Raw genomic sequence first — 114144 nt, forward strand, 5'->3', positions numbered from 1 at the left:
ACTGGTGAGGGTGCCGGGTACCGACCTGCACATGTACGGAACGCTCTGGCTTCTCACGCAGGGGGAGACACGCAAGACGAAGCGCGTGCGGCTCTTTACCGAGTTCGTATCCCGCAGGCTCGCCGCGTACGCTCCGCTTCTCGCGGGGCTGAATGGAGGCGAGAACTTACGCCGACCCCGGCTTGATGACGATCCGACGATGTACCGTTGAGCACCCCTTCGGGACGATCAAGCGCATGTCGGGCGGTGCAAGGTTCCTCACCAGGGGACTTAGGGCGGTGAAAGCCGAAGCGGCGCTCTTAATCCTCGCCTTCAATATCCTCTATGCCGTGAACGCAATCGGCTATCGCGACACGCAGGTGCAGCGGCCTGCCTTGCCGGGCAAGCGCTGATATCGGAGTCCCAGCGGACCAAACCTGTGATATGATCGACTCCGCGCGGGGCCGTGACCGGAACTCGAAAACGGAAAACTGTCCCTGGTCGCCATGGTTTGTTAATCGGGTGCCCGGATTGTGAATTCGAGGCGGATTGAAGCGCGACCCCAAAAAGGCCATGCTTTGTCCGGAAAGATCGAGTCTACGCCAATCCCGCTGACGCGGAGATGGCGCCTGGCTGAAAGGGATACGATGCAGCAAGGACGTGCGCGCTGGCTGACAAGGCTGGCAATTGTGACAGGCATGGCGATCTCGGCTTTGCCGGCCTATGCCAAGCAAACCGCCGAACCGGTCAAGATCACGTCGTTCTCGGGTGCCTATCTGGCCGCCCGGATCGCCGAAGGCGACAACGACCTCGACAGCGCCATCGCCTATTACAAGCAGGCATTGGCCTTCAATCCGAGCGACACCGGACTGCAGCAGAGCCTGATGCTGTCGCTGATCGCTCAAGGGCGCTTCGACGAATCCCTGGTCTATGCCGACAAGCTCAAGGAAGTTCCCGATGTCGAGCGCTTCTCGCGCCTGGCACTGGCGGTCGATTCCTTCCACAAGAAGGATTTCGCCAAAGCACAGTACTGGCTCAAGCTGTCGCTGGAATCCGATCTCGACCGACTGATCTCCGGCGTCATGTCCGGCTGGGCCCAACAAGGCGCCGGCCAAGCCAGCGATGCGATGGCGTCCATCGACAAGTTGCAGGGGCCGGACTGGTTCGGCCTGTTCAAGTCCTTCCATCGCGCGCTGATCGCCGACGCGTCGGGCATGCCCGAAAAGGCCGAGGCGATCTACGCCGCGACGATGCAGGATACGGCCGCCGGTGGTGCGGCTCCCGAAACCTGGATGCGCAACGCCCAGGCCTACGCGTCGTTCCTGGCCCGCAAGGGCGACAAGGACAAGGCACTGTCGGTGCTCGATCAGGCCGAGGCGTTTGCGCCGGGCAAGCTGGAAATCGTCGCCTTGCGCGACAAGATCAGCAAGGGTGACAAGATTGCGCCTTTCGCTGCCGGCCCGTCGGACGGCGCGTCGGAGATCCTGCTTAATCTCGCCACGGCGCTCAATCGCGGCGGTGGCGAGCCGTTCGTACGGCTTTACCTGCAGTATGCCCTGGCCCTGAAGCCTGACAGCGACGCAGCCCTGGTGCAACTCGCGGCCGTTTCCGAGCAGTTGAAGGACGGCGAGGGCGCCATCGCGCTCTATCGGCGCATCCCCGACTCTTCGCCGTTGAAAGAGCTTTCGGACCTGCAACTCGGTCTCAACCTTGCCGATCTCAATCGCCAGGACGAGGCGATCACCCATCTGAAGTCTTTCGTCGACGCGCATCCCGACGACATGCGCGCCTATCTGGCGCTCGGCGGCGTCTATTCGTCGAAGGATGATTTCCGCTCGGCGGCCAATCTCTACGACAAGGCAGTCACGGTGCTGAAGACGCCGACTGCCGCCAACTGGAATATCTTCTACCAACGCGGCATCGCCTATGAGCGGCTGAAGGAATGGCCCAAGGCCGAACCGAGCTTCCGCAAGGCGCTGGAACTGTTCCCCGACCAGCCGCAGGTGCTGAACTATCTCGGCTATTCCTGGGTCGACATGAATACGAACCTCAAAGAAGGCCTGGCGATGATCCAGAAGGCCGTCGATCTTAGGCCGAGCGACGGCTACATCGTCGATTCCCTGGGCTGGGCCTATTTCCGCCTCGGCCGGTTCGATGACGCGGTGCGCGAGATGGAACGCGCGGTGTCGCTGAAGCCGGAAGATCCGGTTCTCAACGATCACCTCGGCGACGCCTACTGGCGCGTCGGCCGCAAGCTGGAAGCCACCTTCCAGTGGAACCAGGCGCGCGACCTGAAGCCGGACCCCGATGTGCTGGCCACATTGCAGCAGAAGCTGATGAAGGGCCTGCCGCCCATCGAGTCCAACACCGCGCAGGAAACCCCGAAGGTCAAGCCCGAGCCGGTGCCAGCCCCGAAGGGGTGAAATCGGTTTCTTGAAATGCAAACGGGGCTCTTTTCGGAGCCCCGTTTTCGTTTGGACGTCCATCCGTCCTAAAACTCAACACGCGCCAGTGCCCCGGAAACTGCCTCAGAACATCTTCCGGTAGACGATGAACCCGGAGCGCTCGCCGACCTTGTCATAGAGCTTCATCGCCGTGTGATTGGTCTCACGCGTCAGCCAGTACACCCGCCCCGAACCGGCGGCCTGGGCACGCTCGTAGACGCCCTCTATCAGGGCCCGGCCGATGCCTTTGCCGCGCGAGGCCTCTGTGGTGAAAAGGTCCTGCAGGTAGCAATTGGGCGAGATCGCCGTGGTGCTGCGGTGAAAGAGGTAATGCACGAGGCCGAAAAGCTGTCCCTCGCTCTCGGCAACCAGCGCATGCATCGGCTCATAGGCATCGAAGAAGCGCGACCATGTCATCGCGGTGATCCCGCTTGCCAGCGCCGTCTCGCCCGAGCGGCCGTAAAAGGCATTGTAACCGTCCCACAGCGGCATCCATTGGTCGAAATCCTGCCGGGCGATGGGACGGATGATGGTGGAACTGGGCATGATTTGAACCTGTTGTCCTGACACCTTGCGGCACGAGCAGACCGCAGGCGCCCATCGCCGGCAATGGGCCAGTCGTCAGCAAAGCTTTCAACATCATCGGCGGGCTCGCCGGGTCCGCACCGGCGCGCCTTGCTTGACGCTACGCTGCCGGGTCTCTAGGACGTGCCGGCAAGCTAGCCTTTGCTGCCGAGGCCCCCGTGACGATTGAAATCCCGACGATTGAAATCCCCGCCCATATGCATCCCAGCCGCTCGTTCCAGGGGCTGATCCTGACCTTGCACAATTATTGGGCGAACTATGGTTGCGTCATCCTGCAGCCCTACGACATGGAGGTCGGCGCCGGCACCTTTCATCCGGCGACGACGCTGCGCGCGCTCGGGCCAAAACGCTGGAACGCCGCCTATGTCCAGCCGTCGCGCCGCCCCAAGGATGGCCGCTATGGCGAGAACCCGAACCGGCTGCAGCATTATTACCAGTACCAGGTGATCCTGAAGCCGAATCCGCCGAACCTGCAGGAGCTTTATCTCGGCTCGCTGGCGGCGATCGGCGTCGATCCGCTGCTGCATGACATCCGCTTCGTCGAGGACGACTGGGAAAGCCCGACGCTGGGCGCCTGGGGGCTGGGTTGGGAGTGCTGGTGCGACGGCATGGAAGTGTCGCAGTTCACCTATTTCCAGCAAGTCTGCGGCATTGAGTGCGCCCCAGTGGCGGGCGAACTGACCTACGGGCTGGAGCGCTTGGCCATGTATGTGCAGGGCGTCGACAATGTCTACGACCTCAACTTCAACGGCCGCGAAGGGGCCGACAAGGTCACCTACGGCGATGTCTTCCTGCAGGCCGAGCAGGAATATTCGCGCCACAATTTCGAATACGCCAACACGGCGATGCTGCTGCGCCATTTCGAGGACGCCGAGGCCGAATGCAAGGCGCTGCTCGATGCCGGTGCACCGGCGTCGAACGACAATCTGCCGATGCACCGCATGGTTTTCCCGGCCTACGACCAGTGCATCAAGGCCAGCCATGTCTTCAACCTGCTCGACGCGCGTGGCGTGATTTCGGTCACGGAACGGCAGAGCTACATCTTGCGGGTGCGCAATCTGGCGAAGGCCTGCGGCGAGGCGTTTTTGAAGACGCAGGCCGGTGGACTGGCGGCCTGACTGCCACTCTCCAACTTTTCCGCTTGAGTGTCTGTTAATTCCCGCTTAGGTTGCACCCGCTTGTCGGCGAGGGGTGGTTGACGTGGGCATTTTCCGAAATTTTTCGACCAGCACGACCTGGGTCGTCAGGCTGCTCTGGCTTGGCATTCTGATCGACGCAATCGCCGTCCTGTCCGGCCTGTCCGAGCTTTGTTTGCTCAGCGACGTGGAGAGCGGCAGCTACAATTACGATCTCGTGGCGGCCGCCGACCGAAACGATCTCAGGCAGGGAGCGATCGGGGTCGTTCAGCTCATCCTGTGGTTGGCGCAGGCAGTCATGATTCTCGCCTGGATCAGGTTGGCCAACAAGAACGCCAGGTTGCTGGGCGCCAAGGATATGGAGTTCACACCAGGCTGGGCGATCGGCTGGTACTTCATCCCTATCGCCAATCTGTGGAAACCGTATCAGGCGATGGCTGAGGTATGGCGAGCGAGCAGCGGCTCGCCGAACTGGAAATCAAGTGAAACGTCGGGATCGTTACCAGGCTGGTGGGTTGCCTGGCTGGCCGCCAATGTGTTGGGCCGGCTGTCTTTCAAACTCACCATGAAGGCGCAGGAGATTCCGGAACTGAAGAATGCATCAATTGCGACCGCGGCCGCCGATGTCGCCAGCATCGTGTTATGTGTCCTCTTTCTGGAGATCGTGAGGCAGGTTCATCGCCGGCAGTTGGCCTGGGCAGCAGCGCCGATGCTATCTCAGGACATGCCTGGCCTGGCCGCCAGCGATACAGTGTAAACCACCGCGCCAGGCACGCCCTGACCGCTGGCACCGTCGATCGTGCGCAATGCCTGCCGAACGCCCGGCATCGAGAAGGCACCGTGAGCCTGCGCGGTGAAGCAGGCGGTGAGTGCTACAATCTGCAGAAGTCTGGATGCCGTTTTCATGGTCGTTCAGCCAATAGTTCCCTACCTGAGCGTGGGTCGCTTCAGCGCTGCGTTCGGTTCATGGAAATCTTTGATCCAAGGACGGGCGTGGTCGCCTCGTCCCGACAGGGCGGCCAAAATTTCCGGAAAGGGTGACAGCGGCCAGCCGAGTTGCTATGCCCCGCGCGGACCATCTTGCCGCGTGAGCCTCATCCATGCCTGACCTGCTTCTAGAACTTCGCTCAGAGGAAATCCCCGCGCGCATGCAGCGCAAGGCGGCGGGTGATCTCAGGAAGATGCTGACCGACGGTCTGGTCGAGGCCGGGCTGACCTATGAGGCGGCGCGCGAATACTGGACGCCGCGGCGTCTGGCGGTCGATATCAGGGGCCTGACCGCGCGCTCGAAGGATATAAGCGAGGAGATCAAGGGACCGTCGACGACGGCGCCCGAACAGGCAGTCCAGGGTTTCCTGCGCAAGGCCGGGCTTTCGTCGATCGCCGAGGCGCATGTCCATTCCGACCCGAAGAAGGGCGATTTCTACGTCGCCCACATCTCGAAGCCCGGCAGGGCATCGGAAGAGATCATCGCCGAGCTGGTGCCGGGCATCATCCGCGGCTTCCCGTGGCCGAAATCGATGCGTTGGGGGCCGGCCTCGGCCAAGCCCGGTTCGCTGCGCTGGGTGCGCCCGCTACAATCGATCCTGTGCACCTTTGGCCCGGAGACCGAGGAACCGGTGGTGGTCGATTTCGCGATCGACGGCATCCGTTCGGGCAACATCACCTATGGCCACCGCTTCCATGCGCCTGGCGCCATTACGGTGCGTCGCTTCGACGACTATGTCTCAAAGCTGGAGGCGGCCAAGGTCGTGCTCGACGCCGACCGACGCAAGGAGATCATCCTTGCCGACGCGCGCAATCTCGCCTTCGCCAACGGGCTCGATCTGGTCGAGGACGAAGGGCTGCTGGAGGAAGTCTCAGGGCTGGTCGAATGGCCGGTCGTGCTGATGGGCGAGTTCGAGGAGGCTTTCCTGGCCATTCCGGCCGAAGTGATCCGGTTGACCATCCGCGCCAACCAGAAATGCTTTGTCACGCGGCCGCAGGGTGCTGCCGAGGGTCTTTCCAATCGCTTCATCCTCACCGCCAACATCGAGGCCAAGGATGGCGGCAAGGAGATCGCCCACGGTAACGGCAAGGTGGTGCGCGCCCGGCTGTCCGATGCGCTCTATTTCTGGACGACCGACCAGGGCGATTTGCCGGACCTCCATCAGCTCGCGGCATCGGCGGAAAAATTCGGGCTCGATCTCAAGAAGCCGCTCGACCAGCGCATGGCGCGCCTCGACCATCTCGGCGTTACCTTCCACGCAAAGCTCGGCACGCAAGGTGAGCGGGTGGAGCGGATTGCCCGGCTTGCCGAGGAATTGGCGCCGATCGTCGGCGCCGATCCTGTGCTGGCGCGCCGCGCCGCTGTCCTGGCGAAGGCCGATCTCACCACCGAAGTCGTCGGCGAATTTCCCGAACTGCAAGGCGCCATGGGCCGCAAATACGCGCTGCTGCAGGGCGAGCATGCTTCGGTCGCCGCGGCGGCGGAAGAACACTACAAGCCGCAGGGCCCTTCCGACCGAGTGCCGGCCGATCCGGTATCGGTCGCTGTCGCGCTTGCCGACAAGCTCGACACGCTGGTCGGCTTCTGGGCTATCGACGAAAAGCCGACGGGGTCGAAGGACCCCTATGCGTTGCGTCGGGCAGCGCTTGGGGTGGTTAGAATATTGATCGAAAATGATATTCGACTGGCGCTGGCACCCATCGTCGGGAGGGTTTCCGACCTCCTCGGATTCTTCCACGACCGCCTGAAGGTCTACCTCCGCGACCAGGGTGCGCGGCATGATCTGATCGATGCCGTCATCACACCGCAGTCCGACGACCTGCTGCAGATCGTGCGCCGTGTCGAGGCGCTTGGTTCTTTCCTCGACACCGAGGACGGCAGGAATCTGCTCGCCGGCACCAAGCGCGCGGCCAACATCCTGGCTGCCGAGGAGAAGAAGAAAACGGCGGTCGCCAAGACTGTTGAGCCGGCGCTGTTTCGCGAGGATGCCGAGAAATCGCTGTTTGCGGCGGTGAATCAGGCTGAGAAGCAAGCCGGCGAAGCGATTCAAAACGAAGACTTTTCCGGCGCGCTGCTGGCGCTTAGCGTGTTGCGCGAACCCGTTGATTCATTCTTTGAGCATGTTCTCGTGAATGATGAGGACGAGGCCGTGCGCGCCAACCGCCTGGCGCTGCTCGCCCGCATCCGGGCGGCCACCGGTCAGGTCGCGGACTTCTCGAAAATCGCGGGTTGAGGCCTGAAGAATTCTGAAGATGGGTCCTTCGAGCCGGCTTACAGTCATATGACGATGACCTCTCCGTGGCAAAAGGGACATGTTCCCCAACCCACGGAGGCTTCCATGAATTCCGATCACGAAATCGAAGTGACAGAAGAAACCCCGGCTCCCGCCGAGGCGCTTGAATCCGCTTCCGAAACCGTCCTCGATCAAGCTGCCGCCGCCACGGTCGAAGCGGCCGATCATGAAGATGAAGAAGGCGACGATGAAGAAGGCGACGAGTCTGACGAAGACGAAGCCGCCACGCTCTCGGATGACGACGAAGATGAAGAAGACGATGAGGACGAAGACGACGCCGATGACAGCGTGAAGGCTGAAGGCGACGACGAGAAATCCGAAGAAGAAGAATCCGAAGACGACGAGTCCGAAGAAGACGACGACAAGGAAGAAGCCGCCTGATTTTAGGCTGCCGATCTATCGATCGATGAAAGGGCGGCGCTGACGCGCCGCCCTTTTCTGTCAGATGCCGGCTAGGTCAGTTTTCCCGAATGCCGGCTGGTCAGTCTTCCCGGAAGCTGACTGGTCAGTCTTCCAGAATGCTGACGCGCACGCTGTTTTCGTAGACGTCGACCTGGATCAGCGGCTCGCCATTGACGATGGCGCGCTTGGTCGAGGAGCTCATCGCGCCGGTGCGCTCCAGCATGCGCTGCAAATCGGCGCGCTGGTCGTTGGTCCTGAACCAGCCATCACCCTCGTCATCGCGGTCGCGACGGTGGAATTTGTGCCAGTTGGCGCGGTCCTGCCGTACCATCTGCGCCGCAGTCTCCAGTGCATAGCCGTCACTCGCCTGATGATCTCGATCGGAAATGCGCGCGACATAGGATCCCAGCATGTCATCGGCTTGGGCTGCGCCGGCGCCAAGCAACGACGCCAGCAGAAGCCCGGCCGCAGTAACAGTTTTGAATTTTCTCATGATCAGCCCCCCTTACCCCAAATGACAAAAACCCGTCTACCATGGCCGCTTGACGAAATTCGGACAGTGGCACCCGGCGGCGAAGAACCGGGACGGGTTTGCCTGCCAATGGTGCGCTGGGCGCCAGACCGCCGTCAAGTCGCAGTCCAGCCTCTAATTGGCTTTGCTGACCCCACGAACGGGCTGGGTTGTTGCTCGTGCAGGTGCTCTCGGTGGCGAGGCCGAGTTTGTGCCGGCGTCCCCCGCAGGGGCGGCGGAGGCTGTAGCCGTTGCCGGCGCAGTACCTGTTACCGGCGCAGTACCTGTCGCTGGCGCGGTGCCCGTCGCCGGCGCGGTGCCCGTCTCTGGTGCTGCAGCTTTCGCCGAGGCCGCGCTTGGGGCCGGCGCCGAGAAGGCGGGACCGACGACGCCGCCGCGAATGACCATCGGGTTCTGCTCAAAGCCGTGCTTGGCCTCGGGCTTGTCCGTGATCGCCGACACCTTTTCATAGGTGACGTCGGGCTGCGCTTCGCCGAGCCCCACCACCGATTGCACATTGCTGGCCTTGGCGGTTTCGGCGGTCTTCAGCGGTTTGGCGGCATCGAGCTTGATGATGGATGGCGTCGAGGAGGGCACGCCGGGGAAAACCAGCGACGAAGCCTGTGCCCCGCCAGCCGTCACCACAAAGACAATACCCAGCAGCATATGCACAGACACCATGATCGCTCCCCTTTGCCCAGAAGCCGCACGGTAGCGGGCCGGAATTGATGCCGGCTTTCGCGTGAACGTAGCATTTTAGCGATTGATAAATCGCCAATGCCCAGATTGCCCGACAGCGACTTGTCGCAACAGCCGACTTGCCCAACAGCCGCCATCGTACTACGCAGCCGGCATCTGCGAGGTGATGAGAGTGGCTGAAATACTTGCCGTCAGCGAGGCGCTGGAGCGGGCGCTGGCGCTGCTCCGGGACGGCGATGTCGTCGCCATCCCGACCGAAACCGTCTACGGGCTTGCCGGCGACGCCACCAACGGCGTCGGCGTGGCGCGCATTTTTGAAGCCAAGGGGCGGCCCCGCTTCAACCCGCTGATCGCCCATGTCGCCGACTTGGCGATGGCCGAGCGCATTGCGCTGTTTGATCCGCTGTCGAAGAAACTGGCGCTTGCGCTCTGGCCAGGTCCGCTGACGCTGGTGCTGCCGCAGCGGCCCGGCAATGGCATCCACCCGCTGGTCACGGCCGGGCTCGATACGATTGCCCTGCGCATGCCAAGAGGCTTTGGCGGCGACCTCATCGCCCGCCTCGGCCGCCCGCTTGCCGCGCCCAGCGCCAATTCATCCGGCAAGATCAGCGCTACCACGGCGCAAGCGGTGGCGGCGGATCTCGGCGCACGCATAAAGCTGGTGGTCGATGGCGGAGCGACGCCGGTCGGGCTGGAATCGACCATCGTCAAGGCCGAAGGGGAAAGATTGCGGCTGCTCCGGCCCGGCGGCATTGCCGCCGAAGACATCGAGGCGGCCATCGGCATGGAGCTCTTGCGCGGCGGCGCCGCCGGCGTCGAGGCGCCGGGCATGCTTGCCTCGCACTATGCGCCTGACGCCGCGATGCGGCTCAACGCCGGAACAGTCGGTGAGGGCGAAGCCCTGCTCGGCTTCGGCAGCCGGCGAGCCGAAGGCTGGCGACACGCCGCCGCGTTCGTCAACCTGTCCGAGACAGGCGACCTGCGCGAAGCGGCGAGCAATCTTTTTGCCTATATGCAGGTACTCGACAGCAGCGGCGCACGGATTATCGCCGTCGAGCCGGTCCCCTTCGACGGGCTTGGCGAGGCGATCAACGATCGGCTCTCGCGCGCCGCCGCCCCTCGTGACAACATCTTGGCAGCAACGTAGTTTTCCCCATGACCGAAATATCAGAGAAACTCGATCCCGCTCTCATCGATCGCTTCGCGGCGATCGTCGGTGACAAATACGCGTTGCGCGACGAGCAGGACATCGCGCCTTACCTCACCGAGCGGCGCGGGCTTTGGCATGGTGCGGCTTCACTGGTGCTGCGGCCGGGCAGCGTTGAGGAAGTCAGCCAGATCATGCGGCTGGCGACCGAGACGGGAACGCCAGTCGTCCCGCAAAGCGGCAACACCGGACTGGTCGGCGCCCAGGTGCCGGACAGATCCGGCCGCGAGATCGTGCTGTCGCTGTCGCGGCTGAACCGCATCCGCGAGATCGATGTCCTGTCCAACACGGTGACGGTCGAAGCCGGTGTCATCCTGCAGACGCTGCAGGAAGCGGCTGATGGCGTTGACCGGCTGTTTCCACTGTCGCTAGCCGCGCAAGGCTCCTGCCAGATCGGCGGCAACCTGTCGTCCAATGCCGGCGGCACCGGCGTGCTTGCCTATGGCAATGCGCGCGAACTCTGCCTTGGGGTTGAAGTGGTGCTGCCGACAGGCGAGGTGTTCGATGATTTGCGCAAGCTGAAGAAGGACAATACCGGCTACGACCTGAAGAACCTGTTCGTCGGCGCCGAGGGCACCCTAGGCGTCATCACAGCCGCCGTGCTCAAGCTGTTCCCGAAACCGAAGGGGCGCGAGGTGGCTTTCGTCGGCCTGTCATCGCCGCAAGCAGCGCTCTCCCTGTTCAGCCTGGCGATGGACCGCGCCGGGGCAGCGCTCACCGCCTTCGAGCTGATCGGCAGGCGCCCGTACGACTTCACCCTGGCGCATACCCAGGGCGTGGTCCGGCCGTTGATCGAAGATTGGCCGTGGTATGTGCTGATGCAGATTTCGTCCGGCCGCTCATCGGAGGATTCGCGGGCATTGATCGAGGAGGTGCTCTCGACTGGTCTCGAACAGGAGTTCGTCGGCGACGCAGTCATTGCCGCAAGTCTTGGGCAGGGCGATGCCTTCTGGAACTTCCGCGAGCTGCTGCCCGAGGCGCAGAAGCCGGAGGGCGCTTCGATCAAGCACGACATTTCGGTGCCGATCGCTTCGATCCCGCGCTTCATCGAGGAGGCCGCCGGCGCGGTGGCGTCGGTGAGTGCGGGCGCCCGCGTGGTCTGCTTCGGCCATATGGGTGACGGCAATCTGCACTATAACATCTCGCGGCCCGTCGACGGCGACGACGAGGCGTTTCTCGCTCTCTATCATCAAATGAACAAGGCCGTGCATGACGTGGTGCGCAGCCTGCACGGCTCGATCTCGGCCGAGCATGGTATCGGCCAGTTGAAGCGGGACGAACTGATCGCCACAGCGCCACCGATGGCGATCGAGCTGATGCGCCGGGTGAAGGCTGCCTTCGACCCAGCCGGCATCATGAATCCCGGTAAGGTTATCTGATCCTTTCGGCATCTTGTGGCTGGTGGCATTCCGATAACCATCCCGCAGATCAGCAAAATTTAACCGACTTTCTTAAGCGGGGCGGTAAGGTGCCCGCGCTACTGTCTGCTCACAAACGAGGCTGGAAAAACCGGCCCGGAGAGAACCGGACACCGGCTCTCAGGAGACAGACAGGAAGGCACTCTATGAACACCGGACTGAAGCCAGTCTGGGCCGGACGCAATATGCGTCTCGACCCATTCCGCCTGCCGCAAGTGGTCAGCTACGCCACACGCGACGACTACGGCGACGTGACCTTTACCATCGACAAGCGGGGCGCAGTGATCCGCCGCATGCTCGAGATGAGCGGTTTGCCGGCGATCATCGCGCTGCCAGCCAATGCGTTTCGCGGCGTCGCCGCCCGTGCAATGGAGGATCCGGACGGCAATGTTACGGTGACGCTGGAACTCCTGCACAACGATCCGATGCTGTCGGTGCCGCTGCTGGTGGCCGATGATCTCGAAGATGTCGCCGCCGACTGGCGCGCCTGGGCCGACGCCTACCGTCTGCCGATGCTCTTGATCGAATCGGACGGCGTTGCCCGTACCCTGGAAGAATCGCTCGGCGCCGCCATCAAGACGCTGCCGCCGCAGGATCGCCGCAAAGGCCGCGTTTCGCACATGCGCCGCCCGCRCTTCCTCGCCCGCCGCAGGGCCGGCGATCTCGGTCTCAGGCTGGTCATCGACGGCCAGGAGATCATTTCGCGGGAGTGAGAAGCGGTCCGCGAATAGCGGACGAAAAGCCAATTGCTTGGCTTTTCGAGCTTCGAACGCCCTGAGCCTGCGAAGGGCCGGGCGAGCAGTCCACCTGGGGTACTCTAAAGCGAAGCCGCTAAACCAGCGGCTTCAATGCCACCCACACTGCGCCGCCGATCAGGCCAAGGAAGATCAGCCAGCCGACCTGGTTGTTCGAACGGAACAGCCGCAGGCACTGGTCCGGATTGTCGATATCCAGCACGGCGATCTGCCGCGCCATATGGGCGCCGGCGGCGATCAGCCCGGCCAGCGCCACCACCGGAGCCTGAGCCGACGCGAAGGCGATGGCGAAGCAAACCAGCGTGCCGCCATAGAGCCCGACAAGCCATGACTTGGTGTTGTCGCCGAACAGCCGTGCCGTCGAGCGTACGCCGACAATGGCGTCATCTTCCTTGTCCTGATGCGCATAGATCGTGTCGTAGCCGATCACCCACAGGATAGAGCCGATATAGAGCATGATGGCGGGCCCATCGAGATCGCCGAACTCGACCGCCCATCCCATCAGTGCACCCCAGGAAAAAGCAAGGCCGAGAACCAGTTGCGGCCAGTTGGTTATCCGCTTCATGAACGGATAGACGGCGACGATGGCCAGCGAGCAGATGCCGAGCAGAATAGCGAAACTGTTGAACTGTATGAGCACCACCAGGCCGATCAGCGCCTGCAGGACAAGAAACACCCATGCCCGCCGGCGCGTGGTTTTGCCCGACGGCAGCGGCCGCGACCGGGTCCGCTCGACCTTGTTGTCGATGTCCTCGTCGACGAGGTCGTTGTAGGTGCAGCCGGCGCCGCGCATGGCGATGGCGCCGATCAGGAACAGCACGAGATACAATGGCGCCGGCAGCAGCGAGAGCAGCGGATCGCCGGGACGCGGATAGGCGCTCGCCGCAAGTGCCGCCGACCACCAGCACGGCCACAAAAGCAATTGCCAGCCGATCGGCCTGTCCCACCGGGCAAGCTGCGCATAGGGCCATATCGAGCGCGGCAGCACGCGATAGACCCAATGGCCGTTCGGTGCATCGGCGACACGGCCCTGGGCCGCTTTCGACTGGATCGGTTCCATGCTGCTGGATTGGCAGCAGACTGGAAGGCCGTCAAGCAGTCTCGCTTGCGGACGCGAAGATGTCATGAGAGGCGAACCAATCCTTCGCGACCTCGATGAACGCCAGCGCCGCATTGGAGACGCGCTGGTGCGTGTCATAGGTGAGCAGGATCCGCTGCATGGGCAGCGGATCGGACAGCGGCTTGCAGATCAGCGGCAGGCCGTCATAGCTGCGGTCGCCATGCGGGCGGGTGTAGCTGACGGCGACGCCGAAGCCATTGGCGACCATGCTGCGCTGGAGTTCGAACGAACTCGTCGTTGTGTCCGCCACCGGGGAGAGACCGCGGCTGCGGAACAGGTCGAGCATGTGCTGCCAGCTGTGCGGCTGGTCTGTCGTGATCAGCGGATAGGCGGCCAGATCCGCAAGGCTGACCTCGGAACGATCCGCAAGGGCATGGCCTGCCGGCAACAGCGCATGCGGCCGAAGTTCGCGCAGCAGGATGCGGGCAAAATGTGTCGGCAGGCTGAGGTCGTAGGTGAGGCCGAGATCGATGGCGGCGTCGCCGAGCCGCCGCCCGAGCGTTTGGAACGTCTCGTCGCGAACGACAATTTTCACGGCCGGATAGCGTTCGGAGAAGGCGCGGATCAGGGCCGGCGCAAAGAAAGGCGCCAGGTCCTCGAAACATCCCAGCACCAGTTCACCGCCGACAGCCGATTTGCTTGAACCCAGGCCAACGAGTTCGTCCGTTTCGGTGAGAACCTGTCTCGCCTTTGCCACGACAGCCCGGCCGAACGAGGTCGGCGACACGCCGCTGCCCCGCTGGCGGACGAACAGCTTCTGGCCGAAATTCTTTTCGACGGCGTCGATGGCCACCGAAATCGAAGGCTGCGAAACGTTCAGCATTTTCGCGGCGCCGGTGACGCTGCCATGACGCGCAACGGCAACCAGATAACGCAGCTGCGTGAGAGTCACATTCATAGAGTAATCCTATATATCAAATGAGAAGTTATTATTTTACTGAATGAAAGCGGGTTGCGATAGTCGGTCATTCCAAGAGGAGAACGCGATGGCTTCCCAGACTGAGACCCAGACAATCGACGCCCAGGTCATCGACGCAAAGACGATCGCCGATTACCAGCGCGACGGTGCGGTTTGCATCCGCGGTGCTTTCAAGGGTTGGGTCGACACGATTGCCGCCGGCATCGAGCGCAACATGCAGAACCGCAGCGCCACCGCATCTGATATCGCCAATGGCCGCGGCAGTTTCTTCGATGATTATTGCAACTGGGAGCGCATTCCCGAATTCGTCAGCGTGGTGCGGGATTCGCCCGCTGCCGAACTGGCAGCGGCGGTCATGCAGTCGCGCACCGCGCAGTTCTTCCACGATCACGTCCTGGTCAAGGAACCCGGCACGCAGAAGCCGACGCCCTGGCACCAGGACATCCCGTACTACTTCGTTGATGGCCAGCAGACGGTGAGCTTCTGGATCCCCATCGATCCGGTGAAGGAGGCGACGCTGCGCCTGATCGCCGGCTCGCACAAATGGGACAAGATGATCCTGCCGGTGCGCTGGCTCGACGACAGCAATTTCTATGCCGGTGACGGCGACTATCTGCCGGTGCCGGACCCGGACAAGGACCCGTCGATGAAGGTGCTCGAATGGGAAATGGAACCGGGCGACGCCATCCTGTTCGACTTCAGGACCGCGCATGGCGCGCGTGGCAACATGACCTCGGCGCGGCGCCGGGCGCTGTCGCTGCGTTGGGTCGGCGACGATGCGCGTTATGTCGAGCGGCCGGGACGCACCTCGCCGCCCTATCATGGCCATGGCATGCAGCCGGGTCAGAGGCTGCGCGAGGACTGGTTTCCGATCGTCTTCCAAGGCTGAAGGGACTTGCCAGAAGATCGGCGGCGGTGTGCGCCGCCGATCTTCGGCAGGGTAACGTTCCCGTGCGCAATTCCGATCAAAGCACCCTGATGCCTTGACCCATCGTGCAGAGAGCAATAGCGGGTGCTCTGCAGGTTAATAGGCATCACGAGGTGGCCATGAACGTTCTTCTTCTCGGCTCCGGCGGCCGCGAACATGCGCTCGCCTGGAAGATCGCCGCGTCGCCGTTGTTGACAAAGCTCTATGCGGCTCCCGGCAATCCGGGCATCGGCGGCGAGGCCGAGTTGGTGAAGCTGGACATTACCGATCACGAAGCCGTTGCCGCCTTCTGCAAGGACAAGAAGATCGACCTCGTCGTGGTTGGCCCGGAAGGGCCGTTGGTCGCCGGCATCGCCGACGATCTGCGTGCGCAAGGCATTCGCGTCTTCGGACCCTCCAGGGCCGCCGCTCGGCTGGAGGGCTCGAAAGGGTTCACCAAGGATCTCTGCGCCAGATACGACATCCCCACAGCCGCCTATGGCCGTTTTGGCGATCTGGCGTCCGCCAAGGCCTATGTCGAAAAGACCGGCGCACCGATCGTCATCAAGGCAGATGGCCTGGCGGCAGGCAAGGGCGTTACCGTCGCCATGACGCTGGACGAAGCACTGGCGGCGCTCGATGCCTGTTTCGACGGGTCCTTCGGCGCCGCAGGCGCGGAAGTGGTGGTCGAGGAATTCATGACCGGCGAGGAGGCAAGTTTCTTCTGCCTCTGCGACGGCACCACAGCGCTGCCCTTCGGCACAGCGCAGGACCATAAGCGCGTCGGCGACGGCGATGTCGGCCCCAACACCGGCGGCATGGGCGCCTATTCACCGGCCCCGGTGATGACGCCGCAGATGATCGAACGCACCATGCGCGAGATCATCGAGCCAACCATGCGTGGCATGGCCCAGCTCGGGGCGCCCTTCGCCGGCATTCTCTTCGCCGGGCTGATGATCACTGACAAGGGACCGAAGCTGATCGAATACAATACCCGTTTCGGCGACCCGGAATGCCAGGTGCTGATGATGCGGCTGAAGGACGATCTGCTGGTCCTGCTCAATGCGGCAACCGACGGCCAGCTTGCACACACTTCGGTGCGCTGGCGCGACGAGGCCGCACTGACAGTGGTGATGGCGGCCAGGGGCTATCCAGGCACGCCGGAAAAGGGATCGGTCATCCGCGGCGTCGAAGACGCGGCGGCCGACGGCGTCCAGATATTCCATGCCGGCACGGCCATAAACGGCGGCGCGCTGGTTGCCAATGGCGGCCGCGTCCTCAACGTCACGGCATCAGGCGCTACGGTCGGCGAGGCGCAGAAACGCGCCTATGCCGCGCTCGACCGGATCGATTGGCCGCACGGATTCTGTCGCCGCGACATTGGCTGGCAGGCCGTGGCACGCGAGCAGGCAGGCTGAAGTTCTGCGACGGTAGCTTATCGCAAACCGCGATCGATCTCGGTCGAAGCGGTGCTGAGCGGATCGGCGGCGGCAAAGGCGGCGTCGAGTTGCAACGGCGAACGCTGTTCGGTCCGCTTCCAGGCGACATATTGGACAATGCCGAAAGTCGGCCGCTGCGGCACGGTCTTCACGACAGGCATGCGGAATCCGTCGCGGAATTTCGTCCAGCGCGTGCCCAGCGCCGCGACCATATCCTCGAAGGTCGGCGGCGCCGCCACCGACGCGTAGGTGATCGTGACATTGCCGGCGAGGCCGGCTTCGCGTGACACCGGCAACGGTATCGAGGCGAGATAGTCAGGCGGCACGTCGATGAGACCACCGAAAGGCCATTGCGCGCGCAGCGTGGCGGCGTCCGTCGGCGCGACATTGACGTCGATGTCCTTGGGCGTGCCGGCGACCCTGTAAGGGCAGCGGAGCCGGCCGCAATTGGCTTGCGCCGAGAACTGCCACAGCGCGTAGCCCTGCCAGTTGCCCATCGGAAAATGCATGTCGATGTCGGGCTTGTACCGGGCATACCAGAGCGGCAACCGCGACAAGAGCCGGTATCTGTAGCTGTTGTCGGCAATGTATTGGGCCGTCTTGCCATTGGAGTAGAGCACAGGGAAGCGGCCGATGCGCCGATGCACCTGGCGCACGAACTCCTCGGCATCTTCGAGCGACATCCACTGCGAAGGATCATTGCCTTCAATGTCGAGAGCCAGCAGATCGTCCGGCGCGGGTTCGGCGAAATCGAGGAAATTATTGGCCTGTTCGACCGGATTGCCGGGGCGGGCGAGGTGATAGGCGCCCCATTTCAGGCCGAGCGCCTTGGCAACCACCTTGCGTGTCTGGAACAGTTCGCGCGTCACCGCGTGGCGTTTCCACAGCGCCTTGCAGAGCTTCACCTCGGTGTCGTCGCCGAAACAGAAATAGGGTGGCGGCATGCCGTCGGATGCCTTGTTGATGAAGCCCACGATCCGCTTGTCGGTGGCGAGTTGGGCCCAGTCAATGGAATTGTACTCGTAGGCGTCGACGACCAGGGCGCGGTCAGCGTTCTTCCACGGCTCGGAAAAATCCGAGGCTTTTGCCGCTGATATCAGCGCCATCATCGCCGTGAGAGCGATCGCTGAGCGGCGTAGAAGATGCGCCGGCGTTTTCAAACAGGGAATCCCCGTTAACCAAGACAAATCCTGGACCGTCATGGTTAAGGAAATGCTTCCGCAGGGCTGGCGCCGGCAAAGCTATCGTCTGATGAGTGGCTGAAATTCAAACGGGTCTGGCGCCGGCTCTTGCGGCAGCGTGCCCTCGGCGGCGCGTTTGCGGTGGTGTGCGAGGGAGCATTGCGGCGAGCATAATATGCCGCGATCCGACCAGTAGGCGGCGCCGTTTTCCAGTCTGCCCTGATGGTACGAGAACCCTGCCGCGCGATAGGGCAGGCCGCATTCGATGCAGCGATAGGCATCAGGTCTGGCAAGCATGGGTGGTTCCGGCCTGTTGGTTCGGTCTGTCGCCGGTCGACTTGATCTGGCGTCGATAGAATCTAATACGTGTCGGCGCGATTGCAAAATCCACGTGACAAAGTTTGACGTTTACGTAAAAAGAAGATGGGAGGCCGCCGCTGAAAGGCAGATGGTTTTGCGGCAGTGCGGGTCCTAGGATCGGTGGGCCTATATCAGGAGGAGGGAGCGGTCATGTATCGGGCACCGGTCGAGGATATCGCTTTCACGCTCAAGCACGTGGCTGGTCTCAAGTCCGCCCTTGATGCCGGCATGTTCGGCGATCTCGGCGAGGATCTGGTCGATGCCGTTCTTGGCGAGGCCGGCCGCTTCGCCACCGACGAAGTCGCGCCGCTCTACAAGATCGGCGATGAGCAAGGTGCGGTGCTGAAGGACGCAACCGTCACCACGCCGCGCGGCTGGAAGGAACTCTATCGCCGCTGGATCGACGGCGGCTGGAATGCGCTGTCCGGACCCGAGGAGTATGGCGGCCAGGCGTTGCCGACCATGCTTGGCGTCGCAGCGCTCGAAATGTGGAACTCCGCCGCCATGGCCTTCGGCATCGGCCCGACGCTGACCATGGGCGCGGTCGAGGCGCTCGACAAGCACGCCTCTGAGGCACTCAAGTCGAAATATCTCGAAAAGCTCGTCTCCGGCGAATGGATGGGCACGATGAACCTGACCGAGCCGCAGGCCGGCTCGGATCTCGCTGCCTTGCGCGCCCGCGCCGAGCCGGTGGGTGATGGCACGTACCGCATCTTCGGCCAGAAGATCTTCATCACCTATGGCGAGCACGACTTTACCGACAACATCATCCATCTGGTTTTGGCGCGGCTGCCCGATGCCCCGGCCGGCACGCGCGGCATATCGCTGTTCCTGGTGCCGAAATTCCTGGTTGGCGACGATGGATCGCTGGGCACGCGCAACGACGTCTTCTGCTCCGGCCTGGAGCACAAGCTCGGCATCCACGCCTCGCCGACCTGCACCATGATCTATGGCGATGGCTTCGGGGGCGCTGCGCCTGGCGCCATCGGCTGGCTGATCGGCGAGGAGAACAAGGGCCTGGCCTGCATGTTCACCATGATGAACAACGCCCGCCTTTCCGTCGGCATGCAGGGTGTCGCGGTCGCGGAAGCCGCCACGCAGAAGGCGATCGCTTATGCCAATGAGCGCCGGCAAGGCAAGGCGGCAAGCTACGCCGGCGCCGGCATGGCGCCGATCGTCCATCATCCCGATGTGCAGCGCACTCTCCTGACCATGAAGGCGCTGACGCAGACGGCCCGCGCCATCAGCTACTGCTGCGCCCATGCCATCGACCTGGCACGCGTATCGGCCGGCGATGAGGCGGCGCATTGGCGCGACCGCGCCAATCTGCTGACGCCGCTGGCCAAGGCTTTTTCGACCGATGTCGGCGTCGAGGTTGCCTCGCTCGGCCTCCAGGTGCATGGCGGAATGGGCTTCATCGAGGAGACCGGCGCGGCGGCATTCTATCGTGATGCGCGCATCGCACCGATCTATGAGGGAACCAACGGCATCCAGGCGATCGATCTGGTCACGCGCAAGCTGCCGCTCGGCGGCGGCGAACACGTGCATGGCTTCATCGACGAACTGGCGGCGGTCGCCAATGCCGTGCGGACATCGAATCTCGAGGGTTTCGGCCGCACCGCCGATGCTCTCGACAAGGCCCTCGGTGAGCTCAGCGAAGCGACCCGCTTCCTGCAAAAACGGTCCGCCGATGGCCGGTCGGACGAGGCGCTGGCGGGTGCTACGCCCTATCTCAAGCTGATCTCGCTGGCTGCCGGCGGGGCCTATCTGGCGCAGGGCGCGCTTGCCGATCAGGGCCGTATCGCGCTTTGCCGCTTCTTCGCCGAAAACCTGCTCGGTGAGGTCAGTGCCCTGAAGGACCGCGTTGTCGATGGCGCCGAAAGCCTCGCCGCTGCCGGCAAGGCGCTCATCTCTGCCTGACGTTCACAAGGAAAAACCCGTGACAGACCATATCCTCGTCGAGCGCCAGGGCGCCATCCAGATCATCCGCATGAACCGCCCCGACAAGAAGAACGCCTTGACGCGCGCCATGTATGCAAAAATGTCGGCTGCTCTGGCAGAAGGTGATGGCAACCCGGCGATCCGCGTCCATGTCTTCCTGGGCGTGCCTGGCGCCTTCTCCTCCGGCAACGACCTTGCCGATTTCATGGTCGTTGCCACCGGTGGCGACGGCGGCACCGAGGTCTGGGACTTCCTGATGGCGCTGGCCAGGGTCGAGAAACCCATCGTCTCCGGCGTCGACGGCATCGCGGTCGGCATCGGCACGACGCTCAACCTGCATTGCGACCTGACCTTCGCCACGCCGCGCACCGTGTTCAGGACGCCTTTCGTCGATCTCGGCCTGGTGCCCGAAGCGGGCTCCAGCCTGTTGGCGCCGCGCATCCTGGGACAGCAGGCAGCTTTCGCGCTGCTCGGCCTCGGCGAGGGCTTTTCGGCCGAACGCGCGAAGGCCGCCCGCCTGATCTACGATGTGGTCGAGGAAGACGCGCTGGAGGCCTCGGTGCTGACGGCGGCCGGCCAGATCGCGGCCAAGCCACCGCAGGCCTTGAAGATTGCGCGCGACCTGATGCGCGGCTCGCGCGACGACCTCCTCGCCCGCATAGGCGAGGAAAGCGAACATTTTCGCGAACGGCTGAAATCAGACGAGGCGCGCGCCGCGCTCACGGCGTTCATGACCAGGAAGAAGGCCTGAACCTCCCTTTAGGGATAAAGCCTCGTGTTGTCCCAACCGCCTTTTGCATCACGCGAAAAGACCACCCGGTCATGTAGCCGGAACGGCCGGTCATGCCAGAACTCGATGGTTGTGGGCACGATGCGGAAGCCCGACCAATGCTTTGGCCGTGGAATTTCGCCGATCGGATAGCGCGCCGTGTATTCGGCCACCGCCTTTTCCAGCGCAAAGCGGCTTTCCAGCGGCCGCGACTGTTTCGAGGCCCAGGCGCCGATACGGCTGCCGCGCGGTCGCGTCGCGTAGTAGGCGTCGGCTTCGGCGTCGCTGACGATCTCCACCGGGCCGCGAATGCGCACCTGACGCCGCAGCGACTTCCAATGGAAGCACATCGCCGCCTTCATGTTGCCAAGAATCTCCTGGCCTTTGGCGCTCTCGAAATTCGTGTAGAACACAAACCCGCCTTCATCGAACCCCTTGAGCAGAACCATTCGCACATCCGGCATGCCGTCGGCATCGACGGTCGCCAGCGCCACGCCGTTTGGGTCGTTCATTTCGCTCTTGGTGGCGTTCTCCAGCCATGCGGCAAAGAGGCGAAACGGCTCCGCCGCCTCGGTAAAGTCACTGCTTGTTAACTCTGTGTCACTCATAGTTTTTCTCAAATCGTTACGAGGCGGGGGAGGTTGCAGATTGTCGCGTATCGCGCAAGCTTTTGACAGCAGGCAAAGCGGCCTAATTGCTTCAGCCAGCGCCAAAGCCGCGATCATGATGATCGCTCTGCCGCTTGCCGCCTGCGGCGCGGGTGGCTTCAGCCTGGAAAAAGCAGAAGTCGACCGCTCGATCCTGACCAGCAGCACGTCCGTCCCCTCCGCGCCGGTCAGTTCGGATCGCGACTCCGACCAGACGACGATCGGCAATGCGGTGTCCTCGGCCGATATCGAGCAGCTCGGCGGGCAGGCCGTGCCGTGGGCGAATGCCGGCACCGGGTCGCGAGGCTCCATCACCGAACTGGCGGAATTAAAGGACAAGGGCCAGACATGCCGCCGTTTCAGGGCCTCGCGCGAGAGCTTTGATGGCGTTGCCATGTTCGAAGGCGAACTTTGCCTGGCCAGCGCCGGCGGCTGGCACATGCAGGACTTCAAGGCGCTCTGATTTTCCGTTTTTGATATGCTGCTCGGCCACTGGAATTTCTTCCTATGCGAGCGCATATAGGGGGCAACCAGAGACTCACTCCTTTTCCAGGGCAGTAAGCATGCGCGACCCCTATGAGGTGCTGGGCGTTGCCAAGAACGCATCGGCCAAGGACATAAAATCGGCGTACCGGAAACTCGCCAAGAAGCATCATCCGGACCAGAATCCGAATGATCCCAAGGCGAAGGACCGTTTTGCCGCGGCCAACCAGGCTTACGAGATCGTCGGCGACGAGAAGAATCGGGCCGCGTTCGATCGCGGCGAGATCGATGCTGACGGCAAGCCGCGTTTCCAGGGCTTTGAGGGTGCCGCTGGTGGCGGCGATCCCTTTGGCGGGTTTCGCCGGCAGCAAGGGGCCGGCGGCTCGCGCTTCGAATTCCGCTCCGGCCGTCCGGGCGGTGATCCGTTCGATGGCAACAGCGATATTTTCAGCCAGATTTTCGGCGACGCCTTTTCGGGCGCGCGCGGCCCCGGCGCGGGCGACCGCCGCCAGCCGGCGACCGCTGCCGACCTGAACGTGACGCTCGACGTCACCATCGAGGAGGCGGCAACCGCCGAAAAGGTGACGGCGATGTTCCCCGACGGCCGCAAGGTGGCAGTCAAGCTGCCGGCCTATGTCGAGGATGGCCAGACCATCCGGCTGAAGGGGCAGGGCGAGCAAGGGCCGGGCCAGCCGGGCGATGCGCTGGTCAAGGTCCATCTGCGCCGGCATCCGCGCTACCGCATCGAGGGCCGCGACCTGCATGCCGATCTGCCGGTGACGCTGGCGGATGCGGTGCTCGGCGCCAAGGTGCCGGTCGAGACGCCGACCGGCAAGCTCGCGGTCAACGTTCCCGCCTGGTCGAACTCGGACAAGGTGCTGCGGCTGAAGGGCAGGGGCCTGCCGGAGAAAGCCGGCGGCCATGGCGATCTCTACGCCCATGTGCGGATCATGCTGCCGGAAGGCGGCGATAGCGCGCTCGAAGCGCTGCTGCGCAGCCAAAAAGGCTGATTGGCGGCTTTTGTCCCCCGAACTGTCCGGTTTGAACGCTTGAAGGGGCAGTGTGCCTGTGCGATAGGGCACTCCACAAAGCTGAAAAATCTTGCGGAGAGCGCTGACATGGCGGGTGGACAGGGCCTTATGGCCGGCAAGCGCGGCCTTATTCTTGGCGTCGCCAACAACAGATCGATCGCCTATGGCATCGCCAAGGCGTGTGTCGACCATGGCGCCGAGATCGCGCTCACCTACCAGGGCGAGGCGTTCAAGAAGCGTGTCGAGCCGCTGGCGGCCGAACTTGGCGCATATGTCGCTGGACATTGCGACGTCACCGATCCGGCCAGCCTGGACGAGGTTTTCGCCAATGTCGCCAGGCATTGGGGCAAGCTTGATTTTCTCGTCCACGCCATCGCTTTTTCTGACAAGGACGAGCTGACCGGCCGTTACGTCGAGACGACGCGCGACAATTTCCTGCGCACCATGGACATTTCGGTCTATTCCTTCACCACCATCGCCAAACGCGCAGAGGCGCTGATGAGCAATGGTGGCTCGCTGCTGACGCTGACCTATTATGGTGCCGAAAAGGTCATGCCGCACTACAACGTCATGGGTGTCGCCAAGGCGGCGCTTGAGGCCAGCGTGCGTTATCTCGCGGTCGACCTCGGCGCCAAGAAGATCCGCGTCAACGCCATTTCCGCGGGCCCGATCAAGACGCTTGCGGCATCCGGCATCGGCGACTTCCGCTACATCCTGAAGTGGAACGAATACAATTCGCCGCTGAAGCAAACGGTGACGCAGGAGGAAGTCGGTGATTCCGGCGTCTATTTCCTGTCCGATCTGTCACGCGGCGTCACCGGTGAAGTGCATCACGTCGATTCAGGCTACCACGTGGTCGGCATGAAGGCGGTCGACGCGCCGGATATTTCGACGGTCAAGGATTAACGTCCACCAACCGTCGTCCGTCCCGACCCCGTACCGGAAGACCTGATGTACCCGCTGGTTTATATCGTGCGCCACGGCCAGACCGCGTGGAACGCCGAATCCCGGCTTCAGGGGCAGGCCGACACCGACCTCAATGCGCTTGGCCGCGAGCAGGCGACCGGAAACGGTCATCGGCTGGCCGAGTTGGTGCAAAATCCCGCGGATTTCGATTTCGTCGCCAGCCCAATGAAGCGGACGCGCGAGACGATGCAGCGCATCCGCGCCGCGATGAAGCTCGATCCGGATGCCTATCGAACCGATCCTCGCCTGGTCGAAGTCAATTTCGGCGATTGGCAGGGTTTCACCTATGCCGAGCTCAAGACGCGGTATCCAGGCGCGCGCCGGACACGCGCGCTGGACAAATGGAACTTTCAGCCGCCCGGCGAGGACGCGGAGAGTTACCAGATGCTGCTCGAACGGGTGAAGCCCTGGTTCGACGCAATCCAACGCCAGACGATCTGCGTGACGCACGGCGGGGTCATGCGGGCTCTGTTTCGCTTCGTGCTCGGGGTGGCGGAGGACGAGGCAGCCAACCTGGAGATACCGCAGGACCGCGTGCTCAGGCTGCAGGGTGACCGGCTTGAGTGGCTGTCGCAGTCCTAGCCAGGACGCTTGTTCATCCCAGGGTTTGGAAGGCTCCCAACACTTGACCCGGTCGTTCCGATGAACGTGTCATTCGATGTAGGTCACCACACCCGTTTCAAGATCATAGATTGCCGCGACGATCTTCAGCTTCCCGGCCCCGGTGAGATCGGCCAGGAGCTTGCTTGAAGCAGCCAGGCGCCGCACAGTCCTGCGCGCGCTCTCCTTGGCGGTGTTGTCGACGAAATCGCCTGCCTCGCTCCGCGCCGCGATCGCCGCAGGCAGGATCGGTTCGATCATCGGGCCGATCGCGCCCGGATAGGTCGAGTTCTTGGTGACCACGTCGCAAGCCGCCTTGACGGCACCGCAGCTTGTGTGCGCGAGGACGACGATCAATGGCGAGCCGAGCACCGCCGCGCCGTATTCGACCGTGCCGAGCGTCGCAGTGTCGGCGAGGTTGCCGGCATTCCGGGCGACGAATAGCTCTCCAACGCCTTGGCCGCCGAAGATCAACTCGGGCGGAACGCGACTGTCGGCGCAACTGATGATGGTGGCCCAAGGCGCCTGATGCCCGGCGACAGCCTTCCGCTGCCCGGCAAGGTCGATCGAGCACAGTTCCGGGTCGCTGACATAGCGCTCGTTGCCGGATTTCAGCGCGGCGAGCGCTGCATCAGGGGACGATGCCGGCGCAGCACTCTCTGCCGCACGCGCAGGCCACGAAGCTCCACCAAGACCGATCGCAACGAACCCCGCCGCGCCGACCTTGAGGAAATTCCTGCGGTCGACCCCTTCGCCTTCGCAGTCGCTGCACATTGTTCGGTCCCCGCTCGCATCTGGATCTGCGCGCTGAGATTGCTACCAACGGACGGYGTTGGCAAGCGCGCCGTGCGGGGCCGGAAGGCGCTTATTCGGTGTCGGGCAATTGCATGTCGGTGACGATGTTTTCGCCATTGGTCTCATCGTAAGCGATGACGACATCCATGCCCGGCTTCAGCGAGTCGAGGTCTGTCTCGGCATTCAGCTTGTAGGACTTGCCGTCATCCAGCGTCAGCGTCGCCGTGTCCTTGTCGATCTTCTTGATCAGGCCTTCGGTCTGGCCGGCGAAAGCGGCGGTGGAAAGCAGCAGCGTAGCGGCTACGGCGCCAATCAGGGTACGCATAATCGTTCCTCGTTATCATTGCACCGGCATGGGCGGCGGCAGGCGAATGGAAGAGAGCAGAAACCAACCGAATGTGTCAAAACTAAATCCGCCAGATCACAGTTTGACCACTGTGAAAAACGCCAATAGAAGGCAGGCCACGGCGCCGAGCGTCCTCCTGGGTGCGCGGAGGACGCTGTGGCACTTTTTGATTTGCGTATGATCCCTTGCGAGAACGGCTTCGTTTTTCGGGTCATGTGCTAAGCTGGCTCCGATGCCGGGCAGGGTCATTTCATGTCTCACAACACGTTCGGCCACCTTTTCCGCGTCACCACCTGGGGCGAAAGCCACGGCGCCGCACTCGGCTGTGTGGTCGACGGCTGTCCGCCCGGCATCCGCTTCACTCTGCGAGACATCCAGGCCGAGCTCGACAAGCGCCGGCCGGGCCAGTCACGCTTCGTCACCCAGCGCCGCGAACCCGATGAAGTGAAAGTGCTGTCGGGCTTCATCTTCGACGAGGACGGCGAGACGATGATCACCACCGGCACGCCGGTCTCGATGCTGATCGAGAACGTCGACCAGCGCTCGAAGGACTATGGCGAGATAGCCCGCCAATACCGGCCGGGCCATGCCGACTACACCTATGACGTCAAATACGGCCTGCGCGATTATCGCGGCGGCGGCCGCTCCTCGGCCCGCGAGACGGCGGCACGCGTCGCGGCCGGGGCCCTCGCCCGCAAGGTGGTGCCTGGCATGGTGGTGCGCGGCGCGCTGGTGTCGATGGGCGAAAAGTCCATCGACCGCGCGAACTGGAACTGGAACTTCATCGGTGACGCGGAAAATCCGTTCTTCACTCCCGATCCGGCGTCCGTTCCCGTCTTTACCCAGTACCTCGATGGCATCCGCAAGGCGGGGTCCTCGGTCGGCGCGGTGATCGAGATTGTTGCCGACGGCGTTCCCGCCGGCCTCGGCGCGCCGATCTACGCCAAGCTCGACCAGGACATTGCCTCCGGCCTGATGTCGATCAACGCCGTCAAGGGCGTCGAGATCGGCAACGGTTTCGAGGCCGCCCGCATCACCGGCGAGCAGAATGCCGACGAGATGCGCATGGGCAATGACGGCAAGCCGGTGTTCCTGTCCAACAATGCCGGCGGTATCCTCGGCGGCATCTCGACCGGCCAGGCGATCATCGCCCGTTTCGCCGTCAAGCCGACCTCGTCGATCCTGACGCCGCGAAAGTCGATCGACAGGGACGGCAACGACGTCGAGATCATGACCAAGGGCCGTCACGATCCCTGCGTCGGCATCCGCGCCGTGCCGATCGGCGAGGCGATGGTTGCCTGCGCCATTGCCGATCACTATCTGCGTCATCGCGGACAGACGGGGAGGGGAGTAGGGCAGTAGGGGAATATGTTACGCTACCCACCCGAGACAGCCATTTTTTCCTTTTCCCTACTCCCGTACTGCCCTACTCCCTTATTTCCCTGCGAGTGAAACGAGCGCCCATGCCTTACGACCAGAAGAAAATCGTCGAAGCCCTGCGCGCTTTCGAGCGCGGCGAGATCGTCGTTGTCATGGACGATGATGGACGCGAGAACGAGGGTGACCTGATCGTCGCCGCCGTCCATTGCACGCCGGAGAAGATGGCGTTCATCATCCGTCACACCTCCGGCATCGTCTGCACGCCGATGCCGCGCGAGGAGGCCAAGCGGCTCAACCTGGCGCCGATGGTGGCCGACAATGATTCCGCCCACACCACTGCCTTCACCGTCAGCGTCGATTTCAAGCACGGCACGACAACAGGCATTTCGGCCGAGGACCGCACGCTCACCGTGCGCAATCTCGCCAACGGCAATGTCGGCGGCTCGGATTTCGTCCGCCCCGGCCACATCTTTCCGCTGATCGCGCGCGAGGGCGGCGTGCTGATGCGCTCGGGTCATACCGAAGCCGCGGTCGATCTGTGCAAGCTCGCCGGTCTGGCACCGGTCGGCGTCATTTCGGAACTGGTCAATGACGACGGCACCGTCAAGCGTGGCCCGCAGGTCTCGGCCTTTGCCGAAGAGCATGGTCTCAAACAGGTTTCGGTCGCCGACCTCATTGCCTACCGGCAACGCAAGGAAACGCTGGTCGAACGCGTGGCTTGCTCGGAAATCGACACGCTCGGCGGCAAGGCGCAGGTCTTCACCTACACGCTGCCCTGGGACCCCATGCATCACGTCGCCATTGTCTTCGGCGACATCCGCGACGGCGAGGAGGTGCCGGTGCGCCTGCATTCCGAGGATGTGGTGACCGACGTGTTCGGCACCAGCCACCGGCTCGACGGCATCATGAAGGCGATGGGCGAGCGCAGGCGTGGCGTCATCGTCTATCTGCGCGAGGGCTCGGTCGGCGTCGCCCATCAGGAGCGCAAGCGGCCGGCGAGCGGCGACCGAGAGGATCATGACGAGGCGCGCCGCCGTGAGAACGAATGGCGCGAAATCGGCCTCGGTGCGCAGATCCTCAAGGATCTCGGCATTTCCTCGATCAATCTGATCGCTTCGCGCGAACGGCACTATGTCGGTCTCGAGGGCTTTGGCATCCACATCGCCAAGACCGAGATTCTCTGAAGGGCAACCGCTGGGGATAGAGCCCAGTCTGTTTGAAACCAGGCGCTTCGGGGATCATCCGGCGGGAACGACGGCTGCTTCGCAGCCATCCAGGTCGCATTCAGGCGTGGCCAGGCTGCGGTGACCAAGCAACACGGTGACCAGTGCGATCGTGCCGGCCGCAACCGACACCCAGAATCCGTTCTGGGCGCCGAACGCATCCACCACCGAGCCGGCGGCGAACGAGCCCAGCGCCATGCCGATGCCGATCCCGGTGGTCACCCAGGTGATGCCCTCGGTCAGCATCGCCTCCGGCACATGCCGTTCGATCAGGCCGAACGCCGTGATGAAGGTCGGCGAGATCGCCACGCCGCTGACGAACACGGTCAACGCCAGCAGCGGCACCGTGCCGGCGGTGAGCGGCAGCAAGGTGCTGAGCGCGATGATGGCGATTGCGACGGCAAGCTGGCGTTGCAGCGGTGCTTTCAGGTTGAGCGCGCCGACGATGATGCCGAGCACGAACGATCCCAGCGCGTAGACACCGATGACGAGGCTTGCGGCGCCAGGCTGGCCAAGTTCCTTGGTGATCGCCACGGTGCTCACTTCCGTCGTCGCGAAGGTCGCGCCGATAAAGATCAGGGCAAAGGTGATGATCTGTACCGGCCGCAGTCGGATTGCCGAGCCGCGCGAGCCGTGTTCCACCGGCCGCACTTGCGGCTCGGTCGAACGCTGCAGGATGAACGCCGTCGAGCCGAAGGCGAGAAACAGCGTGCTGGCCAGCATTCCCGCTTCCGGGAACAGGGCGGCACTCAGGCCGACCGACAGCGATGCGCCGGCAATGTAGACCAGCTCGTCCGCCGCCGACTCGAAGGCGAATGCGGTGTTCATCTCTGGCCGTCCGCGAAAAATCTCGGTCCAGCGAGCGCGCACCATTGCCGGGATGCTGGGCATCGCCGCCGCCAGCAGCGCCGACACGAACAGCATCCATACCGGCCAGTCCTGGTTGGCCGCAGCAATCAGGACGGCGAAAGCGAGCACCGAGATGATCGTGGTGGGCACGACGATCCGCGTCTGGCCAAGGCGATCGACAAGCCTTGATATTTGTGGCGCCACGAAAGCGTTGGCCAGCGCGAATGTCGCGGAGACCGCGCCGGCCAGCCAGTATTCGCCACGCGTCTGCGACAGCATCGCCACGATGCCGATTGGCGCCATCGCGATCGGCAGCCGCGCCATGAAGCCCGCTGCTGCAAAGCCCTTGGCGCCAGGGGCGCGAAAAATCTCCGAATAGGGATTTTGCATGGTCCGGTTCCTCGACAAAGACGGATTCGACAATTACATACGATGCGTATGATTGTTAGATAGATCATACGCCGCGTATGTCAATTGGCATACGAAGCGTATGTTAGTAGGTCCAGAAGCCATGCACAAACCTCGCAAGGAGATGATTGCCGAGACGCGCGCCAAGCTGATCGCGGCCGCCCGCCACGCCTTCGGCACGATCGGCTATGCCCAGTCGTCGATGGATGATTTCACCGCATCGGCCGGGCTGACGCGCGGCGCACTCTATCATCACTTCGGCGACAAGAAGGGCTTGCTGCAGGCGGTCATCGCCGAAATCGACGGTGAGATGGCGGCGCGCGTGAACGAAGTGGCGTCGAGAGCACCGACCCGCTGGCAGCATTTCGTCGACGAATGCACGACCTATATCGAGATGGCGTTGGAGCCGGAAATCCAGCGCATCATGTTCCGGGATGGCCCGGCCGTGCTGGGGGATCCTGCACAATGGCCAAATGCCAATGCATGTGTCGGTTCAATGACCGATCATCTGACCAGGCTGCAGGAGGAGGGCGTGGTCGTTCCCAGCCTCGACCCCGAGACCGCCTCGCGGCTGATCAACGGGGCGAGCAGCCAGGCAGCGCAGCGGATCGCCAATTCGAGCGACCCCGAAGCGACGTCGAAGAAGGTGGTGGCGGCCTTCAAGCAGTTGCTCGAAGGCTTGCTCAAGAAGCAGGATTCGCAGCCGGCCTGAAATCCCCATTGCTGGTCTGGCGCGCCACTCCCACGATTGACAACAGCCGGTTTCAGCGCATCCTCTCGCGCCATCTCTGAGCGGAGATTCGGGGCATGTGGGATTTCGATATCGGCAGGTCGGTGTCCATCATGATGCGGACCTGGCCCTTCATCGTCTTCCGCATGATCGTCTATTTCGGCATCACGCTGGCCTATATCGTGGCGACCGGCACGGGCGCCTCCGTTGGCTACGGCATTGGCCATATCTCCACCGATCCCGACGGGCCGTTGTCCTTTGCCCTGTGGGGCGGTGTGGTCGGCTTCGGCATCGTCTTGATCGCCGTCTACTGGATCCGCGAATACATCCTTTATGTCGTCAAGGCCGGCCATATCGCCGTCATGGTCCATCTGGTCGACGGCCGCGACATTCCCGACGGCCAGGACCAGATTGCCTATGCCAAGGACATCGTGACCCAGCGTTTTGCCGAGGCCAACATCCTTTTCGTCGTTGACCAGCTGGTCAAGGGCGCCATTCGCGCCATCACCGGGCTGCTCGGCGGCATCGCCGCCTTCCTGCCGATCCCGGGCTTGAGCGGCTTGGTCAGCTTCGTCAACACGGTGATCCGCCTGTCGTTGACCTATGTCGACGAGATCATCCTCGGCTACAACATCCGCATCAATTCAGCCTCGCCGTTCGAGACGGCGCGGCAAGGCGTCGTGCTCTATGCCCAGAACGGCAAGATCATGGTCAAGAACGCCGTTTGGCTGGCGGTCATCATGTGGGGCGTCTCGTTTGTCATCGTCCTGCTGATGCTGGCGCCTGCCGGCGCAATTCTTTTCCTCATGCCCGGGCAGCTTGCCGGCTGGGCCTTCGTGCTCGCCATCGTCTTCGCCTGGGCCTTCAAGGCGGCGTTCATCGAACCCTTCGCCATCGCCTGCCTGATGCAGGTCTATTTCAGGACCATCGAGGGCCAGGTGCCCGATCCCGCCTGGGACGCCCGGCTGGCCGAGGCGTCGTCGAAGTTCAGGGAACTCAAGGACAAGGCGCTGGCCTCCTTCGGCGGTTCGCGCTGGGGCACGGCCGGCGCGACGCGCTGATCGGCAGTGGTCGCCGGCGCGGCATCGAAGCCGTTGAGGCGCGCCACGGTCGATTTGAGCGACGCTTCACCTTGTCCGCAAAAGGTCTCGCTCATGATCAGTTCCGGCAGTGGCAAGCGGCGGCCCCAGCCATGTGCTTCGAGGTCCGGCTTTGGCGCGAACTCAGAAACTCGACCGACGCAGAGATAGGCGACCGGCGTCACATGCTCGGGAATTGACAGCAGGCTTTTCAATGCCTGCGCCTCGATGATGCTGACCCAGCCGACTCCGACACCCTCGGCGCGCGCCGCCAGCCAGAAATTCTGCACCGCGCAGACCGTGCTGTAGAGGTCCATCTCCGGATTGTGCCAGCGCCCCAGTGGCGAACCCTTCGAGCGCTGCCGGTCGCAGGTGATGCAGATGTTGAGCGCGCTTTCGCAGATGCCTTCCAGCTTGAGCTTGCGGTAAAGCGCCTGTCGCTCTTCCGCGATGGCCGGCAGTTCCTGTTCACGCGCCGCCAGGAACAGGTCACGCACTTTTTCCCGTCGCTCGGCATCGCGAATAACTATGAAATTCCAAGGCTGCATGAAGCCGACCGAGGGCGCATGGTGAGCTGCAAGCAGCAGCCGCGCCAGCACCTCATCGTCGAGCGCGGTTGGCAGGAAATGGCTACGCACGTCGCGCCGCGTGAACATGGCGCGATAGACCGCATCGCGCGCATTCTGGTCAAATCCGTCGCCAACAGAGGCGGTCATGTGTTCCGGCATCGCGTGTCCCCTTGCGATTGCAATCCATTTCATCCGCCTGACCATGCGGATGACGATGCCTGCCAGGCCGGTCTTCTGGCTCGGGATCAACCCGCGTCCGGTGCCTTCCCGTCATCGACAGTGGCATTTACCGGCGCGGTCCCCCTTACAGCGTTGGGCACGCCACGGAGTTCAACCGTGTTCCCGATTCTCCCGCTTGCGGCGGGCACCAGGCAGTGGCAGCGACCTTACGCCGAAGCGCTGACGACGCCAATGCCTGCAGCGACACCGATGGACGCATGTGTGATTTTCCCCAGCCATCAGGCCACAACGCATGGCCATCGCGACGTCGGGGCACTAGATAGGGAGGATGGCCACACGTCTCTATACCCATCCGATCTTCCTTGAACACATCACGCCGCCCGGTCACCCCGAGCGGCCGGACCGGTTGCGCGCCATCGAACGGGTGCTCGACGATGAGGCTTTTGTCGGGCTCGATCGCATCAAGGCGCCTGAAGGCGACGAGGCCACCATTCTCTACGCGCATCCCGCCGATTTCGTCGCCCGCGTCCGCGCCGCCATTCCCGACGAGGGCATCGCCCGCATCGACGCCGACACGTCAGTCAGCCCGAAGAGCTGGCAAGCGGCCATAACCGCGATCGGCGCCGCCAACGCCGCCGTAGACGATGTCTTTGCCGGCCGCGCCGACAATGTCTTCGTCGCCGCACGGCCGCCCGGCCACCATGCCGAAAAAACCACGGCCATGGGCTTCTGCCTCTTCAACACGGCGGCGATCGCCGCGCGCTACGCGCAGAAGAAACATGGCGTCGAGCGCGTTGCGGTCGTCGACTGGGACGTGCATCACGGCAACGGCACGCAGGACATTTTCTGGGACGATCCGTCGGTGCTCTATTGCTCGACGCACCAGATGCCGCTTTATCCCGGCACCGGGGCGAAGAGCGAAACCGGCGCCGGCAACATCGTCAACGCGCCGCTGGCGCCGCAGACCGGCAGCGAGGTTTTTCGTGATGCCTTGCTGTCGCGTATCCTGCCGGCGCTCGACAATTTCGCGCCCGACCTGATCATCATTTCGGCGGGGTTCGACGCGCACCATCGCGATCCGCTGGCCGAAATCAACCTGACAGAGGATGATTTCGACTGGGCGACCGGCCAGCTTATGCAGCGCGCCACGCGCCACAGCGGCAACCGGCTCGTCAGCCTGCTAGAGGGTGGCTACGATCTGCAGGGACTGGCATTTTCGGTCGCCGCCCATGTCGGGCGACTGATGAAAGGATGAATGATGGCTGGTGAGACCAACGAAGACGTCAAGGCGATGAGCTTCGAGCAGGCACTCGATGCGCTGGAAAAGATCGTCGATGATCTGGAGCGTGGCGACGTGCCGCTCGACCAGTCGATCAGGATCTATGAGCGCGGCGAGGCGCTGAAGGCGCATTGCGACCGGCTGCTGAAGGCCGCCGAGGACAAGGTCGAGAAGATCAGGCTGTCGCGCGACGGCAAGCCGGTTGGAACGGAGCCGCTCGACGCCGACTGAGTCATGCTCCCGAACGATGGTCTTGCCTCACCGGCTTTTGGACATGATCATGGTCGAGGATAGTAGCCGTCCCGATTGAAACGGCTTCAGGACAAGAGGAGGTTCGGAAACGATGTGCAGAAACATCAAGACCCTGTTCAATTTTGATCCGCCGGCAACCAATGACGAGGTGCGCGACGCCGCACTTCAGTTTGTCCGCAAATTGAGCGGAACGACGCGACCTTCGAAGCAGAACCAGCACGCCTTCGATCATGCGGTCGAAGCCATCGCGGCATCGGCGCGTGAGCTTCTCGATTCCCTCGAAACCCATCAGCATCCTCGCAATCGCGAAGAGGTGGCCGCCAAGGCGCGGGCAAAATCGGCGATCCGTTTTGCCTGATCCGACAACCAGCGACGGCCGCTGACAAGGAGAGTCCATGAGCTTCTTCCCCGGGAAAGACCCTGAAGTCGGCGACGCCTTTGCCAGCGACCAGATCGAGCTGATGGTCATTCCGAACGCCAAGGACATTGGCGGTTTCCAGGTACGCCGCGCATTGCCGACCGCCAAAAGGCGGCTCGTCGGGCCTTTCATCTTCTTCGACCGCATGGGCCCGGCGATCCTGCGCGCGGGCCAGGCGCTCGATGTCCGTCCGCATCCGCATATCGGGCTGTCGACGGTGACCTATCTGTTCGACGGCAAGATCAGGCATCGCGATTCACTCGGCACCGAAATGGTCATCCAGCCCGGCGACGTGAATTTGATGACCGCTGGCCGCGGCATCGTCCATTCCGAGCGCACGCCGGAGGAATTGCGTGGCGCGCCGATGTCGGTCTCCGGCCTGCAGACATGGCTGGCACTGCCGGACGGCAAGGAGGAAGTGGCTCCGGTTTTCGAGAACACCGCTGCCTTGCGGCTCCCCGAGATCGATGCCGAAGGCGTCAGCGGTCGCGTCGTCATCGGCGACTTCCAGGGACTGCGGTCGCCGGTGAGGGCTCACTCCGAGACGCTTTATGCCGACCTTAGGATGGCGCCGGGCTCCGGGCGCCAGCGTGAAAATCCCGGCCGATGCGGAAGAGCGCGCCATCTACACGCTCGAAGGCGACGTTTCGATTTCAGGCGATGTTTTTCCAGCCGAGCGACTGCTGGTGTTCCGGCCAGGCGACGAGATCGTCGTATCGTCGGAAGGCGGCGCCCATTTCATGCTGTTCGGCGGCGCCTCGCTCGGCTCGAAGCGTTACATTTGGTGGAATTTCGTCTCGTCCTCCAAGGAGCGCATCGAGCAGGCCAAGCAGGAATGGAAGACCGGCCGCTTCGATATCGTTCCCGGAGATGAGGAAGAATTCATCCCGTTGCCGGAAAGCTGATGCATGTCGCCCAAAAGTGGCCGGGTTTTGGGACCTAAAGCCTGATCCGCGTCACAGACACGCATTTACTTTCGCCGGCGGCCGGCCTATCCCGCCCATGAACAGAAAGCCTGAGTAGGCCTACCCTTGAACGCAACGCCGCATACGCCCCTTCTCGACAAGGTCCGCATCCCGGCCGACCTGCGCACGCTTGCCGAGAGCGAATTGCCGCAACTGGCATCCGAGCTTCGTGCCGAACTGATCGACGCGGTGTCCCACACCGGCGGCCATCTTGGCGCCGGCCTTGGCGTGGTCGAGCTGACGGTCGCGCTGCACTATGTCTTCAACACCCCGGATGACCGGCTGATCTGGGATGTCGGCCACCAGGCCTATCCGCACAAGATCCTGACCGGCCGTCGCGATCGTATCCGCACCTTGCGCCAGGAAGGGGGCCTGTCCGGCTTCACCCGCCGCGCCGAGAGCGAGTACGATCCGTTCGGCGCCGCTCACTCCTCGACATCGATATCGGCCGGCCTTGGCATGGCCGCCGCCCGCGATCTCTCCGGCGGCCGCAACAATGTCATCGCCGTTATCGGCGATGGTGCCATGTCGGCCGGCATGGCCTACGAGGCGATGAACAATGCCGGCGCGCTCGATGCCCGGCTCATCGTCATCCTCAACGACAACGACATGTCGATTGCGCCGCCGACCGGTGCGATGAGCGCCTATCTGGCGCGTCTGGCCTCGGGCAAGACCTATGTCGGCCTGCGCGACTTCGGCAAGAAACTGACCTCTTATCTCGGCAAGCGTGCCGACCGTGCGATCACCCGGGCGGTCGAGCATGCACGCGGCTACGTCACCGGCGGCACGCTGTTCGAGGAGCTCGGCTTCTATCACATCGGCCCGATCGACGGTCACAATCTCGAGCATCTGATCCCGGTCCTGAAGAACGTCCGCGACAATGGCGAAGGCCCGGTGCTGATCCATGTCGTCACCCAGAAGGGCAAGGGCTACGCGCCGGCCGAAGCCGCCGCCGACAAGTATCACGGTGTCAACAAATTCGATGTCATCACCGGTGCGCAGGCCAAGGCGCCGGCCAACGCGCCAGCCTACACCAAGGTGTTCGCCGAAAGCCTGGTCCAGGAGGGCCGCGAGGATGACCGCATCGTCGCCGTCACCGCAGCCATGCCGAGCGGCACCGGCCTCGACCTGTTCGGTGAAGCATTTCCCACGCGCATCTTCGATGTCGGCATCGCCGAACAGCACGCGGTGACCTTCGCCGCCGGCCTCGCCACCGAAGGTTACAAGCCGTTCGCCGGGATCTATTCGACCTTCCTGCAGCGCGCCTACGACCAGGTCGTCCACGACGTCGCGATCCAGAAACTACCGGTGCGCTTTCCCATCGACCGCGCCGGCTTCGTCGGCGCCGATGGCGCCACCCATTGCGGCGCCTTTGACACCACCTTCCTGGCAACCTTGCCCGGTTTCGTGGTGATGGCAGCAGCAGACGAGGCGGAACTGCGCCACATGGTGCGCACCGCGGCAAGCTATGATGACGGCCCGATCGCCTTCCGCTATCCGCGTGGCAACGGCGTCGGCGTCGACATGCCGGAGCGCGGCGCGGTGCTCGAAATCGGCAAGGGCCGTATCGTCAGGGAAGGCACCAAGGTGGCACTCCTGTCCTTCGGCACGCGGCTGCAGGATTGCCTGATCGCCGCCGAGGAGCTTGGCGCGGCCGGGCTTTCCACCACGGTCGCCGATGCCCGTTTCGCCAAGCCGCTCGATGAGGATCTGATCCGCCGGCTGGCCCGCTCGCACGAGGTTCTGGTGACGGTGGAAGAGGGCGCCGTCGGCGGCTTCGCCAGCCATGTGTTGCAGTTCCTCGCCCATGAGGGCTTGCTTGAAAGTGGCCTGAAGGTACGCCCGCTGGTGCTGCCCGACGCGTTCACCGACCACGCCAAGCCGGAAAAGATGTATGCCGATGCCGGGCTTGATGCCGCCGGCATCGTGCGCACGGTGTTCGTCGCGCTTGGCCATACAGCCCGCGCCCAGCGCGCCTGAATCAATATCTCAAGGGCTTGAATCAGTTTGCCGGCTTGATGCTTTAACGCATTGTTAACGCTGCCGTTTGGCGCTTTGCTTACCGTGTCTCTTGGCCGTTTTTCAACGGCGCCCTGCTAGATCGTGACCAGGCAGGGAGACAAAAACAATGAGAACGCTTCTGTGCGGCGTGGCGCTTTCAGCGGTCATCGTCGCGCCGGCCGCCGCCGAAACGCGCTATGATCGCAGTCTCGAAAAGGCGGCCATGGGCATCATCGCCGGCAAGATGGGCGATATTCGCGGCGGCTTTTCCTACAAGCAGGTGCCGCAACTGGTTGTCCTGCCGGACCCTGTGCCAGCGCCGGCGCCTGCGACCGAGCATCCGGGCGAGCAGGCTTCGGGAAATCGGGATGACGGTTTGTCTCCAGCCGTCGATCGCCGGGTTTCGCGAACCATTTTCTAGAGCATGCCGCCGTCCAAGCGCGGCGCGCTTTAGAACCACATGTCGCGCACGCAGCGGCCATCGCGCGGCAGGTCGTCGTAAGTGTCGAGGCCATCGAAATGGTCGATCGGCAAGTCGGCGACGGCCTCCGGCGGCGCAAGCCTTACATTGACGGCGATTCGAGTGCGGCCGGTGGCGCTGGAGCGCAAGCCACGCCAGGCGAGCACGCAAGCGCAAGTGGGACAGAACAGGATCTCGAGCGAGGGCGTGTCCTTTCCGGGGCGCGTATAGCTCTTCATCGGCCCCGCGACGCGGATGCGTTCGTCGACATAGTCGTAAGCCCAGAGCGCGCCATAGCGACGGCAAAGCGTGCAACTGCACGCGGTGATCGGCCCGGGATCACCCTCCAGGGTCCAGTGGGCTGCACCGCAGTGGCAGGTTCCTGTCAGCATTCGTCCTTCCTCGTTCGGACAGTACGGCGCTCCTGCTTGGTATTGTGCCGGGCCGATGCGATGCTCGCAAGCGGCGGAGCGGCTTGAAGTGTTCGCATGCTTTCGAACGATGTTCCTTGTCCGCCCCCCAATATCCTTGCCTTCGCGACCGGCTTTCGCCATGAAGGCCAATGAACTCGCCTCTGCCAGCCAGCCCCCGCCAGCGGCTCGACGACCTGCTCGTCCAGCGGGGCCTTTTTGCCAGCCGTTCGCGCGCCCGCGACGCGGTCGAGCGTGGCACGGTGATGGTGGACGGCGTCATAGCCCGCAAGCCCGGCCAGAACGTTTCGCCGCAATGCCTGATCGCCATTGATGATCCGGCGCAAGGCTATGTGTCGCGCGCGGCGCTGAAACTGATCGGTGGGCTCGACCATTTCGGACTCGATCCAGCCGGCCGTGAAGCGCTAGACATCGGCGCCTCGACCGGCGGCTTCACCCAGGTCCTGCTCGAGCGCGGCGCGGCCCACGTCACCGCCATCGATGTCGGGCACGGCCAGATGCATGCCGATATCGGCGGCGATCCGCGTGTAACTGTCATCGAGGGCCTGAACGCGCGCGATCTCACGGTCGCCGATCTGGCCGGCCGGATCCCGGATTTCGTCGTTTCCGACGTCAGCTTCATTTCGCTGAAACTGGCGCTGCCGCCGGCGCTTGGCCTTGCGAAGGCTGGTGCCGGTGCCATGTTTCTGGTCAAGCCGCAATTCGAGGCCGGCCGCGAAGCGATCGGCAAGGGCGGCCTATTGAAGGATCCCTACGACGCCGCCCGTGTCGCCGGTCTGCTGCAGGATTGGCTGGACGCCGTTCCCGGCTGGCGTTCGCTGGGGCTGCATTTGTCGCCGATCGAAGGCGGCGACGGCAACCGCGAATTCCTGCTCGGTGGGATCAAGGATCGATGAGCGCGCGGTTCAGCATCAGGAAACTTGGCGCCCAGGGCGACGGCATCGCGGAGACCGAGAGCGGCGATCTGTTCATTCCCTTCACATTGCCCGGCGAAACCGTCACCGCCGCGCGCGAAAAAGATCGCGCCACGCTGATGGCGGTGCTGGAGGCTTCGCCACTGCGCATCGATCCCGCCTGCCGCCATTTCACCGAATGCGGCGGTTGCGCGCTCCAGCATTTCGAAGCCGCAGCCTATCGCCAGTGGAAACGCGAAAAGGTGGTGCACGCGCTGAAGGGCAAGGGCATCGATTGCGACATCGGCGAACTGGTCGCCTGCGCGCCGCACACACGCCGCCGCGTCGTGCTCGCCGCGCGGCGCACCGATACTGGCATGCTGCTCGGCTTCAATCGCCATCTGTCGCCGGAAATCATCTCGATATCGGAATGCCCGATCTCGCTGCCCGAGATCGTCAGCGCGTTCGATCGGCTGAAGGCGCTCGCCGAACTGGTGTGCGCCACCACCAAATCGTTCCGGCTGGCGGTCACCGTGACCGGGTCGGGCCTTGACGTCGCAGTCTACGAGTCCGGCAAACTGGGCGAACACCAGCGTCGGATCGCTTCCAACTTCGTGTTGGCTCAGGGATTTGCCAGGCTGTCCATCGATGACGAGATCATCATCGAGCCAAGGAAGCCTGTGGTCATGTTCGGCAATGTCGCTGTCGCCGTGCCGCCGGGCGCCTTCCTGCAAGCGACCGAGGCCGCCGAACAGACCATGGCCGATATCGTCGGCGGACATCTGAAGCGCGCCAAGAAGGTCGCCGATCTGTTCGCCGGTTGCGGCAGCTTTGCCTTGCGGCTGGCAGCGAAGTCGGAGGTCCATGCGGTCGAAGGCGATGCGGCAGCCCTTTCGGCGCTCGACCGGGGCTCGCGCTTCGCGACCGGCCTGAAGCGGGTGACGGGCGAGCGCCGCGACCTGTTCCGCCGGCCGCTGACCTTCAAGGAATTGAATGGCTTCGACGGCCTCGTGTTCGACCCGCCACGCGCCGGCGCCGAGGACCAGTCGAAGCAGATCGCACGCTCGGACGTTCCGTTTGTCGCGGCCGTATCCTGCAATCCGGTCACGCTGGCTCGCGACCTGCGAATCCTGCTCGACGGCGGCTACACCTTGAAAAGCGTAACGCCGATCGACCAGTTCCTGTGGTCGCCGCACGTCGAGGCCGTGGCGCTGTTGGAGAAGCCGAAACGAAGGCGGTAGCGCTGTTCGCATTTCCTTCGGTTCACGCGCGAACCGAAAATGATCACATTTTCTTGAGGTTTCGGCGTCAGGCGGGTTTGCCGAAATCGCGCCGCGAAGCCGCCTCTTTGCGCCCGTCTATTTTGGAAATCACTGGAGGAAGGAACCATCCTGCTCCATCACCGTTTCCATACTTGGTGGCCAGAGATGCGGACGCTCCAGAAATTCCTAGGCTTCTTCCTCCTCTTCATTTTCGTGGCCGCTTCGGTGACCGGTGCCCTCGCGCAGGGCGAAAAACGCCTCGCTTTCGTCATCGGCAATGCGGCCTATCCGTCTAGTGCGCTAGCGACGCCCGCCAATGATGCCGGGCTGATCGGCCAGACCTTGCAGGCAGCAGGGTTCGATGTTGTCGGTGCCCGCGACGTCGACCAGGAATCGCTGCGCGGCGCGTTGCGCGATTTCCTTGGCAAGGTTTCTGCTGCCGGTCCCGACGCGGTCGTCTTCATCTATCTCGCCGGCCATGGCGTACAGTTCGAAGGCGAGAATTACTTCTTGCCTGTCGATGCCCAGATCGCCAATCCAACCGACGTCCCGCTTCAGGGGATGCGGCTCTCCGATGTCACCAAGTCGCTGGCTGGACTGCCGACGAAGGTCAATATCGTCGTGCTCGATGCGGCGCGGCCGAATGCATTCCCGCAGACGAACCGGCCGCTGGCCGGAGGTCTCGCACTGGTCGATCCCGATCCGAACATGCTTGTTGCGTTCAATGCCGCCCCGGGTACGGTCGCGCCTGAAGGCAAAGGTCCATACGGTGCCTATGCCCAGGCGCTGGCGGAGATGATGCGCGAAGGCGGCCTGCCGCTTGACGATGTCTTCGATCGCACGCGCCTGCGCGTCAACGAGGTGACCCAGGGCGCGGAAGTTCCGTGGAGCGCCTCAAAGATCACGGCGCCCTTCGTCTTCTTCGACCGGGCTCCGGACGCGCCCGCGCCCAGGGTCTCGGAGGCTGAGTCCCAAGCCAACCGGACCAGAGAGATCCGCGACTTCGACGCCCGCGACGCCTATGTCGCGGCCCTCGACCGCGACACGCTCAGCGGTTACGAGGATTTCGTCGGCGCCTACCCGCGCGATCCAATGGCCAAGCGCGTGCGTGCCATCATCGCTGCTCGGCGCGAAGCAATCACTTGGCGCGAAACCTGGCTCCGGGACACCCCGGAAGCCAAGCCTACTGGTCCTACCTCGATCGCTATCCGCACGGCCCGCATGCCTGGGATGCCCGCCGCCGTCTGGAGCATTTCGACGCAGCGCTGGAGCCGCCGGAGGATTTTGCCGTCTATGACTACGACATACCRCCGCCGCCACCGGAAGAGATCATCTATGTCGACCGGCCCGTGCTCTATTTCGACGATCCCGATTTCGACTTCGAGCCACCACCGCCTGTCGCGGTGATCTTCCTGCCGCCGCCTCCGCCGGATTTTGTCGTGTTGGCGCCGCCGCGGCCGGCAGTCGATGTCTTTGTCCTGCCGGTGCCGGTCTTCGTGCCGGTGCCGGTGTGGGTCAACCCGCCGCACAACATTGCGCCGCCGCCCGACAACGTCATCTTCAACAACATCCACAACACGACCGTCATCAACAACACGACGATCAATACCGAGAACAATCAGGCAGGGCAGGGCGGCGGCCTCACCACCAGCCAGAAGCTGACCGGCGCCGCTGTTGGACTGGGCGCCGCAGCGCTCGCGACCAAGGTGGCGCTGCCGCCGCTGCTGCATAAGAAGGCCGTGCTCTCTAACCAGAACCCTGCCGCTCCGGGCAAACTCGGCCAGGGTGTGACGCAAGGCCGGCAGCCTCCCGGCGCAAAGCCGGTCTCGAAGACGCTCTCAACTGATCACACCCTGCCGGGAGCGAACGGCAAGACGCTGCCACTCGTCAACGGCAAACCGCCGGTGCTCAACGGCCAGAATTTGCCAAACAACAAGAATTTGCCCAACAACAAGTCCAAGAAGCTGCTTGGCAAGCAAGGCACCTCGGGCGGCAACCAGCAGGCTACGGGAAATGCCGGCGCTGCCGTTACCGGACAGGGCAATGGCCGGCAGAACGGAGCCGGCAATGGGCAGGGCAAGAACGGCAAGCTCAACAAGCTGCCGACCGTCAACGGTGCACCGGCCGGGCAGCGCCCGAACGTGCAGGAGAGGATCAAGAAGAACAATCCAGCTGTCTTCTCCGACCAGGGTGGCGGCAAGCCGAAGAAGTTGACGCGCAAGGATCTGTCCGCCGGCCAGGCCGTTGTCGGACCGAGCGATCAGGCTCCGGGAAACGGGAACAAGAAGTTCCGCAAGCCGCAGAACGGCGGTGGAGGTTCCGCCGGCCCGCAAGTCAACGTCCAGCGGAATTTCAAGGTCAACAAGCCGAACGAGAATCCGCAGCGCCAACTCAAGCTGCAGGAGAAGCCGAACGTGAGGGTGTTCTCCAAGCCGCAGAAGCCGGAGTTCCATGCTCAGCCCAGGCCCCAGGTCCAGGAGCGGCGTCCGCCGCAACAGCCCAATCAGCAGCCGCCGCGAGGCAACAAGAAGCCTGCCTGCGGACACCCGGGCGAGCCTCCATGCAAGCAGTAGGCAGGAGTGAGGCAGGGATTGCCCGCCGGTCGCCGGGCACCGAACCTTCAAAAAGCTGAAGCGCTCTGGTCTGGCAGGCCGCTCAGTCTACCAGCTTGGAAACATTCGTGAGGGTTTTCGACGTGCCGCCCCGTTGGTTGATCGACACCCATGTGTTTGGGTTCTGTTGGGACTGGCGTTTGAGGAAGTAATAGCCCGTCGCATTCCAAGGTCTGATCTCATCCACCAGATTGTCCAGGACAAGATCGCCCTTGTCGGTTTTCACCGTCAGGATGGTGTGGCCTTCATTGTCCAGGTCGCGCACCACGGTCATCAGCAGCGCCTGCCGGGGGAATCCCGCCTCCAGAAGAAGCTTGCGCTTGTAGAGGGCGTAGATCTTGCAGTCGCCCTTGCCGTCCACGGGGTAATCCCAATGGTCCACCATCGTGCCCCAGTGGTCGAAATTGCTGACCGGTTTGATGAAGCTGTTCGCCTTCTGATTTATCCGCTTGAGGATGCGCAGGTTCTGCGCGGTCAGCTTGACATTCGCGGCAGGCAGAGCGGGCACCTTGCACTCTTTTGGTCGGCGATGGCAGAAATCGACCCAACCGTAGGGGACGCTGGTGCTTGCACCGACGGTGGCAGAGCGCAGCCCTTGCAGGGAAGATTGCGTCGATCGCGACTTGAACAATGTCGACTGTGCTTCCGCCGGACTGGCCTGCAGCGATGTCGCACCAATCAATGAAACGAAGCCAAGTAGGAAAGAGGAAGTGAGAACGCCGGGGACATGCCGCATTGCCAAAACACCGCCGCAACCAGGAAGCTGGTGCTGCGTTCGTGCGCAAAAGGCAGCCCAGGCAGTTAGAGACTTAATAATTTCTTAACGTGGATTGTGTTCGCTTCAAGGTGCCGACATGGATTCGGCTGGAATGCGCCGTCTTTGGCCCAGACCTCCACAGAGTCGAGCAACATTGCGGCACCCGATTCCGCCGAAATGCCGGCGCCTGTCAGGATGAAGATCTTGGCTCTGGGGCATGGTCGGCTGCACCCCGGAAAACACCGCTTGGATGGCGATGTTTCTGGGATATGCCGATCATTCAAACCCGCGTGCCGCCCACCGTCATCTGGTTCATTCGGAGATGCGGTTGGCCGACGCCGACCGGGACGCCCTGTCCGCCCTTGCCGCACATGCCGATGCCGGTATCGAGCTGCATGTCGTTGCCGATCATGGAAACACGGTGCATGGCGTCCGGCCCATTGCCGATCAGCATCGCGCCCTTGATCGGCTGCGTCACCTTGCCGTTCTCGATCATGTAGGCCTCGGTGCAGCCGAACACGAACTTGCCCGAGGTGATGTCGACCTGACCGCCGCCGAAGGAGACGGCATAGATACCGTTCTTGACCGAGGCGATGATTTCGTCCGGCTCCATGTCGCCCGCCGTCATGAAGGTGTTGGTCATGCGCGGCATCGGCTGGTGGGCGTAGCCTTCGCGCCGGCCGTTGCCTGTCGCAGTCATGCCCATCAGCCGTGCGTTCTGGCGATCCTGCATGTAGCCAACCAGTCTGCCGTCCTCGATCAGCACGTTGCGGGCCGTCGGGGTTCCTTCATCGTCGACGGTGAGCGACCCGCGCCGCTCCGGCATGGTGCCGTCGTCGACGACGGTCACCCCCTTGGCGGCGACCTGCTGGCCCATCAGGCCGGCGAAGGCTGAGGTCTTCTTGCGGTTGAAGTCACCTTCGAGCCCATGGCCGACGGCCTCGTGCAGCATGACGCCCGGCCAGCCGCTGGACAGCACGATGTCGAAGGTGCCAGCCGGCGCCGGTATGGCCTCGAGATTGACCAGCGCTTGCCTCAGCGCCTCCTTGGCGGCGTGCTTCCAGCTGTCCTCGACAAGGAAGTCGCCGAAGGCCTTGCGTCCGCCCATGCCGTAGGAGCCGCTCTCCTGGCGGTCGCCATCGCCGACGACGACAGAAACGTGGACGCGGACCTGCGGGCGGATGTCGCGCACAACCTGGCCATCGGCGCGCACGATCTCGACATGCTGCCAGGATGAGGACAGCGAGGCAGAAACCTGGCGCACGCGAGGATCCTCGGCGCGCAGCCAGGCGTCGATTTCCTGCAGCAGCTTTGCCTTGACCTCGAAGGAGGGGGAGGGGATCGGATTCTCTTCGCCATAGAGATGGCGGTTGGTGCGGGCCGGCGCCGCGGCCAGCGTGCCGGAATAGCCGCCCTTGACGGTTGAAACAGCGTCGGCGGCGCGCAGCAGCGAGGCCTCGGAAAGGTCGCTGGAATGGGCATAGCCGCTGGCTTCGCCAGCAACGGCGCGCAGGCCAAACCCTTGGTCGGTGTTGAAGTTGGCGGTCTTCAGCCGGCCGTTGTCGAACATCAGCGCTTCGCTCTCGCTGTATTCGAGAAACAGTTCGCCGTCGTCGGCGCCATTGATGGTCTCAGTGACGATCTGCTTGATGCGATCGTCTGAAATGTCGAATTGGCCGATCAGGCTGTTCATGGCGCGTCCGTTCACAGGAGGAATGCTTCTTTGCCACGATGTAGGCGCGAAGAGGCGCCGAGACAATCGCCCGGCCGCATTGTGAAGACAAATGCGATTGTCGACAGCCCGTCAGGATGGATGTCAGCTTCTTGGCGGCAACACCACGGCCAACCTTGAGGAACAGTTCTCGAACTGGGGTTCAATGGCCAGTGACATCGACGACTTCATCAACCAAATGTGACGTCGACGTTGGATCCGTCTCAAGCGCCGAGGTCTCAGGGCAGGGCGGCGAAACCGTCGGCGAAACCCTTGAGGTCGACGGGGATGCCGATGCCTTCTTCCGGGGTCTGGAAGACGATGAAGGTGGCCGATGTGCCGGTCTTCAGCGTGTCGAGCAGCGGCTTTTCGAGAATGACTTCGGCATAGCAGCCATCCTGGAAGCAGCGCACGAAATAGGCGCGGCCGATGTCCTTGCCGTCGACGTTGAGGCCAAGACCGTTGGGCAAAAGCACGCCGAGCGGCGCCAGCACGCGCAGGATCTCCGCCTTGTTGTCGGCTGTGCGCAGCACGACCACCGACAGCCCCATCTCTGGACGGTCCTCGGCGACGACGTTCTGCATCATCACGCATTGCTCGGAGGTGGCGCCGGCCGGCGTGTCGCAGATGATCGACCACGCGCCATGCGTCGAGCGGACGGTGCCGCTCGGCTGCGCGGCATTGGCCTGGCTGGACAAGCCGACAACGGGCTGGCCGATAACGGACGGGCCGATTGCGGACAACGCGGCGAGAAAGATGACCTTTGCCAAGATTCTCGAAAGCGCCAAGATTCTCGAAAGCGCCAAGATTCCCAAAAGCGCAAGTCTCGAAAGCCAAGAGTTCATGACGGCTCCATTGCGAATCACGGCACTTTAAGCCGCGCCAAAGCCAAGTAAAGGACGAGACCGCAACCGGTCTGTCCCGAAACAGCCAATACGGCGCTTTTCCTAGCCAATTTCGCCCGAATTGCGACGGTCGGCACGCCCGGCCCGCAGGAATGTGGCCATGGTCGATCATATGCGATTCGGGACCGTTGCCGTTGCCTTGAAAGGCACATCCGGGCTTGCGCGCAAAAATGCCGCACGGTTTCGCCCGCTCCTTTCTTGCGGAGGGAAAAAGAGTATGGTTTGAACCACCTTGAGACTGTCGGGATTCCCGTCCTGGCATTGTTCGATATTCTCGTGGGCACAGCCTCGAGGAACTGGGAGACGATGAGGGCGATGAGAAAATTCCTAGCAGGCGCAAGTGCCGCTGCCACGTTTTTCGCCGGCGCATCCGCCCATGCCGATCAGCCCAGGGACTGGGAGACCGGCTTCCAGGCGCCGGCGACCGATATGATGCGGCAGATCGAGTGGTTCGGGAACTACACGATGTGGTTCATCGTCCCGATCACCATAGTGGTGCTGTGCCTGCTTGCGTATTGCATCCTCAAATTCCGCGCGAGCGTGAACCCTGTTCCCTCCAAGACCAGCCACAACACGCTGATCGAGGTGATCTGGACCGTCGGCCCGGTCGTCATCCTGCTCTGCATCGCCATTCCTTCGTTCCAGCTGCTGACGGCGCAATACACGCCGCCGGAAGACGCAAAGCTGACCGTCAAGGCGACCGGCAACCAGTGGAACTGGGACTACGAATACCAAACCGAGAACACGATTTCCTTCAACTCCGCGATCCTGCAGGAAGCCGACCGGGCAGCTGCGGGCAAGGAAGATCGCAAGATCTATCCGCGCCTGCTCGCCGTCGACAACGAGATGGTTGTGCCGGTCAACACCATGACCCGCGTCCTGGTGACCGCAACAGACGTGATCCACTCCTTCGCCATGCCGTCGTTCGGCATCAAGATGGACGCGGTTCCCGGTCGCACCAACGAGACCTGGTTCAAGGCCGACAAGGAAGGCCTCTACTATGGCCAGTGCTCGCAGCTCTGCGGCAAGGATCATGCTTTCATGCCGATCGCCATCCGCGTCGTCTCCGATGCGCAATTCAAAAGCTGGCTGGCGGAAGCCAAGACCAACCTGCCGGGCGCCAACAAGGCGCTGATGGCTGAGGTCGACGGCCAGAACAAGGTAGCGGCCGCCGGCAACTGATGCCGCGGCCAATAAAAGATCAGGGAACGGAGCGGAACATGGCAGACGCTGCAGCTCACGACGACCACGACCACAAGCCGTATCACGGCTGGGTCCGGTGGGTGTATTCCACCAACCACAAGGACATCGGCACGCTCTATCTGATCTTTGCGATCTTCGCCGGCATCGTCGGCGGTGCCTTGTCGGTCGCCATCCGCATGGAGCTGCAGGAGCCGGGGATCCAGATTTTCAGCGGCCTCGCGCAAATGGTCTACGGCATGAACGGTGACGCCGCGATCGACGGCGGCAAGAGCATGTACAACGCCTTCGCCACCGCGCACGCGCTGATCATGATCTTCTTCATGGTCATGCCGGCCCTGATCGGCGGTTTTGCCAACTGGATGGTGCCGATCATGATCGGTGCGCCTGACATGGCCTTCCCGCGCATGAACAACATCTCGTTCTGGCTGCTGCCGCCGGCCTTCCTGCTTCTGATCGCCTCGGCCTTCATGCCGAGCGCGCCTGGCGCCTTTGGCGTCGGTGGCGGCTGGACGCTTTATCCGCCGCTGTCGACTTCGGGCCAGCCTGGACCGGCGATGGATCTGGCGATCCTGTCGATCCACATTGCCGGTGCCTCGTCGATCCTTGGCGCSATCAACTTCATCACCACCATCTTCAACATGCGYGCGCCCGGCATGACGATGCACAAGATGCCGCTGTTCGCCTGGTCGGTGCTGGTCACCGCTTTCCTGCTGCTGTTGTCGCTCCCGGTGCTTGCCGGCGGCATCACCATGCTCCTGACCGACCGCAACTTCGGCACGACCTTCTTCGCGCCCGATGGCGGCGGCGATCCGATCCTGTTCCAGCACCTGTTCTGGTTCTTCGGTCACCCTGAAGTCTACATCCTGATCCTGCCGGGCTTCGGCATCATCAGCCACATCGTCTCGACCTTCTCGAAGAAGCCGGTGTTCGGCTACCTCGGCATGGCCTACGCGATGGTCGCCATCGGCGCGGTCGGCTTCATCGTCTGGGCCCACCACATGTACACGACCGGCCTGTCGCTCGACACGCAGCGCTATTTCGTCTTCGCCACGATGGTCATCGCGGTGCCGACGGGCGTGAAGATCTTCTCCTGGATCGCCACGATGTGGGGCGGATCGATTTCGCTGAAGCCGCCGATGCTGTGGGCCCTGGGCTTCATCTTCCTGTTCACGATTGGCGGCGTCACCGGCGTCCAGCTGGCCAATGCGGGTCTCGACCGCTCGCTGCACGACACCTATTTCGTGATCGCGCACTTCCACTACGTGCTGTCGCTGGGCGCGGTCTTCGCCATCTTCGCCGGCTGGTACTACTGGTTCCCGAAGATGACCGGCTACATGTATTCCTTCGCCATCGCCAACACCCATTTCTGGGTCACCTTCGTCGGCGTCAACCTGATCTTCTTCCCGCAGCATTTCCTCGGTCTTGCCGGCATGCCGCGCCGCACCATCGACTATCCCGACGCGTTTGCCGGCTGGAACATGGTGTCGTCCTACGGTTCGTATATCTCGGCCGTCGGCGTGGCGATCTTCCTCTACGGCGTGTTCGAGGCTTTCCAAAAGAAGCGGGTCGCCGGTGCCAATCCGTGGGGCGAAGGCGCCACGACACTGGAATGGCAGCTGCCTTCGCCGCCGCCCTTCCACCAGTGGGAGCAACTGCCGAAGATCAAGTAAGGCGGCAGCCTCCATGGAATCGAAACCGCCGGCCTGCCGGCGGTTTTGGCCAAACGGAACGATGGACTTGAGTACGCATGGCCCTAGTCGACGAAACCAGCATTGACGAAGCGGGCTTCCGCATGTCGGAAGCGACGGCGGGCGATTTCTTCGCCCTGCTGAAGCCGCGCGTCATGTCGCTGGTGGTGTTCACCGCCTTCGTCGGACTGGTCGCGGCTCCTGTGACCATCAATCCGTTGCTGGCGGTGATCGCCATCCTGTCGATCGCCATCGGCGCCGGGGCCTCCGGCGCGCTCAACATGTGGTACGATGCCGACATCGACGCGGTGATGACGCGCACCGCCTCTCGTCCGGTGCCGGCCGGCCGCATCCGGCCGGGCGAAGCGCTGAGTTTCGGGCTGGTGCTGTCGGTTCTGTCGGTGATGACGCTGGGCGTGCTGGTCAACTGGCTGTCGGCGACGCTTTTAGCCTTCACCATCTTCTTCTATGCCGTCGTCTATACAATGTGGCTCAAGCGCTGGACGCCGCAGAACATTGTCATCGGCGGCGCCGCCGGTGCCATTCCGCCTGTTATCGGCTGGGCCGCGGTAACCGGGAGCGTCAGCCTGGAAAGCTTTGTCCTGTTCCTGATCATCTTCCTGTGGACGCCGCCGCATTTCTGGGCGCTGGCGCTGTTCAAGTCCGAAGATTATGCCCGCGCCGGCATTCCGATGATGCCGAACGTCGCCGGCCAGGCTTCGACCCGCCGCCAGATCTTCGCCTATGCGCTGCTGCTGGCGCCGGTCGGCGTGCTGCCGTGGATCCTGGGCTACACCACGCCGGTCTATGGCGTGGCCGCCGTGCTGCTTGGGTTGGGTTTTGTCTGGTACGCATGGAAAGTGCTTAGCATGACCGACGATGACCGCGTGATGAAGCCGGCCAAGGCCTTGTTTGCCTATTCGTTGCTCTATCTCTTTGCCATCTTCGCTGCCTATCTCGCCGACAGCGTCGTCGAGCGCGCGCTTGCCATGGGTGGAGCATGACCATGATCGAAGAAAAGCTCGAACTGGTCACGCTGACCGAGCGGCAGAGGAAAGCCAGACGCAATCGTTCTGTCGCCATAGGCCTGGCGCTGGCGGTGCTGGTGATCATTTTCTACATCGCGACGATCGTGAAGTTCGGTCATCACCCCGGCTCGATGTGAGAACACGATGAGCCAGGTGACCGCCAGCAGGAAGAACACCAACCGCGTCGTCGCGTTTGTCTGCCTTGCCTTCTTCGGCGGCATGATCGGCATGGCCTATGCCGCAGTGCCGCTCTACAAGATGTTCTGCCAGGCGACGGGCTATGGCGGCACCACGCGGCGCGCCACGCAGCAATACGCGAACCGGGTGCTCGACCGCGACATCGTTGTCCGTTTCGACGCCAACATCGCCGGCGTGCCCTGGGATTTCCAGCCGGTCGATCGTTCGATGACGATGAAGATCGGCGAGACCGTGCAGGCGCACTATCAGGCCACCAACAAGTTCGATCGCCCCGTTACCGGCCGCGCCACCTTCAATGTGCAGCCGGAACTGGCGGGGCCCTACTTCAACAAGGTCGAGTGTTTCTGCTTCACCGATACGACTTTGAAGCCCGGCGAGACGCTGGACATGCCGGTCGTGTTCTATGTGGATCCCGATATCGTGAATGTACCGGAACTGAAGGACGTGAAGACAATCACCCTGTCCTATACGATGTTCCCGGTCGAGAAGAGCAAGCCGGTCGCGTCATCAGTGCCGGTCCAAGGCAGCAGCAAGACAATTTCGAATACCGAAGCAAATCTCGGGGGTTGATATGGCAGACGCGCACGCAAAACCACACCATGACTACCATCTCGTCGACCCGAGCCCATGGCCGTTCCTGGGGTCCATCGGCGCGCTGGTGACTGCAATCGGCGGTGTCTGCCTGATGCAGTATCTCAAGGCCGGCGACTTCCCGATCTTCGGCTTCAACATCGCCAATCCGTGGCTGTTCTTCATCGGCCTGGCGATCGTCCTCTACACCATGTTCGCCTGGTGGTCGGACACGATCAAGGAAGCGCATGAGGGCCATCATACGCGTGTCGTGTCGCTGCACCTGCGCTATGGCATGATCATGTTCATCGCCTCCGAGGTGATGTTCTTCGTCGCCTGGTTCTGGGCCTACTTCGATGCCAGCCTGTTTCCGGGCGAGGTGCAGCAATACGCCCGCACCGCGTTTACCGGTGGTGTCTGGCCGCCGAAGGGGATGGAGGTTCTCGATCCCTTCCACCTGCCGCTCTACAACACCATCATCCTGCTGCTGTCGGGCACCACGGTCACCTGGGCGCACCATTCGCTAATTCATGGCGATCGCAAGGGGCTGATCAACGGCCTGGTGCTGACCGTCGGCCTCGGCATGCTGTTCACCATGGTGCAGGCCTACGAGTACATTCATGCTCCGTTCGCCTTCAAGGATTCCATCTACGGCGCTACCTTCTTCATGGCGACCGGCTTCCATGGCTTCCACGTCATCATCGGCACCATCTTCCTCTTGGTCTGCCTGCTCAGGGCGATGAAGGGGGATTTCACCCCCAAGCAGCATTTCGGCTTCGAGGCGGCCGCCTGGTATTGGCACTTCGTCGACGTTGTCTGGCTGTTCCTGTTCTCAGCGATCTATGTCTGGGGATCGGCCGGCGCGGTGATCGAAGCCCACTGATTTCGACCTGAGCAAAACAAAGGGATAGAGCCCCATCCCGATTCATCGGAATGGAAAAGGCTCCAGGGATAAAAGAAGGCGGTCGCGGCGGCGTGGCCGCCTTCTTCATTTCGGCGCAAAGATCGCCGATCGATGGCCGATGCGGCTAACTCTTCTCTATGCCATTTACGCGTGCATGATTGCCACAGCGCCGGCCCATGCTGGCGAGAAAGTCGATCTGGTGCGTGTCGACAAGTCGGACCGGCGGTTGGAGTTGATTGGCGGCGGCAAGGTCCTGCGAAGCTACAGCATCGCGCTCGGCGGCGATCCGCTTGGGCACAAGCACCAGGAGGGCGATCAACGCACACCGCAGGGGCGCTATGTCCTCGACTGGCGCAACCCGAACAGCATTGCCCACAAGTCGATCCATATCTCCTATCCCAATGCCGACGATCTGGCCGCCGCGAAGACACGCCATGTCGATGCGGGAGGCATGATCATGATCCACGGCCAGCCAAACGGTTTCGGCTGGTGGGGCTGGCTGCTTCAATTGGTCGACTGGACCGACGGCTGCATTGCGGTTACGGACTCCGACATGGACGAAATCTGGGCAATGGTGGCCGATGGGACGCCGATCGAGATCGAGCGGTAATCAATGAGCGACGACAAGGCGATCTGGCCGCCCATCGATCCGATCTCGGCCGGCTTGCATGGCCGCTGCCCTCGCTGCGGCGAGGGGCGGCTGTTTTCCGGCTTCCTCACCGTTGGCAAGCGCTGCACCAATTGYGGCCTCGACTATTCCTACGCCGATGCCGGCGACGGACCGGCGGTCTTCGTCATTCTGATCATCGGTTTCATTATCGTCGGCCTGGCGCTCTGGGTCGAAGTAACGCTCAGCCCGCCGCTCTGGCTGCATCTGTTGCTCTGGATTCCGCTCGCTGTTGTGCTGTGCCTGACGGCGCTKCGGYTGATCAARGGCGTGCTGCTGACGCTGCAATACCGCAACAAGGCGGCCGAGGGCCGGCTGGATCGCGGCGAATGAGCGAGGCATCCGTTAGAGCTGGAGGCCGCTCGCGGCCAAGGACGGCATTGCTGCTTGGCCTTGGCCTGGTGCTGTTTTTGATCCTGCTGGCGCTCGGTACCTGGCAGGTCCAGCGTCTGCACTGGAAGGAAGGCCTGCTGCAGACCATCGACCAGCGTACGCACTCGGCGCCGCTACCGCTCGCTGAGGTCGAAAGGGAATTCGCCTCGACCGGGGACGTCGACTATACGCCGGTGACCGTCAGCGGCACCTTCCTGCATTCCGGCGAACGGCATTTCTACGCCACCTGGGAAGGCGAAGCCGGCTTCAACGTTTACACGCCGCTGGCTCTCGACGATGGCCGCTTCGTGCTGATCAATCGCGGCTTCGTACCCTACGATCTCAAGGATGCCGCCAAGCGCGCCAAGGGGCAGGTGACGGGCAAGGTGACGGTCACCGGCCTCGCCCGCAACCCGCTGCCGGCAAAGCCGTCGATGATGCTTCCCGACAACGACGTGGCGAAGAACATCTTCTATTGGAAGGACCGCGACGCGATGGCGGCGAGCGCCGGGCTGCCGGCGGGCGCAACGCTGGTGCCGATCTTCATCGACGCCGACAAGACGCCGAATCCGGGCGGCTTGCCGGTCGGCGGCGTCACCATCATCGACCTGCCGAACAGCCATCTGCAATATGCGATGACCTGGTATGGCCTTGCCGCCGCGCTCGCCGCCGTTCTCATTCTGCGGCTTCGCCGCCCCTCGAAAGAGGAATGAAGGCCACCGCCGCCCCCTTGCACTTGACAGGGCAGGGGTAGGCACCTCATTTCGGCTTTGATCAACCGGCCAGGATTTAATGCTTCAGACAACCACCAAGCCCCCCCTGACGATCCGGCTCTGCCAGCCGCGCGGCTTTTGCGCCGGCGTCGACCGCGCCATCCAGATCGTCGTGCTGGCGCTGAAGAAATATGGCGCGCCGGTCTATGTTCGCCACGAGATCGTCCACAACCGCTACGTCGTCGAGGGACTGCAAAGCCTTGGCGCCGTCTTCATCGAAGAGCTCTCCGAAATCCCGGCCGAGCATCGGCAGAGCCCGGTCGTTTTCTCGGCGCATGGCGTGCCGAAATCGGTGCCGGCGGACGCGCAGGCGCGCAACCTCTTCTATCTCGATGCCACTTGCCCGCTGGTCTCGAAGGTCCACAAGCAGGCGATGCGCCACCAGCGGCTTGGCCGCCATGTGCTGCTGATCGGTCATGCCGGACACCCGGAGGTGATCGGCACCATGGGCCAGCTGCCGGACGGCGCGGTGACGCTGATCGAGACCGAGGCTGATGCCGCGAAGCTTTCGCCTGCCGATCCGCAGGCGCTTGGCTTCGTTACCCAGACCACGCTGTCGGTCGAAGACACCGCCGGCATCATCCGCGCCTTGCAGGATCGTTTTCCGCAATTGCATGCCCCGGCGGCGGAATCGATCTGCTATGCCACCACCAACCGCCAGGAGGCGGTCAAGGAGACCGCGGCCGGCGCTGATCTCTACCTGATCGTCGGCGCGCCCAATTCCTCCAATTCACGGCGCCTTGTGGAAGTGGCGGAGCGTGCCGGCGCCTCGATGTCGCTTCTCGTGCAGCGCGCCGCCGAGATTCCGTGGAATGACATCGCCGGCATCTCGACGCTTGGCCTGTCGGCTGGAGCGTCGGCGCCGGAGATCATTGTCGACGAGATCATCGACGCGTTCCGCCAGCGCTTCGACGTCACGATCGACCTGGCCGTCACGGCCACGGAAACGGAGGATTTTCCGGTCATGCGGGTACTGCGCGATGTCGAACTGACGCGAGCCGACATGGCTTTCGTCAATGGAGCCGCGTAAGGCACATGGCGGTCTACACCGACGTTGCCGAGGGCGAACTCGGCGCATTCCTGAAGCACTATCCGGTCGGTAATCTCCTGTCTTACAAGGGCATCGCCGAAGGCACCGAGAACTCGAACTTCCTGCTGCACACCTCCAGCGGCTCGTACATCCTGACGCTCTATGAAAAGCGCGTCGAGAAAGCGGATCTGCCGTTTTTCCTCGGGTTGATGGGCCATCTCGCCAAAAAAGGCGTTTCCTGCCCGCTGCCGGTGACCGCGCATGACGGCAGCGTCATCGGCACGCTCGCCGGCCGGCCGGCGGTTATCATCACCTTCCTCGAAGGGCTTTCGCTGCGGCGGCCGACATCGACGCACTGCGGCGAGGTCGGCAAGGCCCTGGCCGCCTTGCATCTGGCCGGAGCCGACTTTTCGATGACGCGTCAGAACGCGCTCGCCATCGACGGCTGGCGCAAGCTTTGGAATGCCGCCCGTGACCGCGCCGACGAGGTTGAGCCGGGCCTCGCTGCCGAGGTCGATGCCGACTTCGCCGACTTCGAGCGGAACTGGCCGAAGGACCTTCCCCAAGGCATCATCCATGCCGATCTTTTCCCGGACAATGTCTTCTTTCTCGGCGAGAAGCTTTCCGGCCTGATCGACTTCTATTTCGCCTGCGACGACCTCTATGCCTACGATGTCGCCACCTGCCTCAACGCCTGGTGCTTCGAGAAGGATTTTTCCTTCAACCTGACCAAGGGCAAGGCATTGCTGGCCGGCTATCAGAGCGTGCGTCCCCTGAGCGACCAGGAAAAGGCGGCGCTGCCGATGCTGGCGCGCGGCTCGGCGCTGCGCTTCATGCTGACCCGGCTCTACGACTGGTTGACCGTTCCCAATGGCGGGCTGGTGATGAAACGCGATCCGACCGAATATATCCGCAGGATGCGATTCCATCGGGCGATCAGGTCTCCTTCGGAATATGGATTGGCCTGATATGGGGTATCATGAGCAAACACGTTGAGATCTTCACCGACGGCGCCTGTTCGGGCAATCCCGGCCCTGGCGGCTGGGGCGCGATCCTGCGCTTCAACGGCACCACCAAGGAGCTTTCCGGCGGCGAGGCGGAGACCACCAACAACCGCATGGAGCTTCTCGCCGCCATCTCGGCGCTGAATGCGTTGAAGGAACCCTGCACGGTCGACCTTCACACCGACAGCAAATACGTCATGGACGGCATTTCCAAGTGGATCCACGGCTGGAAGAAGAACGGCTGGAAGACGGCCGACAAGAAGCCGGTCAAGAACGGTGAGCTCTGGCAGGCGCTGGATGAGGCCAACAGGCGTCACAAGGTGACCTGGAACTGGGTCAAGGGCCACGCCGGCCATGCCGAGAACGAGCGCGCCGACGAACTCGCGCGCGAGGGCATGGCGCCGTTCAAGAAAGGCCCGGTCAAGCCCGCTGCTGCGCCGAAGCTAGTTGCGCAGGCAAAACAGCCGGTAGCAGCGAAGGCGCGGCGCTCGACCCAGAGTTATTGAACTCAGGAGCAGGTCAGCACTCTCAGGCAGGGATCTTCGATCATGCCGATCCTGTATTATGTCACCCATCCCCAGGTTCAGGTCGATGCCAACATTCCCGTGCCGGAATGGGGGTTGTCCGACATCGGACGAGCGAGAGCGGTTGCAATGCTCGACCAGCCCTGGATCGGCTCGATCCGGCGCATCGTGTCGTCGGCTGAACGCAAGGCGCTGGAAACCGCCGAAATCCTCGCAACACATCTCGGCCTTGCCATCGAGGTGAGGGAAAGGATGCATGAGAACGACCGATCGGCGACGGGGTTTTTACCGCCGCCGGAGTTCGAAGCGGTCGCGGACCAGTTCTTCGCCAACCCTTATGACAGCATTCGCGGATGGGAGCGGGCCATCGATGCCCAGCATCGCATCGTGAGCGAGGTCGACGCCGTGCTTGGCGCCGCCGACGCGGGCGACATTGCCTTCGTCGGTCATGGCGGCGTCGGAACGCTGCTGCTGCTCGCCCTCAGCGGTCGGCAGATCAGCCGCGAAGCGGATCAACCGGCGGGCGGCGGCAACCACTTCGCCTACGATCTCGGCGCACGCCGCCTTGTCCACGGATGGCAGCCGATCGACGCACCGGTGCAGCGTCGCGACGATTAACTTCGCTTCAGCGGATCAGCAGCGCCGTGCCGTAAAGCCCGAGCGCGAACACCGTGTGCGACACCAGGTTGAGGGCGCGGATCTGCATCGGTTTGGGTCGCTTCGAGGCGGCCCAGCCGGCACCCATGCCAGGCGCCAACAGGAACCAGCCGGCACCGACGGTGACGATGCCGAGGATGAAGGCTGGCAGGAAGGTCGGCGCCGCCAGCCATGCCGTTCCCGCCAGCGCGACCAGGATGATGCCGTAGACGATGCCGACAAGATAATGAAAGGCCCAGCCCAGCGCCACTTCCTGCGCGTAAGGCTTTGCATCGCCAATATCGTCGTGGAAGACCTTGCCTTCCCTGAGATGCCACACCCAGCGGCCGACCAGGCCCCAGTTCGGTCGTGGCTGGGCAAACACCGTGTTGAGGAAGATCGCCCAGATATCCATCAGCGCCGTGGCGCCGATGCCGATCGCGATACTGCGCCAGAAGATGTCAGACATCGTCGCGGTCCCCCCAAAGCTGTCGGGCGAGGCGACCTTGCGGTCCCTGGCCCGACGCTGTCGCCGATATTTTAGAGCTGTCCCAGAATATGAGCCGCGCCGGACTCGTCGACGCCGGGCTTGGTCTCGACGTTGAGCGCGGTGACTTTGCCGTCATCGACAATTATCGAAAACCGCTTCGAGCGCAGTCCCATGCCGGCTGCGGAAAGGTCGTTGTCGAGGCCGACCGCCTTGGCGAAGTCACCGCTGCCATCGGCGAGGAACAGGATCTTGCCTTCCCCGCCTGTGAAGCGCGCCCAGGCGCCCATGACGTGGACGTCGTTGACCGAAACGACGGCGATGGTATCGACGCCGCGTGCCAGGATGGCGTCATGGTTCTCGAGATAGCCGGGCAAATGGTTGTTGCTGCAGGTGGGCGTGAAGGCGCCCGGAACACCGAAAAGCACAACCTTCTTGCCTGTGAAAATTTCAGCCGACGTGATCGGCTTCGCGCCGTCGGCGGTCATCGTCTTGAAGGTCACATCAGGCAGCTTGTCGCCAACGGAAATGGTCATGAGTTCCTCGTCTGGGAAAATGGGGGAGGTCGTGTGATTGCGTAGCGAACTCGACGGCCCTCTGCAACCGTCAAGGAGCGGCCTCAGTCCATGTCGCCCAAAAGTGAGCAGCGGTTTTGGCACCACGACATGGACAAAGAGAGGACCCAGTGCGTCGCATGACCCGTTCAATGCGAAGCGCTTTAAGGAAACGGCAAGAGCCCTTCGACGGCGCCGGTCGAACTCGTCAGCGTATAATGAAGCCCGCCATCCGTCGGCGTTGTCGACGGGCGGTCGAGGATCGGCACGGTGAAGATCAGCTTGCCGTCCTTTTCGCTGCGGGCAGGGGTGCCGAACATGTAGTCCCGCTCGCCGGCGACAAAGAAATCCGCCGCCTCCGGATCGCCGGGAAAGCTCGCCTCGACAACCAGCGTCTCGTGGTCACCCGGCAGCACGTTGATGCCGAAATCGGACCTTGCGGGTGTGGGCAACGCCGCGAAGCTCGCCTTCACCAGCGCCGTGTCTTCGGCATTGTCCGCGTCGGAGCCGGGGTCGACGGTCAGCCGCGTCTGCACCGGAATGCAGATCGTTTCGCAAATGCCGAGAAAGATGTCGGCGTCGATGACGGCTGGATCTTTGGCCGCCGACAGGGTGAACACGACCGGCAGCGAAACCGGATAGTCGTAGCCTGCCCATTTGCCATAACCTTCGTCATGACGCTGCGGCGCCGGGAAGGAAAGCTGGGCGTCGGCGATGTTCGTGCTGGCTGAAATGTCGAGCTGCGGCGGCACGCCCGCGTCGCCCGGGTCACGCCAGTAGGTCTTCCAGCCGGGCTTGAGTGCTATGTCGAGAACGCCCTGGATGCGGCCAGCGGCATCGGCCTTGCCGCTCGTCACCAGCCGGACCTTGCCGCCTTCGCTGTTGTACCACGACGATGAAGAGGCGGCGGCGGGAAGAACGGTTGCCGATCCGATGGCAGCGGCGAGCAACAGGATTTTCAAGCTTTGCATGGCGGTGATTTGATCGTCCGTTCGTGGCCGCGCAATGTCTTCATGACCTTGCCGGTATCATATTTGCGTGACCTCGAGGGAAGAATGCTCTGCCTGGTCACATAGGCTTTGGTCGAATCCCGCACGGTGCATCTTTTCGGCGCTTTGGAAACGCGTTACCTTTGCTGTCATGGACTTGTTGCGCCACAAGAAGACAGCCGCCAGCCGCGGTTTTCTCGACGATCAGTTCCTGATTGCCATGCCCGGCATGAAGGACGACCGTTTCACGCGCTCGGTCATCTACGTCTGCGCGCACAGCGATGAAGGCGCGATGGGGCTGATCATCAACCAGACACAGCAGATGCTGTTTCCGGATCTGCTTGTGCAACTGGGCATCATGAACGAACAGGAAGCGATCCGCTTGCCGGCACAGGCCCGCGATTTCGTCGTGCGCAATGGCGGGCCCGTCGATCGCAGCCGGGGTTTCGTCCTGCATTCGGGCGACTACAGGGTGGAATCGTCGCTGACCGTTTCGGACGACATCTGCCTGACCGCGACCGTCGACATATTGCGCGCCATTTCGTCTGGCCGTGGACCCCGTCACGCGCTGATGGCGCTCGGCTATTCGGGTTGGGGCGCCGGCCAGTTGGAGACCGAGATCGCCGAGAATGGCTGGCTGACTTGCCCGGCCAACGCCGAGCTTCTGTTCGACACCGACATCGAGCGCAAATACGACCGCATTCTCGCCTCGATCGGCATCGACCTCGCCCATCTCAGCCTCGCCGCCGGACACGCCTGAGCCTCATCACAGAGGTCTCAGGCTTGCGTCAGCGGATACTGCTCTTTCAGCGTCTTCAGCACCTGGTCGCCCGGCATCGGCGCGCCGAACATGAAGCTTTGCACATATTCGCAGCCCATCTGGCGCAGCTCCAGCGCGTCGCGTTCGTCTGAAATGCCCTCGGCGACCACGGACAGTCCGAGTTCATGCGCCATGTTGACCATGGATTTGAGCAGCACCGCGCGTTTGGGGGTGTTGTCGTCGACAAAGCTCTTGTCGATCTTGATCGTGTCGAAGGGAAAACGCGTCAGATAAGCCAGTGAGGAATAGCCGGTGCCGAAATCATCCAGCGACAGGCCGATGCCGAGCTGTTTCAGCTTGGTCAGCACATGGGCCGTCTGCTCGGGATTATCCATCACCAGCGATTCAGTGAGCTCGAGCCGGAAACAGCGCGGCTTCAGATTGGCGCGTGCGATGACCGAGCGGACGTCGCTGACCAGGTCGCGGCGGATGAGCTGGCGGCTGGACAGGTTGACCGAGACCGACAGCGGCGCGTCGCCGATCTGCTTTTGCCATCCGGCGAGGTCCTCGGCCGCCTGCTGCATGGCGAACAGGCCGAGTTGCACGATCAGCCCGCAGCTTTCGGCGACCGGGATGAAATCCGCCGGCGGGATCATGCCGCGGCGTGGATGGTCCCAGCGCAGCAAGGCCTCGAAGCCGGCGACGCTGCCATCCTCCAGCCGCACGATCGGCTGATAGGCGAGCGTGAATTCGCGCCGCTCGATGGCGCGGCGCAGGTCGGATTCGAACTGCAGCCTGTCGGTGCCGACGGTGCGGAAGGCCGGGCGGAACGGCTCGATCCTGTCGCCGCCGAAGCGCTTGGCCTGATGCATGGCAAGCTCGGCATCCTTGACCATGTCCTCGGCCGACATCTGCGTCGAGTTCCAGGTGATCAGTCCGATCGATGCGGTCAGCACGATCTCGCGCTTGGCGAAGGTGATCGGGTTGTTGATGGCATGCTTGATGGCATCGGCGACGGCGGCGATGCGGGACGGATCCTGTTCGGACAACAGCATCAGCGCGAACTGGTCGCCGGCAAAGCGCGACAGCGAATCCTTCGGCTTGAGCAGCCGGTGCAGCCGGCGCGCAATGGTCAAAAGGATGGTGTCGCCGGCCGAGATGCCGAGCCCGTCATTGACCTGCTTGAAACGGTCGATGTCGATGACGAAGACGGTCGGGCGCACTTTCTCCTCGGTGCGGGCGATCGAGATGACCGCTTCCAGCCGGTTCATCAACAGTTCGCGGTTCGGCAGCCCGGTCAAATTGTCGTGCACGGCATCGTGCAGCAGACGCTCCTCGGATTTCTTCTGCTCGGTGACGTCGACCATGGTGCCGACGCAGCGAATGACTTCGCCGTCCGACCCGATCACCGGCCGCGCGCGCAGCGAGAACCAGTGATAGTGGCCGTCGGCACCGCGTAGGCGGAAGTTCTGTGACACCCGGCCGCGCCGGTGTTCCAGCACCACGTCGAGCGTCGTTCGGAAGGTGTCGCGGTCGTCGGCATGCAGCACCGGCAGCCAGTTGCGAGCGGCACCGCCAAGGCTGTTTGGCGCCAGGCCGAGCTGGATGCTGACATCGGGCTTGGTGACGACGCGGTCGCGCAGCACGTCCCAGTCCCACACAGTATCGCCCGATCCGGCCACTGCCAGCGCCTGCCGCTCGAGGTCGGAGAACAGGCCCTGGTGCAGCGCGCCGCCGGCAAAGGCGTGCTGCATGACGGTGAAGCCGATCAGAAGGATGATCAGGATCAGCCCGCCACCCAATGCCGGCTGGGCGATGTCGTTGTCGAGCATGCCGGTGATCGCCATCCACGACCCGCACAGCCACAACAGCACCATGACCCAACTGGGCACCAGCATGATGGCGCGGTCGTAGCCGCGTATGCCGAGGAAGATGATCAGGCCGAGCCCGGTCAGCGCGGTGGCGGCGAAGGACAGCCTGGCGATGCCGGCGGCGACGGCCGGATCGACGATGGCGACGCCGGCGATCAGCAGCAGTCCAAGGATCCAGACCAGCGCGCCATAGCTGAAATGGCCGTGCCATCGGTTGAGGTTGAGATAGGCGAACAGGAACACCACGAAGGTTCCCGCCAGTGCCACCTCCGTTCCCGCTCGCCACATCTGCTCGTTGCCGGGCGAGATCTCGATGATCTTGTTGAGGAAGCCGAAATCGACGCAGATATAGGCCAGCACCGCCCAGGCGAGCGCCGCGGTCGCCGGGAACATCGAGGTTCCCTTGACCACGAAAAGGATGGTCAGGAACAGAGCCAGCAGGCCGGCGATGCCGATGACGATGCCGCGAAACAGCGTATAGGAATTGACCGAGTCCTTGTAGGATTCCGGGTCCCACAAATAGACCTGCGGCAGTTTCGGCGAAGCCAGTTCGGCGATGAAGGTGATCACCGTGCCCGGGTTCAGCGTCACCCGGAACACGTCGGCGTCGGGGCTGGTCTGGCGGTCGAGAGCGAAGCCCTCGCTGGGGGTGATCGCGGCGATGCGCGTCGAGCCGAGATCGGGCCAGAAGATGCCGGAATTCACCAGTCGGAAATGCGGCGCGACGATCAGCCGGTCGAGCTGCTGGTCGGTGGTGTTGGCCAGCGCGAAGACCGCCCAGTCGCCGGTCGAACGCGCATCATTGGCCTCGACCTCGATGCGCCGCACGATGCCGTCCGGTCCGGGAGCGGTCGACACCTGGAAATTCTCGCCCTGGTTCCGGTAGATCTCGACGGCGCCCGAAAGGTCGAGCGCGACGTCGTCGCGGGCAATCTTGATCGGTTCGACGGCGAAGGCCGACGATGCCGCGCACAGCGTCAGGATTGTCGCGAGGACAAAGGCGAACAGCGGCCCTTTTCGCAGGAAATTCGTCAAAATCAGTCCTTCGTTCCAGCGCCCGGCGGATCGTCCGAGATCCGGGCGTAGAGGTAGTGGTCCTGCCAGATGCCGTTGATCCTGAGATAGGATCGCAGAAGTCCTTCGCGCCGGAATCCGGCTTTTTCAAGCACGCGGATCGACCGGGCGTTGTCGGGAATACAGGCCGCTTCGATCCGGTGCAACCTCAGCGTATCGAAGGCGAAGCGCGTCACCACCTTGACCGCGTCGGTCATCAGGCCACGACCGCCAAAGCGCTCGCCGATCCAATAGCCGACATGGCCGCTTTGCGAGACGCCATGGCGTATGTTGCCGAGCGTGATGCCGCCCGCCAGCTTGCCGCTGCTCTTTTCGAAGATGAAGAMGGCGATCGCAGTTCCCTGCGCATAGTCTTCGCGGTAGCGGCTGATGCGCAGCCGCCAGGCGGTGCGGTCGAGTTCGTCGGGAGTCCAGCGTGGCTCCCATGGCTCGAGAAAGGCACGGCTTTCGCCACGCACCGCCGCCCATTCGCGATAGTCATTCGTGAAGGGCACGCGCAGCATGACGTGGTCACCCTTCAGCGCCGGCAGGTCACGGCGAAAGAAAGGGAGCGCGAACACGACGCTTTGAGGGACTTAGACGGCGAGCTTGCGGGTCGCGGTCTGCGTGCCCGCAAGCGAATCGAGGATCGCCTCGTATGGCGCCAGCGTACCCACAGGCCCGACAGCTGTAAGCGTCGGCTTGGTCGAGAACAGCCGCGACGACAGGTCGGTCAGCCGCTCGATCGTGAGCGCCGACAGCCGTTCCATCAGTTCCTCCTTGGCGATCGGCCGGCCGAACAGAAGCAGCTGCCGCGCGATCTGCGAGGCGCGGCTGGCCGGGCTTTCGGCGGACATGATCAGCCCGGCGCGATATTGGGCGCGCGCCCGGTCGAGTTCTTCCTGCAGGATCTTCTCGCCGGCCTTCTGCAGTTCGTCGATGATGACCGGCACCAGTTCGGCGATGTCGCTCTGGCCGGTCGCGGCATGGACGCCGAAGACGCCGGTGTCGGAAAAGCCCCAGTGGAAGGCATAGACCGAATAGCACAGGCCGCGCTTTTCGCGGACTTCCTGGAAAAGACGCGACGACATGCCGCCGCCGAGGATCATCGACAGCACCTGCGAGGCATAGAAGTCGCGCACATGATAGGCGCGGCCCTCGAAGCCCAGCACGATCTGCGCGTCCATCAGGTCGCGGTCCTCACGGAAGTCGCCGCCGACATATTGCGCATATTGCGGGATGGTGCTGTCGGCCTTGCTGCGGAAGCCGCCGAGTTGCTTTTCGACCTCGCGCACGAAATTGTCGTGCTTGATGTCGCCGGCAGCGACGATCACCATGCGCTCGGCGCCGTATTGCCGTTCGATGAAATCGTGCAACTGCTTCGATGTGAAGGATTTGACGGTTTCCGGCGTGCCCAGGATCGAGCGACCGATCGTCTGGTGGCGGAAGGCTGTCTCGGTGAAACGGTCGAAGACGATGTCGTCGGGCGTGTCGTGTGCGGCGCCGATCTCCTGCAGGATCACATGCTGCTCGCGTTCGAGCTCCTGCGGGTCGAACTCGGACTCCTGCAGGATGTCGGCAAGAATGTCGACGGCCAGCGGAACGTCGTCGGAGAGCACCCTGGCATAGTAGGAGGTGGTCTCGACGCTGGTGGCGGCGTTGATCTCGCCGCCGACGTCCTCGATCTCCGAGGCGATTTCGAAGGCGCTTCGCCTTTTCGTGCCCTTGAACGCCATGTGCTCGAGCAGATGGGCCATGCCATGCTCTTCGTCACGTTCATTGCGGGCACCTGACTTGACCCAGGCACCAAGGGCAACCGATTCGATGCTTTGAAGGGTTTCGGTGGCGACTGTCAGGCCGTTCGACAGACGGCTTACCTCAACACCCATATGGCTACTACTCCCTAACGCGCCGCCCGCGCGCGGCGGCCGACGTAATCTTCCACCATTTTCAGGTCGGATGGAAGTACCGTGTATTTTTCCTCCGATGTCATCAACCCACCTAGCCATGCGGGCAGTGCGGGCGAGACGCCGCTGGCGGCTTCGACTGCGGCCGGGAACTTTGCCGGATGGGCGGTCCCAAGCACCACCATCGGCACCGCGCCTGAAGCCTTGCCCGCCGCGACATGCACGGCTGCCGCGGTGTGCGGATCGAGCAGGTAGTTGCTGCCGGCGAGCGTCGAACGGATGGTGGCGGCGACCTCGTCCATGGTTGCGCGGCCGGCGTCGAATTCCGACCGCATCCCAGAGATTTGCTGGGTTTCGATGGTGAAAGCGCCCGACTGCTTGAGACTGTCCATGTAGCGCCGCACGGTCGCGGCGTCACGGTTGGAAGCCTCGAACAGCAGGCGTTCGAAATTCGACGACACCTGGATGTCCATTGACGGCGAAGTGGTCGCAAAGACGCCTTTGGTGCGGTATTCGCCGGTTGCGAAAGTGCGCGCCAGGATGTCGTTGTCGTTGGTGGCGATGATCAGCCGCTCGATCGGCAGGCCCATCTTTTTGGCGGCATAGCCGGCGAAGATATCGCCGAAATTGCCGGTGGGCACAGTGAAGGAGACTGGCCTGTCCGGCGCGCCCAACGACAGCGCCGAGGAGAAATAATAGACGATCTGGGCCATGATGCGGGCCCAGTTGATTGAATTGACGCCCGAAAGCGCAACCCGGTCGCGAAAGCCGTGATCGTTGAACATGTCCTTGAGCAGGCCCTGGCAATCGTCGAAATTGCCTTCGATGGCCAGCGCATGAACATTTTGCGCGGTCGACGTCGTCATCTGCCGCTGCTGCACCGGCGAGACGCGGCCATGCGGGAAAAGGATGAAGATATCGGTGCGGCTGCGCCCGGCAAAGGCATCGATGGCGGCCCCGCCGGTATCGCCCGAGGTGGCGCCGACAATGGTGGCGTGCTGGTCGCGTTCGGCAAGCACATGGTCCATCAGCCGGGCCAGAAGCTGCATCGCCACGTCCTTGAAGGCGAGCGTCGGCCCGTGGAAGAGTTCCAGGATGAAGGTGTTGGGGCCGGTCTGCACCAGCGGGCAGACGGCCTCGTGGCGGAAGGTGGCATAGGCTTCGCGGACCAGGCGCTCGAAGACGGGCGCCGGGATTTCGTCGCCAAGGAAGGGCGACAGCACGCGGATTGCGAGATCAGGATAGGCAAGGCCGCGCATGGCGCGGATCTCGGCAGCGGAAAACTGCGGCCACTCGCGCGGCACGTAGAGCCCCCCGTCGCGCGCCAGGCCAGCCAGCACGGCGTCCGAAAATCCAAGCACGGGCGCTTCCCCGCGGGTACTCACATAGCGCATGTCACAAATCCGTTACCGTTGGGTTTTCCGTTCACCACAAGGTGGTTAATTTCTGCGCTGGCTCAGTCGCATTTTTGCCGCGCGGTTGATATACGTCACCAGCTTTGCGAGAGGGAAGTGCAGTTTCATGGCGTTTCGTACATTCAGTGGCCGCTTTTTGGCGGGTCTTGCGCTTGCCAGCTTTATGCTCGCCGCCGCCGGCTGCCAATCGAGCGACAATGGCATCCTGGACCTCGGCTTCGGCAAGAAGGATCCGACAGCGCCGCCGCCGCCACAGGATCCCAAGGTCCTGTCCAGCCAGTTGCAGGCCTATTGTCCCAGAGTGACGGTGCGCGACGGCACGGCCTTCTTCAACACCTATGCCAAGGGCGTGCAGAAGCCCAAGTCGAAGGCCATGCGCAAGCCGAGGAACCAGGCCGAGGCCGAGCAACAGGCGCAGGAGGCGCAGGCCGCGGCTGACGCCGCTGCGACACCGCCGGACGAGTCTGCGAACATCATCTACCAGGCGTCGATCAGCGACGTGACCCGTGATTGCCTGCGCGCCAACGGGCAGTTGACGATGAAGATCGCGGTCGCCGGCAAGGTTGTGCCCGGACCGAAATTTTCCCCCGGCACCATCACCATGCCGATCCGYATCGCSGTSATGCAYGGCACGGAYGTKCTCTAYTCGCAGATCCAYCCSTATCAGATCCAGGTCACCGACCCGTCGGTCGCGACGCAGTTTGTCTTCACAGATTCCAATGTCGTCGTGCCCGAACCGTCGGCGCAGGACTATCAGGCCTTTGCCGGATATGATGAAAACGCGCCGAAGGGGACGACGGACAAGCCGAAGAAGAATCGCAAGAAGAAGGCTGTCGAGACGAACTAGTCTCGCGCGTTGCCACACACGTCTCTCAGGCGTCAGCCGACCACTCCGACAGCGCGGCAATCACGCTTTTCAGCTCCGCCCAGCGCCGAATGACCGTCTCGGCGCCGGCTTCCGTCAAGGCGTCGGCATGACCGGGATAGCTGTGGCCGGCGCCGGTGAAGCCGATCACGCGCATGCCGGCCGTCCTGGCGCCGTGGACGCCGTGCACGGAATCCTCGATGACGAATGTGTTCGCCGGCTTGGCGTTGAGTTTCTCCGCAGCGAACAGGAACACGTCGGGCGCCGGCTTGGTCTTCTTGCTTGGTATCTCCAGGGCCGAGAAGATCCGGCCGGTGAAAAACGGCAGTAGGTGCACCTTCTCTAGCATGAATTCGATCCGCTCGGAGCGYGAATTCGAGCAGACGCAGTGCGGAGCGGTGACCGCGGCGACCGCCTCGCGCACGCCGTCGATGGCGCGGACGTCGCTGCGCAATTTGCGATCGACGAGGTCTTCGGCGCGGTCGATCAGCGAGGCCTGGAACGGGATGCTGGACTTCTCCTCGACCCGCATCATGATGTCCTTGAAGGTCAGTCCGGCGTAGGTCTCGGCGAGTTCCTCAGCCGATATTTCGTAGCCGGCCAAGGTCAGCAGTTCCGCCTCGACCCGCGCGGCGACGATTTCGGAATCGACGAGCACGCCGTCGCAATCGAAGATGACAAGGTCTGGCTGGGGCATGGTGATCCGGACGGTTGGGAGAAGGAAGGGCCAGGGAAGGCTCAGGCGGCGCGGCATACACCAACAGGGCCGCCTTCGCAAATTTGGAGATCCGCAGTGGCCTTCACCGAATATTTACGCTGATCGGTAACCATAACAGAGAGTAAAACTGTAACGCGTGCCTCGGGTGTCAGAATGTCTGCCGTGCGTCTTCTCGACGAGCTATCCCACGCCCCCCAGCAATCCGAATGGCTGGACACGATCCTCAAGGGTGACTGCGTTGCCGCGCTCGATCGGCTGCCGGAAAAGTCGATCGACGTCATTTTCGCCGATCCGCCCTACAATCTTCAGCTCGATGGTGACCTGCACCGGCCCGACCAGTCGAAGGTCGATGCCGTCGACGACGATTGGGACCAGTTCGAGAGCTTCGAGGCCTACGACGCCTTCACCCGCGCCTGGCTGCTGGCGGCGCGGCGGGTGCTGAAGCCCAATGGCACCATTTGGGTCATCGGCTCTTATCACAACATCTTCCGGGTCGGCGCCAAGATGCAGGACCTGGGCTTCTGGATCCTCAACGACGTCGTCTGGCGCAAGACCAATCCGATGCCGAATTTCCGTGGCCGTCGGTTCCAGAATGCGCATGAGACGATGATCTGGGCGTCGCGCGACCAGAAGGGCAAGGGCTACACCTTCAACTACGAAGCCATGAAGGCCTCGAACGACGACATCCAGATGCGCTCCGACTGGCTGTTTCCGATCTGCACCGGCGGCGAGCGGCTGAAGAACGACAATGGCGACAAGCTGCATCCGACGCAGAAGCCGGAAGCGCTGCTCGCTCGCATCATGATGGCCTCGACCAAACCGGGCGACATCGTGCTCGACCCGTTCTTCGGCTCAGGCACCACCGGCGCGGTGGCCAAGCGGCTTGGCCGCCATTTCGTCGGCATCGAGCGCGAGCAGGCCTATATCGATGCCGCCAACGAGCGCATCGACGCGGTGCGTCCGCTGGACGGCGCCGACCTGACCGTGCTCACCGGCAAGCGCGCCGAGCCGCGCGTCGCCTTCGTCAGCCTCATCGACACCGGGCTAATGGCTCCGGGCGCCACGCTCTACGACGCCAAGAAGCGCTGGGCGGCCAAGGTGCGCGCCGACGGCACCGTGGCGATCGGCGACAGTGCCGGCTCGATCCACAAGATCGGCGCCGAAGTGCAGGGCCTGGATGCCTGCAACGGCTGGACCTTCTGGCACTATGAGCGCAGCGGCGGCCTGACCCCGATCGACGAGCTTCGCCGCATTGCCCGGCTCGGCATGGAGCGGGCAGGGGCCTGAACCCCTGCCAATTGCCACCATTCTCGCTGACGCAAGGTATCAACGGATCGCCGGAAGCGATTCAAATCACGCCATGATTCCGAGGCGTTCAAGGTCTGCCTGAAGCGTCTTGGCATCGGTGAACAGCACCGCTTGCCAGCCGGCCGCCTTGGCGCCGTCGACGTTCTTCTGGCTGTCGTCGATGAACAGCGTGGCCGACGGCTCGAGCCCGAACGCGGCGACGTGATGATCGTAGATGCCGCGATCCGGCTTGATCATCCTGACTTCGCCGGAGATGGTGACGCCGCGTGGCCGTTCGAGAAAATCGAAGCGTTTGCGCGCCTCGGCCAGCGTGTCGGTGGCGAAATTGGTCAGCATGGTCACGTCGTGGCCGCTCTCGATAAGGCCGACCATGATGGCGACACTGTCGTCATAGGCGTGCGGCACCATGTCGTGCCAGTGGCGGCGGAAATTGCGGATGTTTTCCGCGTGATCGGGATGCTCCGCAATCAGCAGCGCCTCGGCCTCTTGCCATGTCCGGCCGCGATCCTGCTCGATGTTCCAGTCATGCGTGCAGACATTGTCGAAGAACCACTTTCTCTCTTCGGCATCCGGAATGAGGCGGCTGAACGGAATATTCGGATCGTAGTGGATCAGCACCCTGCCGATGTCGAAAACGATGTGGCGGATTTCAGTCATGGGGCCTCTTTGCACTGTGTGGCGACGGTTTTTTCGTCGCGCCGGGTATCGCAGCCTCGATTGCCTTTTTCATGACAGTGGGCAGCGCTTCGCCCGAAATGTCTGATGGCAGCGACCAGAAATGGCCGGCCGGCGTCTCGCCATTCGTGTGGGCGAGGAACACGTCGAGCTCAAGCGCGAAGTGCGTGAAAACATGGGCGATCCGCCCCGTGGGCTTCCAGTTGCCGGGAAAGGGTGCCGCCGCTTGCGTGGTGGCGCCATCGATCCGCGCTGTCCAGGCGGTCGTCGGCACTTCGGTCATGCCGCCAAGCAGGCCTTTCTCCGCCCGTTTGCGCAGCAGAACGGCGCCGTCGCCCCGCACGGCGACGAAGGCCGCACCGCGCCGCAGCGGCTTGTCGGCCTTGGGCAGCCGCACCGGGAAATGTTCGGGGTCACCTGAACCCACCGCGCTGCAATCTTCGCGCAGCGGGCACAGCATGCAGCGCGGCCGGCGTGGCGTGCAGATCGTGGCGCCGAGATCCATCATCGCCTGCGCGAAATCGCCCGGCCTTGTCCCTGGCACCATACGCTCGACATGGGCGCGTATCTCGGCCTTGGCTTCGCTCAGCGGTGTTGTGATCGAAAACAGCCGGGAGATGACGCGTTCGACATTGCCGTCGACGACGGCGGCGGGGCGGTCGAAGGCGATCGCGGTGATCGCCGCCGATGTATAGGCGCCGATGCCGGGCAGCTCCCTGAGGCCGGCTTCCGTGTCGGGAAACCGGCCGCCGCGCTGGGCCACCAGGTCGGCGCAGGCCTTGAGATTGCGCGCGCGGGAATAGTAGCCGAGCCTGGCCCAGGCCTTCATCACGTCCTCGGTCGGTGCCGCGGCAAGCGCCCCGACATCAGGCCATTTCTCGACGAAGACGCGAAAATAGGCCTTCACCGCTTCGACAGTGGTTTGCTGCAGCATGACTTCGGACAGCCAGATGCGGTAGGGATCGGGCCGTATTCCGCGCGCATGCTCACGCGGCGTGATGCGCCACGGCAACTCGCGATGATGCACATCGTACCAGCCGAGCAGGCGGGACGCGATGTCGGCACCGAATGGGGGTGTGGTCTTGCGGGTCTGGTCTGCTGGTGCCATTGATCGGGAATTGGCCTTGGCCGATGCTGGTGAGGCTGGAGAACGTACATGGCAGGGAGAACGCCCTACGGCAATCCCGTCCCGGTCAGCGATCTTGCGACCAAAATCCTCGACCCGGTGCTGCGCAAGCGGGCCGGCATTTCGATCGGCCTCGTCCAGTCGTGGGAAGAGATCGCCGGGCCACGCCTTGCCAGCCGCTCGCGTCCCGAAAAGATCCAGTGGCCGCGCCGCATGCATGAAGACGATCCGTTCGAGCCGGCGGTGCTGGTCATCGCCTGTGAAGGCATGGCGGCGCTGCATCTGCAGCACGAGACCGGCGAGATCATCAACCGGGTCAACGCCTTCCTCGGTTTCACCGCCATCAGCCGGATCAGGATCCTGCAGAAGCCGGTGACGGCGGACCAAGGAAAGCGCAAACCGACCTTCAGGCCGCTGACCGCGGCCGAGAAGTCGAAATTGTCCTCGACCGTCGGCCTGGTCGACGATGATGGGCTGCGCGCCTCGCTGGAAAGGCTCGGCGCCACCATTCTGGGCGAAAGGAAGTCATAGATTTGTCGTCAATATCTCGCATTCGTGATCGCCCCTGTCAGGTTTGGCGATTGGATTGGGGATGGAGATGCCTTAATTCGCGCCAACTCTCGCCTTTTCGTGCCTTTGCATTGCAAAATTCAACTCTTGTCAGGTGATTCGTATGAACCGTCCCCCGTTTGGCCAAAGCTTGTCTCGCAGAAACGTCCTGACTTCGCTGGCCGCCATTCCGGCGGTCGCCCTGCTCGCCGCCTGCAGCGACTCTGACGAGCAAGCCAAGGCGGCGGATGTAAAGCCCGCGGACCCGGCCGCGCCTGCGAAGCCGGCCACGCCGGCCGCCGCGACTGCACCGGAAGCCCAGGGCACCGTGGATATGGCTGAACTGCTGAAGCCGGGTGCGCTGCCCGACAAGCAGCTTGGCAAGGACGACGCCAAGGTCACCATCGTCGAATACGCCTCGATGACCTGCCCGCATTGCGCGCATTTCGCCGAGACCACCTTTCCGGACCTGAAGACCAAGTACATCGACACCGGCAAGGCCCGCTACATCCTGCGCGAATTCCCGTTCGATCCGAGCGCTGAAGCCGGATTCATGCTGGCGCGCTGCGCCAAGGATAACTATTTCCCGATGGTGGATGTGCTGTTCAGGCAGCAGGCGAACTGGGTTGGAGTGCCCAATACCAAGGATGCGCTGCTGCAGATCTCCAAGCTGGCCGGTTTTACACAGGAGTCCTTCGAGGCCTGCTTGACGGACCAGAAACTTCTGGACGATGTGAGATCGGTCCAGAAGCGCGGCGCCAATGAATTCAAGGTCGACTCGACACCGACCTTCTTCATCAACGGTAAGACCTACAAGGGGGCGATGTCGATTGCGGAAATGTCGGCCATCATCGACCCCCTGCTCTGACGCTCAGGCAGCATCGAAGCGGCCGCGCCCGGCGCTGGTCGCCCATTTGCCTTGCCGTGGATTTTCCCCGCAAAGCCGCGGCACAACTTTGCTGAATCCGCTTAGCGGGCGGCGCGAATGAAGTTTTCGCGCCTTCGCCTCCTTGGTTTCAAGTCCTTCGTCGAGCCCGGCGAGTTCGTCATCGAGCGCGGCCTGACGGGTATTGTCGGGCCGAATGGCTGCGGCAAGTCGAACCTGGTCGAGGCGCTGCGCTGGGTAATGGGCGAAAGCTCCTACAAGAACATGCGCGCGTCCGGTATGGACGACGTCATCTTCTCCGGCTCGGGCACGCGCCCGGCACGCAACACCGCTGAAGTCACGCTTTTCCTCGACAACAGCGACCGCAGTGCGCCCGCTGCCTTCAACGATGCCGACGAGTTGCAGGTGTCGCGCCGGATTGAACGCGAGGCGGGCTCGCTCTATCGCATCAACGGCAAGGAAGCGCGCGCCAAGGATGTCCAGCTCCTGTTCGCCGACCAGTCGACCGGCGCGCGCTCGCCGTCGATGGTCGGGCAGGGCCGCATCGGCGAACTGATCCAGGCCAAGCCGCAGGCGCGCCGCGCCTTGCTCGAAGAGGCTGCTGGCATTTCCGGCCTGCACACCCGTCGCCACGAGGCCGAGTTGCGGCTGAAGGCGGCCGAGCAGAACCTGGAGCGCCTGGACGACGTCGTCGGCGAGCTGGAAAGCCAGATCGAAAGCCTGAAGCGCCAGGCGCGCCAGGCATCGCGCTTCAAGAACCTGTCGGCCGATATCCGCAAGGCGGAAGCGACGCTGCTGCATCTGCGCTGGACACTGGCCAAGACACAGGAAGGCGAGGCGCGCTCGGCGCTGGCTGTTGCCACCGCGCTGGTCGGTGACCGCGCCGCAGCCCAGATGGCCGCCGCAAGGGAGCAAGGCATCGGCGCCCACCGGCTGCCGGAGCTGCGCGACGCGGAAGCCGCCGCTGCCGCCGCCTTCCAGCGCCTGTCGATCGCCAAGTCGCAGATCGAGGAGGAAGCCGGCCGCATCCGCGCCCGTCAGGGGGAACTCGAGCGCCGGCTGCAGCAGCTCGACGGCGACATTGCGCGCGAGGAGCGCATGGTCCGCGACAATGCGGATATTCTTGAGCGACTTCGCACCGAAGAAGCCGCGCTCAATTCCGAAAATGCCGGTGCTGCCGAGCGCGAAGCCAGCACCCGCGCGGCTTTCGAACAGGCGGCATCGACGCTTGCGGCAAGCGAAGCCAAACTCGCCGCGCTGACCGCCGAGCGGGCCGAGGCTGCCGCCTCGCGCAACCAGATCGAACGGACGCTGCGCGACACCGCCGAGCGCCGCGACCGTTTCGGCCGTCAGCTTGCCGATGTCGACCGGGAACTGTCTGATATCCTCTCCAAGGTCGCCGGCCTGCCGGATCCGGCCGAGAAGCGCATGCTGGTCGAACAGGCGATGGCGCTGCTGGATGAGGCCGAGGCTGCCGTGGCGCAGGCCGAGCAATCGGTCATCGATGCCCGCGCCAGCGAAAGCGCTGCCCGGCCGCCGCTGCAGGATGCCAGAGCCGAGTTGGCACGCATCGAGACCGAAGCGCGCACGCTGGCCAAGATCCTGAATGCCGCCAGCGGCGATCTCTTCCCAGCCGTGCTGGAGCAGATCAGCGTCGAGCGTGGCTTCGAGACGGCGCTGGGTGCGGCGCTTGGCGAAGATCTCGACGTGCCGCTCGACCGCAGCGCACCGGTGCATTGGGGCGAAAGCGAGATCCAGCCCGGCGACGCGGCTCTGCCTGAAGGCGTCAGGAGCCTTGCCAGCGTCGTTCACGCGCCGGCACAGCTTGCCCGCCGCCTGGCGCAGATCGGTATCGTTGTATCAGGCGATGGCCGCCGGCTGCAGGCGCTTCTTGCTCCCGGCCAGCGGCTGGTCAGCCGCGAGGGCGCGCTCTGGCGCTGGGACGGCTTTACCGCCAGTGCCGATGCGCCCACCGCGGCCGCGCAAAGGCTGGCGCAGAAGAACCGGCTGGCTGAACTTGATGCCGAAGCGGTGCAGGCGACGCTCGTCCTGCGCCAGGCCGAGGAGGCACTGGCCCAGGCCGAACAGGCGCTTCGCCTGGCGAGCGAGACCGAGCGCAACGCGCGCCAGGCTGGGCGTGACGCCCAGCATCGGCTGGACGCCGCCCGCAACGCGCTGGCCGAGGCCGAAAAGGCCGGCGGCGAATTGGCGAGCCGGCGCGCGGCACTGGATGAGGCGCGCGCCCGCATCGTCGATAGCCATGAAGAGACCTCGTCGGCCTTCGCCGAGGCCGAAATGCTGCTGCAGGACGCGCCCGATCTCGGCGATTTGCAATTGCAGCTCGAACAGTCCGCAGCCAATGTCGCCCGCGATCGCGCCACGCTTGCCGATGCGCGTGCCGTGCATGAGGGGCTGCGCCGCGAAGCCGAGGCGCGCACGCGCCGGCTCGATGCCATTGGCGCCGAGCGTAGCAACTGGCTGGAGCGGGCCGAAAACGCCTCGACGCAGATCGCATCGCTTGGCGAACGCAAGGCCGAGGCCGAGGCCGAACGCGAGCGGCTGGCCGATGCGCCCGATGAAATCGACGCCAAGCGGCGCGCCTTGCTGTCACAGTTGACGGAGGCCGAGACCTTGCGCAAGGCCGCCGCCGACCGTCTGCAGGAAGCGGAAAACCGGCAATCCGAAATGGACAAGGCGGCCACCGGCGCCATCCAGTCGCTGGCCGAGGCGCGCGAGACCCGCGTCCGCGCCGAAGAGCGGCTGACCGCGGCCGACGAACGCCGGCTGGAGGTCGAGGCGCGCATCCAGGAAACGCTGAACACGCCGCCGCATCTGGTCATCCGCCACACTGGTCTGGAGGCCGACAGCCCGATGCCGGAGATGGCCGAGATCGAGCGCCAGCTCGACCGGCTGAAGATCGAGCGCGAACGGCTCGGCGCCGTCAATCTTCGTGCCGAGGAAGAGCAGAAGGAGCTTTCCGACCGGCTGGAGACGATCGTGTCGGAACGCGAGGACATCATTGAGGCGATCCGCAAGCTCCGGCAAGCGATCCAGAGCCTGAACCGCGAAGGCCGCGAGCGGTTGCTTGCCGCCTTCGACGTGGTCAACAGCCATTTCCAGCGGCTGTTCTCGCATCTGTTCGGCGGCGGCACGGCGGAATTGCAGCTGATCGAATCCGACGATCCGCTCGAGGCCGGGCTTGAAATCCTGGCCCGCCCGCCCGGCAAGAAGCCGCAGACCATGACGCTGCTGTCTGGTGGCGAGCAGGCGTTGACGGCGATGTCGCTGATCTTTGCTGTGTTCCTGACCAATCCGGCGCCGATCTGCGTGCTCGACGAAGTCGACGCACCGCTCGACGATCACAATGTCGAGCGTTTCTGCAATCTGATGGACGAGATGGCCGCCACCACCGAGACGCGTTTCGTCATCATCACCCACAACCCGATCACCATGGCGCGCATGAACCGGCTGTTCGGCGTGACGATGGCCGAGCAGGGTGTCAGCCAGCTCGTCTCGGTCGACCTGCAGGCCGCCGAAGCGATGCGCGAAGCGAGCTGAGCCGTCGCGCGACGCGCCGGCGATCTATAGCGCGTCGCGTTGAAGCGGATTAAGGCGACGCGCTTTAAGCCTTGGTTTTATGCATGTCGTTGCCCCAAACCGGGGCCACTTTTGGGCGACATGCGTCAAAAATAGGTTCTTGGCTCGACAAGGTTCTTCTGCTGGCGAAGGTAGAAACAATAGAAGCCGAACGCGGCAGCGAGCCACATGAAGGCCTCGCCGATAGCCAGCCGGTTGTTCGAATTGCTGAGGACGGTGAGGGCGAAGAAGACCAACGTTGAGATGTAGCAGGACCATACGGCCGGAGCGACAAGCTTGGCCCGCACGGCCAGCACGACCTGCCTGGACGACCAGGCGTAGAGAAAGCCGAAGAACGCCAGCCCGACCACGCCGTAGCGCACGGCTATCTCCAGATAGCCGTTGTGGAAGACGTTGAAGATCATGGGGTGGTAGGTTCTGTTCTGCCATTCGGTGAGCCAGCTGGAACTGGCTCCGAAGATCGGGTGGCGTTTCCAGACCTCGATCGCATCGGCCCACAGCATCAGCCGTTCCCTGGCCGCAACTGGAACCGTATTGCTCGCGATGGCGCGGTCGAAGGCCGGGAGGACGCCATGGCTCAAAGCATCCGAAACCAGGTTCTTGACGAAGATCATGGTGTCGCCGGCGGTGGACCAGAAGATGTTGTGCATGGCGACAACGCTGGCTGCAACGATTGCCAGCACGCCGCCTCCGATCATCAGCTCGCGGCGATGACCTCTCGCCAGCGTCATGATCGCCAGCAGAAGCAGGACGAGCGCGAGCGCAAGCCAGACGCCCTTCGACCGCAGCGCAATGATGTTGGCGAAGGCAAACAGCAGGACGGCTGTCGACAGCGCCCAGTGCAGGCTCCTGGATACCTTGTTCAGGTCCGTTCTTTGGGCCGTGTATGCCATGAATTGCAGCGTGCAAAGGAAGATGAAACCAGCCGCCACCGACGCGTGAATGGGATTGTTGAAAAGCCACGGCTCCGGTCTGGTTCCGTGAAGGATGTCCGAATAGCCGGTGTCCGCCGCCAGGAAGACAAGGCTGAGGATCATGAACCAGAGGACGAGCTGCCCAGGCCGCCTGACAAACAGCAAGAGCGCGAAGCCGGTCGTCGCATAAAACAGCGGAAACAGGTAGATGCCTTCGGCGGCACCCAACTGGTGGGTGCCGAAATAGACGATCGCCAGTCGGATGAAGACATAGAGCGACCAACCCAGGCAGAGCCCGCCGACCCATCCGATCAGTGGCTTGCTGTAGGTCCACAGGTCCCGTCTGAACCAGCGGATGGCCGCGACCGCGGCGAGTGCCATCCCCGCGAAGCGGTAAGTGTCAGCCTCGCGCCAGACCGCGGAGGCCATGGCGAGAATGGCGAATACCGCAAGGACCAGAAGCACTGTGTAGCGCGGCGCGTCGGCCCTGGCATAATCCGGAATTTCGCGCGGCAAGGGCGGCCGCAGCAGGACGTGATGCAGGCGGCTCAACTCGTCCTTGGCCCGGAACGCCCCGGCGTCCAGCCGGCTCGGCCAGGCAAGCCGCGCGAATTTGTAGCTGCCCGAGGGGCCGGCTATGCCGGAAATCTTGCTGCTGGCGGCGAAGCCGAGCACGTTTTTGCGGACCGAATAGACTTTCAGGCCGGTATCCCAAAATCGTTCGAGTGCGACGTCCCACGGCATTTTCATCACCGCGAGCGCCGACAACAGCCCTTGCGCGCCCTCCCGCGTCACCAGATAGGCCGCGGCCGAGCCCTGCGGGCCATGCAGCGCGCGACCGATCTCGTCGCCTTCCGTCGTCTCGACGGCGCGCATGAAGAAGCTCATGCGATGGTTGTTTAGCTTGATGACGTCGAAATCCGGCACCGCGGCGATGATGGCCTGGATGCGCCGCATGGTGTTTTCGCTGAAGAGGACGTCGTCCTCTACAATCAGGCCATAGGCGCTGCCACCGGCCAGGAACGTTTCCAGCGCCTGGATGTGGCTGCGGTAACAGGCATATTCGCCGGGCAGAATGTCGCGCCCGCTCAACTTGCGCGCGGTTGGAAGATCGATCTCCGTCCAGTCCGCCTTGGCAAGCGCGCGGCCGTCGATAGCCGCAATGCGCTGCAAGGTCAGGCCGGCCGCTTCGGCGCTGGCGAGCAATTCGCTCCAGCGACCGGTCTCGCGATCGAGGTTGATGGCGAAGATGGGAAGGTTCATTGAAGTTCCATTTTGACCGCCACCCGTCTTGGTGGAATCTTCGATGACCTTGTATGGAAAAGAGGGAGATGTTCAAGGCTATACTGTTGAGGCTATGTGCATGCTTTCGAACGGCCAGCTTGAAGAGATCGTCCGAGTTCGCGTGCGCCATCACATGGCCACCACGCATCATGGTCGCCGAAAGGCGGTGCTGAGTGGGGCGGACGATGCACAAGCCCTCCGTGCATGACTATGGAATACGGGGGCCGGCGCGTCCGCTTGCGGGGGGTGCGGGACGGACGCGCCGACGTCACCAACAACGCCGAGCCATCTTTCTGACTCGCACGACCGCGGTCGGTACGCCGGCAGTCATGCCGTTGCCTCGCCGAGATGGTCTTAGGTTGTAGGTCCGGTCCGGAGGGTGGGACCGCCCCTAAAATATAACATCCGCGCAGGTGACTTGGCTGTTCCACACAGAACAGTCCTCAACGGTCCCTGTCCCTTAGGTGAGGATTGTCGTGCAGGACCACGTTCAGGAGGGAGTTATGAACCTCCAGATCTCCATTGTAATGGATGAACCCGAGCTTGCGGAACTTGTTCATGAACGTGCTGACGCGCGACCTGGTGGTGCCAACCATCTCCGCGAGCGTCTCCTGGCTTATCTTCGGGATGACAGGCTGAGGGTTCCCCTCCCTGCCAAAGTTTGCCATCAGAAGGARCAATCTCGCCAGACGCTTCTCACTCGAATTGAAAAGCTGGTCTACCAGGTCCTCTTCGACGCGGGCGTTCCTCGCCAGCAAATAGGACATGAACATCTCTGAGAACTTCGGCTCCTCCCGCAGCACCCGCGTGATTGATGCTTTATCAAGCCGCGTAATGACGCTGTCCAACATCGCGGAAACTGTAGCCAACCGCAGCGGCTGGCCGGACAAGCAGCCTTCGCCGAAGAAGTCCCCGCTCTCATGGAGAGCGACGATCGCTTCCTTGCCCTGCTCCGATACGATGCAGACTTTGACCTTGCCCTTCTGGATGTAGAAGACGGAATCCGCCGGGTCGCCCTGCGAATAGACAGTCTCATTCTTGCGATACGTCGCCACAGTCCTCCCGCCGTCGACCGTATTGAGGAAGACGTTCACGTTGAATGGGCGCTTGTCGGTCCTGGCCACGACGGGTCTCAACTTCGGTAAGGTGATATTTTAGCGCAGGTCGCGCGTTCGGAAAATCACCTGGATTAATGAGGGCAGCCCGCTTCGGCGACTGTCATGCCACACGTGGGAACTGGCCCTGGTCATTGGCCGGACAGATCATAAATCGCTGCTGCCCTATCCGAGAGATGGGTGATGTTCCAGGATGGCCAGAAAAGTATGGCTGGGGCGCCAGGATTCGAACCTGGGAATGTCGGTACCAAAAACCGATGCCTTACCACTTGGCGACGCCCCAATTGCCGTCAGAGTCGCTTGTGCGGCGCGTTCTTAGCAGAGCAGCCGAAAAGCACAATCCTTATGAGCGACGATGGGAACGTCCAAAATGGGCAGGCAACGCAGCGCTGCCAGATGACATGCGATGGCTATTCGGCCCACACCGCCATCTCGTTTCCGGCCGGATCGACAAAGTGAAAGCGCCGGCCCCCGGGGAACGAGAAGATCGGCTTGACGATCGTGCCACCGGCACTTTCGACGGCGTCGAGTGTCGCTTCCAGATCCCTGCTGTAGAGCACGGGCAGCGGCTTGGCGGGGGCTTCCGCCGCGTCGGCCTGGAAGCCTCCGTCCAACCCCTCGGCAAAGGCTGAGTAGGTCGGTCCATAGTCGGTGAACGACCAGGCAAAGGCAGCGCTGTAGAAAGCCTTGAGCCGGTCCAGCGTTCCGCCGGTCGCCGGCATTTCCAGGTAATCGAGTTTTCCGTGTAGTTTCATGGCGCACCTTTGTTCCTGTTATGTTCTATTCCAAAAGCTCCGGAATGGCAAGTCTTTTTGCCGCATCCTTGGACAGAGCTTTTGCTTAATCGATTGTAGCGGCCGCACAACTTTGCCGACGCCTTGCGTTTCGCACTGCAGCATCATATCGCTCCACAGTCGGACACGGCGGAACTTTCCGTTTCGCCAATCTTTCCAATCTCCTGCAACCGGAGAGCAAAGCATGACCAAATGGGTTTTCACCTTTGGCGATGGTGCGGCGGAAGGCCGTGCCGGCGACAGGAATCTGCTGGGTGGCAAGGGCGCCAATCTGGCCGAGATGTGCAGCCTGGGCCTGCCGGTGCCGCCCGGGTTCACCATCACCACCGAGGTCTGCAACGCTTACTACGCCAATGGCCGCACCTATCCGGCAGGGTTGGAAACGGATGTCGCGGTCGCGCTCGATCACATCGGACGGCTGACTGGCCGCCGGTTCGGCGATCCGTCGAAACTGCTGCTGGTCTCGGTGCGTTCCGGTGCCCGCGCCTCGATGCCCGGCATGATGGATACCGTGCTCAATCTCGGGCTGAACGACGAGACGGTCGAGGCGCTGGCCGCCGATTCGGGCGATGCGCGCTTTGCCTATGACAGCTACCGCCGCTTCATCCAGATGTATTCAGATGTCGTGATGGGCCTTGACCATGAGGTGTTCGAGGAAATCCTCGAAGACCAGAAGGGCGGGCTCGGCTATGAGCTCGACACCGAACTGACGGCTCTCGAATGGCAAGGCGTCATCGCGCTCTATAAGGCCAAGGTCGAGGAAGAACTCGGCAAGCCGTTTCCGCAGGATCCGAATGAGCAGCTCTGGGGCGCCATCGGCGCGGTATTTTCGAGCTGGATGAACAACCGCGCCATCACTTACCGGCGCCTGCACGACATCCCCGAAAGCTGGGGCACGGCGGTCAACGTCCAGGCCATGGTGTTCGGCAATATGGGCGAAACCTCGGCCACCGGCGTTGCCTTCACCCGCAATCCCTCGACCGGCGAAAAGATGCTCTATGGCGAGTTCCTGGTCAACGCGCAGGGCGAGGACGTCGTCGCCGGCATCCGCACGCCGCAGAACATCACCGAGGCGGCGCGCATTGCCGCCGGATCGGACAAGCCGTCCTTGCAGAAGCTGATGCCGGACGCGTTCCAATCCTTCGTCACCATCTCCGATAGTCTGGAGAAACACTATCGCGACATGCAGGACCTCGAATTCACCATCGAGCGCGGCAAGTTGTGGATGCTGCAGACCCGCTCCGGCAAGCGCACCGCCAAGGCTGCGTTGAAGATCGCCGTCGAAATGGCAAGGGACAAGCTGATTACGAAGGAAGAGGCGGTCGCCCGCATCGATCCGGCCTCGCTCGATCAGCTGCTGCACCCGACCATCGATCCCAAGGCAGCGCGCGACGTCATCGGCGTCGGGCTGCCGGCCTCTCCCGGTGCTGCCACCGGCGAGATCGTCTTCTCCTCTGCTGACGCCGAGGAGCTGAAGACGCAAGGCCGCAAGGCGATCCTGGTGCGCATCGAAACCAGTCCTGAAGACATTCACGGCATGCATGCGGCCGAAGGCATCCTGACCACGCGCGGCGGCATGACCAGCCATGCCGCGGTTGTCGCCCGTGGCATGGGCAAACCTTGTGTGTCTGGCGCGGGCTCACTGCGCGTCGACTACAAGGCCGGCACGCTGATGGCGATGGGGGCGACCTTCCGCAAGGGCGACATTGTCACCATCGACGGCGGCAATGGCCAGGTGCTGAAGGGTGCCGTGCCGATGCTGCAGCCGGAACTGTCCGGCGATTTCGCCGCCATCATGGAGTGGGCGGACGCCGTTCGCCGCATGAAGGTGCGCACCAATGCCGAAACGCCGCTCGATGCGCGCATGGCGCGCTCCTTCGGCGCCGAAGGCATCGGGCTTTGCCGCACCGAGCACATGTTCTTCGATGGCGACCGCATCGTCGCCATGCGCGAGATGATCCTGGCCGACACCGAGAAGGACCGGCGAACGGCACTCGCCAAGCTGTTGCCGATGCAGCGCTCGGATTTCCTCGAACTGTTCGAGATCATGGCCGGCCTGCCGGTCACGATCCGCCTGCTCGATCCGCCGCTGCACGAATTCCTGCCGAAGACCGAGGAGGAGGTGGCCGAGGTTGCCGCCGCCATGAAGGTGTCGCCCGACAAGCTCCGCCAGCGCACCGACGCGCTGCATGAATTCAACCCGATGCTCGGTCATCGCGGCTGCCGGCTTGCGGTTTCGTACCCCGAGATCGCCGAGATGCAGGCGCGCGCCATTTTCGAGGCCGCAGTCGAGGCGGGCAAGAAGGCCGGCGCACTTGTCGTTCCCGAAATCATGGTGCCGCTGGTCGGCCTGGTGAAAGAACTCGACTACGTCAAGGCGCGCATCGATGCCGTCGCCAAAAGCGTCATGCAGGAAACCGGCGTCAAGATCGACTATCTGACTGGAACCATGATTGAACTCCCCCGCGCGGCGATCCGCGCCCATGTCATCGCCGCTACGGCCGAATTCTTCTCCTTCGGCACCAATGACCTGACCCAGACCACATTCGGCATCTCGCGCGACGATGCGGCCTCGTTCCTGGAGACCTACCGCCAGAAGGGCATCATCGATCAGGATCCGTTCGTCTCCCTCGACATCGACGGGGTTGGCGAACTGGTGCGCATGGCTGCCGAAAAGGGCAGGGCGACACGGCCCGACATCAAGCTCGGCATCTGTGGTGAACATGGCGGCGATCCGGCCTCGATTCGGTTTTGCGAAGAGGTCGGCCTCGACTACGTGTCCTGCTCGCCCTATCGCGTGCCGATTGCGAGGTTAGCGGCCGCGCAGGCGGCGGTGCTGGTTGCGAAAGCAATTCCCGGAAAAGTGTGAAGCAGTTTCCGTCCCGAATTGCGTCAAAGCAAAGAGCTGGAGCAATTCCAGGAAAAGTGTGATACGCTTTTGCTTCCGGAATTGCGTCAAAGCAAAGGAGATTCGCCGTTTCCGTGAACGGTGAATTGCTCTAAGGCCGGCCGCGGATAGGATCCATCCGGTCGAGCTTACCGTTTTGTAAAGCAATTCACACGAACGTGCTGACGGCATTGCGTAATCATTGCGTAATTTCGACATCCCGCCAATTGTCCTGGGAAACAGATGTTGCAGACTGCACCCGCGCCGATTCGCTCGATCCTGGTCATTCAGACGAAGTACATTGGAGATCTCGTTCTCGCCTCGGTGCTCTCAGAAAACCTGCGGCTCGAATTCCCCGATGCCAGGCTGGTGTTTCTGTGCGACGCTCGCTTCGCGAGCTTCGTAGTCGCCCATGACATTGCCTCCGAGGTGGTCACGTTCAGGCGTGCCCACCTGCGCGGCACCCCCCTGCAGCGCGGCAAGGAGCTTTACGCCGTCGTGCGGGCGCTGCGCCGTTTCCATTTCGATCTGACGATCGACCTGGCCGATTCAAAGACGTCACGCATGCTCACCGGGCTGGTCAATGCAAAGACCCGTGTCGGCTACAATCCCACCGAGAGGCCATTGCGTCTGCTGGAGCGGCAGCCCGCCAACGTGTTTGCCAAGCCATTTGGCTTTGGTGAGGAACATTTCGTCTACCGCTATCTTTCGCCGCTCCAGGCGCTTGGCATCGGTCTCCATGTGACGGTTCCAAACCTCCAACCGCTGCCGCCCGAGACGTCAAATGCGTTGGCGCTGCTGGGCAAGCATCATGTTCATCCAAACGCTTTCATCGCCGTGCACGCCGGCGCAAGCTTTGAAGGGCGACGTTGGCAGCCGGAGCGGTTTGCCGAGGCGATTGGAGAGATTGCCGGCGAAACCGGTTTGGACGTCGTTCTGGTCGGCGGCCCGGACGAGCGCGAGATTGCCGAACGCATCGTCGCCAGGACGGCGTCGCCCGTCGTCAATCTCGTTGGAGCGCTGTCGCTTGAGACGTTGCTGGCGGTGCTGAAACAGGCCCGGCTGTTTCTCGGCAATGAGAGCGGCCCGATGCACATGGCGGCTGCAGCCGGAATCCCGGTTGTCGGGCTGTTCGGCTTGACGCCGCCGTCGCAGTGGGGTCCCGTTGGCGTGCCCAATATCGCGCTTCAACCGCCGATGCCTTGCGACTGCGTGGCCAACGACCGTTGCGGCCGGCCGGATTTCGGCAGGGCCTACTGCGTCTGGCGACTGGAGGTCAAACCAGTCGTCGATGCGATGCGCGAACTCCTGTCGCGCACCGACGTGAAGCTCGAACGCGCCATCTGAGTTCATGCGTCGCGCGGACAACGGCCATCGCGGGCCGCGGAACTAGCCGCTCGCACCACGGACAGTCAAATTGTCGCGCCGGGCGCTTTCTGCTATGCACCATCCCGATTTTCGCCTTCATGCGGGTCTTGGGATACCTGCCTGAAAGCACCGGTCGGGAAGTCGGTTTGATGCGCCTGCTGCAAAGAAGTCTCTGCGTGATCGCCATGTCGTTGGCCGTGGTGTCCAGCGGCCACGCCGCGCCGCTTGTCGAGCCGACATTGCACATCAGGCCGGAGGCAAGCGGAGCCGGCCGCGTTGCGCTCACGCTCGATGCCTGCGGTGGACAGACCGACACCCGGATACTTTCGGCGCTGGTCGAAAACAAGATACCCGCCACCATTTTCGTGACAGGCATCTGGCTGAAGCGAAACGCCGCCGCGGTCGAGGTCATGCGGGCGCATCCCGACCTGTTCGAGCTGGAAAATCACGGCGGCCATCATATCCCTGCCGTCGACACGCCGCAAAAGATCTACGGCATCCGCAGCGCCGGCAGCCCCGACGCCGTGCTGGCCGAGGTCCAGTCGGGTGCCGCCGCCCTTGCCAAGACCGGCGAGCCGGCGCCGAAATGGTTTCGTGGTGCGACCGCCGAATACAGCCCGTCGGCGATCGCCATGATCCGCAAGCTTGGCTTCAAGATCGCGGGATTCTCCATAAACGGCGATGGTGGCTCATTGCTCGGCGCCAGGGAAACCGCGCGGCGCATCGCGGCGGCCAAGGACGGCGACGTCATTATCTCGCACATCAACCAGCCGACCCATGCGGCCGGCGAAGGCGTGGTGCAGGGGCTTCTGGCGCTCAAGGCCAAGGGCCTGACCTTCGTGCGGCTCGACGATGCCGACGGCTTCGGCAATCACGGCACCACGGACTAGAGCAATTCCAGGAAAAGTGTGAAACGGTTTTCCGTCCGGAATTGCGTCAAAACAAAGAGTTAGAGCCGTTCGCCGTTTCCGTGAAACGGTGAACTGCTCTAGGTGCGTTGATATTCGGGTGATGTCGGCCCGACCTGACTCCCGATGCACCTGAGAGGCAAGTCGAAGTTCTCAGCCCGCTTTTGCTTCGATGCTGACCTTGCTGGCGTAGAATGCGCCGTGGTCGCGGATTTCAGCCATTTCGTCGAAAGGCTGCTCGTAAGCCCACATCGCGTTCTGGCCGGTCTCGCCCGCAGGCAGCACGCTCCAATAGCTGGCATCGCCCTTGTAGGGACAGTGGGTCGAATGTTCCGTGCTGCTGAGCTTGCCGAAATCGATGTCGGCGAACGGAATGTAGAAGGCCGCGGGATAGGGGGGCTCGGTCAGCACCTTGGCCTTCGTCGATGAAGCTATGACCGTGTCTCCGACACGCACCGTAACGGTCCCGACATAAGGCTCGATGGTGATGACCTTGTCGGGATTGCGTTGGAACCCGGGTGCCGGGTTGACGATCTGATCCATGCGGGTTCTCCTTGCCTCGGCTTTAAGGTGTGTCGCGCAAACGCGTTGCGCAAGGCCTGCTGTCGCCACGCAAGGCACAAACCGTTAGCCCAGGCCGGGTGCAGGCCCGATCACGGTTTCGAAGATTGCCTGAGATGGTCAGGCGGCGGTCTTGAACGCATCCATCAGCCCGGCATAGGCGGCTGCGATACCGGCCACCGGATTGCTGCTTCTCGACGTGGTCTCGACCTTCAGGGGGCCGCCACCGGTTGGCAAGGTGAGCAGCAGGAGCTGACGATTGCCACCGTCGCCGATGGATGCGGCTGCGACGTGCTGGCCTTCGCCTTCGTTCTGGACGCACATCTTGAACAGCAGTGTGCCGCCGACCGCTTCCAGCGCGCCGCCGACAACTTCAACAAATTCATCTTCGGAAACGGTCTTTGTATCAGGGCCCAGATCGGCCAGACTTTCGGCAAGCGTATTCTCAAGGGACTTGTCGTCGAGCTGCGCGTCCATGCGAACCTCTTTCAGTCGCCAATCGCCCCTTGCCCGTTAACTAACCTTAATGCCGACGATGGCCGGATTGTGGCGGTCTTGTCCGTCATGCCGATCAATACTGGGCTTGCCGGTGCTGGTGGCTGGACAATCCGCCGGTTCGCTCCACAATGGCACGAAAAAGCACGACGCAAAGCGCAGGGGAGGAACGAATGCTGGGACTGATGCAGGAATGGCCGCTGCTTTGCCACAAGCTCATCGACAATGCCGAGCGGCAGCATGGCGTGCGCGAGATCGTGTCGCGCTCGATCGAGGGGCCGATCGTGCGCACCAGCTACGCGGACATCCATCGCCGCGCCCTGAAGGTCGCCCAACGGCTGGAACGCGACGGCTATCGCCTGGGCGACCGCATCGCCACACTCGCGTGGAACACGGCGCGCCACATCGAGGCCTGGTACGGCATCATGGGCATCGGCGCCATCTACCATACGCTCAATCCACGCCTGTTTCCCGAGCAGATCGTCTGGATCATGAACAATGCCGAGGACAAGGCTGTCTTCGTCGACCTGACCTTCATGCCGTTGCTCGAGAAGATCGCCGGCGCCGTCAAGTCGCTGAAACAGGTGATCGTGCTGACCGACAAGGCGCACATGCCGCAGACGACACTGCCGAATGTGGTTGCCTATGAAGAATGGCTTGATGAGGTGGATGGCGACTTCGCCTGGAAGACCTTCGACGAAGGCACGGCTGCCGGCATGTGCTACACGTCGGGGACCACGGGCGATCCGAAGGGCGTCGTCTACAGCCACCGCTCGAACGTGCTGCACGCCATGATCGCCGCCATGCCTGACGCCATGGGGCTGTCGGCACGCGATACGATCTTGCCGGTCGTGCCGATGTTCCACGCCAATGCCTGGGGCCTTGGCCAGAGCGGGCCGATGATCGGCGCCAAGCTGGTCATGCCCGGCTGCAAGATGGACGGCACCTCGATCTATGAATTGCTCGACACCGAGAAGGTGACCTTCAGCGCTGCCGTGCCGACCGTCTGGATGATGCTGCTGCAGTATCTGGAGGAGACCGGCAAGAAGCTTCCCTATCTGAAAAAGGTCGTCATCGGCGGCTCGTCCTGCCCGCGCGCGATCATGACCAAGTTTCAGCAGAACTACGACGTCCAGGTCATCCACGCCTGGGGCATGACCGAAATGTCGCCGCTCGGCACACTGTGCACCTTGAAGCCGGACTATGCCGGTCTCCAGGGTGAAGCCCGGCTCGATGTCCAGCAGAAACAGGGCTACCCACCCTTCGGCGTCGAAATGAAGGTGACCGACGACGACGACAACGCTCAGCCCTGGGATGGCAAGACATTTGGCCGCTTGAAGGTGCGTGGACCTGCCGTTGCCCGCGCCTACTATGGCGGTGTTGGCTCGGAGCAGTTCGACGAGGACGGCTGGTTCGACACCGGCGACGTCGCCCACATCGACGCCGGCGGCTATATGCAGATCACCGATCGCGCCAAGGACGTCATCAAGTCCGGCGGTGAATGGATTTCGACCATCGATCTCGAGAACCTGGCTGTGGGTCATCCCGATGTCGCCGAGGCAGCAGCCATTGGCGTCCATCATTCGAAGTGGGGCGAGCGGCCGTTGCTGGTCGTTGTTCGCAAGCCGGGCAAGGAACCGACCAAGGCCGACATTCTCGACTTCATGGATGGCAAAGTTGCCAAATGGTGGATGCCGGACGATGTCGCCTTCGTCGGCGAAATACCGCACACCGCCACCGGCAAGATCCAGAAGATCACCTTGCGTCAGCAATTCCGGGACTATCGCTTGCCGACGGATTGACGGGAATGTTGCGTCTTTCGGCTTCAAGCCGCCAGCAAAAGGTTCTAGAGCAATTCCGGGAATTGCGTCAAAACAAAGAGATAGAGCGGTTTATCGTTTCCGTGAAACGACGAACCGCTCTAAGTCTCCGTTCGGGTTGGGGTGGTGCGGCAATCGATGGCAAGTATTCCTGAACGGCAGACCTCGAAGGCGGCCGGATGGTCGCGACGCACGGCCGCCTTTTCGGCGGTGCTGCTGCTGACCGCTTTCGTCGGCCATCGCATCGACCTCGTCGAAACGCCTGTCTTCCTGTGGGTGATGGGTATTGTGGCGCTGCTGGCGGCCCTGGCGCTGTTGTTTGCCGGGTTTGCCTTTTCGCGGCTGTGGAACTTCGGCGACCTTGGCGGTCGTGACCTGACAGTCGGCGCCTTGCTGGCGCTGCTGGTGCTCGCGCCCTATGGCGTTGCCGCCTACTGGGCGACGATCTATCCGCCGCTCAGGGATATCTCGACGGATTTCGACAATCCGCCCGCGCTCGACGTGAGCGACCGGACCAAAGACATGAACGTGCTCTCCCCATCCACGCCTGGCGAACAGCGGCTGCAGACGGAGAGCTATCCGCTGGTCAGCGCACGCAGCTACGATCTGCCGTTCGACACCGTCGTGGATGCCGTCGAAACCGTGCTCGACCGGCGCGATTGGGACCTTTCCGAGCCCTATCCAGACCTCAGGGGGCAAACCGAGGTGACGATTACCGCGGTGGCCAAGGGCTTTGTCCTTGGTCTTCCCGCCGACGTCGCGATCCGCGTGGCCGACGACGGCGACACGATCATCGTCGACATGCGGTCGGCCTCTCGCTACGGCCGTTACGACCTCGGCGACAATGCCGCTCGTATTGTCGACTTTCTCGCCGAACTCGACCAGGAAGTCGCCGGTCAGGTTGGCGCGGCTCCGGCCGAATGAGGCTTGAGGCCGGATGAGCGACGGCAAGGGACTGATGATGCGCACGCTTTGAGTTGTGAATCTGACAGTGTCGACACCTATCTGGAACGAATAACTTCGGCGCGTTTTACCTCGGTTTCTAAGTGAGGGATACCAGATGGACTCCTTAAAACCAATATTAACGGTAAACCCGCCCATCAATTGCCTCAAGATTATTTTGGGTTATTGTTTTTGTTTTACTAGTCTGATGATCATCAACGTCAGTCCCGTGAAGGCCGATACCGCTTTTGGCTCCGGTCCACTGTTTGTGCATATGATTGAACATATGGCCTCGTCTGAGAATAATTTCTCATGCACAGTATACTTTCTAGAGCAATATCAGCTCTCGGAGGATGCAAAGTGTAAACAAACAAACGATTTCATAAAGTATAATTTTGACAGAAAACATATTGATTTAGATGATAAGAAATATATCGGGATTTTGCTAGAGAGAATGCTGAGAGTTCTCATTAGAAACGGCGCGATTGCTAGCAGTTTAAGGCCGGAAGGGGAGTAAGATGTGTATGTCATAGGCGGAACTCGACCAGGAAGTCGCCGGCCAGGTGGCGCGGCTCCGGCCGAATGAAGGCCTATCTGGCCGGCGTGAAATTGCCGTCAATGGCTGGTGCGGCGTTGGTCACGACCAGGCCGCGTTCCACCAGGTCCTCGAGATGGGCAAGCACCGACAATCCGGCAGCGCCATGCAGCCGCGGGTCGGTATCGCGATAGATCGCCTTGACCATGTCCACGATCGTCCGATCGCCGGCTCTGACCCGCTCCAGGATGGCGCGCTCGCGCATCTTACGATGCGTCTTCAACCCGCGCATGAAACGGCGCGGTGCGGTCACCGGCCCGCCATGTCCCGGCAGCAGCAGGCGGTCCCCGCGTTCGATCAGCCGGTCCAGCGAGGCCATATAGTCGGCCATCGCCCCATCCGGCGGCGCGACGATCGACGTCGCCCATGCCATGACATGATCGGCCGAAAACAGGATCCCCGTTCCTTCCAGCGCGAATGTCGCGTGATTGGCGGTGTGGCCCGGGGTCAAAATCGTCCTGATCGACCAGCCGTCGCCGTCGACCACCCTGTCGTCGGGCAATGCGATATCGGGAACGAAAGCAGTGTCGGCACTGGCGTCGAGTGCGTTGGTCTCGCCGATATGCAGGGGCCTTGCAGGGCGATGCGGTCCTTCCGCCAGCAGGGCGGCGCCGGTGCGTTCTTTCAGCCGGGCCGCCAGCGGGGAATGGTCGCGGTGCGTGTGGCTGACGAAGATATGGCTGACCGGCCGGCCTGCGATCACCTCGAGCAGGGTTTGCAGATGCGCCTCATCGTCCGGCCCAGGATCGACCACCGCCAGCGTATCGCGGCCAACGATGTAGCTGTTGGTGCCGTGAAAGGTGAAGGGGCTTGGATTGCGGGCGGTGATGCGCTGGATATCAGCCGCGACGCTCACCGCCTTGCCATAGGCGGGATCGAAGCCGGTTTCGAATTTGAGAGCCATGGCAGATGCATCGGTGCCTTGTTCGAGGAGACGGCAAAACCGATTGCCGCATAACACACAAGCCAATATAGGAGAACGCGAGGCCGCGAACATGAGATAGCGGCAATCGGATTGGGGAAATACAATGGCAATTGCAACAACGATGCGTCCGCTTGTGTCTCTGGCTTTGCCGCAAGAGGGCGCGGCGCGGCTGGCAACGCAGCTTCTCCTGGCGATCGCCGGAACGCTGCTGCTGACCCTGTCGGCCAAGACCAAGGTGATGCTCGGGCCAGTCGACATTTCGATGCAGACGCTGGCCGTGTTGCTGATCGCCGCTGCCTTCGGGATGCGTCTGGGCGTCGCCACCTTGCTGCTCTACATGGCAGAGGGCGCAATGGGCTTTCCGGTCTTCCAGAGCACCCCGGAAAAGGGTATCGGCATTGCTTACATGCTCGGCTCGACCGGCGGCTATCTCTTGGGTTTCGTGGCCATGGCGGCGATTGTCGGCTGGGCCGCCGATCGGGGCTGGGACCGTCATCCGGGCAAGCTTTTCAGCGCGATGCTGGTTGCCGAAGTCGTCATGATGGCGATGGGCTTTGCCTGGCTGGCGCTGCTGATCGGTCCCGAAAAGTCGTGGCAGTTCGGCGTCGTGCCATTCATCGTCGGCGATCTGATCAAGGTTGCCCTGGCGGCAAGCCTGGTGCCGGCCGTGTGGTCGCTGCTGAAGCGCTCCTGAACACCGGGAGAGATCGAGGACTGGACGGGCGCTTCTGATGAAGGTCCTGGTCACCGGCGCCGCCGGCTTTATCGGCTGTCACGTATCGAAGCGCCTGCTGGGGCGCGGCGACGAGGTTGTCGGCATCGACAGCGTCAACAGCTACTATGATCCGCAGATCAAGGAGGCGAGGCTGCGGCTGCTGGAGGAAGCCAGCCGCAAGACCAATGCGAGCTATCATTTCATCCGCGGCAATCTCGCCGACAAGGGCGTGGTCGATGGTTGCTTTGCGAACCACACGTTTGACCGGGTGATCCATCTCGCCGCCCAGCCAGGGGTTCGCTACAGCCTGGAAAACCCGCATGCCTATGTCGAAAGCAACATCATCGCCTACACCAACATGCTCGAGGCCTGCCGCAGCAGCGCCGTTGCGCATTTGACCTATGCCAGCACCTCGAGTGTCTACGGCGCCAACACCGACATGCCGTTTTCCGAGCATCGGCCGGCCGACCATCCGCTGCAGTTCTACGCCGCGACCAAGCGCGCCAATGAGCTGATGGCGCATAGCTACAGCCATTTGTTCGGGTTGCCGACCACCGGGCTTCGCTTCTTTACGGTGTATGGTCCCTGGGGGCGTCCGGACATGGCGCTTTTCCTGTTCACCAGAAGCATTCTTGCCGGCGAGCCGATCAAGCTGTTCAACAACGGCAACCACACGCGCGACTTCACCTATGTCGATGACATCGCAGAAGGCGTCGTCCGGGCCAGCGATAGCCCGGCTGTCGGCAATGCAGCCTGGGACTCCAGCCGTCCGGATCCGGCCACCAGCAGCGCGCCCTGGCGCATCTTCAACATCGGCAACAGCAAACCGGTGAAGCTGACCGCCTATGTCGAGGCGCTGGAAAGCGCGCTTGGCAGGAAAGCCATCATCGAAATGCTGCCGCTGCAGGCCGGCGACGTGCCCGATACCTTTGCCGACACATCGGCGCTGGAGCAGGCGGTCGGCTACCGCCCGGTGACGACGGTTGCCGATGGGGTAGGGCGGTTTGTGGACTGGTACCGGGCGTATTTTGGACTGATCTAACTGAGGCGCGCTTGGCGCGACATAGTCCGGCTGTTTGTCGATCGCCGAGATTGACAAGCCATTGCATGGAACCTAAGCACGAGCGCGGTTTATGTCAGGGCTGGGGGTTTAGGCATGTCAAGGAGAACTTCTTGAAAGGAATTATCCTTGCTGGAGGCAGCGGAACGCGGCTCTATCCGCTAACGTTGGCAGTCTCCAAGCAAATCCTCCCGATATACGACAAGCCGATGATCTATTATCCGCTGAGCGTTTTGATGCTCGCGGGTATCCGCGAGATTCTGATCATTTCAACGCCGCGTGATCTGCCGGTTTTCCGCGAGTTGCTTGGCGACGGATCGGAGTTTGGGCTTGATTTGTCCTACGCCGAGCAACCGCAACCCAACGGACTTGCGGAAGCCTTCATCATCGGCCGGAATTTCATCGGCAAGGACAGCGTGTCGATGATCCTCGGCGACAACATCTATTTCGGCGAAGGCCTGTCGCAGCTCTGCCGTGCAGCGGCTTCGCGCGAGACGGGGGCTTCCGTATTCGCCTATCATGTCGAAGATCCCCAGCGTTACGGTGTCGTTTCCTTCGACAAGGTCACCGGAACCGCCCTGACGATCGAGGAAAAGCCAGACAATCCGAAATCCAACTGGGCGGTCACYGGCCTCTATTTCTATGACAACGATGTCGTTGACATTGCCCCGGCGATCCGGCCTTCGGCACGTGGCGAACTTGAGATCACGGCGGTCAACAATGTCTATCTCGAGCGTGGTCAGTTGCATGTGCATCGATTGGGGCGTGGTTATGCCTGGCTCGACACCGGCACCCACGACAGCTTGCACGAAGCGTCTTCGTTCGTGCGCACGATCGAACATCGCCAGGGCATAAAGGTTGCCTGCCCGGAGGAAATCGCCTTCGAACAGGGCTGGCTGACGGCGGACGATGTCCTCCAGCGCGCCACCCGCCTGGGAAAAAACGAGTATGCCGTCTATCTGCGCCGGCGCGTCGTCGAGCGGTTGGAGGAGTAAATGCTGGAGGTCAGGTCCCTTGGCATCGAAGGCGTGCTGGAAATCATTCCGAAACGACATGGCGATGCGCGTGGTTTCTTCGTCGAAACCTATCATGCCGAGCGCTTTTCGCAGGCCGGCATAGGCTTGAGTTTCGTCCAGGACAATCAGTCCTATTCTGCCGCGGCGGGCGTTCTGCGCGGGCTGCACTACCAGCTTGCGCCGCGAGCCCAGGACAAGCTGCTGCGTGTCGTGCGGGGTGCGCTGCTGGACGTGGCGGTCGACATTCGCCGCAGCTCGCCAACCTTCGGAAAATGGGTTGCGCTCGAAATTACCGCCGAAAAGGGCAACCAGATTCTGGTGCCGAAGGGCTTTGCGCATGGCTTCGTGACGCTCGTGCCGGACACCGAAGTCTTGTACAAGGTGACCGATACCTATTCGCCCGAGCACGACCGCTCGATCCGTTTCGACGATCCTGCCATCGGCATCGAATGGCCGTCATTGGCTGGCGGATTCCAGCTTTCGGACAAGGACCTCAAGGCGCCGGTGTTGGCCGCCGCCGAAGTGTTCGCCTGATGGGTTGCATGAGGACAGCAACATGAATTTTCTAGTGACAGGCGGTGCCGGTTTCATCGGTTCTGCGGTGTGCCGGCATCTGTGCGCCAACCCGGCCTATCGCGTGACCAATCTCGACAAGCTTACCTACGCGGGCAATCTGGCCTCGCTGCGGCCGATCGAGAATGCCCACAATTACCGCTTCGCTCATGCCGATATCTGTGACGAGAGGGCGGTGCTCGACATTCTGCATCGGGACGAAATCGACATCGTCATGAACCTTGCTGCCGAAAGCCATGTCGACCGATCGATCGACGGACCTGGCGCCTTCATCGAGACCAACATCGTCGGCACCTATAAGGTGCTGAATGCTACGCTGGAATATTGGCGCGGCCTTCCTGACGACAGGAAAAGCCGCTTCCGCTTCCATCATGTCTCGACCGACGAAGTGTTCGGCGATCTTCCCTTTGACGGCGGTCTGTTCGTCGAGGAAACGCCTTATGCGCCGTCTTCGCCCTATTCCGCTTCGAAGGCGGCGTCGGACCATCTGGTGCGGGCCTGGCACGAAACCTATGGCCTGCCGGTCGTGCTTTCCAATTGTTCGAACAATTACGGACCCTACCACTTTCCCGAGAAGCTGATCCCGCTGGTCATCCTCAATGCGCTCGACGAAAAAACGTTGCCGGTCTATGGCGCCGGCGCCAATGTGCGCGACTGGCTGTTCGTCGAGGACCATGCGCGTGCGCTGGAGCTGGTTGCCACCAAGGGCACGCCAGGCGAGAGCTACAATGTCGGCGGCAATTCGGAGCGCACCAACCTGGGCGTCGTCGAGACGATCTGCGATCTGCTCGACATCAGGCGTCCTCGGGCCGGCGGCAAGAGCTATCGCGATCTGATCTCTTTCGTCACCGATCGTCCAGGCCATGACCGCCGCTATGCCATTGACGCCTCCAAGATCGGTCGCGAGCTTGGCTGGGCGCCGAAGGAGAATTTCGACAGTGGCCTGGCGAGAACCGTGGACTGGTTTCTCGAAAACAAGTGGTGGTGGGGGCCGATCCGCGAAGAGCGCTATGCCGGTGAGCGATTGGGCGAAGCGCGCAAGGGGGCCGCGTGAGGCTCGTTGTCACTGGGCGCGAGGGCCAGGTCGCGTCAAGCCTTCTTGAGGCCGGCCAGAGGCACGCCGGCGTGGAAGTCATCGCCATCGGCCGTCCGGAGCTCGACCTGGCAAAGCCCGATACCGTCATCGATGCTATCGCGGCCGCGAAGCCGGATATCGTCGTGTCGGCTGCCGCCTACACCGCCGTGGATCAGGCCGAGGATGAGCCCGACCTGGCATTTGCTGTGAACGCTGTCGGCGCCGGCAAGGTGGCCGAAGCCGCAGCGCAGCTTGGCATTCCCGTCATTCATCTTTCGACCGACTATGTCTTCGATGGCAGCGCTTCCGGTGCCTATGTCGAAACCGACGCGACCGCACCGCGCAGCGTCTATGGTGCCTCCAAGCTCGCCGGCGAACAGGCGGTGGCAGCCGCCAATCCGCGCCATCTGATCCTGCGCACGGCTTGGGTCTACAGCCCGTTCGGCAAGAATTTCGTCAAGACCATGCTGCGGCTTGCCGCCGACCGGGATGAGATATCGGTGGTCGCCGATCAGTGGGGAAATCCCACCTCCGCGCTCGATATCGCCGACGCAGTCCTGCATGCGGCGGCGACGCTGCATGGCAACAAGAGCTTCGCTGCGTTCGGTGTCTATCATCTGGCCGGCACGGGCGAGGCCAACTGGAGCGGCTTTGCCCGCCATATCCTGGACACAAGCCGAGTGTCTGGTGGCCCTTGGGCGCGAGTACGGGACATTGCTACGAAGGACTACCCGACCAAGGCGCGACGCCCCGCCAATTCCCGGCTATCAAGCGCGAAATTCTCCTCCGTCTTCGGATGGAATGCGCCTGACTGGCGGCAATCGACTGAAGCGGTGGCGCGTCGTGTCCTGGTCTGAAAGACGGGATGGGCTTGAGGCATGAAGAAGGACCTATCGCCGAAAGACATGCGCGATGCAGAGGCCGCCTCACAGGCGGTCGACCCAGACGCGCTCGGCCCGGAGGCGGTCGGAGACGTGCCGCAGGGCGTTCAGACCGAGGGCCATGCCGCGGCGGTTAAGGCGCACGCCCCTTCACTTCACGACCTGTACAATGCCCATAGCGGCAAAGTGTCGGACAAATGGTCAAGCTATCTGGATGCATATGACCGCGTTTTTCTGGACTATCGGAAGAAGCCGGTTCGACTCCTGGAAATTGGCGTCCAAAACGGTGGCTCTCTCGAAATCTGGCCGCGATATTTCCCGAATTCGGAACTCATTCTTGGCTGCGATATCGACACGGCCTGCAGCGGTCTGGTCTTCGACGATCAAAAGATTGCTTTGGTCATCGGTGATGCCAATACTGATGAGATAGAAAGAAAAATTGTTGCGAAATCCGCGACATTCGACATCATAATCGATGACGGATCGCATACATCATCAGACATAGTGCGCTCTTTCGCCCGTTATTTCCCTCATCTTTCTGATGGCGGGGTTTTCATAGCGGAAGATTTGCATTGCAGCTACTGGCAGGAATTCGAAGGCGGTCTCTATGATCCGCTTTCGTCGATGTCGTTCTTCAAGCGCTTGCTCGATGTGATCAACCATGAGCATTGGGGACTGCCCCGCTTTCGGGCGGATGCCCTAGCCACGTTCTCCGACAGGTATAAGACCGTATTCGGGGAAGCCTCGCTGGCCTCCATTCATTCCGTCGAGTTTTTGAACTCGCTCTGCATTGTGACCAAGCGTCCAAGTCCGGAAAATGTTCTTGGGACTCGCAATGTGCAAGGCCGGATCGCGCTCGCCGAAAGGGAAATGATTTCTCTTGCCGGCACGACAAGCAAAGCGTTCGATCAAGCCGGAAATCCATGGTCTCTAGCGTCGACGACCATGGAAGAGGAAATCGAGACCAACAGGGCGTTGGTGACGAGCCGCGGGGCGCGGATACAGGAACTCACCCGCGAGGTGGCCGAGATACGTGAACAGCTCCAGAGCGGTCACGCCCAGATCGCACGGATGGAGTCGGATCTCGTCGAGAGGGCCGAAGAGATTTCAGCCGCGCACGCGACTGTTAGTGCGCTGCAGACCGAGCGCGACAACGAGATCGCACATGCGCAAGCGCTCCGGGAAAGAATGGAGCAAAGTGAACGGGTCGTTCAAGAGTTCAAGGACTCAACGAGCTGGCGAATAACCAGCCCCCTGCGAGCGCTGTCTGCGATTGTCACGCTGTTGCTGAAAAGGATCGCCGCAGTTTTTCGTTGAAAGCGAAATTCAATTGGAGAGAGGCGGGCTCTGCTCTTGGCCTCTCCATCGGAAATCCGTTTCTTCAGAACAGGGGCAACATCAAGCCACCGGATATGCTTTCTCATTCATGCGACGGCTGATCGTTCCAATCGCGCCAACTTGTGGCGTTTGAGACGCACACCGGACCTATCCGGTGGTCCGCTTGCCAAGTCGTCGAATTTTTGTTGCGCAGTCTGGCGGTGTGTGCGAGGTGCCACCTACGCCAACGCAAGGCAATACGCAGCAAACGCAGGACTAATGTCGGCCACCGTTCGCACCCTCTCTGTCAGCCGTTCAACCCCCGCTTTCGCGGTTGCGTTTGTTGGTCCGATCGCTGTGTTCGTTGTTGCGCTCCTGCTCACGGTGCAGGCGAGAGGTGTTCCGGATAACGACTATTGGGGCATTCTCCCTTCAATGGTCGGATCGCTGGACGGGGTGCCCGCGCTGAAGGACCTGTATGTGACGGCAAACGAGCATATCATTGCTGGCGCAAAACTGTTTTATCTGCTGAATTTTCATCTTACCCAAGGGGACAATATCGGCCTGTCGGTCACTGTTGTCGCGTTCTCCCTTCTCATAGCGTTGGTTTTTTCAGGCGCACTATCGCTCTTTGCGCGATCCTGGTTTGAAGCATTTGTCGTCGGGTTAGCAGTATCGGTATTTGTATTCAGTCCGCTTGCCGCACACAATTTCTTTGTTGGCATGAGTGGAGTAGCCTGGATCGGCGCAAATCTCTTCACCGTGCTGGCTGTATTGGCTTTTTGGCAGTCGACCGAAAAAGAGATGCCGATAGGTTATGTCGTTGCGATAGCGTTGGCTGTTTTTGCCACGCAATTCTACAGCACGGGCCTGACCGCATTGTGTGTGATCGGCATCCAAGGATTTTGCACTGCCAAAACACGGCGGCTCGGCATCTTGATTTTCGCGGCGGGCTTGGCCCTCGTGATTTTTGTCGCGATGAATCAGAAAGTCCCCGATTATCACGCCGCACGCAGTTTCGATCCAATTGGGATTTCGCTGTTTTGCCTGACATTCATTGGTGGCGGCATCGTAACAACGGAAGCAGCTGCAATTCCGCTGGGCGCAATCGGAATCGCAGCGGCCGCTTTGATCGTTGGGTTTTGCCTTTTGCGGCCTGGCGAAAGCAGGTACCGATCAGCCTTCTGGATTGCGATCATGGCCTATGCCGTCATGTCGGGCGTGCTGGCCGCTATTGGTCGATCGAACATGGGAGGAGACGCGGCGGCCTTAGCCAGCAGATATGCAACCCTTCCGGCGCTTTTTTGGGTCGGACTGTTTGGAGCTGTTTCGTGTCTGGTGTGGCAAGTTGATTTCAAGCGTCGTCTGTCGATCGCCATATTCGCGGCGGTAGCCGCACTGATCGTCGTCAACGGCATGCCGAGGCTGAATGACGCTCTTGTCAGGGCTGAAGGAAAAGATCTCGCAACATTGGCATTGTCGCTCGGCGTCAAAGACCCCGACTTGATGCGATACGTTACATTGGCTGGGGTCGATTACTATAATGTCGAACACAATCTGAAGAAATTCAATCACGTCCCGTTCAACGGCAGAGACTTCGGCTGCCCCTCGCTCGGCGCCGGGCTGGCAATCCCTACCCAGCCGAACAGCTTGACGGGCCACATTGATGTCGTGTCCAAAATAGAAGATCCGCAGTGGGGACGCGTCTCCGGTTGGGTCGCGGACACCTCGAACAAGTGGCCCCCACTGCTGGGCAGCGATATTCTTACCACCTACCGCTGCATTGCCTTCGTTGACGGCACGGGAACAGTCGTGGGGTTGGGATTGGGAGGAGCGCATCGGCCGGACGTGGCGAAGTTCCTCGGGCGAGGGCGTGACGACTATGGCTGGAGTGGCTACATAGATCTTCGACGTGTGCCGGCTAGCCCTGCTTCTCGATCGATATATGCAGTTTTGCTCACGCCGTCCGGGTGGACGAGATTGCAGGCACCTGGGGTTGGATTTCAGTTTTGAAAAGTACCTATGTAAGCGTCGTCAGATTCGCCCGGAAAGTAGCTGAGCGCTGTGGATTGCTTGCGGCGTTGGAGCGGTCGAACAACCGCTTTGCCCTCTGGATCAGAAGTCTGTTCGGCATATACGACAGCGCTGACCTGGTTCGGCTTGACATGCCGTGGTGGACATTCTCCGCGATTGATGCCGTGAACAGTTTTCTGGCCTCGCGCAATCACAAGGCCCGCGTTTATGAATTTGGTGCCGGCGCCAGCACAGTTTGGTTGGCGAAACGAAGCGGCTCAGTCGATTCCGTCGAGCATGACGCTCCGTTCGCGCAAACAATGGGCGGCATTTTTGGCGCCTATCCCAACATCGCCGTGCGAGTTGTGGAGCCGGTAGCCGCCTCTGCTTCCAGCAAGGCCAGGTCCAATCGAAAGGGATATACGCAATGCTCTTTCGATCAATACGTGTCATCGATCGACCGGGTCGACGGCACCTTCGACCTCATTGTGATCGACGGCCGGGCCAGGGTTTCCTGCTTGGCGAAGTCAGTTCGCCGTCTGTCTCCGGGCGGTATGATTCTGTTCGACAACAGCAACAGGCCCGAATATCGCCAGGCCATCAATTCTTGCGGCCTGCAGGAGCGCGTGACACGGGGGCTTGCGCCTGCATTGCCATTCCCCAGCCAGACCTCCATTTTGACGCAGAGGGCCTGACGTGCAGACAGTCTCGATACTGGTGCCTGTAAAGGACGAGCAAGACACTGTTCAGGCTTTGATTGCCCAGATCGAGGCCGCCTTCGAGCAGATCGATGCCGCCTCGCTCGAGGAGGTCATCTTTGTTGACGACGGCAGTCGGGACAATACCTGGAAGGAGATTCTGGCCGCCACCAAGGCTTACCCCCATGTAAAGGGCGTTCGGCTTCGGAGGAATTTCGGCAAGGCAGCCGCGCTGCAGGCAGGGATCTCCAACGCGTCGGGCAATATCATCGTCACGATGGATGGAGACCTGCAGGACGACCCGAAGGAAATTTCACGTTTTCTGGACGAAATCCGAGAGGGCTCCGATGTCGTTTCGGGTTGGAAGCAGGTGCGCCACGATCCGCTCGGCAAGACGCTGCCCTCAAAGCTGTTCAATCGAGTGACGGCCAAGGTCACCGGCGTCAGCCTGCACGATTTCAACTGCGGCTTTAAAGCCTATCGCTCCGAGGTCTTTGACAACATCCGCCTCTATGGCGAGCTTCATCGCTTCGTTCCAGCCCTGGCCTACGCGACTGGTTTCAAGGTCAGTGAGATCGTCGTGCAGCACCACCCGCGCCGATTTGGAAAATCCAAATATGGGGTTGGTCGCCTGCTCAAGGGCTTCCTGGACTTGCTCACAGTCGTGACCATCACGAAGTTCAATTCGCGCCCCGGCCATCTTTTCGGTGGCTTGGGTGTGGCCGTCTTCTCGATCGGCTTCCTGATTTTCCTGTTTCTCTGTGCGCGGTGGTTTGGCGGTGAAGCCATTGGCGGCCGGCCGTTGCTGCTTGTTTCGACACTCTTGATGATCGTCGGGGTGCAGTTCACGCTGTTTGGCATGGTCGCCGAGTTGATTGTTGCGACCCGTGGCAATCGCGACCCGGGCATTGTCGCCGAAATTGCAAGTTCCGACGGCAGGCTGCCTGTGAAGCCGATCGGCGCTCGTGCCGAACTCTAGGATCATTCGCGCCGGCGGTACCGTCATTGCCATTGCGGCAATGTACTTTGTCATACGCTCCGTCTACGGATATGCCGATCAGCTCGCCGATATGCTGCAGCGTCCTCGGTTCGTTGCTGTGGTCGTGTCCTGTGCGCTTCTTTACGCGCTCGCTCTGCAGCTGGTGGGCTTTGCCTGGTTCACCCTGTTGGTTTCGGTCGGAGAAAAGGCAATCTCCGCGGTCCGTGCAATGCGCGTTTTCGCGCGCACCCAAGTCTACAAATATCTGCCGACCAACGTCATCCATCTCGTCGGACGCTTTGTCCTGGCGGCCCGATATGGTGCTGCAAAGGATGCGCTTTCTTACGCGCAGGTGATGGAGATTGTTTTGATGGTCCTCGCCTCCGGAAGCGTGGCACTGCTCTTCTCCTTCTCCTTCCTGCTCAAGATCGGTGAGGACTACGGAATAAGCCGCTATCTGGCATCAGCAGTCTATATCGGCGCCGGACTGGCGGCCCTTATGCTGGCCCCCCTCGTTGCGGGCCGATATTTCAAGCAGAGCCGAAAACACCTCGCATTTTCGATGGCTGCGATCAGCGTCGCTTGCTACGGCCTATTTTTCCTTGCGAATGGCCTGATCGTCGTCCTCCTTGTCCATGTGCTGTACGGACCCACGATCGAGTGGCAGATGGTGATCGGGGTCTCAGCCGCCGGCTGGTTGCTTGGTTTTGTTGTGCCTGGGGCTCCCGGCGGTTTGGGTGTGAGGGAAGCGGTTTTCATCGCGGGCCTTTCCTCGATCGGCATACCCGCGGCCGCGGCCACCGCCGTTGCGGTTACGCATCGGATTATCACCCTTCTGGGCGATGTTCTGTTGTCGGCTGGCGAGTTTGGCTATCGAAAATGGACCGCAGAACCAGATTAGCGCATGGCATTGCGCGTGGCTGCCCGAATGCGACACCTCAAATCCAATTCCACCGGAGAGGTGCTCTATACCTGTTCAAATGAGGTTGACGCTGATAACGAACAGCCTGGTTAATGGAACACGGAATGCTGCTTGAATGCCCAAGACATGTATGGTTACCGGTGGAGCCGGATTCATTGGATGCGCGTTGTCCACCAAATTGGCAGATCGCTTCGATCGCGTAGTTGTCATCGACAGTTTGCATCCGCAGATTCACGCTGAGCGAAAGCGCCCTGCCGAACTTGATCCTCGCGTTGAGCTCATGGTTGCGGATGTGACGGAGGCTTCCACCTGGGCGCAGGCATTGGAAACCACCCGACCTGAAGTTGTCGTGCATCTGGCGGCTGAAACGGGCACGGGACAGTCGCTCACAGAGGCTTCTCGCCACGCGATAGCAAATGTCCTCGGCACAACCCGCATGTTGGATGCCTTCGCCACGGTATCRCATGTTCCCGAGCGCTTTGTCCTGGCTTCGAGCCGCGCCGTCTACGGAGAAGGGGCATGGCGGTCCAGAAATCCGGGAGAGGTAACCTATCCGGGTCAGCGATCGAAGCAGCAGCTTGAACGCGCGGAATGGGATTTTCCCGGGCTTGAGCCTCTGCCGATGGACGCGGAAAAAACGATACCGAATCCAACCAGCATCTACGGAGCCACCAAACTAACCCAGGAACAGATATTGCGAGCTTGGGCTCTTTCGTTCGGGACAACCGTCAACGTGCTCCGCCTCCAGAACGTATACGGTCCTGGCCAGTCCTTGACGAACAGCTACACGGGAATTGTGTCGTTGTTCATCAGGATGGCCAAGGAAGGCAAGAGCATTCCGATCTACGAAGACGGGGATATCGGAAGGGATTTTGTCTTCATCGACGATGTCGCCTCGGCGATTGACAAGGCCACGAGAACAAATCTGTCGCAATCGTTCGCCTATGATGTCGGCACTGGCTACAAGACCACGGTTCTCGATCTGGCGAGGATCATCGCAAAGCGGTATGGGGCGCCGGAGCCGCACGTCAACGGCATGTTCCGCAACGGCGACGTGCGGTGCGCTGTCGCCAATATCGACAGGACGGTCCGCGAACTGGAATGGCGACCTTTGAAAAGTGTGGGCGAGGGGATCGACCAGCTTTCCGAATGGATAGATGCACAGCTCGGCTAGAATTTGGGCTCTGCTGGTTTGGAAAATCTGGATTTCTTGAGGGGACGACGAATGAGCTCTGTATTGCGTCGTGTTGCTGTGTTTTCTCTGTATAATGAACGCGGCATCGCGGACGAGTATGTCATATTTTTACTGACCAAACTGAGAGAATTGGTTGAAAGAATTGTCGTTGTCTCCAACGGCAATCTTTCAAAACATTCTGAAGTGGCGGTGGCAAAAGTATGTGATCAGCTCCTGATTCGTAAGAACGAGGGATTTGATGTCGGTGGATACAAGGCCGGAATCGAAGCCATCGGCTTTGATGAGCTTTCCAAGTATGACGAACTTATCCTGCTGAACGATACTTGCTACGGACCTCTTTTCCCCTTTTCAGAAATGTTTTCGGAAATGGAAGGGCGGAACACTGATTTCTGGGGCGCTTCTGCCCATCGGGAAATGACGCCAAACCCATTTACCGGAACAGGCCATCTGCCCCGTCATCTCACGGCAAACTTCATTGCAATTCGCAACGAGATGCTGAAGTCGCGCGCCTTCAAAAGATATTGGGAGAACCTGCCGGAGATAAAAACCTACACCGATGCTGTTCTGCTTCATGAGTCGCAGTTTACCAAGCATTTTACAGACCTTGGCTATTCCGCGGAAGCATATGTTGATCCGGATCAGTATGGCTCGCACTATCCGGCGTTCATCAACGTCGACGAAACAATCATCAACCGCTTCCCCCTGCTGAAGCGGCGAACGTTTTTTCACGATCCGACTTTTCTGGAGCACAATGCCGTCGATCTGCCGCGCGCTTTGCGGATACTTAAAGAGACGTCCGACTACGACGTTAATTTGATTTGGCGCAACGTTCTGCGCGTTTCGGAATTGAGGAACCTCAACAGCAACGCGGCGCTGATGAGCGTCCTGCCGGACAAGCGGATCAAGGATGACGACGCTGCTGCCGACTACGGCAAGGTGGCCGTCTGCGCGCATATTTACTACACCGAGTTGCTCGACGAGTTGCTGGCGCTGACCGAGAACATTCCGGTTCCCTATGACTTCATTGCCACCACGAATACGCCGGAAAAGAAGGCCGAGATCGAAGCCGCCTTGGCAAAGCGACCTGGCGTGAAGAAGGCCATCGTCCGCGTTGTCGAGCAGAACCGCGGTCGTGACATGTCGTCGCTTTTCATCTCCTTCCGAGATCTGTTCATCGACGATCGCTATGACCTCGTCTGCCGTTTGCATACAAAAAAATCGCCTCAAGTGCAGTCGTCGAGAGGCAATCTGTTCAAGCGGCACATGCTCGACAATCTGCTGAATACCCGCGGTTACGTGCAGAATGTTTTGGACATGTTTCACGACAATCCTTCAGTCGGCGTCGCCATTCCGCCGATCTTTCATATCTCTTACCCGACCATGGGGCACTCGTGGTTTGTCAACAAGCCAAGGGCCGAGGAAACGGCGCGCCTGTTGAACATCGACGTCAAGTTCGATGACACCACTCCGGTGGCAGCCTATGGCACCATGTTCTGGTTCCGGCCGCGCGCGCTGCGCAAAATGTTCGAACACAAATGGAAATGGGAAGAGTTCAATGCCGAGCCCGATCATATTGACGGAGGCTTGGCTCACGTGCTGGAGCGGCTGATCACCTACTCTGCTCAGGATGCCGGATTTACCACGCAGCACATTATGTGCGCGCATCAGGTGGCGCACAACTACAGCATGCTGGAGTTCAAGATGCAAAGGCTTGTCGGCATGCTGCCACTGCACGACTTCCCGTGGCATGCTCATCTGTTGTCTGAGTGGAAGAACGCCGGTTATCCCTTGGGGGCGTCAACGATGCAGATTCCAATGACGCCAGCGACGCAGACGGCGCTGACGTCAGGGCCGCAGACGTCAGTGAAACACGCTCTGGCCAGACTCAATTTCGCCATCAAGAGCTCTCTGAAGTTCAGATCGCCTATTTTGTTCAGAATCCTCAGACCGTTCTATCGCGGCATAAGGGCGGTCCTGAAGCCAATTCTCGGCGTACTTCTGTAGCGGAAAAGAGTGGCGCTTTTCCTGCAGCCTACATTGATGCGCACGCTTGGCAATTCACCGCCCCGATGTTCCGATCCGGAACAGAGGCACTTGCCAATCTCGGCCTCATTGGGCTGGACATGCAGCAAGTCAATGCCACGCCGCACCTTTTGAATTTCGCGCAATCTTAGAGCGACGGCTGGGGCCGAAGGCGCGGGAACAGATTTGACCGCAGCCAATGGTATGCTGTCCGCCGCCGATAGTTCTCCCGGTGTCGACGGGTGGCGCCGGCCTTGACGTAGCGCCTTTGCCGATGCCCCTCGCAAAGCCGACAGGTTGCGTAGCCGCCTTGTTCCAAGTAGGGGTGCTGCTAAAATCTCCGTGAGGTCCTAAATTGGCAGGCAGGTACAACGCAGCTCCAAATCGGGTGCCCTTCTTGGACGCCTTGCGTGGGCTGGCAGCCATTTGGGTCGTCGTTGTGCACGTAGCGATGCTTCCATCTCCGCGTCTTCAAGTTGCACCGTTTCTCGATCTGTTTGTCGTAAACGGCACCATGGGAGTGGAACTGTTTTTCGTGGTGAGTGCGTTTTCACTCTGCCTCAGTATGCCGGTTCATGATCGGGAAGTTCGACCGATTCTGGGGTTCGCGCTTCGCCGTTTTTTTAGGATTGCTCCCCTATTTTACTTGATGATCCTGGTCATGTGCATTCACAATTTCAGCGGCGTAAAGATCGACGGCAAATCGATCCTATTGAATATGACATTTCTGTTTAATCTGGTTCCAGGCTACCAGACGTCCATTGTTCCGGCGGGTTGGACGGTTGGCGTGGAAATGGTATTTTACATGATATTCCCCTTGTTGTATCGGTTTTCTAATGGTGTAATTCTATCGGTTTCGGTATTTTTTGTTTCAATATGCATAGCCACCCTTTTCTTTATGAATATAAATTTATTTGTTGCTGATCCATTCAATTACTATCTGTATTCAATTCTTTATCGAGCTCCGATTTTTACATTCGGCCTTATCGCTTTCTATTTGCTGCCGATATTGGAAAAGCGTCCGGAAAGGAAGCAGATAGGGTTGGCCCTACTGACGTTTGTGCCTGTGATGTTTTTTGCAATCACCGCAAATAAGGTTGCGATATTCGACAAGTATTATTGGGAAGGGGTGATGTTTGGTGCGTTGGTGGTCGGGCTCGGCCTTCTCCCCGTTGCTGTCATCGTCAATCCTGTTTCGGCATGGCTGGGGAGAATCAGTTACTCGGTCTATCTGCTTCACAGCATTTTTATCGTCGTGCTCATTCCGACCATGAGGTCGATCCAGGGGATGGTCGAGAGTCCAACGATTGCTTTCATACTCAGTCTGACGATGACTTTAGCCTTGGTGATCCCGTCTGCCTTCCTGCTCAATTATTTCGTTGAAGATCCAGTCAACAAATGGGGCAAGCGCTTTTCGTCTCGGGTCGCCGGCCGCAAAAACGTCGGCGCGCTTGCAACGGGGGAGCCGGTTCTCGCTGAGTCTTCAAGGGGGTAGGCCGCTTGTCCATTCCCAAGGCTTCTTTGGAGGTAACTCCGGTTACCTTCTGCATGGCTTATGTGTGGGGTCATTTGGCACGCCGCATGTCTGCGCCGGACAGGATCGCGTCCCTCCGGCCTTTTTTATCGGCATCGAATGGTCTAATGCGTGCACCTGATGTCCTCTGCAGGATAGCGCCCATATCACGGACTTCGACGAGACGACCCGGAGACATCATCCCTCGATGACGCCTGGGTGGCAGGATGCGGTCAACGCCTCTTTCGGTCCGGTATCGGGGCGCTCCAATTTCAAGTGCTATATGCACCAAAGAGAGATACGTCGATGAGGCGTCTGGCTATCGCATTTTACTACGACCAGCACGGCAAGATAGATGAGTATTATTTTCACCTGATTGCATCGATCAAACCTTTTGTTGAGAAGGTTTTGGTGGTTTGCAACGGTCCGGTGGACAAAGAGGCCGAATCTCGCCTTTCCGAGGCCGCCGACAGCTTCCTGATCAGGGAAAACAAAGGGTTCGATGTGTGGGCCTATCGGACTGCGCTCGAACATATCGGGTGGGACGAACTTTCGAACTTCGACGAGATCTTGCTCTTCAACCACACCTTCTACGGGCCGATTTTCCCTTTCTCGGAAATGTTCTCGGAGATGGACCAGCGTCAGTGTGATTTCTGGGGGATCTCCGCTCACGGGGCGATGAGGCCCAATCCGATCGACGTCAGAAAGGCGGAGCTGCCCTTCCATCTCAACTCCCATTTCATCGCGGTGCGGCGGTCCCTGCATCAGTCAAAGGCGTTTCGGGATTATTGGACCAAGATGGGGCCCATCAACTCCTACATGGACTCAATCGCGAAGCATGAGACGGTGTTCACAGGGCATTTCCAGGCCCTGGGCTATGCCTGTTCGGTTTTGCTCGATCCCGCACGATACAAGACGTCATATCCAGTGCTGATGGAGCCGGACAAAACGCTGGAGGATCGCAGCCCGATCCTGAAGAAGCGGCTGTTTTTTCATGACACGCTGTTCCTCGAGCGCGAGGCCATCAATCTGCCGCGCGCGCTGGAGATCATAGACAACCAATCCGATTATGATCTGTCGCTGATATGGAAGAGCGTTGGCCGCCTGGGCCCGCCTCGTACGCTAAATGGCAACGCTGCGTTGCTCTCCGTCCTGCCGGATGTACAGGTCGGTCCGCAAAGGAACTGGGACGACTATCGGATAGCGGTTCTCGCGCACGTATATCACGTCGACATGATCGACGAGATTCTAGGCTACACCGAAAACGTGCCGAAGGGCTACGACCTGATCATCACGACCGACAATGCAAACAAGCAGGCGTTGATCCAGCAAGCAATCGCAAAGGCGCAGAACGTCGGAAATGCCGTCGTTCTGGTTGTCGAGAACGACGGCAGGGATACCTCCGCTCTCCTCATCGGGTGCCGCGATTACGTGCTCGAAGACCGTTACGACCTGATCTGCCGGATACATTCCAAGCAATCTTCCCAAGACGGCGCCAAGGGGGAACTGTTCAAGCTTCACACCCTTGAAAACCTTCTTCACACGCCTGGATATGTCTCGAATTTGCTTGAGCTTTTTGCCAGAAATCCGGCGCTTGGTCTTGTCATGCCGCCAATGATTCATATCGGCTACCCGACCATTGGAAACTCATGGTTTGGCAACAAGGACAACGTCCAAAAGATAGCCAAACAGCTGGATCTGATCGTGCATCTGGATGCCAATTCGCCCGTGGCGCCTTACGGTGGAATGTACTGGTTTCGTCCTGCCGCTCTCAGCAAGCTTTTCGAACATAAGTGGACCTGGGACGACTTCGCCAACATGGATTATCGGGATGGGAGTTTGGTCCACGCCATAGAGCGGATCATTGCCTATGTCGCGATCGACGCCGGATACACCTTCCGGCATGTGGTGACCGCGAGGAATGCGGCTCACAACTACGTCATGTTGGAAGCCAAATTGCAGGCATTGTTAGCGGACGGAGCGCCAGCGGAATTCGGAAACTTGGGAGTGGCAAGGTCCTTTCGTGGCCTTCTCTTCTCGATCAAGAGATCGATCGTGACCACATCGCCAACTGCGTTCAGGATCCTCAGGCCGATCTACCGCGGTCTGCGAAGGATGATCACGCTTGGTCGCGGCGCGACAAACTAAGCTCACCCCATGGCCAATTCACTCGGGAAAGGCTCCAGGCGACCTAGGTGAATTTCGCTCAGGCGATATCCCATTTGAGGTTTCGGCACCCGAGGATAGGAGGCCAATCAATCGCGAGGCGCTGTTAAGTCAGCGACTCTACCCGGCCAGCTCGAAGCGTCATCTTCTTCGTGCAAACGCGCTGGATGAGCGACTCGTCGTGGCTGGCCAGCACGATGATACCGGCCTTTTCCGCCAACTCGTCCATGCGTCGCTTGGCTTTTTCCTGGAATGACGCGTCGCCGGCGCCGATCCATTCATCCATCAGCAGAATTTCAGGTTCAAGCGCGGTCGCCGCTGCAAATGCCAGCCGTGCCGCCATGCCCTGGCTGTAAGCCTTGAACGGCAGGTCGATGAAATCGCCCAGCTCGCTGAAATCGATTATTTCTTCCATCTTCTCTTCGATCTCGGCCAGCGTCCAACCGCTGATCAGCCCCCTCAGCACGATGTTTCTGCGCCCGGTGGCCTCTGGACGAAACCCTATGCTGATGTTGAACAAGGCATCGACCTTGCCCGCGATCGATATCGTGCCGCCCGATGGCTGGTAGATTCCGTAGAGAACCTTGAGCAGGGTGGTCTTACCGGCGCCATTCGGGCCGACGAGCCCCAGCCGGTCGCCCGCCTTGAGTTCGAAACTGACATCGTCGAGCGCCTGCACGACCTGCTTGGTGCCCGACTTCGATATGTTGCCGCCGAGAGCGCTCCGACGCCGGCCAGGCGCCGAAAGCGTCAACTTTTCGAACAGGCGATAAACGAGGCTGACATTGTTCAGTTTGATGGAGGTCATGGAACTCAGATCAGGAAAACGATGCGCTTGCGATAAAGGCCCAGCAGCAGCAACGCAAGGGCCCAGACGCCGAGACAAACGTAGCCTGTCACCGTCAACGCATGCGTCGGAAAGATGCCCGCCGTGATCGGCTCACGCACGCCCTCCAGGAAGTAGGTGAACGGGTTCCAATGATAGGCGTATTTTTGAACGCCCTCTTGCCCGCTGTAGACCCAGAAGACCGGCGTCAGGAACATGCCCACCCGCATCAGGTTCCCGACGATGAACTCACTATCGGGAAAGAAGGCGCCCAAGAACGCAAAGACCGTGACAAGCGCAGGAGTGGCCACGACGATGAGCAACAGGCCCAGCAACGACAGCAGCCAGTTTGTGTTGATCCCGTAACCGGCCAGCAGCAAAATAAGAACGCAACCCGCCAACGAATAACCAGCCCGGATGATGCATTGCATCGTCAATCGCATCACATATACGAACAACGGCAGCGTCGTGCCTTGAATGAAGCTCGCCTCGCGCTGGAAGAGTGACACGCTCATGGTGATGGTTTCGGTGAGGTAGAACCACACCAGCATGCCGATGGCGACATAGGCTATGTAGCTTGGGTCGCTGGCGTCCTTGGTCACGAAAACGAAGACAAATGTGCCGACGAAAGCAAAATAATTGACCAGCATCCAAAGCGGACCCAGGGTCGTGCGCCTGTGCTGGTCGCCGATGTCCTCATGGGCGAGCGCGACCCAGACCCGGTGCAACCGCACGGCCTTGGAGATATCGTCAAAAGCGCCGTTTAGTGCCGCAATCATCGTTGGGAGTATCGCAATCTGCTTTTTTCCAGCGCTTGGTTTTTCCGGCGCTTCATCGCTTCAAGGCCCGTGACGAACCACCACGGAGCTCTTAATAGCCATTGCGACGTGCTTATGGCAACGCACTGCGTTTTAATGTCGCGAGTTGGGCGTCGGGTCCGATCGCTTGCCCTCGCGCTCTCTTGAAAAAACATCTAGCTATGACTTCGAGGCCGCAGTATGCGATACAACAGGGCAGGGGCCAGGGATAGCACTTTGAAAGAGCGATCGGCCACGAAGCATATTCGTGCTCGCACCTTGGTGATGTTGATGTCCGTGAGCCTGGAGTCTAGTGCAGTCCAATGAATTCTTACCTCGAAGCTGTATTCGGACTCAGGCCGGAAATGCGGCGCGCCTTCATCATGGTCCAGGACGTGGTCATGGTCCTTGTCGCTGTGGCGCTCAGCCTTGTGCTTTCGCGGTCGAATCTTTCGTTCGATCCGCTCTCCAACCAGGGTTTGGGAACCTGGGGGGGCATTGTCGTCATCAGCCATCTCCTGTTCAGATATTGTGGTCTCTACAAGACCGTTTGGCGCTTCGCTTCGACGCCCGACTTTTTCAATATCTTGAAGAGCTGCGCAATTTTGACGTTGGCTCTGTACGCCACGTCAATGCTGGCTCGTTCCTTCCAGCCTGTGCAGGGGCTCAACGAGCGCCAGTTCATCGTCTTCTTCCTCGTCTCCTTCACGATCATATCGGCGCCCCGGCTGTTCTACCGCTTCCTGCGTGACGGCGCGAGCTGGGGCATTCTGAGCACCAAGACCGGCAAGACGCAGGCCAAGCAGGCGTTGTTCGTTGGCCGGCTCGGCGAAGCCGACCTGATCATTCGCTTCACGCGCACGGCGGAGCCGGCGGACTATTCCATCGCCGGGATCATGGCGACCGAGCGCGCCGTACAATTGGGCACGCGGATTCAAGGTGTTCCCGTGGTGGCGACCCGACCGCGGCTGATCGACGTCCTGGAAGACTATGCGACAGGCACCGAAAGCCTGGACTTGCTGATTTTCGGCAGTGGCGCCGAGCACGAGATCGAGGAGTATTCGGAACTCGTCCGCGTCGCCCGGCATGGCGACATAAGTGTGGTGCAGTTCTCAGGTCTTTCGGAACTGGAACAGCAGGGAAAACTGGTTCTCGACGCGGTCGAGATGGAAACGATCCTACGCCGCCCGACAGTGCCTTCCGATGTCGAGCGTATCGGGACCTTTATTGGCGGCAAGCGCGTTCTGGTGACGGGCGGTGCCGGGTCGATCGGCCGAACATTGGTCAAACGGTCGTTGGAACTGGGGGCGGAGGCGGTGCTCGTCGCCGACAACTCCGAGTTCGGCATCTTCCAGTTGAGCCAGTACATTGACGAGAAGGACCACGACCGCCTCAAGGTCCGCATCGTCGATGTCGCGGATCGGCGCCAGATAACGCGTGTCGTCACGGAATTCAGACCGGACATCGTCTTTCACGCCGCAGCGCTCAAGCATGTTCCGCTGCTCGAGGAAAACTGGGATTCGGCCATCCAGACCAATGTCTTCGGCACGCTTGTCTGTGCTGAAGTCGCCGCCAAATGCGGGGTTGCCCAGTTTGTCCTGATATCGAGCGACAAGGCGGTGGATCCCTCATCGGTGCTTGGCGTGACAAAGCGGGCTGCCGAACAGATCATCAGCGCCTTGCATGGGCCCCCCACAAGCGAGCCGGGCGCGCGTCGTTCGGTCACCAAGTTCGTGGCCGTTCGCTTCGGCAATGTCTTTGGCAGCAACGGTTCGGTGGCGACCATATTCCAGGCGCAGATCGAGGCCGGAGGGCCGGTCACCATCACGGACCGGCGCATGACACGCTATTTCATGACAGTGGCCGAAGCCGTCGATCTCGTCATCATGTCGGCCGCCGATGCCGCATCGCGGCAAAGCGGGGACGATTATGCCGTCTATATGCTCGACATGGGCAAGCCGGTGCCGATCCTTGAAGTGGCCGAAACAATGATCCGCCTGTCCGGAAAGAGCCCTTACACGGACATCCCGATCCGGTTCACCGGTATAAGGCCGGGCGAGAAACTCCACGAAATGCTGCATGGCGAGGATGAGGAACTCGTCGAACTCGGCATTTCGAAGATCTTCGGCCTGAGCACGGATGTCGTGGAATGGTCGGATGTCCAGGCCGCGCTGACAGCGCTGCAGCAGTCGGTCAAGAACCAGGACAAGGATGGTGCGCTGGCCGTGCTGGCAGGCCTTGACCAGGCCAAGAAGGCCAGGGGGAGCATCCATCAGGCCGTGATCCCGAAAACGGCCCGCCAAGCGACCTAGCCCGATCCAGAAGCGATCTTGATCGTGGATCGGACAAACCTAGAGCAATTCCAGGATAAATGTGAAAACGGTTTTCGATCCGGAATTGCGTCAAAACAAAGAGATAGAGCAATTCCAGGAAAAGTGTGAAACGGTTTTCCGTCCGGAATTGCGTCGAAACAAGAGATTGAGCGGTTCTGCGTTTGCGTGAAACGATGAACCGCTCTAGCCATTCCAGGCATTTGCAGGGTGTTTGAAGCTCGTGAGCAAAGAAGATCCGCGCATCGCAGTCCTGATGGGCACGAAAGACGGCGCCGCCTTCATCGATGAGCAACTGCAATCCGTGCTCGCGCAGTCGCACCCTCTGATCGACCTGTGGATCTCCGACGATGGCTCCGTCGATGACACGATTGCTATCATCGAGACGTGGAAATCCCGCTGGCCCAAGGGTCGAGTGACCCTGGTGGAAGGGCCGCGGCAAGGCTTCGCCCCCAATTTCCGGTCGATGATCCTTGATCGGCGTATCGATGCGGACTGCTATGCCTTCTGTGACCAGGACGATATCTGGGAGCCCGACCGGCTGGAGAGCGCTGTCCGCTGGATGCAGGCTTATGACGCAAGAATCCCGCTGATGTTTTGCTCGCGAACCGCGACCATGACCGAATCCGGAAGCCTCGTCGGCCATTCGCCGCTGTTTCGCCGGGCGCCATCCTTTCGCAACGCGCTTGTGCAAAGCATCGCCGGCGGCAACACCATCCTGCTCAACGCCGCGGCCCGCGACCTGCTGGCCAGGGCCTCAGCGCAAACCGAGTTCGTCAGCCACGACTGGTGGGCCTATCTCATCGTGACCGCCGCCGGCGGCATCGTCCGCTACGATCCGCGGCCGCTGGTGCGCTACCGTCAGCATGCGGCAAACCTGGTTGGCGCCAACGTATCGTGGAGGGCGAGGGTCTCCCGGCTTGGCCGTCTGTTCAAGGGCGACTTTGCCGGCTGGACGGATCGCAATCTTGACGGACTTGCCGTCAACCGAGACCTGCTGACCGAGGATGCAGCGGCGTGCGTCGACCTGTTCACAAAAGGGCGGCAGGGCAATCTTTTCCAGCGTTTGGGCGGCTTGCGCAAAAGCGGGGTCTATCGGCAGACACTTGCCGGCACCCTGGGGCTCTATCTCGCATTCATCCTGGGGCGCATCTGAGCATCGAACGGATGCATGGTGTGCTTGGCCAGGAGATGACCTCATGCTACGTCGACCGTATTGACGGGCTTCGTCTGCGGCGTTGTCTCGGGGCTTTGGCAGGGAGCGCTATCGGCCGTTCATGAAGGCAACCAAGCAAATCTTCGATCTTGCCGGCGCGGCTCTGCTGCTGGTGATCACATCGCCTGTTCTCGTGCTCGCCTTCCTTGCCGTTCGCGCATCATCGCCTGGTCCGGCCATTTTTTCGCAGACGCGGGTCGGTCGCGACGGCCTGCTTTTTCGCTGTCACAAATTGCGCACGATGTATGTTGGAACGCCGTCATTGCCCACGCATGAGGCGCCTACGAATTCCGTCACCTCGGTTGGCAAGGTCTTGCGGAAATTCAAGCTCGACGAGTTGCCCCAGTTCTGGAACGTTCTGAAGGGCGAGATGAGCCTGGTTGGGCCGCGTCCCTGTCTGCCGACGCAAACGGAATTGATCGAGTATCGCAGGCGGCTGGGGGTCTTGGCGGCACTTCCAGGCATAACAGGTCTCGCCCAGATCAGGGGCATCGACATGTCGAACCCCGAGCTTTTGGCCAAAACCGATGCCGCCTATCTCAGCACGGCATCGTTCTGGCTCGACCTTCGGATCCTGTTT

Annotated in this window: 103 protein-coding genes, 1 tRNA gene, 4 pseudogenes and 1 riboswitch (1 of these 109 only partly in view); of the genes and pseudogenes, 73 read left to right on the forward strand and 35 right to left on the reverse strand. The window is 61.8% G+C overall.

Features of this window, described 5'->3' with window-relative positions:
• The 3 genes and pseudogenes from AC1D0I_RS07270 to AC1D0I_RS07280 all read left to right on the forward strand — a co-directional run.
• Nucleotides 1-211, forward strand: a pseudogene (locus AC1D0I_RS07270) (hypothetical protein); the annotation flags it as partial.
• 25 nt (nucleotides 212-236) lie between these two features.
• The gene (locus AC1D0I_RS07275; protein WP_477394050.1) at nucleotides 237-392 is read left to right on the forward strand and encodes a hypothetical protein; all 156 of its coding nucleotides are present in this window, start codon (nucleotides 237-239) and stop codon (nucleotides 390-392) included.
• A gap of 234 nt (nucleotides 393-626) precedes the next feature.
• The gene (locus AC1D0I_RS07280; protein ID WP_477394052.1) at nucleotides 627-2402 is read left to right on the forward strand and encodes a tetratricopeptide repeat protein; all 1776 of its coding nucleotides are present in this window, start codon (nucleotides 627-629) and stop codon (nucleotides 2400-2402) included.
• Between the two features lie 105 nt (nucleotides 2403-2507).
• Here AC1D0I_RS07280 and AC1D0I_RS07285 read toward each other — a convergent pair whose 3' ends face one another.
• Nucleotides 2508-2969 (reverse strand): N-acetyltransferase family protein, encoded by a 462-nt coding sequence (locus tag AC1D0I_RS07285; protein ID WP_477394054.1) that lies wholly within the window; start codon nucleotides 2967-2969, stop codon nucleotides 2508-2510.
• A gap of 236 nt (nucleotides 2970-3205) precedes the next feature.
• On the opposite strand from AC1D0I_RS07285, the gene AC1D0I_RS07290 reads away from it, so the two are divergent.
• The 4 genes from AC1D0I_RS07290 to AC1D0I_RS07305 all read left to right on the forward strand — a co-directional run bounded on the left by AC1D0I_RS07290 (nucleotide 3206) and on the right by AC1D0I_RS07305 (nucleotide 7806).
• Entirely contained in the window at nucleotides 3206-4126 is a 921-nt protein-coding gene (locus AC1D0I_RS07290) for a glycine--tRNA ligase subunit alpha (RefSeq protein ID WP_095091899.1), read from the forward strand.
• 82 nt (nucleotides 4127-4208) lie between these two features.
• A complete protein-coding gene (locus tag AC1D0I_RS07295) occupies nucleotides 4209-4901 on the forward strand; it encodes a DUF4328 domain-containing protein (protein ID WP_477394056.1) in 693 nt (230 codons plus the stop codon).
• A gap of 343 nt (nucleotides 4902-5244) precedes the next feature.
• The gene (glyS, locus tag AC1D0I_RS07300; protein WP_477394058.1) at nucleotides 5245-7365 is read left to right on the forward strand and encodes a glycine--tRNA ligase subunit beta; all 2121 of its coding nucleotides are present in this window, start codon (nucleotides 5245-5247) and stop codon (nucleotides 7363-7365) included.
• Nucleotides 7366-7470: 105 nt separating this feature from the next.
• Complete coding sequence (locus AC1D0I_RS07305; protein ID WP_477394060.1) at nucleotides 7471-7806, forward strand: ATPase; 336 nt, start codon at nucleotides 7471-7473, stop codon at nucleotides 7804-7806.
• A 124-nt stretch (nucleotides 7807-7930) separates the two neighbouring features.
• On the opposite strand, the gene AC1D0I_RS07310 is transcribed toward AC1D0I_RS07305, so the two are convergent.
• Together AC1D0I_RS07310 and AC1D0I_RS07315 are read right to left on the reverse strand one after the other, a co-directional pair.
• Nucleotides 7931-8320 (reverse strand): hypothetical protein, encoded by a 390-nt coding sequence (locus AC1D0I_RS07310; RefSeq protein ID WP_477394061.1) that lies wholly within the window; start codon nucleotides 8318-8320, stop codon nucleotides 7931-7933.
• 153 nt (nucleotides 8321-8473) lie between these two features.
• A complete protein-coding gene (locus tag AC1D0I_RS07315) occupies nucleotides 8474-9019 on the reverse strand; it encodes a hypothetical protein (protein ID WP_477394063.1) in 546 nt (181 codons plus the stop codon).
• A gap of 184 nt (nucleotides 9020-9203) precedes the next feature.
• On the opposite strand from AC1D0I_RS07315, the gene AC1D0I_RS07320 reads away from it, so the two are divergent.
• The 3 genes from AC1D0I_RS07320 to AC1D0I_RS07330 all read left to right on the forward strand — a co-directional run bounded on the left by AC1D0I_RS07320 (nucleotide 9204) and on the right by AC1D0I_RS07330 (nucleotide 12375).
• Nucleotides 9204-10184 carry an L-threonylcarbamoyladenylate synthase gene (locus AC1D0I_RS07320; RefSeq protein ID WP_477394065.1) on the forward strand — a complete coding sequence of 327 codons (981 nt, stop codon included), beginning with the start codon at nucleotides 9204-9206 and terminating at the stop codon, nucleotides 10182-10184.
• 8 nt (nucleotides 10185-10192) lie between these two features.
• The gene (locus AC1D0I_RS07325) at nucleotides 10193-11623 is read left to right on the forward strand and encodes an FAD-binding oxidoreductase (RefSeq protein WP_477394067.1); all 1431 of its coding nucleotides are present in this window, start codon (nucleotides 10193-10195) and stop codon (nucleotides 11621-11623) included.
• A 185-nt stretch (nucleotides 11624-11808) separates the two neighbouring features.
• Entirely contained in the window at nucleotides 11809-12375 is a 567-nt protein-coding gene (locus AC1D0I_RS07330; protein ID WP_477394069.1) for a DUF6101 family protein, read from the forward strand.
• 118 nt (nucleotides 12376-12493) lie between these two features.
• Here AC1D0I_RS07330 and ubiA read toward each other — a convergent pair whose 3' ends face one another.
• Both ubiA and AC1D0I_RS07340 read right to left on the reverse strand, forming a co-directional pair.
• Nucleotides 12494-13477, reverse strand: a complete 984-nt coding sequence (gene ubiA, locus AC1D0I_RS07335; RefSeq protein WP_095091905.1) for a 4-hydroxybenzoate octaprenyltransferase — start codon at nucleotides 13475-13477, stop codon at nucleotides 12494-12496.
• 31 nt (nucleotides 13478-13508) lie between these two features.
• Nucleotides 13509-14435: a LysR family transcriptional regulator gene (locus AC1D0I_RS07340; protein WP_477394071.1), complete on the reverse strand. Its 927-nt coding sequence runs from the start codon at nucleotides 14433-14435 to the stop codon at nucleotides 13509-13511.
• 88 nt (nucleotides 14436-14523) lie between these two features.
• Between AC1D0I_RS07340 and AC1D0I_RS07345 the strand changes: the two genes are divergently transcribed.
• A complete protein-coding gene (locus AC1D0I_RS07345) occupies nucleotides 14524-15345 on the forward strand; it encodes a phytanoyl-CoA dioxygenase family protein (RefSeq protein ID WP_477394073.1) in 822 nt (273 codons plus the stop codon).
• 158 nt (nucleotides 15346-15503) lie between these two features.
• Entirely contained in the window at nucleotides 15504-16781 is a 1278-nt protein-coding gene (gene purD / locus AC1D0I_RS07350) for a phosphoribosylamine--glycine ligase (protein WP_477394075.1), read from the forward strand.
• Between the two features lie 17 nt (nucleotides 16782-16798).
• On the opposite strand, the gene AC1D0I_RS07355 is transcribed toward purD, so the two are convergent.
• Nucleotides 16799-17911 (reverse strand): glycoside hydrolase family 25 protein, encoded by a 1113-nt coding sequence (locus AC1D0I_RS07355; RefSeq protein ID WP_477394223.1) that lies wholly within the window; start codon nucleotides 17909-17911, stop codon nucleotides 16799-16801.
• A 132-nt stretch (nucleotides 17912-18043) separates the two neighbouring features.
• A complete protein-coding gene (locus tag AC1D0I_RS07360; protein WP_457151481.1) occupies nucleotides 18044-18280 on the reverse strand; it encodes a hypothetical protein in 237 nt (78 codons plus the stop codon).
• Between the two features lie 213 nt (nucleotides 18281-18493).
• On the opposite strand from AC1D0I_RS07360, the gene AC1D0I_RS07365 reads away from it, so the two are divergent.
• Nucleotides 18494-20263: an acyl-CoA dehydrogenase gene (locus AC1D0I_RS07365; protein WP_477394077.1), complete on the forward strand. Its 1770-nt coding sequence runs from the start codon at nucleotides 18494-18496 to the stop codon at nucleotides 20261-20263.
• Between the two features lie 19 nt (nucleotides 20264-20282).
• Nucleotides 20283-21035, forward strand: a complete 753-nt coding sequence (locus tag AC1D0I_RS07370) for a crotonase/enoyl-CoA hydratase family protein (RefSeq protein ID WP_477394079.1) — start codon at nucleotides 20283-20285, stop codon at nucleotides 21033-21035.
• Between the two features lie 8 nt (nucleotides 21036-21043).
• Here the strand turns inward: AC1D0I_RS07370 and pdxH are convergent, their stop codons facing one another.
• Entirely contained in the window at nucleotides 21044-21661 is a 618-nt protein-coding gene (pdxH, locus tag AC1D0I_RS07375) for a pyridoxamine 5'-phosphate oxidase (RefSeq protein ID WP_477394081.1), read from the reverse strand.
• Between the two features lie 40 nt (nucleotides 21662-21701).
• On the opposite strand from pdxH, the gene AC1D0I_RS07380 reads away from it, so the two are divergent.
• From AC1D0I_RS07380 to AC1D0I_RS07395, 4 genes are all read left to right on the forward strand, one after another.
• The gene (locus AC1D0I_RS07380) at nucleotides 21702-22163 is read left to right on the forward strand and encodes an RT0821/Lpp0805 family surface protein (RefSeq protein WP_457151485.1); all 462 of its coding nucleotides are present in this window, start codon (nucleotides 21702-21704) and stop codon (nucleotides 22161-22163) included.
• Nucleotides 22164-22263: 100 nt separating this feature from the next.
• Entirely contained in the window at nucleotides 22264-23193 is a 930-nt protein-coding gene (locus AC1D0I_RS07385; protein WP_095091913.1) for a DnaJ C-terminal domain-containing protein, read from the forward strand.
• Nucleotides 23194-23301: 108 nt separating this feature from the next.
• Nucleotides 23302-24120, forward strand: a complete 819-nt coding sequence (gene fabI / locus AC1D0I_RS07390; RefSeq protein WP_477394083.1) for an enoyl-ACP reductase FabI — start codon at nucleotides 23302-23304, stop codon at nucleotides 24118-24120.
• Nucleotides 24121-24165: 45 nt separating this feature from the next.
• Nucleotides 24166-24762 carry a histidine phosphatase family protein gene (locus AC1D0I_RS07395; protein WP_477394085.1) on the forward strand — a complete coding sequence of 199 codons (597 nt, stop codon included), beginning with the start codon at nucleotides 24166-24168 and terminating at the stop codon, nucleotides 24760-24762.
• A 69-nt stretch (nucleotides 24763-24831) separates the two neighbouring features.
• On the opposite strand, the gene AC1D0I_RS07400 is transcribed toward AC1D0I_RS07395, so the two are convergent.
• On the reverse strand, nucleotides 24832-25554 hold the full coding sequence (locus AC1D0I_RS07400) for a carbonic anhydrase (protein ID WP_477394087.1): 723 nt from the start codon (nucleotides 25552-25554) through the stop codon (nucleotides 24832-24834).
• A gap of 91 nt (nucleotides 25555-25645) precedes the next feature.
• Nucleotides 25646-25900, reverse strand: a complete 255-nt coding sequence (locus tag AC1D0I_RS07405; RefSeq protein WP_095091917.1) for a DUF1344 domain-containing protein — start codon at nucleotides 25898-25900, stop codon at nucleotides 25646-25648.
• A gap of 273 nt (nucleotides 25901-26173) precedes the next feature.
• Between AC1D0I_RS07405 and aroC the strand changes: the two genes are divergently transcribed.
• Both aroC and ribB read left to right on the forward strand, forming a co-directional pair.
• Nucleotides 26174-27283 (forward strand): chorismate synthase, encoded by a 1110-nt coding sequence (aroC, locus tag AC1D0I_RS07410; protein WP_477394089.1) that lies wholly within the window; start codon nucleotides 26174-26176, stop codon nucleotides 27281-27283.
• A gap of 101 nt (nucleotides 27284-27384) precedes the next feature.
• Entirely contained in the window at nucleotides 27385-28485 is a 1101-nt protein-coding gene (gene ribB, locus AC1D0I_RS07415) for a 3,4-dihydroxy-2-butanone-4-phosphate synthase (protein WP_477394091.1), read from the forward strand.
• Nucleotides 28486-28539: 54 nt separating this feature from the next.
• Here the strand turns inward: ribB and AC1D0I_RS07420 are convergent, their stop codons facing one another.
• Nucleotides 28540-29763, reverse strand: coding sequence for an MFS transporter (locus AC1D0I_RS07420; RefSeq protein ID WP_477394093.1), 1224 nt, complete (start codon nucleotides 29761-29763; stop codon nucleotides 28540-28542).
• Between the two features lie 121 nt (nucleotides 29764-29884).
• Here AC1D0I_RS07420 and AC1D0I_RS07425 point away from each other — a divergent pair, with 121 nt between their 5' ends.
• On the forward strand, nucleotides 29885-30493 hold the full coding sequence (locus AC1D0I_RS07425) for a TetR/AcrR family transcriptional regulator (RefSeq protein ID WP_457151493.1): 609 nt from the start codon (nucleotides 29885-29887) through the stop codon (nucleotides 30491-30493).
• A 95-nt stretch (nucleotides 30494-30588) separates the two neighbouring features.
• Nucleotides 30589-31572, forward strand: a complete 984-nt coding sequence (locus tag AC1D0I_RS07430; protein WP_477394095.1) for a hypothetical protein — start codon at nucleotides 30589-30591, stop codon at nucleotides 31570-31572.
• Nucleotides 31573-31688: 116 nt separating this feature from the next.
• Here AC1D0I_RS07430 and bluB read toward each other — a convergent pair.
• A pseudogene (gene bluB, locus AC1D0I_RS07435) lies at nucleotides 31689-32363 on the reverse strand (5,6-dimethylbenzimidazole synthase); the annotation flags it as partial.
• Between the two features lie 3 nt (nucleotides 32364-32366).
• A riboswitch (cobalamin riboswitch) is annotated at nucleotides 32367-32546 on the reverse strand.
• Nucleotides 32547-32667: 121 nt separating this feature from the next.
• On the opposite strand from bluB, the gene AC1D0I_RS07440 reads away from it, so the two are divergent.
• From AC1D0I_RS07440 to AC1D0I_RS07465, 6 genes and pseudogenes are all read left to right on the forward strand, one after another.
• Nucleotides 32668-33594 (forward strand): histone deacetylase family protein, encoded by a 927-nt coding sequence (locus AC1D0I_RS07440; RefSeq protein ID WP_457153175.1) that lies wholly within the window; start codon nucleotides 32668-32670, stop codon nucleotides 33592-33594.
• A 3-nt stretch (nucleotides 33595-33597) separates the two neighbouring features.
• The gene (locus tag AC1D0I_RS07445) at nucleotides 33598-33849 is read left to right on the forward strand and encodes an exodeoxyribonuclease VII small subunit (RefSeq protein WP_013532792.1); all 252 of its coding nucleotides are present in this window, start codon (nucleotides 33598-33600) and stop codon (nucleotides 33847-33849) included.
• A 112-nt stretch (nucleotides 33850-33961) separates the two neighbouring features.
• Nucleotides 33962-34228 (forward strand): DUF2277 domain-containing protein, encoded by a 267-nt coding sequence (locus AC1D0I_RS07450; RefSeq protein WP_095091923.1) that lies wholly within the window; start codon nucleotides 33962-33964, stop codon nucleotides 34226-34228.
• A 37-nt stretch (nucleotides 34229-34265) separates the two neighbouring features.
• Nucleotides 34266-35193: pseudogene (locus AC1D0I_RS07455) on the forward strand (pirin family protein).
• Nucleotides 35194-35319: 126 nt separating this feature from the next.
• Complete coding sequence (gene dxs, locus AC1D0I_RS07460; protein WP_477394097.1) at nucleotides 35320-37233, forward strand: 1-deoxy-D-xylulose-5-phosphate synthase; 1914 nt, start codon at nucleotides 35320-35322, stop codon at nucleotides 37231-37233.
• 148 nt (nucleotides 37234-37381) lie between these two features.
• Nucleotides 37382-37675 carry a hypothetical protein gene (locus tag AC1D0I_RS07465; RefSeq protein ID WP_457153173.1) on the forward strand — a complete coding sequence of 98 codons (294 nt, stop codon included), beginning with the start codon at nucleotides 37382-37384 and terminating at the stop codon, nucleotides 37673-37675.
• Nucleotides 37676-37704: 29 nt separating this feature from the next.
• On the opposite strand, the gene AC1D0I_RS07470 is transcribed toward AC1D0I_RS07465, so the two are convergent.
• Nucleotides 37705-38106, reverse strand: a complete 402-nt coding sequence (locus AC1D0I_RS07470; protein WP_477394099.1) for a GFA family protein — start codon at nucleotides 38104-38106, stop codon at nucleotides 37705-37707.
• Between the two features lie 170 nt (nucleotides 38107-38276).
• Here AC1D0I_RS07470 and AC1D0I_RS07475 point away from each other — a divergent pair, with 170 nt between their 5' ends.
• The 3 genes and pseudogenes from AC1D0I_RS07475 to AC1D0I_RS07485 all read left to right on the forward strand — a co-directional run bounded on the left by AC1D0I_RS07475 (nucleotide 38277) and on the right by AC1D0I_RS07485 (nucleotide 42873).
• Nucleotides 38277-39041 (forward strand): TlyA family RNA methyltransferase, encoded by a 765-nt coding sequence (locus AC1D0I_RS07475; protein WP_477394101.1) that lies wholly within the window; start codon nucleotides 38277-38279, stop codon nucleotides 39039-39041.
• The gene (locus AC1D0I_RS07480; protein WP_477394103.1) at nucleotides 39038-40279 is read left to right on the forward strand and encodes a class I SAM-dependent RNA methyltransferase; all 1242 of its coding nucleotides are present in this window, start codon (nucleotides 39038-39040) and stop codon (nucleotides 40277-40279) included. The genes AC1D0I_RS07475 and AC1D0I_RS07480 overlap by 4 nt, the downstream gene beginning before the upstream one ends.
• 186 nt (nucleotides 40280-40465) lie before the next feature.
• Nucleotides 40466-42873, forward strand: a pseudogene (locus AC1D0I_RS07485) (caspase family protein).
• Nucleotides 42874-42955: 82 nt separating this feature from the next.
• Here the strand turns inward: AC1D0I_RS07485 and AC1D0I_RS07490 are convergent.
• From AC1D0I_RS07490 to AC1D0I_RS07500, 3 genes are all read right to left on the reverse strand, one after another.
• A complete protein-coding gene (locus tag AC1D0I_RS07490; protein ID WP_457153668.1) occupies nucleotides 42956-43648 on the reverse strand; it encodes a transglutaminase-like cysteine peptidase in 693 nt (230 codons plus the stop codon).
• 301 nt (nucleotides 43649-43949) lie between these two features.
• Nucleotides 43950-45362 carry a metalloprotease TldD gene (tldD, locus tag AC1D0I_RS07495; RefSeq protein ID WP_477394105.1) on the reverse strand — a complete coding sequence of 471 codons (1413 nt, stop codon included), beginning with the start codon at nucleotides 45360-45362 and terminating at the stop codon, nucleotides 43950-43952.
• A gap of 257 nt (nucleotides 45363-45619) precedes the next feature.
• Nucleotides 45620-46225: an invasion associated locus B family protein gene (locus AC1D0I_RS07500; RefSeq protein ID WP_477307372.1), complete on the reverse strand. Its 606-nt coding sequence runs from the start codon at nucleotides 46223-46225 to the stop codon at nucleotides 45620-45622.
• A gap of 375 nt (nucleotides 46226-46600) precedes the next feature.
• Between AC1D0I_RS07500 and coxB the strand changes: the two genes are divergently transcribed.
• The 13 genes from coxB (at nucleotide 46601) to AC1D0I_RS07565 (ending at nucleotide 56864) form a co-directional block, all read left to right on the forward strand.
• Entirely contained in the window at nucleotides 46601-47467 is an 867-nt protein-coding gene (gene coxB / locus AC1D0I_RS07505) for a cytochrome c oxidase subunit II (protein WP_477394107.1), read from the forward strand.
• Nucleotides 47468-47505: 38 nt separating this feature from the next.
• Nucleotides 47506-49158: a cytochrome c oxidase subunit I gene (gene ctaD, locus AC1D0I_RS07510; protein ID WP_095091932.1), complete on the forward strand. Its 1653-nt coding sequence runs from the start codon at nucleotides 47506-47508 to the stop codon at nucleotides 49156-49158.
• 77 nt (nucleotides 49159-49235) lie between these two features.
• Nucleotides 49236-50180 carry a heme o synthase gene (locus AC1D0I_RS07515; RefSeq protein ID WP_477394109.1) on the forward strand — a complete coding sequence of 315 codons (945 nt, stop codon included), beginning with the start codon at nucleotides 49236-49238 and terminating at the stop codon, nucleotides 50178-50180.
• Nucleotides 50181-50182: 2 nt separating this feature from the next.
• A complete protein-coding gene (locus tag AC1D0I_RS07520; protein WP_095091991.1) occupies nucleotides 50183-50341 on the forward strand; it encodes a hypothetical protein in 159 nt (52 codons plus the stop codon).
• A gap of 7 nt (nucleotides 50342-50348) precedes the next feature.
• Nucleotides 50349-50972: a cytochrome c oxidase assembly protein gene (locus AC1D0I_RS07525; RefSeq protein WP_095091934.1), complete on the forward strand. Its 624-nt coding sequence runs from the start codon at nucleotides 50349-50351 to the stop codon at nucleotides 50970-50972.
• 1 nt (nucleotide 50973) lies between these two features.
• Nucleotides 50974-51855: a cytochrome c oxidase subunit 3 gene (locus tag AC1D0I_RS07530; protein WP_095091935.1), complete on the forward strand. Its 882-nt coding sequence runs from the start codon at nucleotides 50974-50976 to the stop codon at nucleotides 51853-51855.
• Between the two features lie 139 nt (nucleotides 51856-51994).
• Entirely contained in the window at nucleotides 51995-52486 is a 492-nt protein-coding gene (locus tag AC1D0I_RS07535) for a L,D-transpeptidase family protein (RefSeq protein ID WP_477394110.1), read from the forward strand.
• Between the two features lie 3 nt (nucleotides 52487-52489).
• Nucleotides 52490-52876, forward strand: coding sequence for a DUF983 domain-containing protein (locus AC1D0I_RS07540; protein WP_477394112.1), 387 nt, complete (start codon nucleotides 52490-52492; stop codon nucleotides 52874-52876).
• Nucleotides 52873-53628, forward strand: a complete 756-nt coding sequence (locus tag AC1D0I_RS07545; protein WP_477394114.1) for an SURF1 family protein — start codon at nucleotides 52873-52875, stop codon at nucleotides 53626-53628. The genes AC1D0I_RS07540 and AC1D0I_RS07545 overlap by 4 nt, the downstream gene beginning before the upstream one ends.
• A gap of 79 nt (nucleotides 53629-53707) precedes the next feature.
• Nucleotides 53708-54718: a 4-hydroxy-3-methylbut-2-enyl diphosphate reductase gene (gene ispH, locus AC1D0I_RS07550; RefSeq protein ID WP_457154415.1), complete on the forward strand. Its 1011-nt coding sequence runs from the start codon at nucleotides 53708-53710 to the stop codon at nucleotides 54716-54718.
• Between the two features lie 5 nt (nucleotides 54719-54723).
• The gene (locus AC1D0I_RS07555; RefSeq protein WP_477394116.1) at nucleotides 54724-55686 is read left to right on the forward strand and encodes a homoserine kinase; all 963 of its coding nucleotides are present in this window, start codon (nucleotides 54724-54726) and stop codon (nucleotides 55684-55686) included.
• 11 nt (nucleotides 55687-55697) lie between these two features.
• Nucleotides 55698-56228: a ribonuclease HI gene (gene rnhA, locus AC1D0I_RS07560; protein ID WP_477394118.1), complete on the forward strand. Its 531-nt coding sequence runs from the start codon at nucleotides 55698-55700 to the stop codon at nucleotides 56226-56228.
• A 42-nt stretch (nucleotides 56229-56270) separates the two neighbouring features.
• Nucleotides 56271-56864, forward strand: a complete 594-nt coding sequence (locus AC1D0I_RS07565) for a histidine phosphatase family protein (protein WP_477394120.1) — start codon at nucleotides 56271-56273, stop codon at nucleotides 56862-56864.
• A 7-nt stretch (nucleotides 56865-56871) separates the two neighbouring features.
• Here AC1D0I_RS07565 and AC1D0I_RS07570 read toward each other — a convergent pair whose 3' ends face one another.
• From AC1D0I_RS07570 to AC1D0I_RS07580, 3 genes are all read right to left on the reverse strand, one after another.
• A complete protein-coding gene (locus AC1D0I_RS07570; protein WP_477307356.1) occupies nucleotides 56872-57351 on the reverse strand; it encodes a DUF2938 domain-containing protein in 480 nt (159 codons plus the stop codon).
• 71 nt (nucleotides 57352-57422) lie between these two features.
• On the reverse strand, nucleotides 57423-57905 hold the full coding sequence (locus tag AC1D0I_RS07575) for a redoxin family protein (RefSeq protein ID WP_477283639.1): 483 nt from the start codon (nucleotides 57903-57905) through the stop codon (nucleotides 57423-57425).
• Between the two features lie 182 nt (nucleotides 57906-58087).
• Nucleotides 58088-58894 (reverse strand): protein-disulfide reductase DsbD domain-containing protein, encoded by an 807-nt coding sequence (locus AC1D0I_RS07580; RefSeq protein ID WP_477394122.1) that lies wholly within the window; start codon nucleotides 58892-58894, stop codon nucleotides 58088-58090.
• A 169-nt stretch (nucleotides 58895-59063) separates the two neighbouring features.
• Between AC1D0I_RS07580 and AC1D0I_RS07585 the strand changes: the two genes are divergently transcribed.
• A complete protein-coding gene (locus tag AC1D0I_RS07585; protein ID WP_091576862.1) occupies nucleotides 59064-59672 on the forward strand; it encodes a YqgE/AlgH family protein in 609 nt (202 codons plus the stop codon).
• A 17-nt stretch (nucleotides 59673-59689) separates the two neighbouring features.
• Here AC1D0I_RS07585 and AC1D0I_RS07590 read toward each other — a convergent pair whose 3' ends face one another.
• Genes AC1D0I_RS07590 through thrC form a run of 4 tightly spaced genes read right to left on the reverse strand, consistent with a single transcriptional unit; the run spans nucleotide 59690 to nucleotide 65897 of the window.
• Nucleotides 59690-62578, reverse strand: coding sequence for an EAL domain-containing protein (locus AC1D0I_RS07590; protein WP_477283635.1), 2889 nt, complete (start codon nucleotides 62576-62578; stop codon nucleotides 59690-59692).
• A 2-nt stretch (nucleotides 62579-62580) separates the two neighbouring features.
• On the reverse strand, nucleotides 62581-63177 hold the full coding sequence (locus AC1D0I_RS07595; RefSeq protein WP_477394124.1) for a GNAT family N-acetyltransferase: 597 nt from the start codon (nucleotides 63175-63177) through the stop codon (nucleotides 62581-62583).
• A 15-nt stretch (nucleotides 63178-63192) separates the two neighbouring features.
• Nucleotides 63193-64485, reverse strand: a complete 1293-nt coding sequence (locus tag AC1D0I_RS07600; RefSeq protein WP_095091948.1) for a M16 family metallopeptidase — start codon at nucleotides 64483-64485, stop codon at nucleotides 63193-63195.
• Between the two features lie 14 nt (nucleotides 64486-64499).
• Entirely contained in the window at nucleotides 64500-65897 is a 1398-nt protein-coding gene (gene thrC, locus AC1D0I_RS07605; protein WP_477394126.1) for a threonine synthase, read from the reverse strand.
• 127 nt (nucleotides 65898-66024) lie between these two features.
• Between thrC and AC1D0I_RS07610 the strand changes: the two genes are divergently transcribed.
• The gene (locus AC1D0I_RS07610) at nucleotides 66025-66765 is read left to right on the forward strand and encodes a hypothetical protein (RefSeq protein ID WP_477394127.1); all 741 of its coding nucleotides are present in this window, start codon (nucleotides 66025-66027) and stop codon (nucleotides 66763-66765) included.
• A gap of 25 nt (nucleotides 66766-66790) precedes the next feature.
• On the opposite strand, the gene AC1D0I_RS07615 is transcribed toward AC1D0I_RS07610, so the two are convergent.
• Entirely contained in the window at nucleotides 66791-67480 is a 690-nt protein-coding gene (locus AC1D0I_RS07615; protein ID WP_457154649.1) for an HAD family hydrolase, read from the reverse strand.
• Between the two features lie 174 nt (nucleotides 67481-67654).
• Here AC1D0I_RS07615 and AC1D0I_RS07620 point away from each other — a divergent pair, with 174 nt between their 5' ends.
• The gene (locus AC1D0I_RS07620) at nucleotides 67655-68788 is read left to right on the forward strand and encodes a DNA methyltransferase (RefSeq protein ID WP_477307346.1); all 1134 of its coding nucleotides are present in this window, start codon (nucleotides 67655-67657) and stop codon (nucleotides 68786-68788) included.
• A 66-nt stretch (nucleotides 68789-68854) separates the two neighbouring features.
• Here AC1D0I_RS07620 and AC1D0I_RS07625 read toward each other — a convergent pair whose 3' ends face one another.
• Nucleotides 68855-69466, reverse strand: coding sequence for an HAD family hydrolase (locus tag AC1D0I_RS07625; protein WP_477394129.1), 612 nt, complete (start codon nucleotides 69464-69466; stop codon nucleotides 68855-68857).
• Nucleotides 69459-70592: an A/G-specific adenine glycosylase gene (gene mutY, locus AC1D0I_RS07630; protein WP_477394131.1), complete on the reverse strand. Its 1134-nt coding sequence runs from the start codon at nucleotides 70590-70592 to the stop codon at nucleotides 69459-69461. The genes AC1D0I_RS07625 and mutY overlap by 8 nt, the downstream gene beginning before the upstream one ends.
• Nucleotides 70593-70640: 48 nt before the next feature.
• Between mutY and AC1D0I_RS07635 the strand changes: the two genes are divergently transcribed.
• From AC1D0I_RS07635 to smc, 3 genes are all read left to right on the forward strand, one after another.
• Nucleotides 70641-71141 carry a DUF721 domain-containing protein gene (locus AC1D0I_RS07635; protein WP_477394133.1) on the forward strand — a complete coding sequence of 167 codons (501 nt, stop codon included), beginning with the start codon at nucleotides 70641-70643 and terminating at the stop codon, nucleotides 71139-71141.
• A gap of 142 nt (nucleotides 71142-71283) precedes the next feature.
• Nucleotides 71284-72027 carry a DsbA family protein gene (locus tag AC1D0I_RS07640; protein WP_095091955.1) on the forward strand — a complete coding sequence of 248 codons (744 nt, stop codon included), beginning with the start codon at nucleotides 71284-71286 and terminating at the stop codon, nucleotides 72025-72027.
• A gap of 117 nt (nucleotides 72028-72144) precedes the next feature.
• Entirely contained in the window at nucleotides 72145-75603 is a 3459-nt protein-coding gene (smc, locus tag AC1D0I_RS07645) for a chromosome segregation protein SMC (RefSeq protein WP_477394135.1), read from the forward strand.
• A gap of 125 nt (nucleotides 75604-75728) precedes the next feature.
• On the opposite strand, the gene AC1D0I_RS07650 is transcribed toward smc, so the two are convergent.
• The 4 genes from AC1D0I_RS07650 to AC1D0I_RS07665 form a co-directional block, all read right to left on the reverse strand.
• The gene (locus tag AC1D0I_RS07650; RefSeq protein ID WP_477394137.1) at nucleotides 75729-77819 is read right to left on the reverse strand and encodes an O-antigen ligase family protein; all 2091 of its coding nucleotides are present in this window, start codon (nucleotides 77817-77819) and stop codon (nucleotides 75729-75731) included.
• A 464-nt stretch (nucleotides 77820-78283) separates the two neighbouring features.
• A complete protein-coding gene (locus AC1D0I_RS07655; protein ID WP_477394139.1) occupies nucleotides 78284-78964 on the reverse strand; it encodes a Crp/Fnr family transcriptional regulator in 681 nt (226 codons plus the stop codon).
• A 199-nt stretch (nucleotides 78965-79163) separates the two neighbouring features.
• Nucleotides 79164-79238: transfer RNA gene (locus AC1D0I_RS07660), tRNA-Gln, on the reverse strand.
• A 127-nt stretch (nucleotides 79239-79365) separates the two neighbouring features.
• A complete protein-coding gene (locus AC1D0I_RS07665; RefSeq protein ID WP_095091959.1) occupies nucleotides 79366-79710 on the reverse strand; it encodes a VOC family protein in 345 nt (114 codons plus the stop codon).
• A 223-nt stretch (nucleotides 79711-79933) separates the two neighbouring features.
• Here AC1D0I_RS07665 and ppdK point away from each other — a divergent pair, with 223 nt between their 5' ends.
• The 3 genes from ppdK to AC1D0I_RS07680 all read left to right on the forward strand — a co-directional run bounded on the left by ppdK (nucleotide 79934) and on the right by AC1D0I_RS07680 (nucleotide 84894).
• A complete protein-coding gene (gene ppdK, locus AC1D0I_RS07670; protein WP_477394140.1) occupies nucleotides 79934-82618 on the forward strand; it encodes a pyruvate, phosphate dikinase in 2685 nt (894 codons plus the stop codon).
• Between the two features lie 261 nt (nucleotides 82619-82879).
• On the forward strand, nucleotides 82880-83983 hold the full coding sequence (locus tag AC1D0I_RS07675) for a glycosyltransferase family 9 protein (RefSeq protein WP_477394142.1): 1104 nt from the start codon (nucleotides 82880-82882) through the stop codon (nucleotides 83981-83983).
• 170 nt (nucleotides 83984-84153) lie between these two features.
• On the forward strand, nucleotides 84154-84894 hold the full coding sequence (locus AC1D0I_RS07680; protein ID WP_477226124.1) for a polysaccharide deacetylase family protein: 741 nt from the start codon (nucleotides 84154-84156) through the stop codon (nucleotides 84892-84894).
• Nucleotides 84895-85065: 171 nt separating this feature from the next.
• On the opposite strand, the gene AC1D0I_RS07685 is transcribed toward AC1D0I_RS07680, so the two are convergent.
• Together AC1D0I_RS07685 and AC1D0I_RS07690 are read right to left on the reverse strand one after the other, a co-directional pair.
• Nucleotides 85066-85455: a DUF427 domain-containing protein gene (locus AC1D0I_RS07685; protein WP_457154219.1), complete on the reverse strand. Its 390-nt coding sequence runs from the start codon at nucleotides 85453-85455 to the stop codon at nucleotides 85066-85068.
• Nucleotides 85456-85593: 138 nt separating this feature from the next.
• Nucleotides 85594-85950: a hypothetical protein gene (locus AC1D0I_RS07690; RefSeq protein ID WP_095091963.1), complete on the reverse strand. Its 357-nt coding sequence runs from the start codon at nucleotides 85948-85950 to the stop codon at nucleotides 85594-85596.
• A 191-nt stretch (nucleotides 85951-86141) separates the two neighbouring features.
• Between AC1D0I_RS07690 and AC1D0I_RS07695 the strand changes: the two genes are divergently transcribed.
• Nucleotides 86142-87770 (forward strand): fatty-acid--CoA ligase, encoded by a 1629-nt coding sequence (locus tag AC1D0I_RS07695; RefSeq protein ID WP_477394143.1) that lies wholly within the window; start codon nucleotides 86142-86144, stop codon nucleotides 87768-87770.
• Nucleotides 87771-87926: 156 nt separating this feature from the next.
• Nucleotides 87927-88712, forward strand: a complete 786-nt coding sequence (locus AC1D0I_RS07700) for a DUF1499 domain-containing protein (RefSeq protein WP_477394145.1) — start codon at nucleotides 87927-87929, stop codon at nucleotides 88710-88712.
• A 608-nt stretch (nucleotides 88713-89320) separates the two neighbouring features.
• On the opposite strand, the gene AC1D0I_RS07705 is transcribed toward AC1D0I_RS07700, so the two are convergent.
• Entirely contained in the window at nucleotides 89321-90229 is a 909-nt protein-coding gene (locus tag AC1D0I_RS07705; RefSeq protein ID WP_477394147.1) for an MBL fold metallo-hydrolase, read from the reverse strand.
• A gap of 124 nt (nucleotides 90230-90353) precedes the next feature.
• On the opposite strand from AC1D0I_RS07705, the gene AC1D0I_RS07710 reads away from it, so the two are divergent.
• From AC1D0I_RS07710 to AC1D0I_RS07780, 15 genes are all read left to right on the forward strand, one after another.
• Nucleotides 90354-90944, forward strand: coding sequence for a biotin transporter BioY (locus AC1D0I_RS07710; RefSeq protein ID WP_477394148.1), 591 nt, complete (start codon nucleotides 90354-90356; stop codon nucleotides 90942-90944).
• 37 nt (nucleotides 90945-90981) lie between these two features.
• On the forward strand, nucleotides 90982-92007 hold the full coding sequence (locus tag AC1D0I_RS07715; protein ID WP_477394150.1) for an NAD-dependent epimerase: 1026 nt from the start codon (nucleotides 90982-90984) through the stop codon (nucleotides 92005-92007).
• 131 nt (nucleotides 92008-92138) lie between these two features.
• The gene (gene rfbA, locus AC1D0I_RS07720; RefSeq protein ID WP_457154263.1) at nucleotides 92139-93020 is read left to right on the forward strand and encodes a glucose-1-phosphate thymidylyltransferase RfbA; all 882 of its coding nucleotides are present in this window, start codon (nucleotides 92139-92141) and stop codon (nucleotides 93018-93020) included.
• Nucleotides 93021-93575, forward strand: a complete 555-nt coding sequence (gene rfbC / locus AC1D0I_RS07725; protein ID WP_095091969.1) for a dTDP-4-dehydrorhamnose 3,5-epimerase — start codon at nucleotides 93021-93023, stop codon at nucleotides 93573-93575.
• Between the two features lie 22 nt (nucleotides 93576-93597).
• On the forward strand, nucleotides 93598-94668 hold the full coding sequence (gene rfbB / locus AC1D0I_RS07730; RefSeq protein WP_477226129.1) for a dTDP-glucose 4,6-dehydratase: 1071 nt from the start codon (nucleotides 93598-93600) through the stop codon (nucleotides 94666-94668).
• Nucleotides 94665-95546 (forward strand): dTDP-4-dehydrorhamnose reductase, encoded by an 882-nt coding sequence (gene rfbD, locus AC1D0I_RS07735; protein ID WP_477394152.1) that lies wholly within the window; start codon nucleotides 94665-94667, stop codon nucleotides 95544-95546. The genes rfbB and rfbD overlap by 4 nt, the downstream gene beginning before the upstream one ends.
• A gap of 21 nt (nucleotides 95547-95567) precedes the next feature.
• Nucleotides 95568-96887 (forward strand): class I SAM-dependent methyltransferase, encoded by a 1320-nt coding sequence (locus tag AC1D0I_RS07740; protein WP_477394154.1) that lies wholly within the window; start codon nucleotides 95568-95570, stop codon nucleotides 96885-96887.
• 279 nt (nucleotides 96888-97166) lie between these two features.
• Nucleotides 97167-98900, forward strand: coding sequence for a hypothetical protein (locus tag AC1D0I_RS07745; RefSeq protein WP_477394156.1), 1734 nt, complete (start codon nucleotides 97167-97169; stop codon nucleotides 98898-98900).
• On the forward strand, nucleotides 98897-99595 hold the full coding sequence (locus tag AC1D0I_RS07750; RefSeq protein ID WP_477226133.1) for a class I SAM-dependent methyltransferase: 699 nt from the start codon (nucleotides 98897-98899) through the stop codon (nucleotides 99593-99595). The genes AC1D0I_RS07745 and AC1D0I_RS07750 overlap by 4 nt, the downstream gene beginning before the upstream one ends.
• A 1-nt stretch (nucleotide 99596) precedes the next feature.
• Complete coding sequence (locus AC1D0I_RS07755; RefSeq protein ID WP_477307692.1) at nucleotides 99597-100577, forward strand: glycosyltransferase family 2 protein; 981 nt, start codon at nucleotides 99597-99599, stop codon at nucleotides 100575-100577.
• Nucleotides 100564-101478, forward strand: a complete 915-nt coding sequence (locus AC1D0I_RS07760) for a lysylphosphatidylglycerol synthase domain-containing protein (RefSeq protein ID WP_477307690.1) — start codon at nucleotides 100564-100566, stop codon at nucleotides 101476-101478. Before AC1D0I_RS07755 ends, AC1D0I_RS07760 begins: the two co-directional genes overlap by 14 nt.
• 151 nt (nucleotides 101479-101629) lie before the next feature.
• Complete coding sequence (locus AC1D0I_RS07765) at nucleotides 101630-102673, forward strand: NAD-dependent epimerase/dehydratase family protein (RefSeq protein ID WP_477226433.1); 1044 nt, start codon at nucleotides 101630-101632, stop codon at nucleotides 102671-102673.
• Nucleotides 102674-102724: 51 nt separating this feature from the next.
• On the forward strand, nucleotides 102725-104698 hold the full coding sequence (locus tag AC1D0I_RS07770; protein ID WP_477394158.1) for a rhamnan synthesis F family protein: 1974 nt from the start codon (nucleotides 102725-102727) through the stop codon (nucleotides 104696-104698).
• 415 nt (nucleotides 104699-105113) lie between these two features.
• Nucleotides 105114-106211, forward strand: coding sequence for an acyltransferase family protein (locus AC1D0I_RS07775; protein WP_477394160.1), 1098 nt, complete (start codon nucleotides 105114-105116; stop codon nucleotides 106209-106211).
• A 324-nt stretch (nucleotides 106212-106535) separates the two neighbouring features.
• Complete coding sequence (locus tag AC1D0I_RS07780; RefSeq protein ID WP_477394162.1) at nucleotides 106536-108377, forward strand: rhamnan synthesis F family protein; 1842 nt, start codon at nucleotides 106536-106538, stop codon at nucleotides 108375-108377.
• Between the two features lie 124 nt (nucleotides 108378-108501).
• Here AC1D0I_RS07780 and AC1D0I_RS07785 read toward each other — a convergent pair whose 3' ends face one another.
• Together AC1D0I_RS07785 and AC1D0I_RS07790 are read right to left on the reverse strand one after the other, a co-directional pair.
• Nucleotides 108502-109074 (reverse strand): ABC transporter ATP-binding protein, encoded by a 573-nt coding sequence (locus AC1D0I_RS07785; protein WP_477226139.1) that lies wholly within the window; start codon nucleotides 109072-109074, stop codon nucleotides 108502-108504.
• Nucleotides 109075-109208: 134 nt separating this feature from the next.
• Nucleotides 109209-110000 carry an ABC transporter permease gene (locus AC1D0I_RS07790; protein WP_477226140.1) on the reverse strand — a complete coding sequence of 264 codons (792 nt, stop codon included), beginning with the start codon at nucleotides 109998-110000 and terminating at the stop codon, nucleotides 109209-109211.
• A gap of 341 nt (nucleotides 110001-110341) precedes the next feature.
• On the opposite strand from AC1D0I_RS07790, the gene AC1D0I_RS07795 reads away from it, so the two are divergent.
• The 3 genes from AC1D0I_RS07795 to AC1D0I_RS07805 all read left to right on the forward strand — a co-directional run.
• Nucleotides 110342-112330 carry an SDR family NAD(P)-dependent oxidoreductase gene (locus AC1D0I_RS07795; protein WP_477394164.1) on the forward strand — a complete coding sequence of 663 codons (1989 nt, stop codon included), beginning with the start codon at nucleotides 110342-110344 and terminating at the stop codon, nucleotides 112328-112330.
• A gap of 241 nt (nucleotides 112331-112571) precedes the next feature.
• Nucleotides 112572-113504, forward strand: a complete 933-nt coding sequence (locus tag AC1D0I_RS07800; protein WP_477394166.1) for a glycosyltransferase family 2 protein — start codon at nucleotides 112572-112574, stop codon at nucleotides 113502-113504.
• Nucleotides 113505-113625: 121 nt separating this feature from the next.
• On the forward strand, nucleotides 113626-114144 hold the 5' portion of the coding sequence (locus AC1D0I_RS07805; RefSeq protein WP_477394168.1) for a sugar transferase. It continues 21 nt past the right edge of the window; the window shows 519 of its 540 coding nt (coding positions 1-519); its start codon is at nucleotides 113626-113628; its stop codon lies off the right edge, out of view.

The organism is Mesorhizobium sp. P2_D1, from assembly GCF_056404455.1.

Coding starts and splice junctions, on each gene's coding strand:
- AC1D0I_RS07520 (WP_095091991.1), top strand. CDS start 50,183: ATGATCGAAGAAAAGCTCGAACTGGTCACGCTGACCGAGCGGCAGAGG.
- AC1D0I_RS07780 (WP_477394162.1), top strand. CDS start 106,536: ATGAGGCGTCTGGCTATCGCATTTTACTACGACCAGCACGGCAAGATA.
- glyS (WP_477394058.1), top strand. CDS start 5,245: ATGCCTGACCTGCTTCTAGAACTTCGCTCAGAGGAAATCCCCGCGCGC.
- AC1D0I_RS07275 (WP_477394050.1), top strand. CDS start 237: ATGTCGGGCGGTGCAAGGTTCCTCACCAGGGGACTTAGGGCGGTGAAA.
- AC1D0I_RS07515 (WP_477394109.1), top strand. CDS start 49,236: ATGGCCCTAGTCGACGAAACCAGCATTGACGAAGCGGGCTTCCGCATG.
- coxB (WP_477394107.1), top strand. CDS start 46,601: ATGAGAAAATTCCTAGCAGGCGCAAGTGCCGCTGCCACGTTTTTCGCC.
- AC1D0I_RS07445 (WP_013532792.1), top strand. CDS start 33,598: ATGGCTGGTGAGACCAACGAAGACGTCAAGGCGATGAGCTTCGAGCAG.
- AC1D0I_RS07310 (WP_477394061.1), bottom strand. CDS start 8,320: ATGAGAAAATTCAAAACTGTTACTGCGGCCGGGCTTCTGCTGGCGTCG.
- AC1D0I_RS07355 (WP_477394223.1), bottom strand. CDS start 17,911: ATGATGGCGCTGATATCAGCGGCAAAAGCCTCGGATTTTTCCGAGCCG.
- AC1D0I_RS07480 (WP_477394103.1), top strand. CDS start 39,038: ATGAGCGCGCGGTTCAGCATCAGGAAACTTGGCGCCCAGGGCGACGGC.
- AC1D0I_RS07340 (WP_477394071.1), bottom strand. CDS start 14,435: ATGAATGTGACTCTCACGCAGCTGCGTTATCTGGTTGCCGTTGCGCGT.
- AC1D0I_RS07395 (WP_477394085.1), top strand. CDS start 24,166: ATGTACCCGCTGGTTTATATCGTGCGCCACGGCCAGACCGCGTGGAAC.
- AC1D0I_RS07620 (WP_477307346.1), top strand. CDS start 67,655: ATGTCTGCCGTGCGTCTTCTCGACGAGCTATCCCACGCCCCCCAGCAA.
- AC1D0I_RS07400 (WP_477394087.1), bottom strand. CDS start 25,554: ATGTGCAGCGACTGCGAAGGCGAAGGGGTCGACCGCAGGAATTTCCTC.
- AC1D0I_RS07695 (WP_477394143.1), top strand. CDS start 86,142: ATGCTGGGACTGATGCAGGAATGGCCGCTGCTTTGCCACAAGCTCATC.
- AC1D0I_RS07315 (WP_477394063.1), bottom strand. CDS start 9,019: ATGGTGTCTGTGCATATGCTGCTGGGTATTGTCTTTGTGGTGACGGCT.
- AC1D0I_RS07450 (WP_095091923.1), top strand. CDS start 33,962: ATGTGCAGAAACATCAAGACCCTGTTCAATTTTGATCCGCCGGCAACC.
- AC1D0I_RS07680 (WP_477226124.1), top strand. CDS start 84,154: ATGCGCCTGCTGCAAAGAAGTCTCTGCGTGATCGCCATGTCGTTGGCC.
- AC1D0I_RS07790 (WP_477226140.1), bottom strand. CDS start 110,000: ATGATTGCGGCACTAAACGGCGCTTTTGACGATATCTCCAAGGCCGTG.
- AC1D0I_RS07420 (WP_477394093.1), bottom strand. CDS start 29,763: ATGCAAAATCCCTATTCGGAGATTTTTCGCGCCCCTGGCGCCAAGGGC.
- AC1D0I_RS07575 (WP_477283639.1), bottom strand. CDS start 57,905: ATGACCATTTCCGTTGGCGACAAGCTGCCTGATGTGACCTTCAAGACG.
- AC1D0I_RS07525 (WP_095091934.1), top strand. CDS start 50,349: ATGAGCCAGGTGACCGCCAGCAGGAAGAACACCAACCGCGTCGTCGCG.
- AC1D0I_RS07535 (WP_477394110.1), top strand. CDS start 51,995: ATGCGGCTAACTCTTCTCTATGCCATTTACGCGTGCATGATTGCCACA.
- AC1D0I_RS07385 (WP_095091913.1), top strand. CDS start 22,264: ATGCGCGACCCCTATGAGGTGCTGGGCGTTGCCAAGAACGCATCGGCC.
- AC1D0I_RS07555 (WP_477394116.1), top strand. CDS start 54,724: ATGGCGGTCTACACCGACGTTGCCGAGGGCGAACTCGGCGCATTCCTG.
- AC1D0I_RS07740 (WP_477394154.1), top strand. CDS start 95,568: ATGAAGAAGGACCTATCGCCGAAAGACATGCGCGATGCAGAGGCCGCC.
- AC1D0I_RS07285 (WP_477394054.1), bottom strand. CDS start 2,969: ATGCCCAGTTCCACCATCATCCGTCCCATCGCCCGGCAGGATTTCGAC.
- AC1D0I_RS07325 (WP_477394067.1), top strand. CDS start 10,193: ATGACCGAAATATCAGAGAAACTCGATCCCGCTCTCATCGATCGCTTC.
- AC1D0I_RS07650 (WP_477394137.1), bottom strand. CDS start 77,819: ATGAACCTTCCCATCTTCGCCATCAACCTCGATCGCGAGACCGGTCGC.
- rfbB (WP_477226129.1), top strand. CDS start 93,598: ATGAATTTTCTAGTGACAGGCGGTGCCGGTTTCATCGGTTCTGCGGTG.
- AC1D0I_RS07685 (WP_457154219.1), bottom strand. CDS start 85,455: ATGGATCAGATCGTCAACCCGGCACCCGGGTTCCAACGCAATCCCGAC.
- AC1D0I_RS07700 (WP_477394145.1), top strand. CDS start 87,927: ATGGCAAGTATTCCTGAACGGCAGACCTCGAAGGCGGCCGGATGGTCG.
- AC1D0I_RS07470 (WP_477394099.1), bottom strand. CDS start 38,106: ATGCTGACAGGAACCTGCCACTGCGGTGCAGCCCACTGGACCCTGGAG.
- fabI (WP_477394083.1), top strand. CDS start 23,302: ATGGCGGGTGGACAGGGCCTTATGGCCGGCAAGCGCGGCCTTATTCTT.
- AC1D0I_RS07635 (WP_477394133.1), top strand. CDS start 70,641: ATGGCAGGGAGAACGCCCTACGGCAATCCCGTCCCGGTCAGCGATCTT.
- AC1D0I_RS07280 (WP_477394052.1), top strand. CDS start 627: ATGCAGCAAGGACGTGCGCGCTGGCTGACAAGGCTGGCAATTGTGACA.
- AC1D0I_RS07795 (WP_477394164.1), top strand. CDS start 110,342: ATGAATTCTTACCTCGAAGCTGTATTCGGACTCAGGCCGGAAATGCGG.
- AC1D0I_RS07710 (WP_477394148.1), top strand. CDS start 90,354: ATGGCAATTGCAACAACGATGCGTCCGCTTGTGTCTCTGGCTTTGCCG.
- ispH (WP_457154415.1), top strand. CDS start 53,708: ATGCTTCAGACAACCACCAAGCCCCCCCTGACGATCCGGCTCTGCCAG.
- ppdK (WP_477394140.1), top strand. CDS start 79,934: ATGACCAAATGGGTTTTCACCTTTGGCGATGGTGCGGCGGAAGGCCGT.
- AC1D0I_RS07705 (WP_477394147.1), bottom strand. CDS start 90,229: ATGGCTCTCAAATTCGAAACCGGCTTCGATCCCGCCTATGGCAAGGCG.
- AC1D0I_RS07425 (WP_457151493.1), top strand. CDS start 29,885: ATGCACAAACCTCGCAAGGAGATGATTGCCGAGACGCGCGCCAAGCTG.
- AC1D0I_RS07345 (WP_477394073.1), top strand. CDS start 14,524: ATGGCTTCCCAGACTGAGACCCAGACAATCGACGCCCAGGTCATCGAC.
- AC1D0I_RS07565 (WP_477394120.1), top strand. CDS start 56,271: ATGCCGATCCTGTATTATGTCACCCATCCCCAGGTTCAGGTCGATGCC.
- AC1D0I_RS07290 (WP_095091899.1), top strand. CDS start 3,206: ATGCATCCCAGCCGCTCGTTCCAGGGGCTGATCCTGACCTTGCACAAT.
- ribB (WP_477394091.1), top strand. CDS start 27,385: ATGCCTTACGACCAGAAGAAAATCGTCGAAGCCCTGCGCGCTTTCGAG.
- AC1D0I_RS07770 (WP_477394158.1), top strand. CDS start 102,725: ATGAGCTCTGTATTGCGTCGTGTTGCTGTGTTTTCTCTGTATAATGAA.
- smc (WP_477394135.1), top strand. CDS start 72,145: ATGAAGTTTTCGCGCCTTCGCCTCCTTGGTTTCAAGTCCTTCGTCGAG.
- AC1D0I_RS07360 (WP_457151481.1), bottom strand. CDS start 18,280: ATGCTTGCCAGACCTGATGCCTATCGCTGCATCGAATGCGGCCTGCCC.
- AC1D0I_RS07530 (WP_095091935.1), top strand. CDS start 50,974: ATGGCAGACGCGCACGCAAAACCACACCATGACTACCATCTCGTCGAC.
- rnhA (WP_477394118.1), top strand. CDS start 55,698: ATGAGCAAACACGTTGAGATCTTCACCGACGGCGCCTGTTCGGGCAAT.
- ubiA (WP_095091905.1), bottom strand. CDS start 13,477: ATGGAACCGATCCAGTCGAAAGCGGCCCAGGGCCGTGTCGCCGATGCA.
- AC1D0I_RS07405 (WP_095091917.1), bottom strand. CDS start 25,900: ATGCGTACCCTGATTGGCGCCGTAGCCGCTACGCTGCTGCTTTCCACC.
- AC1D0I_RS07640 (WP_095091955.1), top strand. CDS start 71,284: ATGAACCGTCCCCCGTTTGGCCAAAGCTTGTCTCGCAGAAACGTCCTG.
- AC1D0I_RS07365 (WP_477394077.1), top strand. CDS start 18,494: ATGTATCGGGCACCGGTCGAGGATATCGCTTTCACGCTCAAGCACGTG.
- aroC (WP_477394089.1), top strand. CDS start 26,174: ATGTCTCACAACACGTTCGGCCACCTTTTCCGCGTCACCACCTGGGGC.
- tldD (WP_477394105.1), bottom strand. CDS start 45,362: ATGAACAGCCTGATCGGCCAATTCGACATTTCAGACGATCGCATCAAG.
- pdxH (WP_477394081.1), bottom strand. CDS start 21,661: ATGAGTGACACAGAGTTAACAAGCAGTGACTTTACCGAGGCGGCGGAG.
- AC1D0I_RS07490 (WP_457153668.1), bottom strand. CDS start 43,648: ATGCGGCATGTCCCCGGCGTTCTCACTTCCTCTTTCCTACTTGGCTTC.
- AC1D0I_RS07305 (WP_477394060.1), top strand. CDS start 7,471: ATGAATTCCGATCACGAAATCGAAGTGACAGAAGAAACCCCGGCTCCC.
- purD (WP_477394075.1), top strand. CDS start 15,504: ATGAACGTTCTTCTTCTCGGCTCCGGCGGCCGCGAACATGCGCTCGCC.
- AC1D0I_RS07585 (WP_091576862.1), top strand. CDS start 59,064: ATGGACTTGTTGCGCCACAAGAAGACAGCCGCCAGCCGCGGTTTTCTC.
- AC1D0I_RS07665 (WP_095091959.1), bottom strand. CDS start 79,710: ATGAAACTACACGGAAAACTCGATTACCTGGAAATGCCGGCGACCGGC.
- AC1D0I_RS07500 (WP_477307372.1), bottom strand. CDS start 46,225: ATGAACTCTTGGCTTTCGAGACTTGCGCTTTTGGGAATCTTGGCGCTT.
- AC1D0I_RS07745 (WP_477394156.1), top strand. CDS start 97,167: ATGTCGGCCACCGTTCGCACCCTCTCTGTCAGCCGTTCAACCCCCGCT.
- AC1D0I_RS07690 (WP_095091963.1), bottom strand. CDS start 85,950: ATGGACGCGCAGCTCGACGACAAGTCCCTTGAGAATACGCTTGCCGAA.
- mutY (WP_477394131.1), bottom strand. CDS start 70,592: ATGGCACCAGCAGACCAGACCCGCAAGACCACACCCCCATTCGGTGCC.
- AC1D0I_RS07625 (WP_477394129.1), bottom strand. CDS start 69,466: ATGACTGAAATCCGCCACATCGTTTTCGACATCGGCAGGGTGCTGATC.
- AC1D0I_RS07600 (WP_095091948.1), bottom strand. CDS start 64,485: ATGGGTGTTGAGGTAAGCCGTCTGTCGAACGGCCTGACAGTCGCCACC.
- rfbC (WP_095091969.1), top strand. CDS start 93,021: ATGCTGGAGGTCAGGTCCCTTGGCATCGAAGGCGTGCTGGAAATCATT.
- AC1D0I_RS07430 (WP_477394095.1), top strand. CDS start 30,589: ATGTGGGATTTCGATATCGGCAGGTCGGTGTCCATCATGATGCGGACC.
- AC1D0I_RS07320 (WP_477394065.1), top strand. CDS start 9,204: ATGAGAGTGGCTGAAATACTTGCCGTCAGCGAGGCGCTGGAGCGGGCG.
- AC1D0I_RS07580 (WP_477394122.1), bottom strand. CDS start 58,894: ATGCAAAGCTTGAAAATCCTGTTGCTCGCCGCTGCCATCGGATCGGCA.
- AC1D0I_RS07570 (WP_477307356.1), bottom strand. CDS start 57,351: ATGTCTGACATCTTCTGGCGCAGTATCGCGATCGGCATCGGCGCCACG.
- AC1D0I_RS07675 (WP_477394142.1), top strand. CDS start 82,880: ATGTTGCAGACTGCACCCGCGCCGATTCGCTCGATCCTGGTCATTCAG.
- AC1D0I_RS07465 (WP_457153173.1), top strand. CDS start 37,382: ATGAGAACGCTTCTGTGCGGCGTGGCGCTTTCAGCGGTCATCGTCGCG.
- AC1D0I_RS07715 (WP_477394150.1), top strand. CDS start 90,982: ATGAAGGTCCTGGTCACCGGCGCCGCCGGCTTTATCGGCTGTCACGTA.
- AC1D0I_RS07440 (WP_457153175.1), top strand. CDS start 32,668: ATGGCCACACGTCTCTATACCCATCCGATCTTCCTTGAACACATCACG.
- AC1D0I_RS07475 (WP_477394101.1), top strand. CDS start 38,277: ATGAACTCGCCTCTGCCAGCCAGCCCCCGCCAGCGGCTCGACGACCTG.
- thrC (WP_477394126.1), bottom strand. CDS start 65,897: ATGCGCTATGTGAGTACCCGCGGGGAAGCGCCCGTGCTTGGATTTTCG.
- AC1D0I_RS07545 (WP_477394114.1), top strand. CDS start 52,873: ATGAGCGAGGCATCCGTTAGAGCTGGAGGCCGCTCGCGGCCAAGGACG.